General features: G+C 40.5%; 109 protein-coding genes, 2 tRNA genes, 3 pseudogenes and 1 riboswitch (1 of these 115 running past the window's edge). Of the genes and pseudogenes, 57 read left to right on the forward strand and 57 right to left on the reverse strand.

Features of this window, described 5'->3' with window-relative positions; genetic code table 11:
• Positions 1-196 (forward strand): annotated as a pseudogene (locus IQ244_RS13065) (IS5/IS1182 family transposase); the annotation flags it as partial.
• A gap of 18 nt (positions 197-214) precedes the next feature.
• On the opposite strand, the gene IQ244_RS33380 reads toward IQ244_RS13065, so the two are convergent.
• Positions 215-553 (reverse strand): HindVP family restriction endonuclease, encoded by a 339-nt coding sequence (locus tag IQ244_RS33380; RefSeq protein WP_416209774.1) that lies wholly within the window; start codon positions 551-553, stop codon positions 215-217.
• Between the two features lie 128 nt (positions 554-681).
• On the opposite strand from IQ244_RS33380, the gene IQ244_RS13075 reads away from it, so the two are divergent.
• Positions 682-1,776: a M24 family metallopeptidase gene (locus tag IQ244_RS13075; RefSeq protein ID WP_193894620.1), complete on the forward strand. Its 1,095-nt coding sequence runs from the start codon at positions 682-684 to the stop codon at positions 1,774-1,776.
• A gap of 80 nt (positions 1,777-1,856) precedes the next feature.
• On the opposite strand, the gene psaB is transcribed toward IQ244_RS13075, so the two are convergent.
• From psaB to cobG, 5 genes are all read right to left on the reverse strand, one after another.
• Positions 1,857-4,085, reverse strand: a complete 2,229-nt coding sequence (gene psaB, locus IQ244_RS13080; RefSeq protein ID WP_193894622.1) for a photosystem I core protein PsaB — start codon at positions 4,083-4,085, stop codon at positions 1,857-1,859.
• Between the two features lie 515 nt (positions 4,086-4,600).
• Positions 4,601-4,816, reverse strand: a complete 216-nt coding sequence (locus IQ244_RS13085; RefSeq protein WP_193894624.1) for a hypothetical protein — start codon at positions 4,814-4,816, stop codon at positions 4,601-4,603.
• Positions 4,817-5,307: 491 nt separating this feature from the next.
• Positions 5,308-6,012 carry a precorrin-2 C(20)-methyltransferase gene (locus IQ244_RS13090; RefSeq protein WP_193894626.1) on the reverse strand — a complete coding sequence of 235 codons (705 nt, stop codon included), beginning with the start codon at positions 6,010-6,012 and terminating at the stop codon, positions 5,308-5,310.
• A 2-nt stretch (positions 6,013-6,014) separates the two neighbouring features.
• The gene (locus IQ244_RS13095; RefSeq protein WP_193894628.1) at positions 6,015-6,641 is read right to left on the reverse strand and encodes a precorrin-8X methylmutase; all 627 of its coding nucleotides are present in this window, start codon (positions 6,639-6,641) and stop codon (positions 6,015-6,017) included.
• Between the two features lie 2 nt (positions 6,642-6,643).
• Positions 6,644-8,224 (reverse strand): precorrin-3B synthase, encoded by a 1,581-nt coding sequence (gene cobG, locus IQ244_RS13100; protein ID WP_193894630.1) that lies wholly within the window; start codon positions 8,222-8,224, stop codon positions 6,644-6,646.
• A riboswitch (cobalamin riboswitch) is annotated at positions 8,198-8,327 on the reverse strand. Its footprint overlaps the gene before it by 27 nt.
• A gap of 237 nt (positions 8,328-8,564) precedes the next feature.
• Between cobG and IQ244_RS13105 the strand changes: the two genes are divergently transcribed.
• The 4 genes from IQ244_RS13105 (at position 8,565) to IQ244_RS13120 (ending at position 12,009) form a co-directional block, all read left to right on the forward strand.
• Positions 8,565-8,945, forward strand: a complete 381-nt coding sequence (locus IQ244_RS13105) for a hypothetical protein (protein WP_193894632.1) — start codon at positions 8,565-8,567, stop codon at positions 8,943-8,945.
• A 145-nt stretch (positions 8,946-9,090) separates the two neighbouring features.
• Positions 9,091-10,014 carry a cyanoexosortase C gene (crtC, locus tag IQ244_RS13110; RefSeq protein WP_193894634.1) on the forward strand — a complete coding sequence of 308 codons (924 nt, stop codon included), beginning with the start codon at positions 9,091-9,093 and terminating at the stop codon, positions 10,012-10,014.
• Between the two features lie 237 nt (positions 10,015-10,251).
• Positions 10,252-11,082, forward strand: coding sequence for a metallophosphoesterase (locus IQ244_RS13115; protein WP_193894636.1), 831 nt, complete (start codon positions 10,252-10,254; stop codon positions 11,080-11,082).
• Between the two features lie 87 nt (positions 11,083-11,169).
• Positions 11,170-12,009, forward strand: coding sequence for a metallophosphoesterase (locus IQ244_RS13120; protein WP_193894638.1), 840 nt, complete (start codon positions 11,170-11,172; stop codon positions 12,007-12,009).
• 802 nt (positions 12,010-12,811) lie between these two features.
• Here IQ244_RS13120 and cbiE read toward each other — a convergent pair.
• The 6 genes from cbiE to namA all read right to left on the reverse strand — a co-directional run bounded on the left by cbiE (position 12,812) and on the right by namA (position 21,574).
• Entirely contained in the window at positions 12,812-14,014 is a 1,203-nt protein-coding gene (cbiE, locus tag IQ244_RS13130; RefSeq protein ID WP_193894642.1) for a precorrin-6y C5,15-methyltransferase (decarboxylating) subunit CbiE, read from the reverse strand.
• 22 nt (positions 14,015-14,036) lie between these two features.
• Positions 14,037-15,218: an MFS transporter gene (locus tag IQ244_RS13135; protein ID WP_193894644.1), complete on the reverse strand. Its 1,182-nt coding sequence runs from the start codon at positions 15,216-15,218 to the stop codon at positions 14,037-14,039.
• Between the two features lie 674 nt (positions 15,219-15,892).
• Entirely contained in the window at positions 15,893-16,669 is a 777-nt protein-coding gene (locus tag IQ244_RS13140; RefSeq protein WP_193894646.1) for a PEP-CTERM sorting domain-containing protein, read from the reverse strand.
• A 929-nt stretch (positions 16,670-17,598) separates the two neighbouring features.
• Positions 17,599-18,693 carry a patatin-like phospholipase family protein gene (locus tag IQ244_RS13145; RefSeq protein ID WP_193894648.1) on the reverse strand — a complete coding sequence of 365 codons (1,095 nt, stop codon included), beginning with the start codon at positions 18,691-18,693 and terminating at the stop codon, positions 17,599-17,601.
• Between the two features lie 200 nt (positions 18,694-18,893).
• Entirely contained in the window at positions 18,894-20,198 is a 1,305-nt protein-coding gene (locus IQ244_RS13150; RefSeq protein WP_193894650.1) for a dihydrolipoamide acetyltransferase family protein, read from the reverse strand.
• 308 nt (positions 20,199-20,506) lie between these two features.
• Complete coding sequence (gene namA, locus IQ244_RS13155) at positions 20,507-21,574, reverse strand: NADPH dehydrogenase NamA (protein ID WP_193894652.1); 1,068 nt, start codon at positions 21,572-21,574, stop codon at positions 20,507-20,509.
• A gap of 368 nt (positions 21,575-21,942) precedes the next feature.
• Between namA and IQ244_RS13160 the strand changes: the two genes are divergently transcribed.
• The 6 genes from IQ244_RS13160 to IQ244_RS13180 all read left to right on the forward strand — a co-directional run bounded on the left by IQ244_RS13160 (position 21,943) and on the right by IQ244_RS13180 (position 25,627).
• Entirely contained in the window at positions 21,943-22,356 is a 414-nt protein-coding gene (locus tag IQ244_RS13160; RefSeq protein WP_193894654.1) for a secondary thiamine-phosphate synthase enzyme YjbQ, read from the forward strand.
• 239 nt (positions 22,357-22,595) lie between these two features.
• Positions 22,596-23,345, forward strand: a complete 750-nt coding sequence (locus tag IQ244_RS13165; protein ID WP_193894656.1) for a hypothetical protein — start codon at positions 22,596-22,598, stop codon at positions 23,343-23,345.
• A 50-nt stretch (positions 23,346-23,395) separates the two neighbouring features.
• Positions 23,396-24,193 carry a Nif3-like dinuclear metal center hexameric protein gene (locus IQ244_RS13170; RefSeq protein ID WP_193894835.1) on the forward strand — a complete coding sequence of 266 codons (798 nt, stop codon included), beginning with the start codon at positions 23,396-23,398 and terminating at the stop codon, positions 24,191-24,193.
• Positions 24,194-24,465: 272 nt separating this feature from the next.
• The gene (locus tag IQ244_RS32480) at positions 24,466-24,681 is read left to right on the forward strand and encodes a hypothetical protein (RefSeq protein ID WP_228058904.1); all 216 of its coding nucleotides are present in this window, start codon (positions 24,466-24,468) and stop codon (positions 24,679-24,681) included.
• Between the two features lie 274 nt (positions 24,682-24,955).
• A complete protein-coding gene (locus tag IQ244_RS13175; RefSeq protein ID WP_193894658.1) occupies positions 24,956-25,141 on the forward strand; it encodes a hypothetical protein in 186 nt (61 codons plus the stop codon).
• Between the two features lie 174 nt (positions 25,142-25,315).
• Positions 25,316-25,627 (forward strand): DUF6679 family protein, encoded by a 312-nt coding sequence (locus tag IQ244_RS13180; RefSeq protein ID WP_015115369.1) that lies wholly within the window; start codon positions 25,316-25,318, stop codon positions 25,625-25,627.
• Between the two features lie 50 nt (positions 25,628-25,677).
• On the opposite strand, the gene IQ244_RS13185 is transcribed toward IQ244_RS13180, so the two are convergent.
• Positions 25,678-27,348, reverse strand: a complete 1,671-nt coding sequence (locus IQ244_RS13185; protein WP_193894660.1) for an MBL fold metallo-hydrolase — start codon at positions 27,346-27,348, stop codon at positions 25,678-25,680.
• Between the two features lie 769 nt (positions 27,349-28,117).
• Between IQ244_RS13185 and IQ244_RS13190 the strand changes: the two genes are divergently transcribed.
• The 6 genes from IQ244_RS13190 (at position 28,118) to IQ244_RS13215 (ending at position 32,424) form a co-directional block, all read left to right on the forward strand.
• Positions 28,118-28,708 carry a ParA family protein gene (locus IQ244_RS13190; RefSeq protein ID WP_193894837.1) on the forward strand — a complete coding sequence of 197 codons (591 nt, stop codon included), beginning with the start codon at positions 28,118-28,120 and terminating at the stop codon, positions 28,706-28,708.
• 43 nt (positions 28,709-28,751) lie between these two features.
• Positions 28,752-29,015, forward strand: a complete 264-nt coding sequence (locus IQ244_RS13195) for a CopG family transcriptional regulator (protein WP_193894662.1) — start codon at positions 28,752-28,754, stop codon at positions 29,013-29,015.
• A 98-nt stretch (positions 29,016-29,113) separates the two neighbouring features.
• A complete protein-coding gene (locus tag IQ244_RS13200; RefSeq protein WP_193894664.1) occupies positions 29,114-29,530 on the forward strand; it encodes a XisH family protein in 417 nt (138 codons plus the stop codon).
• A complete protein-coding gene (locus IQ244_RS13205; protein WP_193894666.1) occupies positions 29,518-29,853 on the forward strand; it encodes a XisI protein in 336 nt (111 codons plus the stop codon). The genes IQ244_RS13200 and IQ244_RS13205 overlap by 13 nt, the downstream gene beginning before the upstream one ends.
• 212 nt (positions 29,854-30,065) lie before the next feature.
• Positions 30,066-30,467 (forward strand): sugar ABC transporter permease, encoded by a 402-nt coding sequence (locus IQ244_RS13210; protein WP_193894668.1) that lies wholly within the window; start codon positions 30,066-30,068, stop codon positions 30,465-30,467.
• Entirely contained in the window at positions 30,460-32,424 is a 1,965-nt protein-coding gene (locus IQ244_RS13215; RefSeq protein ID WP_193894676.1) for a caspase, EACC1-associated type, read from the forward strand. The genes IQ244_RS13210 and IQ244_RS13215 overlap by 8 nt, the downstream gene beginning before the upstream one ends.
• Before the next feature lie 251 nt (positions 32,425-32,675).
• Here the strand turns inward: IQ244_RS13215 and IQ244_RS13220 are convergent, their stop codons facing one another.
• Together IQ244_RS13220 and IQ244_RS13225 are read right to left on the reverse strand one after the other, a co-directional pair.
• The gene (locus IQ244_RS13220; RefSeq protein WP_193894678.1) at positions 32,676-33,251 is read right to left on the reverse strand and encodes a Uma2 family endonuclease; all 576 of its coding nucleotides are present in this window, start codon (positions 33,249-33,251) and stop codon (positions 32,676-32,678) included.
• Between the two features lie 134 nt (positions 33,252-33,385).
• The gene (locus IQ244_RS13225) at positions 33,386-33,964 is read right to left on the reverse strand and encodes a sporulation/spore germination protein (protein WP_193894680.1); all 579 of its coding nucleotides are present in this window, start codon (positions 33,962-33,964) and stop codon (positions 33,386-33,388) included.
• Positions 33,965-34,124: 160 nt separating this feature from the next.
• Here IQ244_RS13225 and IQ244_RS13230 point away from each other — a divergent pair, with 160 nt between their 5' ends.
• Together IQ244_RS13230 and IQ244_RS13235 are read left to right on the forward strand one after the other, a co-directional pair.
• Positions 34,125-35,597 (forward strand): integrase, encoded by a 1,473-nt coding sequence (locus IQ244_RS13230; RefSeq protein WP_193894682.1) that lies wholly within the window; start codon positions 34,125-34,127, stop codon positions 35,595-35,597.
• A gap of 163 nt (positions 35,598-35,760) precedes the next feature.
• Entirely contained in the window at positions 35,761-38,754 is a 2,994-nt protein-coding gene (locus tag IQ244_RS13235; RefSeq protein ID WP_193894684.1) for a PAS domain S-box protein, read from the forward strand.
• Positions 38,755-38,758: 4 nt separating this feature from the next.
• Here IQ244_RS13235 and IQ244_RS13240 read toward each other — a convergent pair whose 3' ends face one another.
• Positions 38,759-39,337, reverse strand: a complete 579-nt coding sequence (locus IQ244_RS13240) for a Uma2 family endonuclease (protein ID WP_193894686.1) — start codon at positions 39,335-39,337, stop codon at positions 38,759-38,761.
• Positions 39,338-39,641: 304 nt separating this feature from the next.
• Here IQ244_RS13240 and IQ244_RS13245 point away from each other — a divergent pair, with 304 nt between their 5' ends.
• Positions 39,642-39,917 (forward strand): DUF1778 domain-containing protein, encoded by a 276-nt coding sequence (locus tag IQ244_RS13245; RefSeq protein WP_193894688.1) that lies wholly within the window; start codon positions 39,642-39,644, stop codon positions 39,915-39,917.
• Positions 39,910-40,425, forward strand: a complete 516-nt coding sequence (locus tag IQ244_RS13250) for a GNAT family N-acetyltransferase (protein ID WP_193894690.1) — start codon at positions 39,910-39,912, stop codon at positions 40,423-40,425. Before IQ244_RS13245 ends, IQ244_RS13250 begins: the two co-directional genes overlap by 8 nt.
• A 282-nt stretch (positions 40,426-40,707) precedes the next feature.
• On the opposite strand, the gene IQ244_RS13255 is transcribed toward IQ244_RS13250, so the two are convergent.
• The gene (locus tag IQ244_RS13255) at positions 40,708-42,834 is read right to left on the reverse strand and encodes an SUMF1/EgtB/PvdO family nonheme iron enzyme (RefSeq protein ID WP_193894698.1); all 2,127 of its coding nucleotides are present in this window, start codon (positions 42,832-42,834) and stop codon (positions 40,708-40,710) included.
• 93 nt (positions 42,835-42,927) lie between these two features.
• On the reverse strand, positions 42,928-43,305 hold the full coding sequence (locus tag IQ244_RS13260) for a hypothetical protein (protein ID WP_193894700.1): 378 nt from the start codon (positions 43,303-43,305) through the stop codon (positions 42,928-42,930).
• A gap of 207 nt (positions 43,306-43,512) precedes the next feature.
• Here IQ244_RS13260 and IQ244_RS13265 point away from each other — a divergent pair.
• From IQ244_RS13265 to IQ244_RS13280, 4 genes and pseudogenes are all read left to right on the forward strand, one after another.
• Positions 43,513-44,271 (forward strand): annotated as a pseudogene (locus tag IQ244_RS13265) (Uma2 family endonuclease).
• Between the two features lie 184 nt (positions 44,272-44,455).
• Positions 44,456-45,283, forward strand: coding sequence for a 16S rRNA (adenine(1518)-N(6)/adenine(1519)-N(6))-dimethyltransferase RsmA (rsmA, locus tag IQ244_RS13270; RefSeq protein ID WP_193894702.1), 828 nt, complete (start codon positions 44,456-44,458; stop codon positions 45,281-45,283).
• Between the two features lie 59 nt (positions 45,284-45,342).
• Positions 45,343-46,290, forward strand: a complete 948-nt coding sequence (gene ispE / locus IQ244_RS13275) for a 4-(cytidine 5'-diphospho)-2-C-methyl-D-erythritol kinase (RefSeq protein WP_193894704.1) — start codon at positions 45,343-45,345, stop codon at positions 46,288-46,290.
• A 29-nt stretch (positions 46,291-46,319) separates the two neighbouring features.
• Positions 46,320-46,637: a DUF3082 domain-containing protein gene (locus IQ244_RS13280; protein ID WP_193894706.1), complete on the forward strand. Its 318-nt coding sequence runs from the start codon at positions 46,320-46,322 to the stop codon at positions 46,635-46,637.
• Between the two features lie 17 nt (positions 46,638-46,654).
• Here the strand turns inward: IQ244_RS13280 and IQ244_RS13285 are convergent, their stop codons facing one another.
• Positions 46,655-47,506: a response regulator gene (locus IQ244_RS13285; RefSeq protein WP_193894708.1), complete on the reverse strand. Its 852-nt coding sequence runs from the start codon at positions 47,504-47,506 to the stop codon at positions 46,655-46,657.
• Between the two features lie 50 nt (positions 47,507-47,556).
• Positions 47,557-48,711: a PAS domain-containing sensor histidine kinase gene (locus IQ244_RS13290; RefSeq protein ID WP_193894710.1), complete on the reverse strand. Its 1,155-nt coding sequence runs from the start codon at positions 48,709-48,711 to the stop codon at positions 47,557-47,559.
• Between the two features lie 1,129 nt (positions 48,712-49,840).
• On the opposite strand from IQ244_RS13290, the gene IQ244_RS32990 reads away from it, so the two are divergent.
• The 4 genes from IQ244_RS32990 (at position 49,841) to IQ244_RS13305 (ending at position 53,002) form a co-directional block, all read left to right on the forward strand.
• Positions 49,841-49,969 carry a hypothetical protein gene (locus tag IQ244_RS32990; protein WP_265578933.1) on the forward strand — a complete coding sequence of 43 codons (129 nt, stop codon included), beginning with the start codon at positions 49,841-49,843 and terminating at the stop codon, positions 49,967-49,969.
• A 679-nt stretch (positions 49,970-50,648) separates the two neighbouring features.
• The gene (locus IQ244_RS13295; RefSeq protein ID WP_193894712.1) at positions 50,649-50,924 is read left to right on the forward strand and encodes a HetP family heterocyst commitment protein; all 276 of its coding nucleotides are present in this window, start codon (positions 50,649-50,651) and stop codon (positions 50,922-50,924) included.
• Positions 50,925-51,283: 359 nt separating this feature from the next.
• Positions 51,284-52,141, forward strand: coding sequence for an indole-3-glycerol phosphate synthase TrpC (trpC, locus tag IQ244_RS13300; protein ID WP_193894714.1), 858 nt, complete (start codon positions 51,284-51,286; stop codon positions 52,139-52,141).
• A 162-nt stretch (positions 52,142-52,303) separates the two neighbouring features.
• Positions 52,304-53,002, forward strand: a complete 699-nt coding sequence (locus tag IQ244_RS13305; RefSeq protein ID WP_193894716.1) for an HAD family hydrolase — start codon at positions 52,304-52,306, stop codon at positions 53,000-53,002.
• A 64-nt stretch (positions 53,003-53,066) separates the two neighbouring features.
• Here the strand turns inward: IQ244_RS13305 and IQ244_RS13310 are convergent, their stop codons facing one another.
• Entirely contained in the window at positions 53,067-53,693 is a 627-nt protein-coding gene (locus IQ244_RS13310) for a CPP1-like family protein (RefSeq protein WP_193894718.1), read from the reverse strand.
• Positions 53,694-54,367: 674 nt separating this feature from the next.
• Between IQ244_RS13310 and IQ244_RS13315 the strand changes: the two genes are divergently transcribed.
• Positions 54,368-55,087 (forward strand): response regulator transcription factor, encoded by a 720-nt coding sequence (locus IQ244_RS13315; RefSeq protein ID WP_193894720.1) that lies wholly within the window; start codon positions 54,368-54,370, stop codon positions 55,085-55,087.
• Positions 55,088-55,245: 158 nt separating this feature from the next.
• Here IQ244_RS13315 and IQ244_RS13320 read toward each other — a convergent pair whose 3' ends face one another.
• The 3 genes from IQ244_RS13320 to IQ244_RS13330 form a co-directional block, all read right to left on the reverse strand.
• Positions 55,246-55,443, reverse strand: a complete 198-nt coding sequence (locus tag IQ244_RS13320) for a DUF2811 domain-containing protein (RefSeq protein WP_015115341.1) — start codon at positions 55,441-55,443, stop codon at positions 55,246-55,248.
• A gap of 632 nt (positions 55,444-56,075) precedes the next feature.
• Positions 56,076-56,726: a bifunctional phosphoribosyl-AMP cyclohydrolase/phosphoribosyl-ATP diphosphatase HisIE gene (hisIE, locus tag IQ244_RS13325; RefSeq protein WP_193894722.1), complete on the reverse strand. Its 651-nt coding sequence runs from the start codon at positions 56,724-56,726 to the stop codon at positions 56,076-56,078.
• 97 nt (positions 56,727-56,823) lie between these two features.
• On the reverse strand, positions 56,824-57,018 hold the full coding sequence (locus IQ244_RS13330) for a ChaB family protein (RefSeq protein WP_193894724.1): 195 nt from the start codon (positions 57,016-57,018) through the stop codon (positions 56,824-56,826).
• 109 nt (positions 57,019-57,127) lie between these two features.
• Here IQ244_RS13330 and hemL point away from each other — a divergent pair, with 109 nt between their 5' ends.
• The 3 genes from hemL (at position 57,128) to IQ244_RS13345 (ending at position 61,600) form a co-directional block, all read left to right on the forward strand.
• Positions 57,128-58,426 (forward strand): glutamate-1-semialdehyde 2,1-aminomutase, encoded by a 1,299-nt coding sequence (hemL, locus tag IQ244_RS13335; RefSeq protein ID WP_193894726.1) that lies wholly within the window; start codon positions 57,128-57,130, stop codon positions 58,424-58,426.
• 348 nt (positions 58,427-58,774) lie between these two features.
• Positions 58,775-60,394, forward strand: a complete 1,620-nt coding sequence (locus tag IQ244_RS13340; RefSeq protein ID WP_193894728.1) for a serine/threonine-protein kinase — start codon at positions 58,775-58,777, stop codon at positions 60,392-60,394.
• Between the two features lie 423 nt (positions 60,395-60,817).
• Positions 60,818-61,600 (forward strand): FHA domain-containing protein, encoded by a 783-nt coding sequence (locus IQ244_RS13345; protein ID WP_193894730.1) that lies wholly within the window; start codon positions 60,818-60,820, stop codon positions 61,598-61,600.
• A gap of 167 nt (positions 61,601-61,767) precedes the next feature.
• Here IQ244_RS13345 and recA read toward each other — a convergent pair whose 3' ends face one another.
• Positions 61,768-62,838 (reverse strand): recombinase RecA, encoded by a 1,071-nt coding sequence (gene recA, locus IQ244_RS13350; protein WP_193894732.1) that lies wholly within the window; start codon positions 62,836-62,838, stop codon positions 61,768-61,770.
• Positions 62,839-63,118: 280 nt separating this feature from the next.
• A complete protein-coding gene (locus IQ244_RS13355; RefSeq protein ID WP_193894734.1) occupies positions 63,119-63,913 on the reverse strand; it encodes an Rpn family recombination-promoting nuclease/putative transposase in 795 nt (264 codons plus the stop codon).
• Between the two features lie 66 nt (positions 63,914-63,979).
• Between IQ244_RS13355 and xseA the strand changes: the two genes are divergently transcribed.
• The 4 genes from xseA to ruvA all read left to right on the forward strand — a co-directional run bounded on the left by xseA (position 63,980) and on the right by ruvA (position 67,080).
• Complete coding sequence (gene xseA / locus IQ244_RS13360) at positions 63,980-65,212, forward strand: exodeoxyribonuclease VII large subunit (RefSeq protein ID WP_193894736.1); 1,233 nt, start codon at positions 63,980-63,982, stop codon at positions 65,210-65,212.
• Complete coding sequence (xseB, locus tag IQ244_RS13365; protein WP_193894738.1) at positions 65,212-65,445, forward strand: exodeoxyribonuclease VII small subunit; 234 nt, start codon at positions 65,212-65,214, stop codon at positions 65,443-65,445. Before xseA ends, xseB begins: the two co-directional genes overlap by 1 nt.
• A gap of 244 nt (positions 65,446-65,689) precedes the next feature.
• Positions 65,690-66,448 carry a sucrose-phosphate phosphatase gene (locus IQ244_RS13370; RefSeq protein ID WP_193894739.1) on the forward strand — a complete coding sequence of 253 codons (759 nt, stop codon included), beginning with the start codon at positions 65,690-65,692 and terminating at the stop codon, positions 66,446-66,448.
• The gene (gene ruvA, locus IQ244_RS13375; protein ID WP_193894741.1) at positions 66,445-67,080 is read left to right on the forward strand and encodes a Holliday junction branch migration protein RuvA; all 636 of its coding nucleotides are present in this window, start codon (positions 66,445-66,447) and stop codon (positions 67,078-67,080) included. The genes IQ244_RS13370 and ruvA overlap by 4 nt, the downstream gene beginning before the upstream one ends.
• On the opposite strand, the gene IQ244_RS13380 is transcribed toward ruvA, so the two are convergent.
• Positions 67,074-67,760: an HAD family hydrolase gene (locus IQ244_RS13380; RefSeq protein ID WP_193894743.1), complete on the reverse strand. Its 687-nt coding sequence runs from the start codon at positions 67,758-67,760 to the stop codon at positions 67,074-67,076. The two genes, ruvA and IQ244_RS13380, sit on opposite strands and share 7 nt — an antisense overlap.
• A 204-nt stretch (positions 67,761-67,964) precedes the next feature.
• Here IQ244_RS13380 and IQ244_RS13385 point away from each other — a divergent pair, with 204 nt between their 5' ends.
• A complete protein-coding gene (locus IQ244_RS13385; RefSeq protein WP_193894745.1) occupies positions 67,965-68,747 on the forward strand; it encodes a glucosamine-6-phosphate deaminase in 783 nt (260 codons plus the stop codon).
• Between the two features lie 394 nt (positions 68,748-69,141).
• Here the strand turns inward: IQ244_RS13385 and IQ244_RS13390 are convergent, their stop codons facing one another.
• From IQ244_RS13390 to IQ244_RS13400, 3 genes are all read right to left on the reverse strand, one after another.
• Positions 69,142-69,342 (reverse strand): hypothetical protein, encoded by a 201-nt coding sequence (locus tag IQ244_RS13390; protein ID WP_193894747.1) that lies wholly within the window; start codon positions 69,340-69,342, stop codon positions 69,142-69,144.
• Positions 69,343-69,745: 403 nt separating this feature from the next.
• Positions 69,746-70,069, reverse strand: a complete 324-nt coding sequence (locus IQ244_RS13395) for a hypothetical protein (RefSeq protein WP_193894749.1) — start codon at positions 70,067-70,069, stop codon at positions 69,746-69,748.
• Positions 70,070-70,606: 537 nt separating this feature from the next.
• Positions 70,607-71,497, reverse strand: a complete 891-nt coding sequence (locus IQ244_RS13400; RefSeq protein WP_193894751.1) for a hypothetical protein — start codon at positions 71,495-71,497, stop codon at positions 70,607-70,609.
• Between the two features lie 566 nt (positions 71,498-72,063).
• On the opposite strand from IQ244_RS13400, the gene IQ244_RS13405 reads away from it, so the two are divergent.
• Together IQ244_RS13405 and IQ244_RS13410 are read left to right on the forward strand one after the other, a co-directional pair.
• Positions 72,064-73,878: a PAS domain S-box protein gene (locus IQ244_RS13405; RefSeq protein ID WP_193894753.1), complete on the forward strand. Its 1,815-nt coding sequence runs from the start codon at positions 72,064-72,066 to the stop codon at positions 73,876-73,878.
• A 367-nt stretch (positions 73,879-74,245) separates the two neighbouring features.
• Positions 74,246-75,751 (forward strand): response regulator, encoded by a 1,506-nt coding sequence (locus IQ244_RS13410; RefSeq protein WP_193894754.1) that lies wholly within the window; start codon positions 74,246-74,248, stop codon positions 75,749-75,751.
• Between the two features lie 63 nt (positions 75,752-75,814).
• On the opposite strand, the gene IQ244_RS13415 is transcribed toward IQ244_RS13410, so the two are convergent.
• The 3 genes from IQ244_RS13415 to psaM form a co-directional block, all read right to left on the reverse strand.
• Positions 75,815-77,191 (reverse strand): MATE family efflux transporter, encoded by a 1,377-nt coding sequence (locus IQ244_RS13415; protein ID WP_228058905.1) that lies wholly within the window; start codon positions 77,189-77,191, stop codon positions 75,815-75,817.
• A 105-nt stretch (positions 77,192-77,296) separates the two neighbouring features.
• Positions 77,297-77,533, reverse strand: a complete 237-nt coding sequence (locus IQ244_RS13420) for a DUF3134 domain-containing protein (protein ID WP_193894756.1) — start codon at positions 77,531-77,533, stop codon at positions 77,297-77,299.
• 382 nt (positions 77,534-77,915) lie between these two features.
• Entirely contained in the window at positions 77,916-78,011 is a 96-nt protein-coding gene (gene psaM / locus IQ244_RS13425) for a photosystem I reaction center subunit XII (RefSeq protein WP_193894758.1), read from the reverse strand.
• Positions 78,012-78,169: 158 nt separating this feature from the next.
• On the opposite strand from psaM, the gene IQ244_RS13430 reads away from it, so the two are divergent.
• Both IQ244_RS13430 and IQ244_RS13435 read left to right on the forward strand, forming a co-directional pair.
• Positions 78,170-79,438 (forward strand): FGGY-family carbohydrate kinase, encoded by a 1,269-nt coding sequence (locus tag IQ244_RS13430; protein ID WP_193894760.1) that lies wholly within the window; start codon positions 78,170-78,172, stop codon positions 79,436-79,438.
• Between the two features lie 114 nt (positions 79,439-79,552).
• Positions 79,553-80,032 carry a tellurite resistance TerB family protein gene (locus IQ244_RS13435; RefSeq protein ID WP_193894762.1) on the forward strand — a complete coding sequence of 160 codons (480 nt, stop codon included), beginning with the start codon at positions 79,553-79,555 and terminating at the stop codon, positions 80,030-80,032.
• A 183-nt stretch (positions 80,033-80,215) separates the two neighbouring features.
• Here IQ244_RS13435 and IQ244_RS13440 read toward each other — a convergent pair whose 3' ends face one another.
• The 8 genes from IQ244_RS13440 to IQ244_RS13475 all read right to left on the reverse strand — a co-directional run bounded on the left by IQ244_RS13440 (position 80,216) and on the right by IQ244_RS13475 (position 85,000).
• Positions 80,216-80,878: a Na(+)/H(+) antiporter subunit B gene (locus tag IQ244_RS13440; protein WP_193894764.1), complete on the reverse strand. Its 663-nt coding sequence runs from the start codon at positions 80,876-80,878 to the stop codon at positions 80,216-80,218.
• Positions 80,875-81,468, reverse strand: a complete 594-nt coding sequence (locus IQ244_RS13445) for a DUF4040 domain-containing protein (protein ID WP_193894766.1) — start codon at positions 81,466-81,468, stop codon at positions 80,875-80,877. Before IQ244_RS13445 ends, IQ244_RS13440 begins: the two co-directional genes overlap by 4 nt.
• Complete coding sequence (locus tag IQ244_RS13450) at positions 81,458-81,739, reverse strand: monovalent cation/H(+) antiporter subunit G (protein ID WP_193894768.1); 282 nt, start codon at positions 81,737-81,739, stop codon at positions 81,458-81,460. Before IQ244_RS13450 ends, IQ244_RS13445 begins: the two co-directional genes overlap by 11 nt.
• A 3-nt stretch (positions 81,740-81,742) precedes the next feature.
• Positions 81,743-82,009 carry a hypothetical protein gene (locus IQ244_RS13455; protein WP_193894770.1) on the reverse strand — a complete coding sequence of 89 codons (267 nt, stop codon included), beginning with the start codon at positions 82,007-82,009 and terminating at the stop codon, positions 81,743-81,745.
• The gene (locus tag IQ244_RS13460) at positions 82,006-82,395 is read right to left on the reverse strand and encodes a Na+/H+ antiporter subunit E (RefSeq protein WP_193894772.1); all 390 of its coding nucleotides are present in this window, start codon (positions 82,393-82,395) and stop codon (positions 82,006-82,008) included. The genes IQ244_RS13455 and IQ244_RS13460 overlap by 4 nt, the downstream gene beginning before the upstream one ends.
• Complete coding sequence (locus IQ244_RS13465) at positions 82,380-83,816, reverse strand: cation:proton antiporter (RefSeq protein WP_193894774.1); 1,437 nt, start codon at positions 83,814-83,816, stop codon at positions 82,380-82,382. The genes IQ244_RS13460 and IQ244_RS13465 overlap by 16 nt, the downstream gene beginning before the upstream one ends.
• Positions 83,813-84,148 carry a cation:proton antiporter subunit C gene (locus IQ244_RS13470; RefSeq protein WP_193894776.1) on the reverse strand — a complete coding sequence of 112 codons (336 nt, stop codon included), beginning with the start codon at positions 84,146-84,148 and terminating at the stop codon, positions 83,813-83,815. Before IQ244_RS13470 ends, IQ244_RS13465 begins: the two co-directional genes overlap by 4 nt.
• Positions 84,149-84,541: 393 nt before the next feature.
• On the reverse strand, positions 84,542-85,000 hold the full coding sequence (locus tag IQ244_RS13475) for a hypothetical protein (protein WP_416209775.1): 459 nt from the start codon (positions 84,998-85,000) through the stop codon (positions 84,542-84,544).
• Positions 85,001-85,200: 200 nt separating this feature from the next.
• Between IQ244_RS13475 and psb34 the strand changes: the two genes are divergently transcribed.
• Positions 85,201-85,371 carry a photosystem II assembly protein Psb34 gene (gene psb34 / locus IQ244_RS13480; protein WP_193894780.1) on the forward strand — a complete coding sequence of 57 codons (171 nt, stop codon included), beginning with the start codon at positions 85,201-85,203 and terminating at the stop codon, positions 85,369-85,371.
• Between the two features lie 82 nt (positions 85,372-85,453).
• On the opposite strand, the gene IQ244_RS13485 is transcribed toward psb34, so the two are convergent.
• Both IQ244_RS13485 and IQ244_RS13490 read right to left on the reverse strand, forming a co-directional pair.
• A complete protein-coding gene (locus IQ244_RS13485; protein ID WP_193894782.1) occupies positions 85,454-86,041 on the reverse strand; it encodes a Uma2 family endonuclease in 588 nt (195 codons plus the stop codon).
• 42 nt (positions 86,042-86,083) lie between these two features.
• On the reverse strand, positions 86,084-87,265 hold the full coding sequence (locus IQ244_RS13490) for an AGE family epimerase/isomerase (protein WP_193894784.1): 1,182 nt from the start codon (positions 87,263-87,265) through the stop codon (positions 86,084-86,086).
• A gap of 354 nt (positions 87,266-87,619) precedes the next feature.
• On the opposite strand from IQ244_RS13490, the gene IQ244_RS13495 reads away from it, so the two are divergent.
• Entirely contained in the window at positions 87,620-87,901 is a 282-nt protein-coding gene (locus tag IQ244_RS13495; RefSeq protein ID WP_193894785.1) for a hypothetical protein, read from the forward strand.
• A gap of 126 nt (positions 87,902-88,027) precedes the next feature.
• Here IQ244_RS13495 and IQ244_RS13500 read toward each other — a convergent pair whose 3' ends face one another.
• The 3 genes from IQ244_RS13500 to IQ244_RS13510 all read right to left on the reverse strand — a co-directional run bounded on the left by IQ244_RS13500 (position 88,028) and on the right by IQ244_RS13510 (position 92,889).
• On the reverse strand, positions 88,028-89,167 hold the full coding sequence (locus IQ244_RS13500; RefSeq protein WP_193894787.1) for a glycosyltransferase family 4 protein: 1,140 nt from the start codon (positions 89,165-89,167) through the stop codon (positions 88,028-88,030).
• 48 nt (positions 89,168-89,215) lie between these two features.
• Positions 89,216-90,001 (reverse strand): PIG-L deacetylase family protein, encoded by a 786-nt coding sequence (locus IQ244_RS13505; RefSeq protein WP_193894790.1) that lies wholly within the window; start codon positions 89,999-90,001, stop codon positions 89,216-89,218.
• Positions 90,002-90,675: 674 nt separating this feature from the next.
• A complete protein-coding gene (locus tag IQ244_RS13510; protein ID WP_193894792.1) occupies positions 90,676-92,889 on the reverse strand; it encodes a hypothetical protein in 2,214 nt (737 codons plus the stop codon).
• Between the two features lie 907 nt (positions 92,890-93,796).
• Here IQ244_RS13510 and IQ244_RS13515 point away from each other — a divergent pair.
• From IQ244_RS13515 to IQ244_RS13525, 3 genes are all read left to right on the forward strand, one after another.
• On the forward strand, positions 93,797-94,966 hold the full coding sequence (locus IQ244_RS13515) for a glycosyltransferase family 4 protein (RefSeq protein WP_193894841.1): 1,170 nt from the start codon (positions 93,797-93,799) through the stop codon (positions 94,964-94,966).
• A gap of 30 nt (positions 94,967-94,996) precedes the next feature.
• Complete coding sequence (locus IQ244_RS13520) at positions 94,997-96,136, forward strand: glycosyltransferase (protein ID WP_193894794.1); 1,140 nt, start codon at positions 94,997-94,999, stop codon at positions 96,134-96,136.
• A gap of 109 nt (positions 96,137-96,245) precedes the next feature.
• Positions 96,246-96,815: an HdeD family acid-resistance protein gene (locus IQ244_RS13525; protein ID WP_193894843.1), complete on the forward strand. Its 570-nt coding sequence runs from the start codon at positions 96,246-96,248 to the stop codon at positions 96,813-96,815.
• Positions 96,816-96,867: 52 nt separating this feature from the next.
• Here IQ244_RS13525 and IQ244_RS13530 read toward each other — a convergent pair whose 3' ends face one another.
• Positions 96,868-97,239: a hypothetical protein gene (locus IQ244_RS13530; protein WP_193894796.1), complete on the reverse strand. Its 372-nt coding sequence runs from the start codon at positions 97,237-97,239 to the stop codon at positions 96,868-96,870.
• A gap of 684 nt (positions 97,240-97,923) precedes the next feature.
• Between IQ244_RS13530 and IQ244_RS13535 the strand changes: the two genes are divergently transcribed.
• A complete protein-coding gene (locus tag IQ244_RS13535; RefSeq protein WP_193894798.1) occupies positions 97,924-100,566 on the forward strand; it encodes a beta strand repeat-containing protein in 2,643 nt (880 codons plus the stop codon).
• Here IQ244_RS13535 and IQ244_RS13540 read toward each other — a convergent pair.
• Positions 100,563-101,480: a LysR family transcriptional regulator gene (locus IQ244_RS13540; RefSeq protein ID WP_193894800.1), complete on the reverse strand. Its 918-nt coding sequence runs from the start codon at positions 101,478-101,480 to the stop codon at positions 100,563-100,565. The genes IQ244_RS13535 and IQ244_RS13540 overlap by 4 nt on opposite strands.
• Before the next feature lie 85 nt (positions 101,481-101,565).
• On the opposite strand from IQ244_RS13540, the gene IQ244_RS13545 reads away from it, so the two are divergent.
• Positions 101,566-102,312, forward strand: a complete 747-nt coding sequence (locus IQ244_RS13545; protein WP_193894802.1) for an SDR family oxidoreductase — start codon at positions 101,566-101,568, stop codon at positions 102,310-102,312.
• Positions 102,313-102,392: 80 nt separating this feature from the next.
• Here the strand turns inward: IQ244_RS13545 and IQ244_RS13550 are convergent, their stop codons facing one another.
• A complete protein-coding gene (locus tag IQ244_RS13550; RefSeq protein WP_193894804.1) occupies positions 102,393-102,656 on the reverse strand; it encodes a hypothetical protein in 264 nt (87 codons plus the stop codon).
• A gap of 92 nt (positions 102,657-102,748) precedes the next feature.
• A complete protein-coding gene (locus IQ244_RS13555; RefSeq protein WP_193894806.1) occupies positions 102,749-104,386 on the reverse strand; it encodes a mechanosensitive ion channel family protein in 1,638 nt (545 codons plus the stop codon).
• 433 nt (positions 104,387-104,819) lie between these two features.
• Between IQ244_RS13555 and IQ244_RS13560 the strand changes: the two are divergent.
• From IQ244_RS13560 to IQ244_RS13575, 4 genes and pseudogenes are all read left to right on the forward strand, one after another.
• A pseudogene (locus IQ244_RS13560) lies at positions 104,820-105,104 on the forward strand (DUF4351 domain-containing protein); the annotation flags it as partial.
• 130 nt (positions 105,105-105,234) lie between these two features.
• Positions 105,235-106,512 (forward strand): adenosylhomocysteinase, encoded by a 1,278-nt coding sequence (ahcY, locus tag IQ244_RS13565; RefSeq protein WP_193894808.1) that lies wholly within the window; start codon positions 105,235-105,237, stop codon positions 106,510-106,512.
• Between the two features lie 272 nt (positions 106,513-106,784).
• Positions 106,785-107,291, forward strand: coding sequence for a HEAT repeat domain-containing protein (locus IQ244_RS13570; RefSeq protein WP_193894810.1), 507 nt, complete (start codon positions 106,785-106,787; stop codon positions 107,289-107,291).
• A 163-nt stretch (positions 107,292-107,454) separates the two neighbouring features.
• Entirely contained in the window at positions 107,455-107,922 is a 468-nt protein-coding gene (locus tag IQ244_RS13575) for a hypothetical protein (RefSeq protein WP_193894812.1), read from the forward strand.
• 45 nt (positions 107,923-107,967) lie between these two features.
• Here IQ244_RS13575 and IQ244_RS13580 read toward each other — a convergent pair.
• From IQ244_RS13580 to murA, 6 genes are all read right to left on the reverse strand, one after another.
• Positions 107,968-108,051, reverse strand: a tRNA-Leu gene (locus IQ244_RS13580).
• A gap of 38 nt (positions 108,052-108,089) precedes the next feature.
• Entirely contained in the window at positions 108,090-109,196 is a 1,107-nt protein-coding gene (locus IQ244_RS13585) for an alpha-hydroxy acid oxidase (protein WP_193894814.1), read from the reverse strand.
• Positions 109,197-109,293: 97 nt separating this feature from the next.
• Complete coding sequence (locus IQ244_RS13590; RefSeq protein WP_193894816.1) at positions 109,294-110,226, reverse strand: hypothetical protein; 933 nt, start codon at positions 110,224-110,226, stop codon at positions 109,294-109,296.
• Positions 110,227-110,274: 48 nt separating this feature from the next.
• Positions 110,275-111,150, reverse strand: coding sequence for a M48 family metallopeptidase (locus IQ244_RS13595; protein ID WP_193894818.1), 876 nt, complete (start codon positions 111,148-111,150; stop codon positions 110,275-110,277).
• Between the two features lie 45 nt (positions 111,151-111,195).
• Positions 111,196-112,254 (reverse strand): hypothetical protein, encoded by a 1,059-nt coding sequence (locus IQ244_RS13600; protein ID WP_193894820.1) that lies wholly within the window; start codon positions 112,252-112,254, stop codon positions 111,196-111,198.
• A 193-nt stretch (positions 112,255-112,447) separates the two neighbouring features.
• A complete protein-coding gene (murA, locus tag IQ244_RS13605; RefSeq protein ID WP_193894845.1) occupies positions 112,448-113,821 on the reverse strand; it encodes a UDP-N-acetylglucosamine 1-carboxyvinyltransferase in 1,374 nt (457 codons plus the stop codon).
• Between the two features lie 155 nt (positions 113,822-113,976).
• On the opposite strand from murA, the gene IQ244_RS13610 reads away from it, so the two are divergent.
• From IQ244_RS13610 to IQ244_RS13620, 3 genes are all read left to right on the forward strand, one after another.
• Positions 113,977-114,114: a hypothetical protein gene (locus tag IQ244_RS13610; protein WP_193894822.1), complete on the forward strand. Its 138-nt coding sequence runs from the start codon at positions 113,977-113,979 to the stop codon at positions 114,112-114,114.
• 54 nt (positions 114,115-114,168) lie between these two features.
• Positions 114,169-114,250, forward strand: a tRNA-Leu gene (locus IQ244_RS13615).
• A 74-nt stretch (positions 114,251-114,324) separates the two neighbouring features.
• Positions 114,325-115,107, forward strand: coding sequence for a TrmH family RNA methyltransferase (locus IQ244_RS13620; protein ID WP_193894824.1), 783 nt, complete (start codon positions 114,325-114,327; stop codon positions 115,105-115,107).
• Positions 115,108-115,114: 7 nt separating this feature from the next.
• Here IQ244_RS13620 and IQ244_RS13625 read toward each other — a convergent pair whose 3' ends face one another.
• Positions 115,115-115,343, reverse strand: the 3' portion of a protein-coding gene (locus IQ244_RS13625) for a hypothetical protein (RefSeq protein WP_228058909.1). It continues 5 nt past the right edge of the window; 229 of the gene's 234 nt are visible here — the last part of the coding sequence; its start codon lies beyond the right edge, outside the window; it ends in the stop codon at positions 115,115-115,117.

A 115,343-nucleotide genomic window follows, 5' to 3' on the forward strand; every position in this document is an offset into this window, starting at 1 on the left:
TTGCGAAGATAAAAAGAGTAATCGAGACTTAGCCAAAGTTCGAGTTGTCGGTGAGCATATTAATCGGAAACTAAAGATATTTAAAATCTTGTCTGACCGTTATCGCAATCGGAGAAAAAGATTTAGTTTGAGATTTAATCTCATCGCTGGTTTGTACAACTATGAGCTTCGTCTCCCTAAAACTGAATCTGCTTAACTGACTTTTGCAAGAGGTCTATTGTTGATATGGTGTAAACTGAGTTTCAAACGCATAAAAAAGATTATCAGAGTTTGGGTTAATTCCGTAAAATTTATCTGTACTAATGCTTGAATGCTCAACTTTGAGGTTTGAGTTTAGTTTAATGTATACATTATCTAGATTTAAACTGTATAAGTAAGAGCAAAGAGAAGCCGGAAATGAAGAATTAAAACAGTTTTTACCCCAAGATTCTTTTTGGGTAAAATCTCTGTTTGAGTGTACTAATCCAAATAATCCAGGCTGCTGATTTTGTATATTTCCCCATAACACAGGTTCTGATGAAAAAAAGGAGTAATAAGATATTACTGTAAACACTAGCAGCCGATACTGCCATATCAGGATTGTTGAGTAATCCGGCGGTAATAGCGATCGCTCAACCTCAGATAGACGCAGACAGACACAGATGAATTTGATAATTATCTGTATTTATCTGAGTTTTTCCTATGAGCGAAGAAGTCTCGACGAAACTAGGGTTTATCAGGGAAACTATCTCTCAAACTGAGGTTGGTGGTGTGCGTCTGCGGGGTACGGATTGGTTTGCTTGGGCTACTGGTGGTGCTTCTAATACTGTATTGCTGACTGCTGAAACTGGGGTAGCAGAGTTGTTGGTAACTGGACAAGATGCGTGGGTGTTGACGGATGAAATAGAAGCCCAGCGTCTCAAAGATGAGGAATTACCCAGTGATTTGAAGCTGCATATTAACCCTTGGGCTGATGCTGCGGCTCGTGAGGCTTTTGTCCATGAGGCAACGGATGGGGGTATAGTTATTAGCGATCGCTGCAATAACTCAACTTCACAAGAGCAAACAATACCACCATCTCTACAACAATATAAACGGGTATTATTGCCAACTGAGTTAGAACGGTATCGCCACGTTGGACAACAAGCCAGCGCCGCGATGACAGAAGTGCTACAAGCTACCCAACCTACTTGGACAGAATATCAGTTAGCGGGTGCGGGTGCAGAAGCTTTGTGGGCGAGAGGTTTACATCCGGCGCTGACATTGGTAGCTGGCGAGAGGCGTTTACCTTTATACCGTCATGCTACAGCGACGGGGGAACAGATTGGACGACAAGCAATGCTGGTGTTTTGCGCGAGGGGGTATGGATTGTATGCGAATCTCACAAGATTTGTTTGTTTTGGTAGCCTGACTAAGGATGAAGCCGAATTACATCGTCATGTCTGCGAAATAGAGGCTAAAGCACTCTCCGCATCTCAACCGGGAATGACGCTTGATGCAGTTTATTATGCTTTAGCGCAAGCCTATGAACAACATGGGTTTCCTCATGCTATCCGTGAACATCATCAGGGAGGAACTACAGGCTATTTAGCCAGAGAAATTGTTGCCAATCCATCGACTAACGACTTTTTAACAGAAAATATGGCGATCGCCTGGAATCCTAGTTTAACAGGTGCGAAGGTTGAAGATACTTTTGTCGTTCTCAAGGATGGAAAGCTAGAAAATCTCACTTTTGACCCCAATTTTCCTAGTGTGGAAGTGGAAGGAAGATTGCGTCCAGTGCCTTTGGAAATTTAAGTCAAGTTTTAGAAAAAATCCCCCTTTTACCTAACAGGATCAAGGGGGATAATGGCTAAGGTCAGAGGATATCAAAATTTTTAACCGAATTTACCAGCCGTTGAGGCTATGAGGAATGCTGCATAGGTAAGAATGTAACCAACGGTAAAGTGAGCTAGACCAACTAACCAACCTTGCACGATAGATAAAGCTACAGGCTTATCTTTCCAGCGAACTAAGTTAGCTAAAGGTGTGCGTTCATGCGCCCAAACTAGAGTTTCAATTAACTCTTGCCAGTACCCACGCCAGCTAATCAGGAACATGAAACCGGTAGCCCAAACTAAATGTCCAAAGAGGAACATCCAAGCCCAGACAGATAAATTACTCGTCCCATAAGGGTTGTAACCGTTAATTAACTGAGCAGAGTTAGCCCAGAGGTAATCACGGAACCAACCCATGAGGTATGTAGAGTTTTCGTTGAACTGAGCAACGTTACCTTGCCAAACTCCGAGATGCTTCCAATGCCAGTAGAAAGTTACCCAACCAAGGAGATTCAACATCCAGAACATAGCTAGGTAAAAAGACTGTTCCCAGGAAGAAGTTTGGCAAGTACCACCCCGTCCAGGCCCATCACAGGGGAAGGTGAAGCCGAAGTCTTTTTTATCGGGCATTAGCTTAGTCCCACGGGCATCCAACGCACCCTTGACACAAATCAAGGTGGTGGTATGCAAGCCGAGAGCGATCGCATGGTGTACCAAGAAATCACCAGGGCCAATGGTCAAGAATAAAGAATTTGTGCCGGAGTTAATCGCGTCTAGCCAGTTCGGCAACCAGACGTTAGCCTGGTTTGGCCAAGCTGTATAAGCAATGCTATCTGAGTTAGATAACAGAGTATCCATCCCATAAAGCAGTTTGCCATGAGCAGATTGGATGAATTGAGCAAACACCGGCTCAATCAAGATTTGCTTTTCTGGGGTGCCAAAGGCAACTACAACATCATTGTGAACGTATAGCCCCAAGGTATGGAAGCCTAAGAAAAGAGACACCCAACTTAGGTGAGAGATAATCGCTTCTTTATGCTTCAGTACGCGCTCAAGGACGTTACCTTGATTTTGCGCTGGGTCGTAGTCTCGTATCCAGAAAATGCCAGCATGGGCAAACGCACCAATCATCAAGAACCCAGCAATGTACTGGTGATGGGTGTACAGCGCAGCCTGTGTTGTATAGTCCTTAGCTATGAAGGCATAAGGCGGCAGCGAGTACATATGTTGCGCCACTAATGACAATGCAGTTCCTAATGCTGCCAAGTGTATGGACAGTTGGAAGTGCAAGGAGTTGTTATAAGTGTCGTATAGCCCTTGATGCGGTAAGTTGAACTGTCCTTCAGTTTGGATACCAAAGAATTGTTTGGCATTGAGCATCTCTTTGATGCTATGACCAATCCCGAAGTTAGTCCGGTACATATGCCCGGCGATGATAAAGATAACGGCGATCGCTAAATGGTGATGCGCCATATCAGTCAACCACAGCGACTCTGTTTGAGGATGGAAACCACCCAAAAAAGTCAAAATAGCGGTTCCTGCACCTTGGGATGTGCCGAAAATATGCCCAGTCGTATCTGCATTTTGGGCGTACACACCCCAGTTACCCGTCCAGAATGGTGTTAAACCTGCTGGGTGAGGCAAAGTGGTCAGAAAGTTTCTCCAGCCCACATGAACCCCACGAGATTCAGGGATAGCGACGTGAATCAAGTGACCAGCCCAAGCTAAGGAGCTAACGCCAAACAAACCAGCTAAGTGGTGGTTCAGACGAGGTTCAGCACTCTTAAACCAAGTCAAGCTAGGACGGAACTTCGGTTGCAAGTGTAGCCAACCTGCGAACAGGAATAAAGCTGCTAACAGCAACAGGAAAATTGAACCCTGGTAGAGGTCGTTATTTGTCCGCATACCGATGGTATACCACCAGTGATAAACACCAGAGTAAGCAATATTCACGGGATAGTTAGCACCACCTTGGCTGAAAGCTTCTATGGCTGGTTTACCAAAGTGGGGATCCCAAATTGCATGGGCAATTGGGCGAATATGGAGTGGATCTGTAATCCACTGTTCAAAGTTACCTTGCCAGGCGACGTGGAACAGAAGACTCGATGCCCACAAGAAAATGATGGCGACATGACCGAAGTGAGTAGCGAAAATCTTTTGGTAGAGATTTTCCTCAGTCATGCCATCATGACTTTCAAAATCATTTCCTGTAGCGATCGCATACCAGATTCGACGCGTAGTCGGATCTTGAGCGAGATCCCGGCTAAATTTAGGATATTTTGTAGCCATGTATTCTAGTCATATCCTCCTTAAACGCTAATCCAAATTGCTAGTTCTCATGAGCCAGCAAATTTTTGCAATTGAATCAACATCCCTCCAGCCTAAAAATGGAGGTCAATACTAATAGCCAAAGCTGGCAATTATTAGGATTAAACACGCTGAATTTTTGAAATTACATTTTGAGGCAGTATGGTGCAATTCATGAGCCTAGAATTAATAAACAAATTAATTACCATTGCTACCATCTAACTAAAGATGGATTCTCATTATTAAATGAGTTTGTAGTCTTCTACACATTGCTGATGTTCCATGCAGCCTATATCATTTCTCTTGTAGGATGAGCTTAATCTTTAACAAAATTTGGATTTTGGATAAAAAATTTTAAGCTGCAAATTACACAGAATTCAATCAACTATCATGCTTAAATACTGCATTCTTGATGAGATTGGTTAACTAAATATATTGCACCATTCTCAACAAAGTAGGCTGGTCAAGCTAATTGGTTGGTTTAAAGTGAAAATAGCTTAAGGGTTGATAACTCTGTAGTAAATGGCAGCAACAAATAGGAAAGCCGCCAATATCACTAAAGCCAAACCGTAAAGCAATCGTTTATAGGGTAAATCTGGATCAGTTATTCCATAATCTCTTCCTACCTGAGAGATAAATCCAGCTTTGTGGGGGCTTTGAGGATTAATCTCATCAAGTGTATTTTCTGTTGTTTGAATTTCTGGCGATCTCATATATTTTATATCTCATATTTTGTGGCGATGTTGCTGCCATAATTCCAAATTTTTACTAATCAGTGCATCATACTTAAGAATTACTTTGATTTAATGTTTGTTTGTACTGAATGATTTATCTAACATAAAGTTATACCAATTCTTGATGAAGCAGCGCTAAATAAGGCTTCAAGAATAAAGTCGTAAGAAGTGAGAGAGGTTGCATAGAAAAGAGCTTCGAGAATGAAATCATAAGAAGTCAAGGAGACAACACGTTCTGGCGTAATTTGACTAAGAATTTCGTGGAGGCGCTTACGCAGTCCATCAAGTGTGTTGAAAACTTGACCCTTAATGTGAGATTTCAGGAACTGCCCGAATCTTTTGATGGGGTTAAGTTGTGGGCAATGGGCGGGTTAACGCAGGGGAATAATATTTTTAGGCCATTTCCAACCAGAGGTCAGTATTCCCACACTAAAGTCTTTCTTATCTTAATATTGACTGTTACTTCATCTTTACAGACGATTTTTACTAGGAATAACAATCATGGCAAAATAAGGTACTTCAGCTGGATCAACTTCATTTAAGGGGACAATTCTCTGCTGTGACATTGTTGCCCGTTCAATATACAATGCTCGCGATGCTAATCCTAACTGCTCCAAAATATCCCGCACTTTTGTAAAATGGCGGCCTAGTTTCATAATTGCTGCTGCATCTGTAGTTAACAGTTGTGTGATGAGTTCTTCGGCTGGTAGTGGGGCTGGTAAAATGGTGAGAATATCGTTGTAGTAGGTGAAGGGTACACCTAAAGCGACTGGACAAGCCATGAGTGAGGAAACGCCAGGAACTACTTCGGTATGGTAATGCTGAGACAAGCGTGTGAATACATACATGAAGGAACCGTAGAAAAACGGGTCTCCTTCACACACAACTACGACATCACGCCCAGCCGCGAGGTGTTGGGCAATTGGCTCAACTTCTTGGTCGTAAATGGCTTTGGCTTTTTCTGGTTCTAAGGCGCGGGGTAGGTGAAAGGCGACTTCTATTTGCTTGCCTGTTAAATATTGAGACACGATCGCTCGCGCTATACTTTCTTTATCTGTGGCTGATTGATAGGCAATTACAGGTGCGGACTGCAATAGCCGCAGTGCTTTGACTGTCAACAGTTCAGGGTCGCCAGGGCCGACACCAACTCCATACAAACGGCCTTTGGTTGTCATGATTATTCTTCCTCCGTTGCCAAGGCGTTAACAGCGGCGGCGGCGATCGCACTTCCACCCCGCCGACCATGTAATGTCATAAATGGTACATTCCGACTATCTGCTGCTAGGGCGGCTTTTGATTCGGCTGCACCGACGAATCCGACAGGGAAACCCAAAATTACAGCAGGTTTCGGCGCTCCTTCGTCTAGCATTTCCAGTAATCTAAATAGGGCAGTAGGTGCATTACCAATGGCGACAATTGAGTTTTCTAAGTGCGATCGCCATAATTCTAAAGCGGCGGCTGACCTTGTATTTCCCAGTTTTTGGGCGAGTTCTGGTACTTCTGGATTATTCAGGGTGCAGATAACTGCGTTATTGGCTGGTAGTCGTCGCCTTGTGACTCCTTCGGCTACCATCCGACAATCGCATAAAATGGGCGCACCAGCTGTGAGTGCGGCGCGTGCTGATTGCACTGCTGTGGGTGAATATCCCAAGTCGGTGACAATATCCGTCATTCCACAGGCATGAATCAGACGTACCGCAACTTTTGCTACATCTGTTGGTAGCAAATCTAAGTTCGCTTCTGACCGAATGATCGAAAAGGAATTACGGTAGATTTCGTTAGGGTTTCGGATATATTCGGACATTTTCAATTACAAACCGCAGATATAGACGCTTTTGCGGTTTCCCGCAGGGTACATTGATATATTGCTGATGGCTGAGAAAATAACTCTTGTAGTTGGGTAGTCTTGTATCGATTGACAAATTCTGCAAAGGATTCGTCATGATTCAGTCGATGAATCTTATACACTTTGAGTATTTGTTCGATGAGTGCAGGTAGTTCGGCAAAACTGATGTATTGATGGATTTTTCGACCGAATTTTGCGTGAGTCTCGCTATCCCCAACATAAACGTGATAACTTTCTATGTGGCGATAGCTCACACCCAGTAAGGTGATATCACCATTGTGATGTTGGGCGCAAGATTTTTCACAGCCGCTAAAGTGAATATTAATTGGGCGGTCTAGCCTAACACGAGTTTCCAGGTAATCAGCTAATACTAAGGCGTGACCTTTGGTATCTGTTGCAGAAGCCGCACAACCCCGTGTACCAGAACAGGCAACCAATGCACCTTTAATATTGGTGACTGCGGAATCTAATCCTAAGTTAGCTATGTCACTTTCAACCTCAACAACCCACTCTTGGGGAATATCAGTGATGAGCAAATTTTGCCAAGGTGTGAGTCTGATAGTCCCATTCCCATATTTTGCTGCCAAATCGCCCAAACGCCGTATTTGCAGACTTTCCAAACGACCTAAAGGTAACACTACGCCGAGATAAAATAAACCTTGCTGGCGTTGGGGATGAATACCAATATGCCAGGAATTTGCCTGATTTTCTAAGGAAGGTTTGGGAATAAACTTTTCACAACGCCTCAAAGCAAATGTTAACTGCTGTTCAACTTGCTGAAGATAATTTTCCCATCCCAAACTATTGATAACTGCTTGTAAACGTAGCTTGCGTTTACTATGAGTATCAGTATGTTGTAAATAAACATCTGCTAAAGCTGCCAAAACTGACAAACATTGTTCTGGCAACAATATAATTTCTGTATCGATGGGTGGTTTGCTTTTGATAAAACTTAGATGCAAGCGTAAGTAAACTTGATTGTCGATTAACTCAGCCTTCAACAGCATATCATTGAGGCGATCGCTTACCGCAACTTTCCCACCGCCATCAAAGCAAACGCTAAACTTAGCTGATAGTCCTGACAGTTCAGGATGCGCTGCTATATAATCATCCCAGCTTTTAACTAAAGGACGAGTATCGATTAATTCTGCTGGGTCGATACCCGCTGTGGGACTAGTCATAATATTGCGGATGTGGTCTACAGCCGAATTAGGCGAACCCAAACCCAAACTTTGTAGTTGCTGGAGAACTTCGTTATTGATACCTTGGCTAATTTCCCGAATTTGCAGATTAGCGCGATTTGTGACATCCACATAGCCACCACCGTAATTATCTGCTATCTCTGCGATCGCCTGACATTGTTGACTATTAAGTATCCCACCGGGTATTCTCAGGCGAGATAAAATGCCATCTTGAGCAGATGTAGCGTAAAATAAGCCTGGACAGGCAGTAAATCCCGAAAGCAAAGTTTCAACTCCTTCTCTGTGTGACGCAGAGATTAGATCATCACTGTGTCTTCTCGACACACCCGGAGTTGGCATTCTGACTTGGGATTTCCCTTCACAGCTGCGGCACAGTCCCGGAATTTCACCGGAGTTTCCCAACTCCAAGCTTTAGTAATTTACCATGAGACCGTCTGCGGAATGCTCAATACTTCACATTTTTCATTAATCTTGAATGGATAAATTAGCAAGAATTATATCTAGGGAATTACCAGTAAATTGTAGGACTTACATCTAGAGATGGATGAATGATGTTCAGTGTATAAGTAAAAATTTTTACTTATAACATCACAGATATTTGTCCAATAAAAATTTCTGAGGGGAATCCTAATTTATGAAATTTAAAACCCTATGTGCAAGCATAGCGGTAGCTACTTCTATGGCTACAAGTATAGTATTTGTTCCTCAAACTCATGCCCAGGCTCAAGATAGCCGAAATCGCATTGAACAGGCGAGTTCAAGAGTGCCAAGATCTTTGGAAGTCCAATGGCTTTTGGGATTTATACCCTGGCCAACATTTACTAAAGATTCAAATAGGCATAATTTAAGCAATAACACTACCTATGCAAATAATCCCAATAATTCTATACCAACAAATATAAATAGCCCAAATAGACCAAAACTAGGAAATACCAAGCAAGGATATAACCATAAAGAAGTTCCGGTTCCTATCTTAATACCAGGACTAGTTGCTTTAGGTGCAGGTTTAATCCGCAAACATCGCCAAGAGCAAAAGCAAATAGAGGTGAAAGTAGAATAAATTACTTCATTATTTCTTGCAGATAAACAGTGAGAATAACATTAGGTTCTCACTGAAATATATTCAGATTATTCATAAACCTTGGTCGCTTCAAAAATAGTGAAGAAAAGAGGTTTGAATCTTTTTATATCCCTCTAAATAAATCATGTCCTTTGACTTAAAAGAAAACTTATTAATTCCTTTAGCGAAAAAACATAATCAAGTTATTTTATGTGGCTTGTTTGTGGGTTTATACTATTACTTATTTTTTTGGCTCAAGACACTAATACAGTTTCTGATTGGTGGTAGTACATTTCCATTATTGACAATTGCTGCGGCTTATTTAGGATTATATGAGTTATGGCAAAATAAAAATAAAATCACTAAGTTAAATACTACAACTATACAACGAAATCTAGGCTGTAGTATAATTTTATTTGGAGTTACTCTTTTTCCTTTCAGTGTTTACAAAGGTTGGTCTCAAGCATTTGTTTGGTTAGGAATTTTATTAGGTATTATCTTTAGCACTTGGGGAAAAAATTTCTTTAAAGATTATAAACGCCCTATTTTTTTGATATTTTTAAGTATATATCCTGGGATTTACTCTCTACCAGCGTATATATGGCGAGCCTTGACTCCTGAAAGAACAATGGATTACATCCAAGCTTGGAGTGTTAATTTAGCACTTCACGCCATAGGTTATCCCAGCACTTTAGATAAAACATTAGTTAAATTACCTACAGGTAGTGTAGATATTGGGTGGGGTTGTAACGGATTTGATTTGATGGTCTTGATGCTTATGACTAGTGTTTTAATAGGTATTGCTTACAGACTGACTAGCTTCCAGATATTAACAATCAGCCTTTTAGGATGCCTTATAGCTTTTACTTTTAATACTGTTCGCATTGCATTATTGGAAATTTCTGTTGCTTATTGGGATGGCAAAACATTTGATTTTTGGCATGATGGTTGGGGAGGACAAATTTTCTCAGCCGCTATGTTTACAACATTCTATTACCTGCTTGTTCAAATGCGACTACTGAATTTTGCCTATAAAACAAAGCTCCAATCAGTAGATCAGCATAAATAAAATTAACTACTTAAAGTCTTTATTCATCAACAGTCATGATCAAAACCTTAGCATGACTGCACAATAATTCTTTTGCTATAGTTACTACAAAGCCACAGAAAAGCCAAAACGCTACGGAGGCTTGCTCGTCGTAGTAACTATTCATCAAGTTTTAAAAAAGTGTTTTAATGGCAACTTTAAAATAGCAGATTTTTAGTTAAGCTTTAAGCGCTATGATTGAAGTTTATTAAAGCTATTATGCATTGGTTATTATCTGGGCCGTTGACTGTAGAAAAATTAACGGTGAAGATTGCGGGTTTACCTGCATCGTTACAAGGTAAGAAGTTGGTGCAGATGTCAGATTTTCATTATGATGGTGCGAGTTTGTCTGATGAGATGTTAGAACAAGCGATCGCACTTAGCAACGAACTAAAACCAGATATCGTGCTTCTCACAGGCGATTATGTCACAACTAGCCCGCAGCCAATTCACGAACTAGTTTTAAGACTAAAACACTTACAAACTCAAGCTGGTATTTATGCCATACTCGGTAATCACGATATATATTACCGACATTCAAAAACAGAAATTACGAAGGCTTTAACTAATATCGGAGTGGGTGTTTTATGGAATGAAGTAGTCTATCCGTTTGGAAATGAATTAGCATTAGTTGGACTAGCAGATCGTTATTCACCAGAATTCAATCCTATACCTGTAATGGAGCAGTTAAACCCAAATATACCCCGCATTGTGTTATCTCATAATCCTGACACGGCGGAAATGTTACAAGGGTGGCGGGTAGATTTGCAGTTATCTGGTCATAGTCATGGTGGTCAAATCGTGATTCCGGGCTTAGGGGCGGTTATAGCTTATCGCAAAAAAATAGTCCAAAAAATCCCCTACAAAATCCGGCGTTGCTTTCCATTGTTACGCAGAGACAATTTTGTCATTCGTCATTGGGAATGGGCGCAGGGTTTACATCGTTTAGGAAGCAATCAGCTATATGTTAATCGTGGTTTAGGAACTTATTCTCCAGGAAGGCTATTTTGTCCGCCAGAAGTGACACTTATCACCCTACAATGTGCATAATTGATTATTGAGTTTTTACAATTTTTTAAGATGTATTTTATTATTTGATAAGCTGTAAACGCTGGTAGGAGGATTGTTTTTTACACTATGCATTGGTTGTTTACGGGACGTTTAAGTGTAGATAAAATAACGGTTAAGATTGCCGAACTGCCGCAATCTTTAGAAGGTACAACTTTAGTACAGTTATCAGATTTTCACTATGATGGAATGCGGCTTTCGGAAGAAATGTTACAAGAAGCGATCGCAGTTACAAATGAAGCCGAACCTGATTTAATTGTCTTAACTGGGGATTATGTCACTGATGATCCTCGCCCAATTCATCAACTGGTGATGCGACTCAAACACCTGCAAAGTCGCTGCGGGATTTATGCTGTACTTGGTAATCATGACATCCACTACAATCATTCTCAAGCCGAAATTACAGATGCTTTCACTAGTATTGGAGTTAATGTGCTGTGGAATCAAATAGCCTATCCTTTTGGTGAAGAATTACCCATCGTCGGTTTAGCTGATTATTGGTCGCGGGAGTTTAATCCTGTACCTGTTATGCAGCAACTAGACCCATTAACACCGCGTATTGTTCTATCCCATAATCCCGATACTGCCAAGATATTAGAACAGTGGCGAGTTGATTTACAGCTATCTGGTCATACGCATGGGGGTCATATTGTAATTCCCGGTTTTGGCCCTGCGGTTTATTATTACAAAAAGCTACTCAAGCAAGTACCAAAAAAACTGCGGCGGTGGATTCCATTTTTATTGGATGATTGCTCGAAAGTGGTGAGATATTGGGAATGGGCGCAAGGTTTTCACAAAGTAGCCAATAATCAGTTATATGTTAATCGTGGTTTAGGAACTTATCGACCAGGACGCTTTTTTTGCCCACCTGAAGTTACGGTGATTACTTTAATGAAGTCTGAAGTGTGAAATATTTGCCTTGAAGTTTTTAGCCTGCGTACATAAAACTATTAACCGCCTAAGTTACGACAGATTCACATCAGTAACTTGAGGCGGTTTATTAAACAATATACAATCGTTCGAGAAGATGGAAAAAGCAGAAGAATTAACTCAAATAAGGTGGATAAATGCAATCGCTGTTCTCAGACTTCAACATCCTTGATTATAATAGGCTGGCATTTCTGGCTGTATGTTCAAAAACCTCCAACAAAATCAATAGACTCAAGGCGAAAACACTTCCATCGGATGTGATAGTTGAGTTGCGATCGCGTGGATCTTAGAGCAGGAGGCACAGGCTCTAATTTCAAGTTTTTTTACTTCACTTAAACTTAACCTTTCTGTACCTTGACCTTAATCTAGCACGCTGCAATTTTCAGTGGTATGTGTATTTACTAAATGTGAACACCGTTAATGTGTCGCAATATTCTGGGGCATTTTCTTAAGATTCTTGGTGCTTTTTAATCACATTAATATTAAGTTTATTTAAGCATAGGTGACTGGAAGTCGTGGCTATAGCAGGGGACAGGTAATAGTTGATAGGTGACAGAGTTAAAAGTCTGATGTTATCTAGGTTTTATTCTTTACCAATGTCCTAAATAATATAGCTAGGGCTATAAACCAATACGGTTCAGTTAAGGTTGTCAGCTTATTGATCTCAGAAGAACCAAGACTTGGGGGAGAATCCCCCAAACCCCCTCCAAAAAATAGATCTGTTTTATGTGTAGCAATTAATTTATTTTCTTAACTGAACCGTATTGGTTTAAATGGAAAATTATTTAACGGCTATCCATTGGGTCACAGGAGACATTGCACGCCATCCGAGGAATTTACCAATGGGTTCGGCTTTTTGAATGGCAATGCGGGTAAAACTGCCGCCGACTTTTTCGTACCATTGAAATAAGGTTTGTTCACCTTCTATGGTGACGGCGTTCGCAACTAAACGTCCGCCTGGGGGTAGTGCTGACCAGCAAACATCAAATAATCCTGGTGCAGTTACTCCACCACCAATAAAGATAGCGTCTGGTGTGGGTAAGCCTTGCAAAGCTGATGGTGATTTTCCGGCGATAATTTGCAGGTGTGGCGTACCTAAAGCAGCGGCGTTATCGGCAATATATTGGAGTCTAGAGGAATTTTGTTCAATGGCGATCGCCCGACACCGGGGATGAGTTCGCATCCATTCAATGGAAATTGAACCACAACCCGCCCCAACATCCCACAAAAGTTCTCCTGGTAGGGGTGCTAGGGTTGATAAAGTCATCGCCCTAACTTCTCGTTTGGTGAGTTGTCCATCATGATGATAAGCATGATCTGGCAATCCTGGTAATCTGGATAAAGCTCTTACTCCAACATCCGCAATACAATCAACAGCGATTGTATTTAAGTCCGCAATTTCTGTTTCACTCCACAATGCGGCAGTACTTGTAATTATCCGTTCGTGAATGCCACCTAGACGTTCTAAGACAATAATTTTACTCTCACCATAGCCGCGACTTTTCAAAATTTGGGCGACAACTTGTGGTGTTTCTGTTCCTTCGCTCAAAATTAATAACTTGGCTTGAGGATAAATATAAGACTGAAGCAAACTCGCCGGACGACCGCATAAACTTAAAGTCTCTACCTCAGTTAATGACCAGCCAAGTCTGGCGCAAGCGAGGCTAAAGGCTGAAGGTGCGGGAATAATGGTGATTTCTGAGATGGGAATATGTTTGGTTAAGGTGACACCAACGCCGTAACACAGAGGATCACCGCTGGCTAAAATGCAGAGTTGCTGACCACGACGGCTGATAATTTCGGTGACGGAGGCGCTAAAAGGAGAAGTCCAAGGAATTTTTTCCTGTTTGTCATCAGTGGGGAGCATGGACAAATGCCGATCGCCTCCCATAATAACCTCAGCTTGAGCAATTATAGAACGGGCGATCGCACTTAAACCCTGTAATCCATCTTCGCCAATGCCTATAATATAAAGCCATTTCAATGTATTATTCCCCAGCCCCGATTTAAGAAACTTTCTTACAAACAAGAATACACACAGTGACTACCAAGCAGGCAACTTCAGCCAGCAAAAATGCGCCGACAGATGAGAGATCAAGTTGTTTAACTAATAGTGAAACAATCGCCGTTCCGCCTGCACTACCCCCAAAGTATAAACCTGTCCCCAAGCCAGCCTGATTTGCGGATAGTTTGCCTAGTGCTAAGGGAATCATCCCGATCAACACTAAACTAAAACTAATGCCGAAAGCCAGAATTAAAGCAATCGCCAGAATGTAATTATCGTTTAATATTGTTACCCCCATCAAGCCGGTCATTGTTCCCAAACCGAGTAACGTCGATTTATTTGCACCTAAATCTGCTGTCCAGTCTCCTAAAGGTACAGATGCGATCGCTGAGACTAACAGGATCTCCGAAGCGATAAATTCTACTTGTAGTCCTGGGAGTTGAGTTTGTAATTCTTGGGGAAAAATGGCAAATAACAGGTTAACTTCAAATCCCGTGGCTAAACCGAGGGCAAAAATCAGGATTAACAACACCGTCGGCGCAGATTTATCGTGATCATGAATAAAAGGGACAAAAGTCTGTTTGGGAGTGAATATTTGGAAAATATATGCGCCCAAGACTAAAGCGATCGCACCTAACATAAAGGTAATGGATGCACCTAAACTAGAAAGTAAGGTGTTTAATAATGGGGCAATCGCGCCCACTGTCCCAAACACCAATACAAGAATGGCGTTGGCTTGGGGTAATTCGGCTGCGGGGACAAACTGAGTTAAAAGGGCGATCGCTGGGCCACGAAACATAATCATGGCGACAACCCAAACTGTCATCAACACGGGAATAATCCAGCGGATACCTGTCGGTAAATTATAGTCAGCCAACAACGAGACACCCACAAACATTAACCCAGCTAACACCACCCCAACGCTAATCATCGGTAAACGACTACCCAAGCGCTGCTGGATGCGATCGGAAATTCCGCCATTCAATGGTTCAATAACTGCGGCGATTAACCCTTGCACTATTCCCAGCCAACCAGCTAACTCCACCAATTCTAGGTCTTGTAATATTTTGGGTTGATAAAAAGCATATACCATCCAACTGAGGATGATTGCCGCTAGTAAAGCTGCTAATCCCCAAACCTGTCGCCATAATATTTCCCGGTTGGTGTTGCAAGAGTTAACCATGATTCTGCCTTATACCCGTGGTGTGATTTTAAGACAAATTCTTGAAGCTAAATCGCATTCAAAATTGCACAATTAATAAATTCAAAAACAATTTCTCTGTGCAATTCATCACACTAAAATAAATCAGGCTTAAGTACATATTAGGGAAAATACTAATACCAAGTATTCAGAAAATAGCCTTAAATTATCTCATTTATGCCAGTTCTTAGATTGCTTGATGTTATTTATTGCACAGGCTTTATCTGAGAGATTTAATTGAATTTATGCAAAATCTTGTGTTTAGCCATAATTTCAGCTATTCTGAATTTTAACTCAAGTTACCACATTAAATAATTTATGTAATCTAACTGGGTATATAATCCATTACTTTAACAGTTAGCTAGTTTACATACATCGTAAAAATTTATGTCAAATTAAATGCAGGTATATGATTATTAATAAGTTATATTAATGACATAATTATGATTGATTTATTTGTTTACTATTTAATCCAGATCCCAGCTTCTAGCTAAAGTAACAAAATAGGCATAAACAGAAATAATCTCCAGATACTGAACAGCATCCTGGAGATATAACCATAAATTATGGTTTGCAATCTTTTTATCCTAATTGAAGTTATTGTAAGTACAATTAAAACTTCGCTTAACCCATTTCAACAAATTCCAAATTTGGGATTACTTGGCATTTTGTAATTTTTGTCTGCGGCGTTGGTATAGGAACATCCCACTTACTGCTAACATCCCCAAGGTAACACTAGGTTCAGGAGTAGCTTGGGATTTCTCGAACTTACCAGAACCTATATGAAATGTGTGGTTATCAGATTCAAAACCGCCGCCCCCAACTTGGGAAAGTCTGATTTCGTCAAAGTTGTCGCCTTTACCGTCGGAGAAAAACTCAAAAAAGCCATTCTTTTGGTTACTCATATTGATACCCACAACAGTAGCAATATCGTTTAACTGCTGGAAGTCCCATTTTGCAACTGTTACCCCGCCCTTCAGCAGTTCAAAAGTATTACCAGTACTTAAAGCACCTGCATCAAGACCAAAATAGTTGAAAACACCACCATTTTTGGCTTTAATACTCACAAAGTTATTGTCAAATACTGCTAAGTATTTGCTTTGGTTGACTTCACCACTTGCACCAGCAGGCGCCCACTGATCATTAAAAATACCTGTACTTCCAGCGCTAGTTGAATAGCTACCTTTAGAAAAAGTGTAATCTACTAGATCGTTGCCTTTAAATGTTTTGTCATTTACGTTATTGAAATCAATAGTGACAAAATTTTTATTGTTGACATTTTCGGAGAACGCACCTTCATTAGTAACGTTGGATGTTCGGTAAGCACCAGTATCGTAACTCAAGCTAATAGCCTGGGCAGAACCAGCACTCGCAATAGCAGCGATCGCAGATACAGAAAGAGCAGCGCAACAAGCAAGTTTTTTGATAGACATTGTATAATTTTTCCATCATTAATGTTTCGTAAATCAATTGTGCAATCAATTTCTCCTAAAACAAATGATGTAATTACTAGATTATATTTACTGGCTAAAAGGCATGATTTAGTATTATTATTTGGTCGTATTTACGTATAAAAAGACTGCGATTACAGGAAAAATGTAAAGCACAATTCGTTTTTGATGAAAAATCTATAACTACTATGAAGTAAACTGTGAAAAATAAAAATACCGTGTTGAAGATAGCCGCAAAGTCAAGAACAGGTAAAACTGGCAGCCTTCAGTCATGGAAAATATTCGGGTGTATTCTGTAATATATATAATTTAAGGGAGAAAAGCTGGGTTTCTATATGCCTATATTTCTAGTCTGAGGGGGTTAATATTCAGCTTATAGCAATTTTATATTTTGAATTTGAGATTGTCAGCAATGTATCTATAGGAATCCGACTTGATTATTGAAATTACTTGTGTAGGAAGGTAACTCTTAACAGGGAACAGGAAAAGACGTAACAGAGGTGTACTGATTTTTTTGTAAGAATTCAGCACCCAGGAGTCAGAAGCTAGAATTTAGAAGTATCTATAGGATGAGAAAATTAATTCATCAAATCTTTCTCCTGATTCTTTAAACCTTCTGACTCCTGAATTCTGACTCCTGAATACTTACATTTTTTTCTGCAAATCAAATATGATTCGTATATAGCGATTCTAAATGAGTTATGCAAATTATTCGTTAAGGCAGGGAACAGGAAAGAAAAATTTCCAAATGTGCCTTTTTTCACAAATGAATTAGGACTGCTATATCTCAATCATTTTTCCAACTACTATTACTATGGAATGGGGATGAGGATAAAAATGCCTAAAATAATAAAGACGCAATTAATTGCGTCTTTACAGCATGATGAAATGAAATTGTAAATTCGGAAAAATTATCTTCCAACAAGTACTGATTTTTCTGGCTGCTCTTGTTGATTTAGTCCTTGTTTTAGTTGCTGACAAAGCTCATCGAACTCTGAATCTCTTTGTTCAATAATCTGTCGTGCTAATGTGATCAATCTGCCAATATTTTCTGGACTCGTATCATCCATATTGTCATTAGCTTTGGTTAATTGTCTTTGGAAACGATAATATTGTTTAGGATAACCATCAGCTTTTGGCAACCATTGTTCTAGCTGACAAGCTACCGACTCACTACTACCATCCAAGGTAATATTGAGTATTGGCTGCACCCACTGAACTAGTCCCCACTCCACTGCTTGATCGTAATTGTATCGACGATTCAGTGAACCTGTACCTAATGATACGACTAAAATATCATTGATAGTCAGAGGTTTTTTGTCGGGCTTTTGCGGATCAGGTCTAGCGGAAGAACTTAAAGCTTCCATAATTGCCAAGGATGTGGGATTATTAGCAAATACACCACCATCGACTAAGGCATAGTAACCGCTATTTGTCGGGTCGGCTGTATCAATTTTGTAAGGTTTGAAATAAGTTGGTGCAGCAGAAGTAGCCATTCCTGCTTCCTTCATGGTGTAACCATCACAAATTTTGCGGAAGTTTTCGCCTAATTTTTGGTCTTTCACATTGTTGACAAAGAAAACTGGCATCCGCAATTCAATATCATAGCTAGTAATAAATAGATCAGTTAGTGCTTTCTTGATTAGAGTATCTTGCAAATATTCTGTTAAAACTTCATCCCTACCTTTAGAAGAATATTTGGCCTTTAAAATATCATCAAACTTGATGCTTTTTGCTAGTGCAGATTCCGCAAAAATCCGTTTTCCCTCTTGGCGATAGATGTCAATTAAATCTTCTGCTTTAAACTGAGGCTGATTTTGATTGCTAGGATGTGGCTTAGTTAAAGCAGCAGATAAAATCCCGCCTGTTGAGGTTCCCGCAATTAAATTAAATAGCTGACAAATCGGTTTACCTGTGCGTTTTTCGATTTCGGACAAAATAATTGCTGGGATAATACCGCGAATACCGCCGCCATCAATCGACAATATTTTGTAGCGATAAGTCATGTAATCTCCTAATTATAATCTTTGTGGCTATTGCTTGAAGAATCCATCAGCCAATTTGACCGTAGGTAAATTCAATAATATAGTTTTTATTATTACAATTAGTTCAGTGTTAACACTTAAAAAATAACTAAAAAACAGAGACCTGGATTTTCAAAAAATCCAGGTCTCAAATTTGACTTTTATTATTTGGGTAATTTAAGTTAAAGGGTCAAAGATTGAGCGTTAGTTTCAATTAACTTCGTCAAGTCTTGTAAAAAGGCTGCGGCGTGAGCGCCGTAAATAATTCGGTGGTCACAGGTAATATTTACCTGCATTTGTTGGTGTACCCCAAATAAACCATCAGCAGTAGCAACCAGTTGAGGACGAGCCGCCCCGATCGCCAGAATTGAACCTTGCCCTGGTGGTAAAATTGCATCAAAGGTATCTACACCAAACATCCCCAAGTTAGACAGTGTAAAAGTACCACTGTTGTATTCGTCTGGTTGTAGTTGTTTGGCGCGAGCGCGGTCTACTAAAGATTTCCAATTGCGTGAGAGAGAATAAATATCTACCATGTCTGCATTCCGCAATACTGGTGTAATCAATCCTCCGTCATCCATTGCCACTGCTACAGATATATTGATATCAGAATGATAGACAATTCCCTGATCGGAGTAGCTGGCGTTGAGTAATGGATGTTTTTGCAATGTCACAGCTACAGCTTTCGCCAGTAGCGCGGTAATTGTCACGCCTTTCGATTTAATTTGTTTGTAAAGCTTATCTAACCCATCGGTGGTAATTGTGTAGCCTACACGGAAAACAGGCACAGATAAACTAGCCACCATCCCCCGGACTACCGCATTTTGTAAGGTAGTTAAAGGTACGATTTGACCAGGAACTGTACTATTGACGGCGGGAACGGGTGCGGGTGCTGCGGCTGCTACCACAGGTGCTGGTGTTTGAACTGGTGCAACATTTGGTGTGGGAATTGCCGGGGCTGCTGGTTTAACCTTGTTAACTATAGCTTCCACATCTTCCGCCACAATGCGACCGTAGGGGCCACTACCTTTTAGGCTAGTTAAATCAACTTTTAATTCTTTGGCTAATTTGCGGGCGCGGGGTGAGGCGACGAGTCTACCTTCTTTGTGGTTTGAGCCGTTACCGTTGTGGGTGGCTGCTGCGGTTGCGCCGACTGCGGCTGTCGCGGGTACTTTTTCGGGAGCAGGTGCTGTCGCCGCAGTGCTACCGGAGTTAGCTAGAGATTTGGCTGCTTCAATTTCTGCTTCGGTTTCGGCGACGTAAGCGATCGCACTACCTACAGCCGCACTCTCACCAGCTTGGACAATGATGTGTGCCAGATATCCTTCATAGAAGGTTTCTACATCCATGTCTGCCTTATCTGACTCGACAACCACCACTGTCTCGCCTTTTTCCACTTTATCCCCTGGCGATTTTATCCAGGAGACAATTTTACCTTCCGTCATGGTGGAACTAAGCGCCGGCATGAATACTTCGTGAATGCTCATATGGTGGTTTTAGAATCGATAAATAATTTATGGACTTTAACAGCTTTTGCCAGATCGAATTGTATCTTGGCTAGAGAGTTTTATAGCAGGAGGCAGAAGGGAGAAGGTAGAAGACAGGAGGTAAAAGTCTTACGATTCCTGGGATTCACCCTCTCAAAATGTTCTAACCTATCTGATCTACGGCTATAAGTTTGAGATTTTCTATTTTATGCCATGAACAAGGACAAAGGACAAATGACAGCCTTCTCCTGTCGGAGACGCTACGCGAACACTAGTTATCTTGATCATTGCAACCGACCGACATAGTACTAAGTCCAGGCGCGATCGTATTGTACTGGCCAGAGTTTTTCGTGTCCTAGTGTTTTGGCTGCTAAATGTGGCCAGTAAGGATTGCGGAGTAATTCACGTCCCAATAAAACTAAGTCGGCTACTTCTGTTTGGATAATTTGGTCGGCTTGTTCTGGAGAGGTGATTAAGCCAACTGCACCTGTAGGGATTTTTGCTTCCCGCCGGATACGTTCAGCAAATTGTGTTTGATAACCGGGTTTCACGGGAATGTTAATCCCAGGGATAATCCCCCCAGAGGAACAGTCGATTAAGTCTACACCCAAAGTTTTGAGTTTATCGCTCAAAATAACACTTTGTTCAATGTTCCAACCTTTGTCTATCCAATCGGTGGCGGAGATTCGCACAAATAAGGGATGGGTTTCCGGCCAGACTTGACGCACAGCTGTGACAATTTCTAACAACAAGCGAGTCCGATTTTCAAAACTCCCACCATATTCATCTTGACGTTGATTAGCTAAGGGTGAAAGAAATTGGTGGAGTAGGTAGCCGTGGGCTGCATGAATTTCGATGACTTTGAAGCCGGCTTGGAGTGAACGTTGAGTTGCTTGGATAAAAGCTTGGATAATCTGTTGAATTTCGGCAATACTCAAGGCTTCTGGGACTGGACTGTCTTTACTAAAGGCGATCGCACTACTGGAAACTACAGGTCGCCAACCTTCTTGTGATTCATCTAAGGCTTTTCCGCCACGACTGGGTTTGGCGGTGCTGGCTTTTCTCCCTGCGTGGGCGAGTTGTATCCCGGCGACTGCACCAAAGTTATGAATTAAGTCGACAATTTTGGCTAAACCTTCTGTGTGTTCGTCTGACCATATACCCAAATCTTGCGGACTAATTCGTCCACGCGCTTCTATTGCTGCTGCTTCTGTGAACACTAACCCCGCACCACCAACGGCGCGAGAAGTTAAATGTACTAAGTGCCAGTCGTTAGCATACCCATTTGTACTAGAGTATTGACACATGGGTGAAACGACAATGCGGTTACGAAAGGTGATTTCTCGAATCTTCAATGCCTCAAACAAATGTGCCATTGGAATGATTTCCTTTGCTTACTAGGGTAGAAAAACTGCTGAATTCAATTCTGAAAAGTTCAATCTCTAGATCATGCCCAAAAGCCTAAAGGCGGTTACAATTATTTTGCAAGTTTGCCGAAAAACATTTGTAAATTTATATAAATAAAATAGCGCTAATTTATCAAATTAGACAGTGATAACTAGCTGACAAATTTTCACCGATCTGTCAAACTCCAACTAGAATTCTGGTGATCGATCGCCATCACCCAATACCCAAAAAAATATTTATAATGCTTGATTACTATCCATCCAATAATATAGCTAAATTGTGCAGCAGGTTGCAGAAGAAAGTCTATATTATTAGTGAATAGTTAATTAATCTACAGATGGTTCACCACCAAACTCTACTGAGAGTTTCTACTACTGGCAAATCTTTTCAAAATATCACTGCTAAAATTGCCGCGATAGTCTCTGAGTCGGGCGTAGAAACTGGTCTTTGTACTTTATTTTTACGCCACACTTCCGCGAGTTTAGTAATACAAGAAAATGCTGATCCCGATGTATTGGTAGATTTAGCTAACTTTATGGCCAAACTAGTTCCTGAATCCGGTGGATACATCCACGATGCTGAAGGGCCTGATGATATGCCAGCACATATCCGTTCAGCTTTAACACACACTTCTGAACATATACCTATTAATCGCGGTCATTTGGTATTGGGTACTTGGCAGGGTATTTACGTTTGGGAACACCGTCAACGTAGTCATGTGCGCGAGTTAGTTGTCCACATTTCTGGCTAATTATTAAGATGCCTGATGAGTGTTTATTCCTATTTTTTAACTTGACATCAAGCAGCAACAAATAGAATTTTGCAAACAATTTTATTATCTACAATCTTCAAGATTAGCCGCTAAACTGCGGCTTTTTTATAAATATATAATTGTTAAAATTTATTTATGTAAGCTTAACATTATTAGGCATTCCGATACAGAAGCTAATAAAATAAAATATATTACTTGCTGAGGTTAGTTCAATCTGTATGAAGCAAGACATACCTTTTACTTATAATTTTCAAATTATTGATGAATTTCTGTTGCAAAATGTTCTCAAACCTTTATCACTCAATCCTCAGAAACAATTAATTACAAGCTTTGCAGAATTAGAAAGTTTGATTGTGGAAGAAACAACAGATATTAGACTGATATCGAATTTGCAAAATACATTAGAACTCATACTAAATGCTCAGTTAGAAAACTTCCCTGGAAATATTTTTTGGGATTGTGATTTTATGGTAAGTAGTATTTTGCGGCAAGCTGTAGCAATGGGAGATGATGCTGTAGCCTTTTTAAAGACTTTTACTAATAAAATGGTTACTCTCAGCGAGTTATTTGGAATTAATCAGGAAATACGCTTTTGTTACGTTCACGATTTTATCTATGGTTTTGACTGGGCTAGATGGGTACAAAAAGACCCCCAGAATCGCGCTAACGTAGAACCTTTCAGTCTGATTTTTTTAGATTATTTGCTGGCTAAAGCGCAAGAACTCATCCATCGCATTAGTCTTGATCAGGTGACAAATTATCAGATGTGTGATAATGGCTTTCGGAATCCTTTTCCTTTTTCCCGCAAACCAGAAGATGAATATCTTCTGCTAACTTATCTTGCGAGTGCAGGATTCATCCCCGTTGCAGCGTGGAATTGGCATAGTCAGCCTGTATGGAATAAACCTTTTCAGGAAATACGTCAGCAATTAGCATTACAGTTAAATATTCAACCGCAAAGACGATGAGTGGAAAAGTGCTGAGTGCTGAGTCAATATTTTTAGTAACTAAAATAATTATGAAAATTGCTGATTTAATTAGTTGGTTTGAAAAATGGGCGAATCCGGCTTGGTGCGAAAGCTGGGATAATTGTGGTTGGCAAGTTGAGCCTGGGGTTTTGCAAGAGTCGGCGCGGGTGTTGGTGTGTTTAACGCCGACTTTGGCGGTGATGGAGGAAGCGATCGCCCACAATGCTAATCTTATATTTGCCCATCATCCGTTGATTTTTACTCCTCCCAAGTCTTTCCGCCGCGGTGAAGCGATCGCGGAAATGGTACGGTTAGCTTTTACCCACAATATTGGTATATATACTGCTCATACTAATTTCGACCAAGTACAAGATGGTACGGCTGATGTTTTGGCGCAAATTCTCAACCTTCAAGAAGTCACGCCCATCGTACCGACTGTTTCCGGCTTGGGTTACGGACGGGTGGGTGTACTGGAAAAGTTACTAACACTACAAGAGTTACTGGGGATCATTCAACAGCGACTCAAGCCCCCCGATTTGATTTTCTCCCCAACTGCTGATTTACACCAAACAATTTCACGGGTAGCTGTTTTGGGTGGTTCCGGCGCGAGTTACATTTCGGCGGTGGTGAAAACTGGGGCGCAAGTTTATTTAACTTCTGACTGCAAATTTCATCAGTTTCAAGAAAGCCGCGATCGCGGCTTAATTTTAGTTGATGCTGGACATTACGCAACGGAACGCCCAGCTTGCGATCGCTTGTCACAAAAATTTATATCTTTAAACCTTGACTGGGTACAGTTGAGTCAACAGGATGAGGATTTCCGTCGATTTGTTACTCAGTATATTTGATTGTAAATGAAATTTCGTCCTACTTTTTTAGTATATTTTATGCATAGTGATTAGCTGGAAATCAACTTAAAAGGGCAAAAAATGCTTTTTTGATGTTTTAATTAATACAATTTATCAGTAACTAGGTTTTACTGTAATCACAACATAACGTGACTTAAATCACAGTTTTTGTGTAATTATAATCACAAGTATTGACTGTTTTATATCAATCAGTCTGAGAGATAAATATTCCACACTAGATGTATTAAGTTGCTTATGATGCCCTAACTACAATGATTCGCGCACTCGTTGAATCTGCTTTTCAAACTGGATATCTTAGTGTTGAATCTGAGGGTCTGCTCCATCAAGTCCTAGCGACTAAATGCTATCAGTCTGATGACTTGGTGGCTTTGGCCAACCTATACGATGCGGTTAAGGCAGGTAAAATCAAACGAGAGGGTTCCTCGGATAGGGTGATAGAATTTCTGACCCCATACAAATCTAGCTAAGTTAGCACAGGGTGTAGGTTTTTCACAAAGGAGTGAGTAAGGACGATAAAACCAATGAAAGAATCATTATTGATTCCACCCCTACACCCGACAAAAAGTCTCAACAGCCAATCTTTGTGCGTCAGCCCGATTAATGTCTCAGCCCCAAGTAAAAGCGAAAAATTTAAAACTCATTAAGATGTTGTTGTTGAAAACAATGAAGGTCAGCAAAATAATGAGTTAAGATCAAATACACAGGGGTAAAAGTACAGCAGATTCCCCAGACTTCCCAGTAATGCCCATGACTACAAGTAGGCAACTTAAACAACCGCAATCACCGCTTGTTTTGGAGTATTTATTATTACATAATGATAGGAAAGACTCACCAGCAGCTATTAAACTGGTTAGGACAAATCCCGGATTGTGTGACTTCTATGAAGTAGACATTCGCGCTTACAACCCTGAAGGAGATTTTGTTTAACGGGTGCAGGAGGTACTGGTTTATGACCCAAAATTTACCTAAATAAAAGGCAGGGTCAATAAATGCACTACATTCTTAACCATGAAATTAAGCTCTCTAGGGATGTAAACTATTGGGGTAAAACCCAAATTTTTCAGGTTTAACGTACGTTGTTTAAAAAGGCAGAAGCAGTACATGCTACACCGCAAGATTTATCAACTGTGTTGCGATGGGCGGGAGGTATGTGTTTTCTTGCGGGACCAGCAACGCTGGATAGAACGCGCCCGCATCCTCGACATAGAGGGAGATTTGGTGACGCTACGCTATGAAACAGATGAGGAAGACGAAGTTTGTTCTTGGGAAGAAATGGTTCGCCTCGAAAGTATTGGCGCTGTCACTCAAAAGTTAGCTTCCGTACCACGGGGTAATGTCGAACCTCTCCTAACTGAAGATTGTCCTGAAGCTGAACGCATCCGTAACCATTTTACCGATTCCAATCCTGATTAACTAAAAGCACAGTCCTAAGTCCTGGGTGAGTGAGATCAATCTCTCTTTACTCAGGACTCTGTTGTTGATATGCGTTCAAAAGCTGGACAATAACCTTCGAGGGTGACTTTAAAGTTGTATAAGGGCGAGACAGGGTTCCAGCAGCGTTGTCCTCTTTGGTGTCGGCAAGTTCCACAACAGGCAACATCAGATAAAGTATAGCGATCGCTATTTTGATTGAGTAATTCTCTTTGCGATAGCCCCCGCAAGACAATTTCTTCCCCTTGCCAACGGGCTTCAATTAAGCCAGTATCGGCAAACTCCCGCCAACGCGGGTCTTCTGTAATTGCTTCTGGTAGGCTAATAGTGATAACTGTGGCTAATTCTGTCAGTTCCCCTTCGTAGTTAGTCTCCGGGGCGGCTGGTTGGACAAATGTGTCTCCAATGGGCAGTTCTACTAAGGTGTTAGCCGCTGGCGAATGGACGTGATAGCGGTTTTGTAATTCTTCTAAACTAGTGAGATCTGCTAAGTAAGCCGCAGAACCGTGGACGAATAAGACGTGCTGAGGACGCAAATTGTGAATTAGTTGCGTTGTGCCAGGGCCATCACTGTGTTGAGCCAGCAGATAACTTTCCACAGTGGTGGGGGCTAAATATTGTTTATTAATTTTTATATCAATTTTTTCTGGTACAAGGATTAGCCAAGGGCCTGTATTGGGCTGGCAATATTCACCTAAATCAGAGGTTGAGTCTGTAAGAACAATGCAGGGTGACTGTCCTACTACAGTACGCCGTTCTGGTTGCAAGCGCCGGACTCTCGGACGTACCCGTTCATCCCAAAACAAGGGTTGGTGGCGGGCAAAGTTCTGTACAGATGGGGGAAGATAGGCAAGTAATTCTAGATAAGCATCGCAGCCTTTGGCGACAGTACCATCCACCCAAATATCTAAATCTCGCCCGGTGAAGTGATGATGACTCCGCAGCAGCATGAGTAGTTCTTGTCCCAAACCTAATGCTGGTGTGGGGAGGATGACAGAATGATATTCTGCGATCGCCCGATTAATTCTTTCTGCTAGTTGATTTTCTTGGTTGCGGCGGTGAGGATGACGCGATGTGCCATAAGTTCCTTCGATAATCAGCACATTTACATCTAATCCCCGCAATTCTTCTAAACGCAAACCTTCTACTAGGCGGGAATTAGATAAGAAGAAGTCGCCTGTATATAGTACTTTGTAAGAGCGCTGTTCTGTGGTGTAGGTGAGGAGAATTGCTACAGCACCTGGTAAGTGTCCAGAGGGAAATAACTCTACTACTAAACCTTCGTGCAATTCTATAGGCGATCGCAACGGTAGAGCGTGACACAACAGGGGAATTTCTGTGGGGTTTTGCTCTGGCCAATTTAATGGCAGTAACTTAGTAGTTACTTCACTGGCATAAATAGGTAAAAGTGGGAAAGCTTTGTGTAATGCCAACACACCTCTAGCATGATCTGGGTGAGCATGACTAATCAGTACCACATCTGCTGGTAAGGGTGAACTACCTCGTTTTGCCGACTTGGTTAGCCCCTTGTGCAAGGAAACAATATTTTCCATTCCACAATCTAGCAGAATGCGATGCGGCCCCATCTTTACCAGTAAACATACACCCTCATCATTATGCTGGACACTGTAAGGAAAACACTGTAATTCAACATTTGTTTCCTCAGTATCAAAGCGAGAGGATGCCGATAGATTATCCCTCATGCTTTCCCCCCTCCAACCTGATCATCATTTATGTATCGCAAAAGCTATGATTTTTGGAGATTTTGCTTTTGTGACATCGGGCTAAGTTTTGTTTTGCGCCCATATACCCTGATGTTGTGGATTTTTGATTGGAGAGAACGCCTTTGACAAACTTATACTGGTTCGTCAAAGTTGGGAATGATCTACCCTGCAACTTACAGTTAAGGGAACTGTTTTTTTGCTGTTGCACTACTAGTGTGCAGAGCCATTGCCATGATAGTTCTCTGAATCATAAAATCCATTTTTCGTGCCGAAAAATAGGCACGCAACAGTAAACACTACTGTTAATCCAACGAGGATCAGCTTTACATCCATTGTTGATACCCTCTCATAAAGACTTTCTTATCTTAATAGAATGATTCCACGGGCGGGCAGAATCACCAGAAAATCTTTACTATGCTTGGGTTGATGGTGCAGTAAGTAGATTTACTTTGATGAGACAGATTGTAGAACTTTTCGGTAAACCTGTCTATCTTTCAAAATCAGCATTAGCAGGTTACAGGGATAGCAAAGCAGCATTACTTAAAAGTAAAAGTATAAAATAAATGCACATCTCTCGGCTTACTTATTTAATTTTGTAGGCATATATTTTATATACTGAATATTTGCATACGAATATTTTATCAGAGAAGCATCTGTATGTTTAAACATTCAAACATTTAGCAAACATCTGAATATTTAGATGTTTAAATCGAGTAAAATCTTGGCATTATTTCCTGTTGAACATAAAATGATCATCACCGTAGCGGCATTTAAGGGGGGAGTTGGTAAGTCAACGACAGCGTTGCATTTAGCTACGTATTTTCAGAACAAAGCTGACACACTATTAGTGGATGGAGATTTAAACCGTAGTGCTTTAGATTGGTCGAATAGAGGCTGTTTACCGTTTAAAGTTGCAGATGAAGCGCAAGCAGTGAGTTTAGCTAAACTCTATGAGCATATCGTCATTGATACCCCAGCTAGACCGGATGCAGATGAGTTAAAAACTCTAGCGAAAGGTTGTGATTTATTAGTTATACCAACTACACCAGATGCGATCGCCTTAGCTGCAACAATCCAAATGGTAGATTCACTGCAAAAACTCAAAATCAAGTATCGAATTTTACTAACTATTGTTCCCCCTTATCCCAATAAGGCGGGCGAAGAAGCGAGAACAACTCTATTAAGTGCAGATTTACCTGTATTTCAATCAGGAATCCGGCGATTAGCTGTATTTCAACGTGCGGCTTTAGAAGGAGTTCCGGTGAATGCTGTCAAAGATTCTTACGCCCAAATTGCTTGGCGGTGTTACGCTGAAGCGGGAAAGGAGATATTGGAGTAAGTTAAAAGTCAAAAGTTGAAAGTTAGGAGAATTAAACTGTTAAATGAATAACAAGAAAAAAACCAGCCGTTTTGATGATTTGATTGATGCTGCCCGTAGTCGTCAACTCAGAGATCAACTTCCAACTGTTGACGAAAAACCCACTTCTCGCACTAAAAGCACTGACCCAGATTATATCCGTACAACTATTTATTTGCCTAAACAATTACATCGGCAACTCAAGTCCGCCGCCGTTTCTCAAGAACGGCAAATGAGTGATATTGTGACGGAATTGATTGAACAATGGTTGTTAACTCAATCTGGTTAGCTGGGATGGGCAAAATTTGCCCACCTACGAACTATAGGTTCTTTCTTTTACCTTCTGGGATACTTGACAAGGAGATTGCTTTTGGGAAGATATAGTATATGCCAACAAAAGATATATTTCATCAAGTTGTAAAATTAGCCTTGCAAAAAGATGGTTGGACAATCACTGACGATCCCTTATCGTTACAACTAGAAGATGATCAAGTATTTATCGATTTGGGTGCTGAACGTTTAATTGCTGCACAGCGAGATCAAGAAAAGATTGCTGTTGAAATTAAGAGTTTTCTGGCTCCCTCAAATTTATCTGAATTTCATACCGCACTTGGTCAGTTTTTGAATTATCGTATTGTCCTGCGAGAAAAACAACCAGAGCGTGAGCTTTATTTAGCAGTAAACTTAGAAACTTATAATGATTTCTTTAGTCGGAAACTTCCACAATTAAGTATTATTGAATACCAATTAAAGTTAATTATTTTTGACCCCGTTCAGGAGGAAATAATAACATGGACAAAGTAGATAAATATCAACAAATTATTAAAGAAGTCCTTACAGAATATAGTCAAATCAAGCCAATTAATGGAGAAATCGAAGTAATTCCTATTTTTAATAGCGAAGAAAAAATCTATCAAATTATCCATTTAGGATGGGAAAATCGTCATCGGATTTATGGCTGTACAGTTCATATTGATATTAAAGATGACAAAGTTTGGATTCAAAATGATAATACTGAAGTGGGTATTGCTAATGAATTGGTAGATAGAGGTATACCAAAGCAAGATATTGTAATTGGGTATCAAGCACCTTATTTGAGGCATTTTACAGATTATGCAGTTGGTTAATGTCTCACGCAAAGGCGCATACTTCGACCCTTCGACAGGCTCAGGGCGGCGCTGCGCTCAGTAAGCGTAAGCGCAGAGAGGGTAAGGAATTTTAGAATTGAGGTGATGAAATTCTCTGTTGGGAAACCTTGATGACCGCAAATTTACTCAAATCGCCCAAATAACCGATACAATCGTTTAAATAGATTCTAAATTATATTTAAGCGATCGCTATGGTAACTACATCTAATGTTCAGGTGACTGTTTCCCTGGCTGAATTGGGTTTGGATGATGAGGAGTTGCAAGCCCAAGTACAGAATTTGCTTCCCCAGTTGCGCGAGGTGGATGGGGTAGAGGATGCAGATTTAGTTGCGGTTGCAGAAGTACCAGAAGGTTCTAAGGCTTTGGGTGGTTTTTTGTTGGGGTTGTTGAATGCAGAGGTTAACGCCAAAAACCTGAAATCTTTGTTTGGGTTTCTGGGCGATCGCTTTGGCAACAAACCAATTAAAATTTTGCTGAAAGCGCCTGACGGTAGAGAAATCAACATCGAAGCCAGCAGCCGCGAAGAATTTGACTTTGCTTACCAAAAAGCCCAGGAATTTCTCAACAACTCGTCAAACAGCAATAATGGCTAAGGTAGCACTGCTAATTGGAATTAGTGAATATCAAGAACCAACATTAGCACCGCTACCCAAGGCTGTAGAAGATGTTGAGGCGATGCGGCGAGTGTTAGAGAACCCGGAAATGGGGGGTTTTGATGATGTCACAGTGCTGAAAAATCCCCAACGGCTAGAAATGGAAAGGGAAATTTATCACTTGTATGCTAATCATCAAAAAGATGATTTAGTACTTTTGTATTTTTCTGGTCATGGGGTGACGGTTGAAAACGGTGATTTTTACTTTTCGACTTGCGAAACTCAAAAAAATCAAAATAAACTGCTGCCATTTACAGCCGTAGCTGCCACAAGTGTACACCGATTGATGAATGAGAGTAAATCGAAGCGCAGGGTGGTAATTTTAGATTGCTGCTTTAGTGGTGCTTTTGCCAAAGGTTTGACAGCTAAAGATATTGGTACGATTGACCTACAACAGCAATTAGGCGGTGAAGGGACAGCAATTCTCACAGCTTCTACTTCTACACAATATGCGTTTGAGTCTGATGGTTTAGATTTGTCGATTTACACTCAATATTTAGTAGAAGGCATAGAAAAAGGTGCAGCCGATAAAGATGGTGATGGTTTAATTGCGGTGGATGAGTTGCATGACTACGCTAAAACCAAAGTCCAAGAAGCATCTCCCGCGATGACACCGGAGTTTTATCCTTTTAAGGATGGTTATCGGATTTTTCTGGCGAAGTCGCCCAAGGATGATCCTCATCTGAAGTATCGCAAGGAAGTGGAACGCCGGATAAATCAGGGCAAGTTTACCATCCCTGCTCGTCGCTTGTTAAACTCATTACGTAACCAATTAGAACTTGACTCTGATGTGGCTGATGCAATTGAAGCGGAAGTTAAAAAACCATATCTGGAGTATCAGCGCAAATTAGAAGAATATGAAGCAACGTTGGTTGAGACAATTGCAGATGATCCGAAATTGAGTGAAAGAACTCTTAACGATCTCAGAGACTATCAGCAACATTTGGGTTTACGAGATGAAGATGTTGCACCGATAGAAGAAAGGATCATTGGTAAACCAAAAAACTTATTACTCGGCCTATTTTTCCATCAATTTGCAAATCCATCAAATGCCTATCAGTCAAATCAATTTGAGTTTGAAATAGTAAAGGTAGACGCTAAAGGACAAATCATCAACCGCAGCCAGGGACGCGCTGAGTTTTTTGCTGAAGATTTGGGTAATGGCGTAATTCTAGATATGGTTGCAATTCCTGGCGGTAAATTCCTCATGGGTTCGCCAGAGAGTGAGTTAGAACGACGTGACTCAGAAAGTCCACAGCATAATGTCACTGTTCCACCCTTTTTTATGGGGAAATTTCCCGTTACTCAAGCTCAATGGCAAGCCGTTGCGGCTCTTGATAAGGTAAATATTGATTTAGACCCCAATCCATCCCATTTTAAAGGCGCTAATCGCCCTGTAGAGTGTGTTTCTTGGGATCATGCGGTTGAGTTTTGCGCTCGACTGTCGAAGAAGACTGGTAAGACATATCGCTTACCCAGTGAAGCGGAATGGGAATATGCTTGTCGTGCGGGAACAACTACGCCGTTTTACTTTGGTGAGACTATTACAACAGAGTTGGCGAATTACGATGGAAATTATACTTACGGTTCTGCTCCCAAGGGTGAATATCGGGAGCAGACAACAGAAGTAGGGAAATTTCCGGCAAACCCCTTTGGTTTATTTGATATGTGTGGTAATGTACGAGAATGGTGTCAGGATGAGTGGCACAACAATTATAATGATGCGCCGACTGATGGCAGTGCATGGCTGATTGAGAACGATAATCAATTTCTTTGTCTGCGGGGCGGTTCTTGGGCCGACGATCCTGCAAACTGTCGTTCTGCTTATCGCTACGACGACTACGACCGCGACTACATTAACGACTTTATTGCGTTTCGACTTGTGTGTACACGGTAGCCAAAAAAGAGGGGATCTTGTTTAGGTATTATCTAGCCACATTCTAGGCAGACTACTATTTTAGAATGTGCGATCGCACATTATTCACATCTTACATCTAGCCACGACGAATGAAAGTCGGGGATCTAAGCCTTGACGCGATAATATACTAAATATGCGATCGCTAATAATCTAATTTTAGTCACTCACAATCAGCGTCATTTCGGTAGAATTCAAACCCTGGAGTTGGAAGATTGGAGTGCGATCGCAAATTAACCTTGCAAAATTTGAGCCGCAGTCAATTTTAAATCAGGAAACACTGGTGAGGCGATCGCATTATCTCCCATATATACCTGCTCTTCATAAAAACCCTCTACCCATTCCAATACTGTCACTTTTTGAGCGATAGGATCAACAATCCAATACTCAGCAATACCCCGCGCCCCATATTCAGAACGCTTGTAGCGATAATCACGACTGCTTTGATTAGGGCTGACTACTTCAACTACTAATAATGGTGGTGGCATTTCTGGCATAATTGTAGAGCGTTTCGCCCCCTCCATTGCCGTTGCTAATTCTTCAGAAAACACCATCAAGTCAGGAACACGCACCCGCGAACCTGTGGTGACAATTTCCGTTTTCATTGATAGCCGATAAGCCGGAATACCGAGTTGCACAAAGCAGACAAGCAAAAACATAGCAATTCGGCGATTAATTTCACTCTCGGCTGTCATCAGCAGCAAGTTTCCATCTTCAAACTCATATATTGCATCTGTGCCATCGTCATAGTTAAAGAACTCCTCCAGAGTCATCTTTGCAGATGCAGCTTTATCTAATGCGATCGCCATTCATCACCTGACTTTTTGCTAAAAACATCATTAGCTTGATCTATTCTTACACCTCTTGCAACAAGTAGGGTGGGCAAAATTCACCCGAATAACAGATTCTTGATAGTTGGGAAGCAGGACAAAATTACCAATAACTACAGGACAATTTCTTCGCCTTTCTCTGTGAAGCGCACGTCTTTAATTTTCCATTGCGAATTACTCATCAAGGTTTTGCGGACGCTACCAAATAAAGCAAACTGTTCGCAGCTAGAAAGTGAGGCTATTTGGCGCTTAGATTGAGGAGATAAGCGCAAATCAACGGTAGCAACGCCATTTTTTACATTCACTCGATAACCAGACAAGCTAAAGTCGGCGGTGTCTCTTCCCTCGACAATTTTACCAACTGCGCTGGCTACAGGTTGGGTGGCTGGTACTTCTACCTTTTGGGGAATCAGTTCTTGACATTGGGTATCGCTGGTGTAGAGAGTGACGTTAACAGTTTTACTTGTCTCAGCTTTGGGTGCTGCTTCCAATGGCTCAATCTTGGTAGTTTTAGCCCTTAGTTGAGCCATGCTAGGGCTTTGGCTGGGTGTTGAGACGGGATTAGTGGTAACGGCGGGTGCTGGGGCTTGTTCGTCAATTTTGCTAGATGTGGGTGTAAGATTAGAACTACAACTGCCAAGACTGGCTGCGATCGCCACAACGATAAATGGTAATAAATATCTAGGATTCATAATAGTTGTACTGCCATACTTCCTCTGTTAACTTCAGTGTCCTGAGTATCAATTCCGTATAGATTTGCAAATTTTGCATCAACTAATTATTCTTGCTTTACTTCTTGACTGTGATTAGCTATCTTCAAAACCACGACCAATGTAATTAAACTAAATCATCATGCCCAGTAACGCAACCAGCATCTACGACCCCCGGAAAGCTGAATGTGATGGTATAACAATTGACCAGTGGGAGCCATCTAAATGGAAGCAGTGGAAAGCGAAACAACCCGCATCTGATGAATTTGCCAAAATAGAACGAGAATATTTAAGAATCAAACTTTCTATTCAGCAAGCTAACTCTGCATTGAGTCTCGAAAAAGTCAAAGTCAAACTTAAATTAACTAGTCATAAAACCATTGGCTTACAAGGGACATTTCCTTGTAGGCCGGGCGATATTGGTAAACAAGGCAGTCCTAATAAACAATATACAATTTCTTGTGGTTTTTCTGCCAATGATACTGGATTAAAAATGGCAGTTTTAAAAGCGCGAGAACTAGATTTATTATTAATTACTAAACAATTTCAATGGACTCCAGAATTACTCGGTAAACAAGCCCAAAAAATCGAACCAATAGATACAGATAAATCTACCAAGCTCATCAGTGAATTAATTCAAGAATATGAGCGCCAATTTTGGAAAACTCACGAACCAAATAGGCAAGGAATCCGCACCTGGGAAACTCATTATCTGCGGCATCTGAAAAAATTACCGCCAGATTTACCAATGTCTGCCCAAGCCTTAGAAATGGCATTGGAGAAAACCAAACCTCATACCTCATCTCGCTTTTTCTTGGTTTGGCAGTTGAAAAAGTTTTGTGAATTTTGTGGAATTACCAACTTTGCCACAATCTATAGTTACGCCACACCTAAACCTAACCCAACAATTCGCAAAGTCCCAACTGATGAAGAAATTATTCAAGGATTTAGCAAAATTGGCAGTCCGTTATCAATATATGCGAGTAGAGAAAATCTAACAGAACCAGAACAATGGCAATGGGCTTATGGAATGTTAGCGACTTATGGTTTAAGACCCCATGAGTTATTTGCTGTTGATATAGATGCTTTTATCGATGCAGCCAATACTTTTCATTTAGTCACTTTAAACCCTAGTTTAACTGAAGGGACTAAAACGGGTGAACGCAGTTGTGGAATTCCCCCCATCCATCCTCATTGGATAGAATTGTTTGATTTAAAAGAAATTAAATTGCCTTATAACGAGGGAACTTTAAGTAATAAAACGGCAAAACTGCAAGTTAAATTTAGAACTGCTAACATCGGATTTAGACCTTATGATTTACGCCATGCTTATGCAATTCGTGGTCATAGATTAAGAATGCCAATTAAAACGATGGCTGATTACATGGGGCATACCGTACAGGAGCATACTAAAACTTATCAACGCTGGATGAATGAGGATGCAAATTTAGCTATTTATAAGGAAGTTGTGATTCATCGGCAAGGTACAGCTAAAGAGGCTTTACAAGATAGAATTAAGGAATTAGAAGCAGAAAATACGGCTTTAAAAGCTGAAAATGCCACTCTCAAAGGTTTATTGATTAAGCATCAATTAGGTGAGTTACTCAATCAATAGATGTGGGTATACAGCCATAGTTCTGAGGTCGGACAGTGTTAGTTGCTCAAAGCCTGGTAGGTACTGGATTTGTCCTCAGCACTTTATTGTGCTTATTTGCCTGAGATTGGGAAATATATAACTTAAGCTGACTTTATTTCCCCACTAGGTAAGTAACAAAACTATGGCTGGCAATCTGATTACTGTAGATAAAAATACTTACGACTCCCTGCAAACAGAACTCATGGAGTTGCGTCAGGTTGTTTCCCAGTGTCAGCAAACCGAATTATCCAGGAACTCAGCGGAAATTGCACTCAAGCAAATAAATCAGCAATTAGAGGAATGCACCGCAGCTTTACGCCAGAGTAAAGCCAGATTCCAGAAGTTGGCAGATAACATACCTGGAATGCTGTATGAATTTCGGCTTGCTCCTGATGGTACTATGTCTTTCCCTTTTGTTTCTTCTGGATGCCGAGAAGTTTTAGGGCTAGAACCAGATCATGTCGAAAAAGATGCGACTGTGGGATTTGCAAATGTCCACCCTGATGATTTTCCGGGGTTGCAAGCAGCAATTATGCACTCGGCTCAAACTCTGCAAAAGTTTGAATATGAGTGGCGTATAGGAAATACCTTTAGTCAACAGGGATGGGTGCGCGGTGTATCTCGTCCAGAACTGCAAGCAGACGGAGTGATTATCTGGTATGGCTACTTGGCTGATATTAGCAAACGCAAACAAACTGAACAACAATTCAAAGAGCAAGCACAGTTTTTGCAAAGTATCTGGGAAGGTGTAGACTATGGTATCTATGTTTTAGATATTTTGGATGGCGGTACAGAGTTTCGTTACGTTAAATTCAATCCTGCCATTCTCAACCTTAGCCCAATACCCCTGGAACCTTTTGTTGGCAAAACAATGGCAGAAGGACTACCGCCTGATGTAGCAAATCATTATCGCCAACGCTACAGAGAATGTATCCAATCTCGCAAGACTGTATTTTTTGAAGAACCCATTTCACATGATGAACAAGAAAGATGGTGGTTGTCTAATGTCACACCTCTTTTTGATAGTTCTTCCGAGATTTATCAACTAGTTGTTACGGTTGCAGACATCACAGAACGCAAACAGGCTGAAAAAGAACGCCAACTCTTCGTTTCCTTAATTGAAAATAGCAGTGACTTTATTGGTTGCGCTGATTTAGAAGGAAAACCTATTTTCTTGAATGAAGCGGGACGAAAGCTATTGGGGTTAAGCAATCAAGAGTTTAGTGAAGATTTCACAATTGATCAATGCTTTAGCCCGGAAGATAAAGAATATGTATATCAGCATATTATTCCTACGGTGATAAAAGATGGTGTCTGGCAAGGTGAGTTTCGTTTTCTACACTCTCAAACCGAAGAACTAATACCTGTTGATTATAATCTTTTTTTAATGAAAGATCCTGAGACTGGTGAACCTTTATATCTATCAACCATTACGCGTGATATGCGCGATCGCAAACAAGCAGAAGCTGAATTACAAGAGAAGGAACAATTTTTACGCACTATTTATGATGGATTTCCCCAATTAATATTTGTAGTCAATGTCTTAGAAAATTGTGAATTTCGTTTTGCTGGGTGTAACTCAGCCGCAGAAAAAATAGTTGGGATTAATCACGAAAAGATTGTGGGTAAAACTCCAGCAGAATTACATGGTGAGGTTGAAGGTGCTGCTATAGCTCTACGTTATCAAAGCTGTGTAGATGCTGGTGATAATATTAATTATGAGGAGTGCTTAACTTTTGATAGTGAAGAAACTTGGTGGTTCACAACTTTAAATCCCCTGAAAAATAGTGAAGGTAGAGTTTATCGCATTGTCGGCTCAACTTTAAATATTACAGCCCGCAAAAAGGCAGAAGCAGAACTCCAAGCCAGTCAACACTTTATTCAACGTGTAGCTGATTCTTCTCCTAATATTCTCTATATTTTCGATTTAGAACAACAGTGTAATGTTTATGCGAATAGAGAAATTACTAATATTCTTGGTTACTCAATTGCCAAAATTCAAGAAATGGGAGGAAATGTACTTCCAACCATTGTACATTCAGATGATTTACCACTACTTATAAATAATCATCAAAAATTAGTAACTGCACAGGATGGGACTATTCTGGAAACTGAATATCGGTTAAAAAAAGCAAATAATGAATGGCGTTGGTTTGGTAGTAGAGAAACCCCCTTTACCCGGAATGCAGATGGTACAGTTAAACAAATATTGGGTGTATCAACTGATATTACCGAACGCAAACAAGCTCAGATTGAATTACAACAACAAGCCAAAAATTTAGAAAATACTTTATCAGAACTCCAACGGACGCAATCTCAACTTATCCAGAGTGAGAAAATGTCTTCGTTGGGTAATATGGTTGCGGGTGTAGCCCATGAAATTAACAATCCAGTGAATTTCATTCATGGTAATCTGATTCCAGCTAGTGAATATACTAAAGATTTATTAGGACTGGTAGAACTTTATCAACAATATTTTCCTGAGCCTCCCGCAGAAATTCAAGCAGAAATAGCAGATATTGATTTAGAATTTCTCAAAACTGATTTAGTTAAACTACTTCAGTCTATGCAAGTAGGAACTCAACGCATCCGTGAGATTGTATTATCTTTACGGAATTTCTCACGTTTAGATGAAGCTGAATTCAAACGAGTAGATATTCATGAAGGTATAGAAAGTACTTTAATGATTCTACATAACCGTCTCAAATGTAAACAAAATCATCCAGAAATCGAAGTCATTAAAGAATATGGTAAATTACCATTAATTGAGTGCTATCCTGGTCAATTAAATCAGGTATTCATGAATATTTTGAGTAATGCTATTGATGCTTTAGATGATGCTTTTGTTGGTGAACAAGGCAAAATTTGTATTCGCACGGAACTTATTAATAGTAACCGTATCGCCATCCGCATATCAGATAATGGTATGGGAATTAGTCAACATACGATTGCTAAACTTTTTGACCCTTTCTTTACTACTAAAGATGTCGGTAAGGGAACAGGATTAGGTCTATCCATTAGTTATCAAATTGTGGTAGATAGACATGGTGGTAAATTATATTGCAATTCAATACCCAAAAAAGGGGCAGAGTTTGTGATTGAAATTCCCGTTATCCAACCAGAAAGCCGCAAATAATCAATTAGTTCCAAACTATTCCTAAATCTAAAACAAACCCTGGTAGTATATCTTCACCTGATAGCTGTGTAGGTGAATCTAAAATTTCTACTGGTTTAGCTTGACGATAAATTTCTACTTGCTTGGTTTGAGGATTAATTAACCAGCCAAGTTTGACTTGATTATCTATATATTCTCGCATTTTGGTTTGGGTTTCTTCCAAGTCATCGCTAGGAGACATTAACTCTAAAACAAAATCTGGCGCAATTGGGGGAAATTTTGCTTTTTCTTGTGGTGTGAGTGCATCCCATCTCTCTTTTTTTATCCACGCTACATCAGGCGAACGATTTGCACCATTGGGAAGTTTGAAACAGGTGGAAGAATCGAATACTTCACCAAGTTTATATGTGCGATTCCAAATTACAAAGTCTGCGGTAAATCCTGCATTAAGTCTTCCAGTTTCTCCCCCTGTAGGTGGCATAACAATTATTTCTCCTTTGGCGTTACGTTCAAATTTAACATCAGGATTTTCTCGACACAGTTGATAAAATTGATCGTCGGTAATTTGAACAATTGATTTGAGGTTGAATGTAATAGCTGCCATGATTCTAAAATAATAGACTGCTGATACCTATGTATATGATTTCAAAGTATGTTTTACTTGCTTGAGCAAAATAATATGCTGAGTTCTCAAAGCGATCACCTGACTAATTCTTATTATCTAATACTTCTTCAAACTGGATAATTGTTAACAATAATTTCTCAATTCATGGTTGACGCGTATAAAATTATACTTTAATATCAAGACATGATAAAGGCGATCGCACACATCTTTGGCCGGAGGGCGATCGCCTTTATCTCAACCCACTATCGGAGTCTAAATATAATGAATTGATATATTTGTAAATATGGAAAATCAAAACCGGAATATAACCATCAACATCCGCGCCCACCAAGCGCAACGAGATTTGATTGATTTAGCCGCAGAGGCTTTAGGTAAAAATCGCTCGGATTTTATGCTAGAAACTGCTTGTCGAGAAGCCCAAGCAATTTTACTAGACCGCAGATTATTTGTTTTAGATGATGAAAAATTCCAAGAGTTTATGGCAATTTTGGATGCACCACCATCAGTCAATGAAAACCTGCGTCAATTACTAACAGAAACAGCGCCTTGGGATGAATGAATCTCATCAAATATTGCAGCCTCCCCAACCAATTAAACCAGAGCATGAGTTAGCAGGTTTTAATTCAGGTAATGCAGAATTAGATGAATGGTTGCAGAAACGAGCATTAAACAACGAAGCTAGTGGTGCATCCCGAACTTATGTTGTGACAATTGAGCAAAAAGTTATTGCTTATTATTGTCTCGCTAATGGTAGTGTATTGAATACCACTGCACCAGGGAAAGTTAGACGTAATATGCCAAATACAATTCTTGTGATGGTAATAGGCAGACTTGCTGTAGATTTTAACTGGCAAGGAAAAGGAATTGGTCGTGCGTTGGTGCGTGATGCAGTAATTCGGACATTACAAGCTGCTAATATTGCGGGAATTAGAGCTATCCTTGTTCATGCAATTTCGGAGGAAGCAAAGCAATTTTACGAGAGATGTGGTTTTGTTGCTTCACTTGTTGCACCTATGACGTTGATGATTACGGTGAAGGACGGGAAAGCAGCTTTTGGAATTGATTGATTACCCAGTACATGTAGGCATTTACGAAGTAAAAATTAATTTTTGTAGGTTGGGTGGAGGCGCACAACAGATATCAAAAGCCACACGATAAATCTAGATTGCGCCGTAACCCAACACCAATTGCAGGGTTAATTTTTATAGTTGAGAAATTTTGCAGTTTTCGGCGGATAATTTGTTGGGTTACGCTATCGCTCCACCCAACCTACGGGAGAGGCGATCGTACTACGGGAGAGGAGATCGCACTGTTCACTGATAACTGATAACTGATAACTGATAACTGTTTTACGCTACCGCCACCACACGAAAACCCACATGAAAGATTGTAATTGCGCGCGCGTCGTGGCGATCAGCAGTAGGAGGAAGCGCCGCTACCATAGCGGCTGTGGAATACTCGCGCGTGAGGTAGTTACGGATGGCAGACCGGCAGTACTGAGCATCGCTGTACCACGAACCGCCACGCAGCATCTTTATGTTATTATCTTTACCTGTTAACCACGCGCTTCCATCTTCCGGCGCGTCTTGGTAATTTTCGTTATATACATCTTGACACCATTCCCATCTATTACCACACATATCAAATAATCCAAAGGGGTTTGCCGGAAATATTCCGACATTTGTTGTTTCCCCTCGATATTGACCTTTGGGTGCAGCGCCGTAGGGATAATTACCATCGTAGTTAACTAATTCTGGGGTGATGGTTTCCCCAAAATAAAACGGCGTTTCTGTCTTTGCACGACAAGCATATTCCCATTCCGCTTCACTGGGTAGTCTATATTTACGTCCTGTTTTTTCACTCAACTTTTTACAAAACTCTACCGCATCATCCCAACTTACAGTTTCTACAGGTCGTTTCTCACCTTTGAAACTGGATGGATTTTTCCTCATAATTGCTTGATACTGCGCCTGGGTAATTTCATATTTCCCCATGAAGAAGCCTGGAACTTTTACCTGATGCTGGGGACTTTCATCTGATTGTCGGTCTTTTTCGGCTGGTGGTGAACCCATCATAAAGGTTCCCCCTGGTATCTGCACCATTTCCAAGGTGACACCATTTCCTAAGTCTTCGATAAACTGTTTTCCTTTAAGTTGAGGACGACTTATAACATTTCCTTTTGCATCTACCTTCGCAGTTTGAAATGGAAAGGTTTGTAAGTTGATTTTTTGTGGAGCAGGTTGAATAACTGGAGTTTCTGTTGTTTGTGGTATTTCACTAACAGAGTTTTCTCCTGTACCAAACGGCCAAAGGCGCGGGATTATAATTGCTGAAGCCAAACCAGCACTCCCAAACCAAAGTATTTGAATTACCCTGCGCCGCGACAGGTTAATTACTGGTGACGCTGAAGGAGTCTCAACAGGTGTAGGATTCTTTGGCGTGATAGGTTTTGGATTTGACGGAGTATTATTAGTCCGTGATGAGGCTGAGTTTGGAGGCGGTGTACTTGTAACTGACTTAGGTGAAATTGGTTGCTGGGGTTGTTGAGATACATAAGGAGTTGCAGAACTATTTCGCAGTCTAGCAATTTCTTCCAACGCTTCTATAGCTTCCATATCTTGACCTGATGCAGCAGCTAGTACCCTAATCCAAAGCTGTTTTGCTAAAGTCAAGTCTCTCTTACTCTGAGCGCGATAAGCATCTATTTTCAATGTCGCAATATCTGCCAGGGTTGCATATCGCGGTACAAGTATCAGGTGAGATTTATTTACAGGTTCCGCAATTATATATGGTGTTTGCCTCCCACTTTTATGCTGACGCACAATTTCCGGCACACGAAAATTGAGATACTGATTTAACCTCTCAACAGTCGCGCATTGTCCGCGAACTCCCAACCCTTCTAATAACGCCGTAGTAAATGCACCTTGTTGCAGTGCTTCAATTTCATAAGAATATTCCTGGGGACTACAAGAAAATATACTAATAACTCCTTGTTGACGTGCTTCCTCGGCGGTTTGTCTCCCAATACCTTCACCACTTTTTTGAGCAAGACTGCGACAAGCATCTAAAATCAACACAACGTTATCTGCACCACAACGCCGCAACCTTTCGGTGACAAAGTTAATGGGTATCGCTGTTTCTTCAATATCTGCGGGGTTCCCATCCAAAGGCATGAGATAATCGCGTTCAGCATGACGCATCCCATGTCCACTAAAAAAGAACCAAAAGTTATCACCCGCACCCATGAAGGGTTGATTAAATAACTCTAAAAATACACGCCGTAAATTGGCGCGGGTGGGACGTGTTGATTTTCCGCCAATTTCCGGTGAGTCATCGCTGAAGAAAAATATCCTCTCAAACCCCGCCTCGGTGCGAAGAAACTGCTGGATTAATTCTGCATCCCGCTTGGCATAATTTAGCGGTTGCAGATAATCATACCTATTAATGCCAACTGCGATCGCCCAATTTTTCGCCATGCTTTAGTTTCGCGGTTGCAAATAATTATACTGGTTAATGCCAGCTGCGTTCCCGCTTCGGGTTGCCGAAGGCATCGCCCAATTTTTCGCCATCTACTTTGGTTCTTGTCGCTTAAATGTCAGCTTTATCGCACCTTTCCCACTAGCTTTTGCACCGCTACCAATTAACTTAACTTCCCCTTCACCGCTAATTTCTACGGATAGTTCAATTTCCTCAAGCTGCATTTTAGAATTTGCTTGCTGTTCAGCACGACTAAACAAGCGTCCTACCAATTGCAGAAACTGAGTCATGTTCTGTTCTAATTTTTGCGCGGAGACGGGAACTGCATCACCTTTCGTGCTGGAAGGTTCTTTTGCTTCGTCTCCCCAACCTCGTGGGTTGTTAATTCCGCCTTTTGTCCCGTCAGGAATGGTAATTGGCGCTACGTCGTCGGTGACAATCAAAATGCTATCTGGTGGTGTGTCTGACATATATATACTCGGTTTTTATTTAGCATTTTTGCATAAATATTTTGTATCACGTAGAAACGAGGGGGGATCTTAATTGAACTGTATTTAATTATCAGCGATGCGATCGCACAGAAGTTTTCACACAGGGTAATTAGTACGTCCGTTTTACTGAATGCAGATTTAGCTAAACTAGATTATGCGCTTTTATGATTTCGGTGAGGTAATAGAATGGTCATCGCCGACAAAAATCTGTCTCTACCAGACCATACTCAGCTACCAGAGTCTGACGGTAATTTTGTGAAAAATTTCCAGTAACATCCCCAGAGTATCTTATTAACTGATTCTATTCTGCCACGATTACAAGAAATTCATCCCGATGGATATTATTGTATTGGTCAAGATTCTGGTATCTACTGGCGGTTAACAGATCCTCCAGAAAAAGGTGCAGAAGCACCAGATTGGTTTTATGTTCCGAATGTTCCCCCAAGTCTTAATGGGTAATTTCGTCGTTCTTATGTGTTTTGGCAAGAATTGATTGCGCCATTAGTTGTTTTAGAATTTGTGTCGGGAAATGGAGACGAAGAACGCGATAAAACTCCTTACAAGGGGAAATTTTGGATTTATGAAAATATTATCCGTCCTCCTTATTATGGTATTTACGAAGTTAGAAAAGCATCGGTGGAAGTCTATCAGTTAGTTGCTGATCATTACGAAAAAATGCTTCCCAATGATAGAGGACATTATGCAATTCCGCCGATAGGTGTGGAGTTAGGAATTTGGCAAGGTCGTTATCAAAATGTAGAATTACCTTGGTTGCGTTGGTGGGATGAACAAGGTAATTTGCTATTAACTGGTGATGAGCGTGCGGAAGCTGAACGCCAACTTGTGGAAATTGAACGCCAACGCGCGGAAATAGCTGAACAAGAAAATGCTCTTTTGCGGGAAAGGTTACGCGCTTTGGGTATCGATCCTGATAATCTTAGTTAGTAGATAGTGGCGATCTCACTTCATTATCACCAGTTGCGATCGCCACTATCTACCACACTATACAATATATATTGTCAATACAAAATCAACAGATAGATAGAAAAATTCACATTTAAAAGTAAGCAAAAAGTAAGAAATGAATTTTTATTTAAACGCCCAAAATATTACGGAATAAGAAAAGTAGATGGTACAACCGCGCAAGGTCTTTGCCCAGCATTGGCTCAAAAGTGACAAGGTACTCAACGCCATAGTTAAGGCGGCAGAGTGTAGTACAAATGACCGCATCCTGGAAATCGGGCCGGGGACAGGCATTCTAACTCGTCAATTACTACCTTTAGTACAGGCTTTGGTAGCAGTAGAAATTGACAGGGATTTATGTAAGTTATTAGTCAAACAATTGGGAACTAAAGAAAACTTTTTACTATTACAAGGTGACTTCCTCGCATTAGATTTAGAAACGAATTTAGCAGCATTTCCTAACTTCCAAAAATCTAATAAAGTAGTAGCAAATATTCCCTACAACATTACCGGGCCAATCATCGAAAAACTATTAGGAACCATCTCCCATCCCAACCCCAAACCATTCGATTCCATAGTGCTATTAATTCAGAAAGAAGTAGCAGAAAGATTGTATGCCAAAGCAGGTTCAAGAACTTTTGGAGCGTTATCAGTCAGGGTGCAATATCTGGCAGAATGTGAGTTAATTTGTCCAGTCCCAGCAAGTGCATTTTATCCACCGCCAAAAGTAGACTCAGCAGTTGTCAGATTGCGTCCGCGTCAGTTGGAAATTCTCGCTAACGACCCACGCAGATTAGAGAATCTGCTAAAGTTAGGATTTGGAGCAAAGCGGAAAATGTTGCGGAATAATTTGCAATCTGTAATTGACCGCGATCGCCTGGCCCAATTACTGGAACAATTAGAAATAAATCCCCAAGCTAGGGCTGAAGATATCAGCACTCAGCAATGGGTAACTCTCGCTAATGAAGTGGGAAGTGTGAAGTCAGAAGTATGAAGTATTCATTTCCGACTTCCCACTTCTGACTTCACACTTAATCCTTAATTTTTTTGAAAATGCGTTCCTATAATTTAATTGCCCCTGCCAAAATTAACTTGTATTTGGAAATCATTGGCGATCGCCCCGACGGTTATCATGAGTTAGTCATGATTTTGCAAAGTATCGACCTCGCCGACCGAATTAATATTCGCGCCATCAGTGACGAAACTATTCGCGTTCACTGTAACCATCCCCAAGTCCCCACAGATAAAACTAATCTGGTATATCGCGCCGCAGAATTGATGATGAAACATTTTCCCGAAGCTGCGGCTAAATATGGGGGAGTGGAAATTACACTAGAGAAAAATATTCCCGTCGCGGCTGGGTTGGCGGGAGGTTCGACTAACGCCGCAGCAGTTTTGGTTGGGATAGATTTACTTTGGAACTTGGGACTTACCCAAACAGAAATTGAAGAATTGGGCGCTACCCTAGGTTCAGATATACCATTTTGTGTCGCAGGGGGAACAGCGATCGCCACAGGTAGAGGTGAACAACTTGCACCACTGCCAAATTTAGATCATATATATATAGTATTGGCGAAGTATCGTAGTCTAGAAGTTTCTACCCCTTGGGCATACAAAACCTATCGTCAAGAATTTGGTAGTACCTATCTGAAAACTACTGAAGATTTAGCCGCGCGTGCAGCCGCAGTTCATTCCGGTGAAATAGTCAAAGCCATTGTCCATAAAAATGCAACCGAAATTGCCCAAAAACTGCACAATGATTTAGAGCGTGTTGTTTTACCTGCTCATCCCCAAGTTTTGCAACTACGCGAACTCTTTGCAACTCAACCAGGAGTTCTCGGAACAATGATGTCTGGTTCTGGGCCGAGTGTGTTTGCAATTGTCGAGTCGGAACAACAAGGACAAGTAGTGAAACAATCCATCCGAGAAGCAATACCCGATGAAGATTTAGAATTGTTCGTGACTCGCACCATTAACCACGGCATTCAGATAGCATCTTAAGAAGGGAACAGGTAACAGGTAACAGTTTTATGAGTGAAAATATCACACCACAAGAAACAGCAACCCAGGCGCAAGCATCACCACTACGTTGCGTCACAGGCGCAATCATTTCCAGTGGAATGGCCTATGCTTTATATTCGCTGATGATTGCGATCGCAACTTCCTTTGCCAGCAAACCCGTCCATTCTACTAATGAACTCGTCATCAAAATTACCGCTGCGGTACGTACATTAGTTGTTGGTATAGTTGCTTTAGGCAGTGGGATATTTGGGATAGTAGCACTAGGATTAATAGCTTTGGGTGTGCAACTATTAATCCAGCAGTTGTCTCAGCCAAAAAATAATTAAAATTTTGATTTGCTTGTTTAACTCTGAGTCACAGGTAAGCACTTCTCCAACCGAGTCCAAGTATTCACAAACTCCTGCTTTTTTCGCCAATGTTTAGGAGGTATGCCATGATGCTGTCGAAATTGGCGAGAAAAGTGACAAGCATTTTGATAACCTAAAGCGATCGCAATTTGCTCAATGGTTTGATTAGTATTTTTTAGCAAAGAACGCGCCGCCATCATTCGCCGCTTAACAATCCAGCCATTGACAGTTTCGCCTGTTTGTTTGGCGACTCTGTTAGTTAAATAAGCGCGGGAATAACCCACCGCCTCAGCTACTTTAGATAAAGTAATTCCTTGGTGATAATTAGCTTCAATGTAGTCGAAAACTTCTTTGAGTTGGGGAAGTGAAGGGAAAATTGACTCAGGAGTTTCCGACACAGAGATGTTTGTCGGTATAGGTGAAGGTATTTGAGGTGATTGATTAGCATAGCAATATCTCAGCAAAGCTTGTTTTTCTAATCGAATAGCGATCGCTCTCAGCAATTGCTCAACGGTTAAAGGCTTGGTAAGATAATCATCCGCCCCCAACTCCATACCTTTGCGTAAAGCATCCTTAGTATCGCTACCAGTCAAAAAAATAAACGGAATAATCGCCGTCAGCCTGTCTTGACGCAAACTATTTAAAACATCGTAACCATCCATATCTGGCATCAAGATATCGCAGATCACCAAATCTGGTAAATGCTTTTGTGTCAATTGGATACCAATACGACCATTCTCTGCACCGATTGTGTCATAGCCTTCAGCTTGTAAACTCTCCAAAAAGAGATTGCGGGTAACAGCATCATCTTCAATGACAAGAATTGTTTTCGAGGATGTGTGCATCATTGTTTCATCACTAGGGTTTGTAGCAGGTTAAAAAAATTCATGCAAAACTTTTATTTCACAAATGGCAGCATAATAGTAACAGTCGTGCCTACACCAACCTCACTTTTCATATCAATATGACCACCGTGTAAGTCAACAAGAGTTTTGACAATTGATAGTCCTAATCCAGTCCCCGGTAGATTAGCAATATTACTACCTCGATAAAATGGCTCAAATAGCCGCTGTTGATCTGCTGCGGGAATCCCAATACCGCTATCGGTGACTTGAAAAATTACCGTCTCTTGTTCCCATGAAAGTTGAAAATCCACCTCAGCACCTGATGGAGAATACTTGATTGCATTGTCGAGCAAGTTCTTGAGTATTGGTTCCAGCAATTTTTTATCGATAAACGCAGTGAAACAACAAGCTGGACTAACAAAATTAATTCTGTTTTGGCTACTGTATGTATGGATTTGTGCAACTATCTCATCACACAACCGCACTAGATTGAGTGGTTTAGCCTCAAAGTGGAGTTTAGCCGCTTCTGCTTTCGCCAAAAATAAAATATCGTCTAACATCTTGCTGATTTGTTCAACAGATGTTTGAATGCGATCTAATAATGGTCTAGTTTTTTCCTCTGTCCATTCCTTTATGTGCCGCTTGAGTAAGCTATTAGAAAAGGAAATTACATTCAGCGGTGTCCGCAATTGATGAGAAAGCATCGATAAAAATTGCGCTCTGAGTTCGCCCAGTTGTTTTGACTGTTCTAAAGCTTGGCTCAGTTCGGAAATATCCCAAATACTCCAGACTCTACCAATAATTTTGCTATCTAGTCTTTGCGGTCGAGAGTATTGAGCAAAGCATCTCCCATCCTTCAACTCTAAAATATCGTAGCGATCGCTCTGACAATCACACTTCATCTCCCACATCGAATCCCGGAATAGTTGCGGCTCTTTGAGTTGATTCTCAAAAAAAGCTTGGCATTGGAAACTATTCCTCGATATTGTCAGGGAGTTGGGAATCTGCCACATCTGGACAAATTGTTGATTACAACTGACAATATCTTCCTCTAAACTAACTGCAATAATGCCATAAGCTGTTGATGCCAAAATAGAACGCAGTAAAGAAACTGATTTTTCTAACCTTGCCTCTTTTTGCTTCAGTTCTACAACTTCTTGCTGTAAATGTTTGTTAACCTCAGTTAATTCCTCAATCAAAGTGTGCATATTTAACTCTACTATTTCATCACTCTTATTGACCTACAAATGTCAACTCTGATTGTGGCTTTAGTACCAATTTAGATATGGAATGAACTAACGTTTAGCCGTAAGCATTCATATCCTGCACTCCTTTTAACTAGTGGGTACTAAAGCCATATAGTTGAGAATTAGCAATTTTCACAGTCATAGTCAGACTGTTAATCGTTAGTGGCAATAGCAAAAGAGAATTTTAAAATAATTAAAATCGCTGATTTATTTAAAAATATTCTACCAATAAAAAGATATCACTGATATTTTATGTTGAGAAAAAACATTTATTGTTATAAAGTAATTTTTTTATATAGACAAGATAAAGATCACTTCACTTTCACCGCTGATTGAGCAGAAATTATCATGAGAAAAACAAAGGCTTTCTCAATTAAAATCTTTATTCTTCAGCCCCTTTATCTGATAAATGAATACTATTAGATTAGAGTTGAACAGGTATAAATATATTTAACAATCTTGCTTGAATCATTAATAAATAGACTGAAAATGCTAAATCATGGGCATTATTTTGTACAGTGGACAATATTTACTATTTTTTCTCCTCTCCAAAAAGATATCTTTGGCAAATATATATAGATTATATAGGCTTAACCTTCTTTCATATAGGATTTAATTTTTTAAATTTTACTCCCTATGGAATCTAACTATAAAATAATAGACTACATCATCTATCCGAAGATATAAATAATTTTATCATTAAGACAAATCAATATATAAAATAAGTTGATTAATTAACTTTACTTCTCTCTTAAGAAATAAAAAATATTAATTTTCTATGTGTTATGGAATACATTAAATTAGTTTTAGTGACAAAAAAACCCAGTTAGATTGGCACATTGATTATTTTTCCAACATCGTTATGTCTTCAAACTAGTTTGCATTTGCGGCATTTCTTTAACCGAGTATAGATGCAACTAGTCTTGACAAAATTTAATCAATGACAAGAGCGAAAAAATAGATAGGTCTTGCAAAACAATAATCATATATCTGCGGCTTAATATTCAGTAGTCTTAACAAAGAAGCAGCTTCTGCAACACGGTTTATTGATAGGGGCAGGATTATTTATAAATCCACTCAGCAGATCACAATGCTAGTTGATTTCATCCACCCCTATTTTCAAATTTTATTTGTGCTGATTGATGTGTCATGTCTTGAGGTAGCAAAATTGGTTGGGAAATCAGGCGATCGCTCTAACTCCCTAGCCGATGATTTGTGATTCCCTCACTTACACCACCTTTGGTAATATCTGGGTATCACCAACTTTCACTGATGTAATAATAGACACTGCCTTGGCGGAGATCTTCTTTCATCTGGATTCTCAGAGTGGAAGCTTATTCACCAGCAGTTACAAATATCCAGGAAGCGATTTGAACAATCCCCCACTGGAATTAAGCATCAAGGAAAAAGCTATTACCTCTCGGCACTAAGCGATCGCAGTCAAGTATTATTACCACTGTGATGGGAGCGTTTATCCCGTAACTCACAACTTTCGGTACTTACCCCCATAACAGCAGCAATCTACCATGCACAGGCCAATTCCTAAACTACAATCTTCTACCAACAAAAAGCGCTGACCATAAAACAGGTGAGTATGCGAAATTAGTTGAGGTGGCACTTGACTACTTCCGCCAGGGTGATTTATCTGAAGTAGTTCCGAGTCAAAACTTTTTTCAGGCCTGTAAACAGCCACCTAGTTAGCCATTACCCACATGAAAATATATCCATATATGCCTATTTTTGGGGGCAAATATCTAGGCATATATCGATTGCCAAGCCTATAATTATCCGTCCTATTTATATCCGTGAACTAATAGGCGGAGACCCTGAACAGAGTTTTTGGTGTTAGATCCAATCCAAACTATAAAATCTGGGGCTTAAAGCCAAAAGAGGGTTTTATGCATCAACTAGACAACCTACAAAACGCCAAAAAAATTAATACAGAACAAGTTGAACAAATTGTGAAAGCAATTATTGCCGGTAAGTATTCCTGGGCGTGTGTTTTAATGCTCAGATTTTCTGGTTATAACCCTATAGATTACATCCCATATCGCACCTACATTCGTCTCCTAAAAAATAACTATTTACTCGAAGGGACAAAGCAGAAAGAGCTGAAAGATTCTGAACAAAAGATAGGCGTTTTTGATGTCAAATCAAATTGGGTACGCTCTTAAAATCTGCCTTCTCTATTAGCAATACACAACCTTAACTACCCTGAATAAAATCAAGCATTGGCTGGAGTTTTTCTGGCTGATTTTTCATATTTTCAAATAGAATTCAGGAGTCAGGAGTCAGAATTGAATTCTGTGCAAGCATCTGAATGAGTGGGTTTAAGACCATAATTTATCGGTCTAAAACTAGCGTAAAGTTGCGTTGGGCAGGTTTCCTGGCTTGAGCAAACTTTTCAAGAAAGTGGGAAATTCTGACCCGCCACTAATAGTTACTGAGCTTGTTTTGAGCGTAGTCGATGTATTGATTCTAGCTCCTGAATTCTGGCTTCTGGATAGTTCATCTTCCAATTTTCCGCAACTTTATGATTTACCCGATGACCACTGTGAATTCTCATCTCCAACCCATGTTAAGAGAAATTGTGTGGCAGAAAAAGCAAGAAGTAGCACAGATTCAACAACACATGTCTTTGGCTTCTTTGCAACGTCAGTTAACAGCTGCACCAACCGTACGAGATTTTTTAACAGCCTTACAACAAAATCCTCATAAACCTAGTTTAATTGCAGAAATTCAAAAAGCATCTCCTGGTTATGGAATGATTCGTGCAGACTTTGATGCTATTGGGATCGCCAAAGCTTATCAACGTGCTGGTGCTGCTTGTATTTCTGTCTTCACCGAACGGACATTTTTTCAAGGTAGTTTTGAAAGTCTGCGGATAATTCGCCACAAAGTATCAGTCCCACTGCTTTGCAAAGAGTTTATTATTGATCCCTGCCAAATTTATTTAGCACGAGCCGCAGGTGCAGATGCAGTCTTACTGATAGCCGCTATTCTCACAGATAGACAACTGCAAGATTTTCAACGCATAATTCATTATTTGGGGATGAATGCCTTAATAGAAGTACATACCTTAGCCGAACTTGATCGGGTATTGCAGTTAGATGATGTTCGGTTGATTGGAATTAATAACCAGAGCTTGGTAGATTTTACCGTCGATATCAGCACAACTCAAAGACTACTAGCAGCTAGGCGATCGCAAATCCAAAACCTAGGTGCGATCGTCGTTAGTGAATCAGGGTTGTATACTCATGCTGATTTATCCCTCATGGCTGAAGCGGGTACCAACGCCGTTTTAATCGGAGAATCTTTAATCAAAGAAACAGACATAGAACAAGCTGTACACCGTTTGCTTAACATCGATTCTTCCATGTTCCAAGAGTAATAACCACCTTTCCTATTCCCCACTCCTGAACTTTCAAATCGTTGGGTTAAGCAATGCAAAACCCAACAATTTGAAATAAATATTTACATCAATTAACTAATGACTATTTATTGATCCACAATTACGTTACTCTTAAGAAAAATTAACATTTAAATTCCGCCGATGCTAAGACTATTTACCGACTTCGACGGCCCTATTGTTGATGTTTCTGAACGGTACTATCGAGTTTATCAATATTGTTTAGAAAAAACCCAACGTCCAGGTCAAGCGCTACAACAACTGAATAAAGCTGAATTTTGGCAACAAAAGCGATCGCGCATTCCCGAAAAACAAATAGCCTTAAATTCTGGCCTTGATGAAGCACAAGCACAAGAATTTTCTCAACTGCGGCGGAAAACAGTACATACAGAACCTTATTTTGAGTATGACACCCTAGTACCGGGTGCTATAGACGCACTATTAAAAATTCAAGCAGCAGGAATTGACTTAGCAGTTATGACAATGCGGCGAGTTTGGGAATTAGACTTTGCCTTCCAAAAATTTGATTTAGGTAAATTTTTTCCTGCAAATCGTTGTTATTGTTTGAGCAACGATTATGTTAAGACTCGTGACATCGAAGACAAACCATTATTAATGGCAAAAGCCTTACAAGAACTATCTCCCGTGAATGATACATGGATGGTAGGAGATACAGAAGCAGATATTACTGCGGCTAAAACCCACAACATTAAAGTTATGGCGGTAGAGTCTGGTATTCGCGATCGTACTCAACTAGAACTGTACCATCCCGACTTAATTGTTCCAGATTTAAATTCAGCAGTAACTCTCATCTTAGAAAAGAGTACGCTCACTTTCAGATAGTTGACAAAAAATGGGTGACAGAACCAATCATCTGCTACCCATAATCAATTCAAAACTGTGAATCTTACCGCAGAAAGCTACTAACCAACCACAATAATATAAATGTGAACACTGTAGAAAATTGCTCAGTATTCAGCCTACTTAAACCTATTTGTGGTAAAAGCCAGCTGGCAACCAATCCGCCAATAATTAAGCCGGCAATCAGACCAATCAGCGTTAATAAAACAGATCTACCAAACTTACCTTCTTTCCGATTGAGAAAGTAAACACTAATGCCTACCCCAACCACTAACGCCAACTGTAAAACTTGATCACCTGCGGCAGGATAAAAAATACCAATAGCACTCAAACCCAAATACCAAGCACCTGGTAACAGTACATCTGCCGTTGTTGGCTGATCTAATATTCTTTGTAGCCATGCAGGTGACTGTTCACGAGGAGTTGAAACTTCTTTAGGAGAAAATTGCACTCGTAGTTCTGGAAAGCGGATTCGCTCAGGTACTTTGATTTTGCCTTCCTGACGCATCCGTAACCGATCCATTAAAATCGCGTCGTAAGAAGCTTCAATGAGTTCCAGAGTCTTAGCATCGCCACTGTGTTGCTCCAATAGGCGATTGCGAGCATCCTGAATTTCATCAAAGCTAGCATCTTCGGACACCCCAAGTTTGTCGTAGGGATTTTGATCGCTCATGGGAGTTTACACTTCAGCCTTAGTCAGCAGCGGTATTTTGCTTTTTGGAAAACAACTTTAGGTTTTGCCTAGATTTAAACAAATGTTGCAAGCAACTTATATGCTCTACCAGGATAGTAGCACGGGTAAGTTAAACTGACCCAGGAAATTTAACTATAGCAACTTTAACATATTGCTATAACTCCGTGTATCCCCTCATGTCGTTGACCAGTGAGAGCTTTACTCTAGAATTTGAACGAAGACTTCTTAAAACTTATTTTTTTATGAAAAAATTAATTTTTATGTTTCAAATTTGGCAATTTACCGTACCTTGAGGCAATTTAGATGAACCAGCTTCACAATCACTAGTGGTGTCGATATGCATATCGATATTAAAATTGAAAAGCTTTAAATTACCAACGTAATTGGGAGTAGGAAATTTTCCTAAGTGACAGAACTGCTGTGGCTAATGTTAGACTATCTAGCGACTTGACATCAAGTTGCAATTAAAGTAACTGCATCTCAAGTGCGGGTAAAACTAGCAAAGTATTCTAGCTTTGATTATTCAGAATCTGGATTACACTATTATTTTGGATAATCAGGATATTTACTACCTAGCCTTGTTGGTTGTGTAACAATCCCCAAATACGCAATTCTCCTGTTAATCTTACGAATTTTTGTGCAAAGTAATGGTCATGGCTCCTGCCAAGATTCTTGTAGTTGATGACGACCCTGCGGTTCGCAACTTAATCCAACGCTTTTTGATTAAGCAGAACTATCAGGTGGAGGCCGCTGAGGATGGTAAATCAGCCTTAGCGCTATTCGAGCAATTTAACCCTGACTTGGTAATTTTAGATGTAAATTTACCAGACGTTATCGGGTTCAACCTCTGCCAAGAGATGCAAAGTCGTAATGGTGTGTTTGTTCTCATGCTCACTAGTCGTGCGGATGAAGCTGACAAGATTCGTGGCTTTGCTAAAGGTGCTGACGACTATCTCACTAAGCCATTTGGTTTAGGAGAGTTAGAAGTCAGAGTCGCCGCAATTTTGCGGCGACAGCGGGTTGTGACTACAGCAGAACAAAAACGCCTAGTTTTTGAAAAATTGATGATTGATCCCGTCCGGCGGGAAGTTACATTAAACAACCTACCAGTACCCCTAACAGCATTGGAATTTGACTTGTTGCATTTTTTAGCCAGCCATCCTGGGCGGGTTTGGCGACGAGCAGAACTAATTCAAGAAGTTTGGGACTATGAATATGTTGGCGACCAGCGGGTTGTAGATGTACATATTGGTCAAATTCGTAAGAAAATTGAAGCTGATGCCAGCCAACCAGCATTAATTCAGACTGTACGCGGCGTAGGTTATAAGTTTGAATGCCCTACTCATTCTCCGCAATTGGAAACTAACCCTTGAATTAATTGTTTCTACTGGTTTCCAATTGCCAGTTCTCGATCCAGGAAAACCCGCCTTGAGGACTGGAATTACTACAATACAACTAAATTTGTCAGGGCGAACGGTTGTTCGCCCTGACTATTAATGTATCTGTTGTTGCCTATAAGTTGGGAAAGTAACTAGCAGTTGTGAAATAAAGTTTCTAAATAAACACGAGCAGCACGGCGATCACTATCCCCATTTTGGAGTAAAAAAAGTGACAATGCTGCTGTTAATACACGGGTCTGATCCCAATCAGGGTGAGTTTCTAAATAGCTTTTGAGGGATTCATGGAGTGTTTCGGGAATTTCCGTAAAAATGCTCACCGTTGCGTTCATGAGATTTTCCTTCTCTGAGGTCGATCAAGCGAATTTGCTGGCACTCCAGAAGCACAAGATAGAAATTGTTACTTCTTTCGTCATCTGAATCATCTGCTCCAAACATCTCAGGTATTTTGTGATTTCCTTAGATCAATGGGCAAGAAAAAAATGCCAGTCGCATTATTGTGCTTCAAGAGGGGGTGAGTTTGTCAATGCTGCGAAATGTTAAAAACGATTCTTCAGGAAAGAAATATTGACGAAATAATCAGGGTTAAGGCTAAGTTTTTGTTACATTACTTTACAAAAACTCAGTCACTGAACTAACCGACATCTGTGAACTAGAAATCCCCAATAACACCGCAAGTGCCGATCATCTCGTAGCGTATCTGTGGAAAACTACTAAAATGCTTGTGGAAAGCCTGTGGAATCAGTGAGGAAAATTGCTGCTAATGATAAGAATTACAAAAAGTTTGAAGTAGGAATCAGAATCATCAGATTCCATCCCCATTCCCTGACAAGTGTAGGTTTTTAACTAAGCAATGAGTCAGGACGCTAAAAATAACGAGATAATAGTACTTCCATCAACCCTACACTGCAAATAATGTTTCTGGGGAAAAACGTAAAAAACCTACGCTCTACTCCCTACTCCTTTAACGTCTTCGTTCTTGCAGCTTGCGATACACAGCCTTTAAATCAACTTGATGATGAGCTAAGGCAACTAGAGTGTGATAAAGTAAATCCGCCACTTCCCCAGCAATAGCATCTGCCTCATCATCTTTAAAAGCCATGACAACCTCAGCCGATTCCTCACCTATCTTCTTTAAAATCTTGTTATCGCCGCCTGCGAATAACTTGCAGGTATAAGAACTATCTGAGGGGTTGTCACGGCGATCGCAGATCACCTGAAACACCTGGGATAATGTATCTGCTGGCGGTGGCGTAATTGTGCCTTCTAATTGATGAAAACAACTGCGTTCACCAGTATGGCAGGCAATATCTCCGATTTGCTCCACCCCAATCAACAAAGCATCACTATCGCAGTCATAACGGATACTCTGCACTTTTTGGATATGTCCCGAAGTCCCGCCCTTATGCCATAACTCTTGTCGAGAACGGCTCCAAAACCAAGTTTCCCCAGATTCCAAAGTCTTTTGTAACGACTCCCGATTCATCCACGCCATCATCAAGACTGTGCCATCTAAATAGTCTTGCACAATCGCTGCTACTAAACCCCGTTCGTCGTAGCGAATTTTTTCCACGGGAATAGCGTGACGCAATGAATCTGATTCGGTAGAAAACATACCAGCTTACTTGACTCTAACAACAATGATTAATGGATTCACGATACCATTCTCAATATGACAGCTGGCATGTTTTATGAAAATGAAAATTTATGATCTAGCCTGAAACAACAACATTTCTTTCCATTGCCGACTGCATTTTAACAGCACTTAACGCCACTTGGTGAGCTTTCGATGCTTCACCATACCAATGGAGAGCCGAGTTAAAAGCTGCACGGTAAAGCTCCTGGTATGCCTCAGATAACCGAGTCCGGATTTCTAAAGGCAAGTCGTCATTGGACTTATACAACATAGTTGTTATTTTCCTGGTTCAGCTATTTCTATAGGATAGAAATTATGCACAGTTTTTCACCCTATCCTAAGATAGAGCTTTTTTTGTTTGTCATTTTTAGGAGACAGCCTTGGTAAACACCACAATTAAAACCACAAAATCACAAGAAATTTTCGCCGCCGCCCAAAACCTCATGCCAGGAGGAGTCAGTTCTCCAGTGAGAGCATTTAAATCTGTCGGTGGACAACCCATAGTTTTTGACCGTGTTAAAGGCGCATACATCTGGGATGTTGATAGCAACCAATATATTGACTATGTAGGCACTTGGGGGCCAGCAATTTGCGGTCATGCTCATCCAGAAGTCATCTCAGCACTCCACGAAGCTTTAGAAAAAGGTACTAGTTTTGGAGCGCCTTCAGTTCTCGAAAACGTCCTCGCAGAGATGGTCATTGATGCTGTTCCTAGCATCGAAATGGTCAGATTTGTTAACTCTGGGACAGAAGCTTGTATGGCTGTTTTGCGGCTGATGCGGGCTTTTACCAACCGTGAGAAAATTATCAAATTTGAAGGCTGCTACCACGGTCATGCTGATATGTTCTTGGTAAAAGCGGGTTCGGGTGTGGCAACACTTGGTTTACCAGACTCCCCAGGAGTACCGAAATCCGCAACTAGCAGTACCCTAACGGCTCCTTTCAACGACTTGGAAGCAGTCAAAGCCTTATTTGAAGAAAACCGCGATCAGATTGCCGGTGTCATTCTAGAGCCAGTTGTGGGTAACGCTGGGTTTATTCCTCCCGATGCTGGTTTCTTAGAAGGACTCAGGGAACTCACCCACGAACATGGGGCTTTATTAGTATTTGATGAAGTAATGACAGGCTTTCGGATTGCCTATGGTGGCGCTCAAGAAAAATTTGGCATTACTCCCGATTTGACAACACTAGGTAAAGTCATTGGTGGTGGTTTGCCAGTAGGAGCCTACGGCGGACGACGAGAGATTATGTCCATGATTGCTCCTGCCGGCCCTGTGTATCAAGCCGGCACTCTTTCCGGAAATCCTTTGGCAATGACAGCTGGCATTAAAACCCTGGAATTACTCCAAAAACCTGGTACTTATGAGTATCTTGACCGAATTACTCAAAAGCTATCAGATGGTTTACTGCGAATTGCCCAAGAAACTGGTCACGCAGCTTGTGGTGGTCAGATTAGCGCCATGTTTGGCTTGTTTTTCACCTCTGGGCCTGTTCACAACTATGAAGATGCTAAAAAATCAGATACCGCCAAGTTTGGCCGCTTTCATCGCGGGATGTTAGAACGTGGCGTTTATTTAGCACCTTCTCAGTTTGAGGCTGGGTTTACTTCTTTGGCTCATACTGAAGAAGATATTGAGCAGACTCTAGCAGTTGCACGGGAAGTAATGTCTAGTCTTTAAGTGCTGAGTGCTGAGTTTTGAGTGTTAAAAGTAACTTTATTAGCGCCTGTGGCGCTATTTTAACTCAGCACTTAGCACTTTCAACTCAGCACTACTTAAGTGACTGTAAAAATATGTAAAAGTTTTAGTTCAACATCACTTATTACACAAATAACTTGATAACTACTGACGATCGCGCCTCATATCAGCTATCTTGTTGTGATGATCGCTTAGGTAAACGAGTCAAACTTTAGGAACTCTTCAAAGGATTTCCAGCATAAATTACCTGCCAAGAGTTGATTTTGGTTTAAATAATTAAACTAGAGCGTAATGCTCCTAGCCATTCTTCGCGCAGCGAGTTGACAGTGCATGAGCTACTGCTTAAATCCAACCTGTCCCAATCCAGAAAATGTAGTGTATAGCCAAAGGTGTCAGTCGTGTGGCTCGCGCCTACTGCTGCGCGATCGCTATCGGGTGAGTAAACCTTTAGGTCAAGGTGGCTTTGGAGCAACCTTCTTAGCTCAGGATGAAGCTTTACCTGGAGAACCGAGTTGTGTCATCAAGCAACTACGACCATCAGGAAACGCACCCCATGTTTTGCAAATGGCGCGAGAACTATTTGAGCGAGAAGCCAGAACCCTAGGTAAAATTGGCAACCATCCTCAAGTCCCAAGGCTACTCGACTATTTTGAAGAACAGGAACAATTCTATCTAGTTCAGGAATATATTAGCGGCGCTACCTTACAACAGGAAATCAAAGCTAATGGAGTTTTGAGCGAAGCAGGTGTTAAACAATTTTTGAGCGAGATTTTACCTTTACTGCAATATATCCATGAGCAAAAGGTAATTCACCGTGATATCAAACCTGCCAACTTAATTCGCCGGAGTCAAGATGCCAGAATGGTGTTAATTGACTTTGGTGCTGTCAAAAACCAAGTAACACAAGCTGCACCTAACCAATCAGGACAGACAGCCCTAACGGCTTATGCAATTGGTACTCCTGGTTTTGCACCACCAGAACAAATGGCGATGCGTCCAGTTTACGCTAGTGATATCTACGCTTTAGGAGTCACCTGTATTTATTTACTCACTAGCAAAACGCCTAAAGATTTAGATTACAATCCCACTACAGGGGAAATGATGTGGGAACAGTTGGTGTATGTGAGTGATCACTTGACTGGTGTATTGCGAAAAATGTTAGATGTTTCCGTCCGCAATCGCTACCAGTCAGCAACAGACGTTCTCAGAGCGTTAGAGATGGAGCCTTACTTAGATAGTTTGGCTAAAAGCCTGCTAGTAAAATCTGACACGAGTACTAAAGAAAAAACATCACAACGTGGAGACAACTCGGCTATTTTATGCAGCAATCCTTCTGCTGTAGGAGCTACGAATACAGGAGTAGCTCAGGTAGCAGCAGCCATTCGGGCTAGACGAGCTAAAATTGCCGAGGCCGCTGGTTCAGATCCTGGTGGAATGCGTCCAGCAGCTATGGGTAAACCAGGAATGTTGCCTAACAGCAATAGCAATAGTGCCAACACTCAACAGTCCAAGGCTGGACGTAGATTAGATAGCCAAACTTTATTAACAGCCTATCTCAAGGGAAGACGAGATTTTGCCTTACACAATTTAAACTTCTTGAATCTCCAAGGTAGTGAATTGTCAGAAACCAATTTTCATTCGGCTCAACTGCAAAGCACTAATCTCCAAGGAGCAAATCTTCACAATAGCGATTTTGGTCGGGCTAGTCTCACTCGCGCTAATCTCAGAGATGCTAATTTAACCAAAGCTTATTTCAACCATGCTGATTTAGAAGGCGCAGACCTGCGCGGTGCAGATCTTAGTTATGCTCATCTGAGCAATGCGAATCTTCGAGGTGCTAATTTGTGTGGTGCTAATCTAACTGGAGCCAAAATATTAGATGAGCAACTGGCACTAGCAAAAACTAATTGGATGACAGTACGCCCCAATGGTAAACGCGGCTTATTGTAATTAAACAGTTAAATATTACAAATTTTTGCCAAATTTTAAAAGTAAATATTAGGCTCTAATCGTTTAGATTAATTGAGGTCAAAATTAAGTAGTGAGACTCACTGCTTAATTTTTTCTTTGATATTAACCCGTAAATTTATACTGGAAATTTAATCTTTCTCATAATTAGTTAAAAAATGCTTAAATTATTCTTAATAATTAGCATCTGTTAAAATTAGACTACAGTAATTTACAATATAAAATAAAGTTACACAATATTTTTTTAATTCAAGTTGCATGAGATTTATCCTAAGTAGCAAAATGTCAGTAGAAATTCTTAAGTACAAGTCGTAAAACTTAATTCTATTGAGTTGCTAAATTTTAAACATAGCAGGAAAGGTTAAATAAATAATTCTTCCTGATTGTAGGCTGAGAAAAAAGTTCATGGCAGACATCAGCAAATCACATATATTTACGCTAAAAGGCTCAACCAAAATCGCTGAGTTCAAGAGTAAAGAAATAGAACGAAAATTAAGTTTATATCAGGTATTCGTCAAGTTATACGAACACCACAGTGGACTTTTAGAAGATATTCTTCAGATGGAAGACCTATCTTTGTCTGGTGTGACAGGTTTAAACTCAAGTTATGTGCAGGGTGTAGTAAATGATGGTAAGGCTTACTTAGTAACGAACTTGGGTGATCATCAAACCCAAACTTTACTACAACCACAGCAGATTTGGACAATCGGACGCGATCGCCAGTGTGGGATATGTATAGGGGATAAATATCTGTCTCGTCGCCATGCGGCCATCCAATATATAGATAAAGATGATGAACCGGGTTTTTACATAGTCGATTTTAAAAGTACTAACGGTTCCTTTGTGAATGGCGAACAAGTCTATCAGCGAATTAGACTCAAAGAAGGCGATCTCATTCGTATCGGGAATCTTACTTTTAATTTTTTCTACAACCATAATCATCGCATCTTACCCACAGTAGCGATGGAGTTACTTATGCAGCTGTCATCTCGCAATGGCTGTAATCTAGAAGATACATTAAGTTATTTTGCCCCAGAAAAATACTTACCAGAAATCCCAGATAAAGCTATTCCATTTACCAAAAATTTTGGTTTAGACCATCAAAATGGCCATGATGGCTTTACCACAGAACAAAAGTCAGATATTTTAGACCGATTTTTCAATCAAGTTACACCTTCTCCAATATGAAGACAGCAGTGAACAGTGATTATTTGTAACTATTCACTGCTCAATCAGCTAAGACACATCTAAATTACATCAACACAAAGCCCTGAGCGCCGATTCTGACGCTCAGGGCTTTGTGCTGTGCCATTTGTATTGACAAAGGAAAAGGGACAAATGACAAACCCGCTTACTTATTCTTCCTCTTCGTATTCATCTTCCTCGTCCTCACTGACTTTAGCTACAGAATTAGCAGAAACCACAGCCCCCGTATCAAGTTTTTGGTGTACCTGCTGTTTAATTTGTTCAACAAATTCCGGTTTTTCTTCTAAGTATTTAATTGCGTTGTCTCGACCTTGAGAAATGTTGTCACCGTTATAGCTATACCAAGCACCCTTGCGGGTTAAAACACCTGTTTCTTCGGCTATATCGACCAAACAACCTAAAATTGACACTCCCTTACCAAAAATAATGTCAAATTCCGCCACCCTAAAAGGTGGGGCTACTTTGTTTTTAGCAACTTTCACCTTAACGCGGTTGCCAAATTCTTCTGTACCTTTTTTCAAAGTTTGAATCCGGCGAATATCCAAACGCACAGAAGCATAAAACTTTAAGGCGTTACCACCAGTTGTAGTTTCGGGACTACCGTAGGTAACACCGATTTTTTGCCGCAACTGGTTGATGAAAATTACTGTACAACCAGATTTACCAATATTCCCAGTGATTTTACGGAGAGCTTGGCTCATCAACCTGGCTTGTAAACCTACATGAGTATCACCCATATCCCCCTCAATTTCCGCACGGGGAACTAATGCTGCTACTGAGTCGATAACTACAATGTCAACAGCAGACGAACGCACCAATTGATCAACAATTTCTAAAGCAGATTCTCCTGTGTCAGGCTGGGAAACCAGCAAATTGTCGATATCTACACCCAAAGCTGCTGCATAAGTAGGGTCTAGGGCGTGTTCCGCATCCACAAAGGCCGCAATGCCACCTTGTTTTTGAACTTCGGCGAGGGCGTGTAGTGCTACTGTTGTTTTACCAGAACTTTCAGGGCCATAAATCTCAATCACCCGCCCTTTAGGTAAACCGCCACCCAAGGCCAAATCTAAGGTGAGCGCCCCAGTGGAAATTGTCTCCACCCGCATCCGGGTTGCATCGCCCAAGCGCATAATAGCTCCTTTACCGAAGCTGCGCTCAATCTGGTTGAGTACAATATTCAGGGCTTTTTGCTTACCTGAATTGTCAGTGTTGATAGCCATTACTGCCTCTATCTATATATATGGATTTATGGAGTGTTAGGTTTGGAGGTGAAGTAGAACAGATATACTATTTTAGCCAGAAAATGCGGAAATAGGATTTCTTAGAGAAATAAACGTGACAACATCGTAACGCGATCGCTACTAGATGTGACTAGTACAAAATAACCTTAGTAGAGTTTTGGTTGCTAGTTCTCCCAAACACCTCCGTACCAATATAAATATCTGGTTCTATCAAAACCCGGTTATACAGAGATTTTTATTAAAAAGCTAAACTACAGAATCAAGTTTGTTGCTGTGCTATCTTTCTCACAGTCTCAAGATTAATTTGTAACTGTTCAGCTATTTCTTCCACCGTGATTCCCGCTTTCAATAGCAATGGTACAGCAGATAGCTTACCTTCTTCCCGACCTTCTTCCCGACCTTCTTCAAGTGCTTCTTGATAAACTCTAGTTTGTTTGAGGGCGTTCAATTTCAGCATATTTTCCACCTCTTCGCGGCTTAAATGAGGAAACTTATAAACTATAATTGTCTCGATTAAATCGATTATTGCTTGACTAGATAAAGGGTTGGCGATTTCTTGCCTTGTTTGTGATATCAGATTTCTGGCACGATTAGCAGCGTTTTCCTCTGGTTCTACCACTAATTTGATGATACCTATACCCAAAGATTTGGATGTCGGTTCGATTTCATCAAGATAGACTCGTTGCACTTTTGAACTATCTAACAATATTTGATAAAGTTTGGTATTATCTGGCTCTAGACTTCGCATAGGGTAGATAATGACTGCATACCAATCATAAGTAGCTGGATTTTGGTTGCAAAAGAGGAATAGTTCGGCAAATAGGCGATTGTACAGCAGTTCATCTTTCTGGAATTGTACTTCACAGAAATATACAGTTTGATCAGAGTTGTTTGCTGTTGGTAAAAACACTCCATCAATCCGAAAAGCAGTTTGCTTGATTTCTACTGAACGAAATTGATAATCTTGAGTATCACTAATAGAGCGCCCAAGCAACTCAAAGAAAATATTGGGAAACTCGGCAAATAATTGGTAAAAAATACTATCGGTCTTCACTCTGGCTATATGGAGGTAGAAAAAAGACGTTATGTTGATTTTAAGTGCAGAGTGGGTTGAAGCAAAATGAATTTCGAGTTTCCTGATACTGCCCTCTCCGTAGCAGGTATCACCAACTACATTCAATCTTTATTAGAAGAAGATAAAATACTACGGCAAGTTTGGGTAACAGGAGAAGTATCCAGCGCTAATCACCATCGGAGTGGTTTATTTTTTACACTCCAAGATCCAGATGGGACAGCAGGAATTAAGTGTGTCGCCTGGAATAGCCAAGTGGCAAAACTAGTGCAAATACCTGCGGTGGGCGAACAAATAATTATTTTGGGTAGTATCCGTCTGTATCCCCAAAGGGGAGAATATCAGTTAACAGTTTGGCAAGCGATACCTGCGGGTGTGGGTTTACAAGCACTGCGCTATCAACAATTACGTAACCGCTTGCTATCTGAAGGGTTATTTGATCAGCAAAGAAAGCGGCCGCTTCCTTCCCATCCCCAAACAATTGCCGTTGTGACTTCACCCACGGCTGCGGCTTGGGGTGATATTCAAAAAACCCTCAAACACAGATACCCAGGTTTACAAGTATTATTTTCACCAGCAACAGTACAGGGTGAACAAGCACCAGAATCGATAGTTAAGGCGATCGCACGAATAGAAAGAGATGGTCGAGCCGAGGTGCTAATTTTATCGCGGGGTGGTGGTGCGGTTGAAGAATTAGCTTGCTTTAACGATGAGCGAGTTGTTAGGGCTGTGGCTGAGTGTTCTATCCCGGTAATTACGGGGATTGGTCATCAAAGAGATGAATCTTTGGTAGATTTAGTGGCCGATGTCTGTGTACATACACCGACAGCAGCAGCAGAATTAGTTGTGCCTGCACTGTCAGAATTGTCTGCTCAACATCAGCAGCGAATTGATGCTTTGTATGATGCGGTGTATGAGGTGAAAGTCACTGCGGCCAATCAACTGCGAACATTACGTAATCGCTTGCAACGTGTCGGGTTAGATAGGCAAGTCAAACAAGAAATGCAAAAGTTAGCCTGGAAGCGTCAGCAACTTCTACAAGTCACTAGCCGGCGATCGCAGCAAGCCACACAACACTTAGAAATGTTGCGGCAAAAGTTAGCCACCCTTGACCCGAAAGCCGTGCTAAATAGGGGTTATGCCGTGGTACGGCAAGAAAATGGAGCGATCGCGCGGACTGCAACAAAGTTAACTGTTGGGCAAGAATTGTTGATTCAGTTGGGACAGGGAGAAGTTAAAGTGAAAGTGACGCAAGTGACTACAAAAACTCAAGAAGATTGATGGTTAAACGTAAGAGTTCCTCAAATTCTGAAGCGATCGCCAGTGTGAATTACGAGGCAAAGGTAGTGGAAATTGAAAAAATTATCGCTCGGATTGAAGCGGGTGAATTGGAATTGGAAGAAGTGTTTGAACAGTTTGCTACTGCTGTTGAGCATCTGCGCCAATGTGAAGACTTTTTGCAACAGCGACAACAGCAAGTAGATTTGCTGATTGAAACCTTGAATGATGATTAGTCAAATACTTTAGATGAGTATAATTCGCTTCTGGGAATAACCCGCGGCGCGGGTTCTATTTGTGTAGCCACAATTTCTCTTCACTAGGGCTGATTTTTAACCTGAAACATAATTCTCCCGTTAGTAATAATACACAAGAACCAAAATCTGGTAGAGTAACTCGGAACCTTAGCTAAAAAATCCGTTTTGCTAGATTTCATCTGGCTAATGTGCGAATTTTCAGGTGTTTAGGCAACTAAAAATTATGAAACCATTTCTGTTTGTAACCGATCTGGATGACACTCTTGTATATCGCACGGTGGGAAATGATGACACTTTACCAACGCTGAATCAATTACTCAGTCAACATCGCCAAGAATACGGCACAAAAATAGTTTATGCCACAGGGCGATCGCCTGTACTTTACCGCGAATTACAACTTACAAAAAATCTCATAGAACCAGATGCCCTGGTTTGTTCTGTTGGTACAGAAATTTACTTCCATAACAGTGATAACCCGGATACCGATTGGTCAGATCTCCTCTCCCCTGGATGGAACCGCGAATTAGTATTTTCCGTAGCTAAATCTTTTCCCGAATTATCACCACAACCGGATTCTGAACAACGCCCGTTTAAGGTAAGTTTCTTCGTTAAACAGGAATTTGCAGATAAAATTTTACCACAGATTGAGACAAAACTACAAAAGTATGCTTTAAATATAAAGTTAATCTATAGCAGCGGTATTGACCTCGACATTGTGCCGCGCTCAAGCGATAAAGGTCAGGCAATGCAGTTTCTTCGGCAAAAATGGCAATTTGCAGCAGAACAAACAGTTGTCTGCGGTGATTCAGGTAATGATATTGCTTTGTTCGCTGTAGGCAATGAACGGGGAATCATAGTTGGTAATGCCAGACCAGAGTTACGCCAATGGCATACTGAGTATCCTGCTGACTATAGATACTTAGCACAAGGTTCTTGTGCTGGGGGAATTCTAGAAGGTTTGCAATATTTTGGTTTTTTATGATTAGCTATCTCAAAGGTATTATTGCTGGTGTTCAGACAAATAACGGTAATCGCGTCATTTTGACTCTGGAAGTCAATGGCATCGGTTACGACTTGCAAGTTCCCCAACGGTTGGCACAACAGTTGCCAGAATCGGGAGGGGTAGCGCAAATTTTCACCCATTACCAAATTCGGGAAGAAGTGCCTTTACTCTACGGCTTTGCTTCTCCATCTGAACGGGATTTATTTCGTCACTTGTTAACTGTTAGCGGTATTGGTGCGGCGTTAGCGATCGCCCTCTTAGACACTTTAGAACTGCCTGATTTAGTCCAAGCAATTATCGCGAGTAACACCCAAATCTTAATTCAAGCCCCTGGTGTCGGCAAAAAAACCGCAGAACGCATCTGTTTGGAACTCAAAAGCAAGTTGATTGAGTGGCGCAAATCAGCAGGCTTCTTCGTTGCTACAGGCGGCCCAGCACCGGGGATTTTGGAAGAAGTGCAAATGACTTTATTTGCCTTGGGTTATACAGCCCACGAAGTCAGCCACGCTTTACACGTTGTGAGTGAAGACATTGGACTACCCAAAGATGCCTATGTGGAAGATTGGATTAAACAAGCGATCGCCCACCTTAGCAGTGAACAAGTTCAATAGTTAGTGCTGAGTAATGAGTGCTGAGTGCTGAGTAATGAATTTAAAAACGTCCACAACTGCAAGTCCATAAAATCTGGAATTGCCATAAATGCGCCAACTGCTTGCAGAATTTGTGGATTATGGGTGGAGGCGATACCAATGGTAGGAATACCAGCAGCAACAGCAGCACGAATACCCGAAGGAGAATCTTCTAAGGCGATCGCATTCTCTGCGTTAATCTTTAATGTGTTTAAAGCAACTTGATAAGGTGCAGGATCAGGTTTACCAGCGGTGCAATCCTCTGCCAAAATTACTGTATGAAAAACTTCTTTAATCCCTAAAACCTCTAGCATAAATTCTGCATTTAACCTGGGGGCGTTGGTAACTAATGCCCGTTTTAGTTGATGTGTGTCTGTCCAGGCTATGAGTTCAGCAAACCCACTCAACGGTTGCAGTTGGGAAGCAAGTTGGCGAAAAAGCGCTTCTTTATCATCAGCGAATTTTTGACCTTCTGCTGTTGATAATTGGGGCAAAATATCTTTGACAATTTCCGGGTTCAAACGACCACTAATCCGAGATTTGTAGAATGTTTCATCAATCTCGATGCTATAACTTGCCAACATTTGCTGCCAAGCTTGGTAGTGAATCGGGTCAGTGTTAACAATAGTTCCGTCTAAGTCAAAGAGAATTGCAGCCAGCATAATTCTTTAAGTGTAAATAAATGTTAACTTTATTTACATATTTTACCTTGTTTGATTCTCTTTATAATGATTATTTCTGAGTGATTACAACTTCACAACTAAAAACTATTGGTGAAATTTGGGAAATCTATACTGGATGAGGAACTACAAAGTATTCTCCATGTAGATTTCATACTTCATACTTCACACTTCATACTTCAAAAAATGGTAGCTGCCAAAGACTTTTTTCGCGTTGATGATTTATCCGTCCAGATTTATAATTCTGAAGCGGAAATGTCTATCGATGTTGCACAAATCACACGCAAATACTTAGAAGATGTCCTGAAAAAACAAGATAAAGCAGCTGTCTTATTAGCCACAGGTAACTCTCAACTTAAGTTTCTGGATGCGTTAATCAAGTTGGGCGGTGTAGATTGGTCAAAAATTACTTTATTTCACTTAGATGAATATTTAGGCATTACGGCGGAACATCCGGCGAGTTTTCGGCGTTATCTACGAGAACGTGTAGAAAAGAAACTCTATCCACAGCAATTTCATTATATAGAAGGTGATACATTAGAGCCTGTGGCTGAATGCGATCGCTACACGCAACTCTTGCAAGCACAGCCAATAGATTTATGTTGTTTAGGTATTGGTGAAAATGGACATTTGGCTTTTAATGATCCATCAGTAGCAAATTTTCAAGACTCTTACAGTGTAAAGTTGGTGAAATTAGATATCATAAATCGCCAACAACAAGTGAATACTGGTCAATTTCCTAATATTGACAGTGTGCCACAGTATGCTTTTACTGTCACGCTCCCATTAATTTGTTCAGCCAAGAAAATTATTTGCCTCGCGCCAGAAAAACGCAAAGCCCAGATAATAAAACAGATGTTACAACAGACAATCAGCACAGATTGTCCTGCATCGATTCTCCGTCGTCAATCACAGGCAACATTATTTTTAGATATAAATTCTGCTAGTTTATTGTCGAAAAAAAACTAGGAATCATATCTTTTTATGTAAGTATTCAGGAGTCAGAATTCAGGAGTCAGAAGTTTTAAAGAATCAGGAGAAATATTTGATGAATTAATTTGCTAATTCTATAGATATTTCTAAATTCTGGCTTCTGACTCCTGGGTGCTGAATTCTTACCTTTTTATTACCACTCCCCACTCGCCAATTTAATACTAGATAAACAAGCCTCAAGATAAGGACAATCTTCACACTTAAGTTCTTTCCCAGGATTAGTACATCCACAAGGAGGATTCATCAAGAATTCACTAAGTTTTTTAGGTGTTGAAGAATATTGAAATATTATCTCGGCAGCAGTTTCTTGTATACAGAAAATAACATCACGCACCATAATCCTTAACCTTTGTTTATCTAAGTAAACTTTCTATACTACAGACCATCTAACCCATGCTGAAACTTGATCCTCGAATACAAACTCTCTTCTCTGAGAATTAGCAGTCTCAGCTACTAGGACTTTCAGAGTTACAGCTTGCATATCATGATTAATAATTTGCTGTCCGTAACCAATAACTTTTCCTAGATGGCCTGTTTGTTGATTTAGCACATAATCACCAATGGTGAACATAATGGCACTTTCAACGTCTATAAATAAATGATTTTTTCCAAATTCTCTATGGAGAGTTAAATAAAAACCTCATTCTTATAGCATGATTTAATTTATGCTAACTAAACATATTCTCTGACCATAGATAGATGTCAGTTTCTCAAAAGAAAAATTGTATTGGATGATTTTTTAATAATAATTAGCAAAACCCGATTTTTTGGCTAAAATTCTGCCTAAACCGGGTTTTTGTGGTTTGGTATTTTACATCTAAAGTCAGGTGGGCAATAGTGAGAATTTATTTGGGTAAACCCTAATTTTTACTTTGTGGACAAAGATATTAGCCTCTGACTAGCACAGTGATGCATTAGCAAAATAGCCAAGAAACACTTTTTCTTCCTTTTAACCTATGATTAAAGATTCATCTTCATCTATTAAATGCTAACTCTTCTTTTTGTTTCATGATGGTTAAATACTCATTACGAGTTCCATCTACACGGTAGTGGTCGCAGATGCGACAGAGTTTGAGAAGATCCAATCGACTAAATACTTTTTGGCGTTCAATTGCATTATCGTTTCGCCAACGCCAAAAAGTTGTGCGGTCAATGCGGCGATCGCTCTCAGGCCATCTTCTCCGAGACAAGAACTCTACTAGTTCTTCTTCGTAAAATAAGTAACCCTTCGGTAATTTCAGAAGTTCTTCGCGTAAATTATTTAGCGGTATGAGTGGATCTAGCTCAGATAGTCTCATGCCAGCAAGCCCTTATATTTTCGTGTACGTCCAATTAAACAGAACGCTTCTGCAACACGGCTTTATCACTTTCAATTAAATTGAAATACTGTCAAGTTAAGATTAAATTGAGTAATGAGATAGTAGGGCGAATTTTCGTATCTATTCTCCCTACCACTGTATTTACCCGCTTTTCTCAACAACCAGTACAAATTGACGTGATTTAATCAAATACAATAAACTGATTGGTACTTAATTGCAACCCTTATGCAACAAAATGAGTCCTGACAAAGCACTAATTTTGATTTTCAGTTATTTTCAATAATTTTAAAAATCTACTTTTAGATAGATTTACAATTAATATTAGTTAAATATGGGAGTGATCGCTATTTATCAACTTCAGATGATGCAGCATTCTCAATAACCGGAGGGTGGGCAATGTCCCCAAGGTAAAAATCAGCTTTCGACAGAATTTTCTGCATTGCCCACCTGACTTGAACTAACGTAAACTAGTTAGTGCTAGATGCAAGTCTGAATCAGTTGCCTAGGCGGCCAAACTTAGATTACATTTACCCAAAAATCAGCTGTATCAACTTTACCATTGCGCTGGAACTGCATCCAAAGCTTATAAGTTCCAGGCTGAGGAAAACTGGTGATAAATTCTATCTGCCCATCTGGGCTATTTTTGAGTGCATGGGCATGGATATAATCGGAAACTGCCAGAGGTGATGAACTTTTGAGAATAACTAAATGACCTCTTTCGCCTAGATATGGTTGTAAATCCTTAATTGCCTGATTATTAGCAGCATCTTCGATATCAAAATTTAAGGTTACTTCTTTACTAGCTTGGATATTTTTATTAGCCCCGTTGAGATTAACTTTAATATTAGATAAAACTTTGGTTTTCTCAAACTTTTCTAAATTTTTTGGTAGTGGAACTGAGCCAGGAATATTGACTTGCATGAGTGACACTACCTCTTTTTGTCCAGATGGTTTATAGTCACTAAACAAGCTATAATTGCCAGGACTAGAAAAATTAGCACTTACTTCAAAACGACCATTACCTTTGTATATTGGATGAATGTGAGCATAAGTAGCTAAGTCATCTCTCACGACAATTAAATGCATTAGTTTTTCTTGAAAATTATCAAACTTGTCAATAGATTTTCCCGCAGTATCTTGAACATTAATAACTAAATTTACAGGTTGATTTGGTGCGAGATTTTTGGGCGCAGTCAGTTTAGCTTGGGTAGTAATTTTTGTATTAGCTTCATGACCTTTATGTTCCATTGAGTGTCCTTGATGATCACTCGACATATTGTGCTGATGCTCAGTATTATGTGCATCACTATCAGATACTTTTTTTTCGGCAGATTTTGGGATCGATGAGCAACTAGGCGCTATCAATAGGCTAGTTAAGACAATCATTCCCGTCAAAAAACGCTTCATTTTACTCTTATCCTCCAATTAAACTTAGCGTTCTACTAAAAATTTAGCCTAACCTAGCTTAAGCATATTCGCATCTTTTAAACAGATACTAACAGTCACTTAATATAGATTTTGTTGATGATAACTCACGCAAATTTGAGATAAACACTAGTTGATTATTTTCATTCCAGGTAAAACCACCATGAAAATAGGTTATATTTGTTATACGATAAAAAGTCAATTTCAGAATATTTACGGTAACAAACAACTGGTTTTTGAGATAACTTGATGTCAATCAATATTTATTACATTACTTAGTTAAAAAGCTCATTATTATGCAGTATGAAGGATACAAGTACTTTATAGGTGTCTACACACTGATGCGGGAAAAAACCTTCCCCCAACTATGACGCTCCAGTAAAGACTTTTACAATAAATTAGGTTTTGAGGATGGTGTTTTTAGATAATTTTTTTTTCCTAATCAGTTTATTCCCCACGGACATTGCTATCTCTGGAAACCGGGATTAGTCTGGTTACATGTTATTTCAGATACACTAACTGCAATAGCTTATTATTCAATTCCAGTCATGTTGGTGTATTTCGTTCGCAAACGAAGAGATGTGCCTTTCTACTGGATATTTTTAATGTTTGGCGCATTTATCATTGCTTGCGGTACAACTCATGTCATGGATGTGTGGACACTGTGGTATCCCATTTATTGGTTGTCAGGATTGATTAAAGCAATCACAGCATTAATCTCGGTAACTACAGCTATACAACTTTTGCCATTGATACCTCAAGCACTAGCTTTACCTAGTCATGCACAACTAGAGGCGGCAAACTCTCAATTAGCAACAGAAATTGCCGAACGTAAACGAACAGAAGAAATCCTCCGAGAAAGTGAAGAACGTTGGCAGTTAGCTTTACGTGGCAATAATGATGGTATTTGGGATTGGAATATCAAAACAAATCAAGTTTTCTTCTCCTCTCGTTGGAAAGAAATGCTTGGTTATGCAGACAATGAAATTGAAAATCATCTTCAAGAAATCTGGATACGAGTCCACCCAGAGGATTTAGATTCTGTAGTGAAAGCAGTTCAAGATCACTTTGCTAAAGTTACGCCATTTTACGCTAAAGAATTTCGAGTTCTGTGTAAAGACAGGACGTATAAATGGATATTAGATCGGGGTCAAGCTTTATGGGATGAAGCGGGTAATGTAATCAGGATGGTAGGTTCTCATACTGATATTACTGAGCGCAAACAAGCAGAAGAAACTCTGAGTCAAATACTTGCACAACTAGAAATCAAAGTAGAGGAACGCACAGCCGAGTTAAAAAAAATCAACGGATCACTAGAGACAGAAATTACAAAACGTAAACAAATAGAAAAGGCATTACGAGATAGCGAAGAGCGATTCCGCACTGCATTTCATCAAGCAGCAGTTGGGATTGCCCATGTAGGTTTAGATGGAAGATGGTTATTAGTTAACCAAAGACTTTGCGATATTGTTGGGTATACAGCCGAAGAACTAGAGTTACGCACTTTCCAAGAAATTACTCACCCAGATGATTTAACTACTTCTTTGAAATACGTTGAGGAAATATTAATAGGTAATATTCAAACTTACACTATAGAAAAACGTTATTTTCGCAAAGATGGTTCTGTTGTCTGGATTAATCTGACTGTCTCTTTAACACGCAATACTATGGGAGAACCAAAGTATTTTATTGCTGTCATTGAAGATATTAGCGATCGCAAACATTCTCAAGCACAAATTCAAGCATCATTACTAGAAAAAGAAGTCTTACTGAAAGAAATTTACCATCGGGTAAAAAATAATTTACAGGTAATTTCTAGTTTGCTCAATTTGCAATCTGAGTATATTAAAGACAAACAAGATATGGAAATTTTTCAACAAAGTCAGCAGCGCATTGCCTCAATGGCGTTGATTCATGAAAAAATGTATCAATCTCCTGATCTGGCGCGAATTGATTTTGGAGAATATATTCAAGATTTAGTTGCCAGCTTGTTTAGTTCTTACGAAGTTAATGAAGGCGCAATTTCTTTCAAAGTCAATGTTGATGCTCATATCTTACTCGGCTTGGATTTAGCAATTCCCTGTGGTTTAATTATTCATGAACTGGTTTCTAACTCTTTAAAATATGCCTTTCCTCATGGTGGAGATGGAGAAATTTATATTGGAATTACAGAAAACTTCGATCAGCAGTTCACTATCACTGTTAGCGATAATGGCGTTGGCTTACCACCTCATTTCAATTTCAAAACTACAGCATCTTTAGGTTGGCAGTTAGTCGATGCTTTGACTCAACAAATAGCAGGTGATATCAATATTCAAAGTAATACTGGTGTAGAGTTTCAGATAAGATTTCCATTAATATGACAGGGCTTACATAACTGGCAAGTTTATTTTCTAGTACAAGAGTCAAGGGTCAAAAATAAAGGTTTTTTAAACTATTGACCATTTACTCTTGACAGCCCAAACGAAAAAAGTATAGGAATCCGACTTGATTATTGAAATTACTTGTGTAGGTAGGGAACAGGGAACAGGAAAGGAATTAATAGAGGTGTACTGAGTTTTTTCTTCAAATCAAATATGATTCCTATATTTTTGTAAGTACTATATAAGTTAGAAGGTAAATTTCTAATAATATCACAAGATAGGAGGACAAAATAGGGGTTTCATCTGATGGTTTTTTACATACTTATTTTTGTCTGCACTTTAAGACTTAAATTTATAAGATACATACATGACAGACGCGAATATTTTAGTTGTCGAAGACGAATCTATTGTTGCTAAAGATTTACAAAATAGACTGAGAAAATTTGGTTATACAGTTCCTGCTATTGCTTCTTCAGGACAAGAAGCAATTAATAAAGCTGTAGAAATCAGCCCAGACTTAGTACTAATGGACATACGATTAAAAGGGCAAATGGATGGTATACAAGCTGCGGAACAAATTCATAAATACTTAGATGTCCCCATAATTTATTTAACTGCTTATGCCGATGAAAGTACTCTAGAAAGAGCAAAAATCACCGAGCCATTTGGTTATTTGTTAAAGCCCTTTAAAGAAAGAGAACTAAAAACTAATATTGAAATAGCTCTCACCAAGCATAGGCTAGAAAAGCAATTAAAAACTAACCAGAAATGGTTGTCTACACTCTTAAATAGTATTGGTGATGGTGTGATATCGAGCGATAGCGATCAACTAGTCACTTTTATGAATCCGGTAGCAGAAAAGTTGACAGGATGGACGCAATCAGAAGCTATTAAAAAAAATATATCAGAAATATTTAAAATTGTTGATATCGCAACTCGTGAACCCTTAGAAAATCCGATAAAAAAAGTTTTACAATCAGGAGCGATCGCGCCTCTCTCGACAACAACTATACTGATTGCACCAAACGGTAGTGAAACACCAATTGATCATAGCGCCGCACCCATCAAAGACGACAAAGATAATATTACAGGTGCCGTATTAGTATTTCGGGATGTGACGGAACGGCTACAAGCAATGGAAGCTCGACAACAGCAAATCAAACAAGAGCAGCTAAATCAACTCAAAAATGACTTTTTAAATTTAGTGTCTCATGAATTGCGATCGCCCCTCTGTCACATGAAAGGCATGATCCAAATGTTACAGATGTCAACAGCTGTTCAAGAACAGCATTACTTTCTCGACGTTTTAGAAGCAGAGTGCGATCGGGAAATGGAATTAATCAACGACTTATTAGAGTTACAACGGCTCGAAAATTCATCTAATCTGCTGCTGGCTCCTGATTTGTTACTCTTGCAACAGTGGCTACCTTGGGTAATTGAGCCATTTCAAATCCGCACTCAAGAACATCAACAAACCTTACAGCTAAATCTACCCGAAAATTTGCCTTCACTATTTTCCGACCGTACCAGCTTAGAACGCATCTTAGTCGAATTGCTCAATAATGCTTGTAAATATACCCCTGCTGGTGGGGCAATTATTTTGAGTGTCAGTCATGAAATTTCCGAACTTTCAGTCAAAATGAGCATTGCTATCAGTAACTCAGCCGAAATTCCCACCGCCGAATTACCCAAAATTTTTCAAAAATTCTACCGTATCCCTGAGACAGATATTTGGAATCAAGGTGGTACAGGCTTAGGTTTAGCGATTGTCCAGAAGTTAGTAGCACAATTGCAAGGTAGCATTCAAGTCGCAAGTAACCAGGGATGGACGACGTTTAGTTTAATATTGAGTGATTTAGAATTGACAATCTAAATCAAAAGTTTAATGCTGGCAGTGAATTAGTTTTGGCCTTTTAGGATGTGTTTACCTATCTCGCTAACGACATAACAAAATCCTAAACCGCCAAGTCAATACTATAGCTGCACAAGCTAAACCGATTGCTAACCCCCACCAAAGACCAATCGCCCCAAAACCAAACCAAATTTCCAACGCGTAACCAGTCAATAAACCAACACCCCAGTAAGCAAAAACCCCAATCAACATTGGGATTTGAGTATCTTTTAATCCGCGTAATGCTCCGGCGGCGGTGACTTGTATTCCATCAACAATCTGAAAAATCGCGGCTACCGCCAGTAATTTCATCGCCAAAGCCACTACGTCTTGATTGTTGGGATTGTCAATATCCAGGTAAAGCGAAACAACCAATTTTGGAACTAGCCAAAATATCAATCCGGCGATCGCCATAGACAAGCCTCCCAGGGCAATTCCCACATATCCAGCCAGACGCACACCCTTCCAGTTTCCCTCTCCAACTAACTGTCCCACACGCACTGTAGTGGCGAAAGAAATGCCCAAAACCATCTGAAATGACATAGAAGCCGTTTGCAAAGCAATTTGATGGGCAGCTAGAGCCGTTGTCCCCAATTGCCCGATGAGAAATGTGACAACAGTAAATAATCCCGCTTCCACGGCAACTAGTCCAGCAATAGGCAAGCCAACCTGAAAAATCTCCCAAAAAATGCGGCGACTCTGACGGTTGAAGCTGTAATTAGCAGAAAACTGAAAGATATTGTAAATTGCAAAGCGCCGTTGACTAGCTATATAAATAGCCAAGGCAATAAACATACTCCACAGGGATAGAGTGCTGGCCCAACCGATACCAGCTAGTCCGAGGGAGGGTAATCCAAATTTGCCAAACATTAAAACATAGTTAGCTGTAATATTTAGCAGCGTCCCCAAGACCACAGTTACCATGACTAACTGCGGTTGTGAGATGGCAGAAAGAAAGCTTTTCAGCACAGCAAAACCCAATCCGGGGATAAAACCCCAAGCGATCGCTCTTAAATATGTTTGCGCTAATGTTGCTGTGTTAGCATTTTGCCCCAGTAACACCAGCAAAGCACCTCCATGCCAAAGAATGACTGTAATCGGTATTCCTAACAGCAGAGATATCCCTAACCCTTGTTGCACAATCTGTCCAATTTTTTCAGGCTTGCCGGCTCCCGATGCTTCCGCCGCCAAAGGACTAACAGCAGCAATCATGCCCGTAGTGATGAGCAAGAAAAAGGTAAAAATTGCCGCACCTAAACCTCCAGATGCGATCGTCTGACTTCCCAACCAACCCATCATGACTGTATCTACAAAACCAGTTGCCGATTGCGCTAGTTGTGCTGCTGCTAATGGAACAGCTAACAGCAGACATTGTTTAACTTCAAAAATTAATCTGGATCTGCTGGTGTTGTCATTCATCATCAGATTTAAAAATTACGTGAGGATGGGATAATTTGCCGTTTCTACTTTTGTAGAATATGGCAAAAATTAACCACCAACAGCAGTTTATGTTGTTGGTGGTTAACTTCACTCATCTAAATGGTCGATTTCCTCTGGTTTATATTCATCGGTATCGATTAGCTCTACCACTTCTTCCTCGTCGTCTTCCTCATCTTCGTAATAGTTTTCCGCAAATACGTAAGGTTGTAATCGACCAGTACTAGCTAACCAATCAAGTAAAGATTGCTCTTGCTTGAGAGGAATTATCGGTGCTGGCTGATAACGGGGTTCTTCGTGGAGAGCAGGGTTAGACAGTTTAACCATTGTGTTTGACCCCCGAAGAGTCTCTCTGCATCCCAAGTTGCTTTCAGCAATTGCAACCCGGTATGATTAACAGTCTGCTGCGTGTAATTTCAAAAACCTCTAACTTGTGGTAGATGTTCTTCTTTCCACAAGAATGATTTGCGGTTAATTTGCGAAGTAAATTTTTTGTGTGCGATCGCCTACATGATTTGATAACTCTTGATGGATGCAATGTAGACAAACGGATTTATCTGTCAGGTTCTTATTGAATTGTCCCTGTTCCCTGTTCCCTATTCCCTGTTCCCTTCCTAAACATAAACACAACAACCAAGCAAAGCCTGATTGTTGTGTAAGGGTGTGGCACTTCACTGTTATGCTCTGCTTAGGAAGTCAGAGCGTGATGCTACTTGTAAAGTTCTGTTGCTAAACGCCAAGCCAGAAGACCTGGAATTAGCGCCACAACTAGAGCAATGTAAACTTGAGTATCTGAGATGGGCATGGTTGAAAACCTCCTAAGCTCAAATCAATTTTGGACAGTTCGTTTACTACTTTTCCTTGTTTTGCCAGTTTTGGGGAATATCTTGTTACAAGATGCAACAAAAGCCGCTGTCAGTCGGTAGTCTATAGTTATCTTTCATTATAAAAATTTATAAAAATATGGATTTGTATTTAGGGATTGATTATGGCACCTCTGGCGCAAGGGGGGTGGTGATTGACGATGAAGGGAATGTGCAAACAGAAGTGCGCTATCCTGGGCAAAAACTCGAAGCTGCACATTGGAAAAGTGCCTTATGGAGCTTATTAGCAGCTATTCCTGAGCCATTGCGGCAACAAATCAGAGCGATCGCCATTAATGGGACTTCCTCGACTGTTTTATTGTGCGATGCGGCTGGTGAGCCTGTAGATGCACCTTTACTTTACAACGATGCACGGGGCGCAGTTGTGCTGGAGCAATTGAGGCAAATTGCGCCGCTTAACCATACAGTATTAAGTGCTACTTCTAGTCTTGCCAAACTTCTGTGGATGTCACAGCAAGCATTTTTCTCAGAAGCTAGATATTTTCTACATCAGGCAGATTGGTTAGGATTTCTGCTGCATGGGCAATTGGGTATTAGCGATTACCACAATGCTCTAAAGCTAGGTTACGACGTAGAAGCTTTGCAATATCCAGAATGGATAGAAAAACTAGAAATATCGATTCAGTTACCGCAAGTTTTCGCGCCTGGGACACCCATTGCCGAAATTCGCCCAGATATTGCGTCTCAGTTTGGTTTACCAACAGATTGCTTAGTATGTGCTGGGACAACAGATAGTATCGCTGCTTTTATCGCCAGCGGTGCAGAATTGCCAGGGGAAGCTGTAACATCCCTTGGTTCAACGTTGGTACTCAAGTTATTAAGCCATACCCGTATAGAAGATGCCAGATATGGAATTTACAGTCATCGTTTTGGTGATTTGTGGCTAAGTGGCGGTGCGTCTAATACTGGTGGTGCAGTGTTGCGAGAATTTTTTACCAATGCAGAGTTAGAAAGTTTGAGTCAGGAAATTAATCCAGCCAAAATCAGTAATTTAGATTATTATCCTTTGTTGAAAGCAGGCGATCGCTTTCCCATTAATGACCCCAAATTACCGCCAAGACTCACACCCCGCCCAGAAACACCAAAAGAATTTTTACACGGGTTGCTAGAAAGTATTGCGCGGATAGAAGCACGGGGTTATGAATTACTGCAAAGCTTGGGAGCAAATCAGGTACAACGAGTTTATACAGCAGGCGGTGGTGCAGCCAATTCAACTTGGACTGCTATTCGTCAACGGCATTTAAAAGTACCTGTAGTTACTTCAGCGAACACCGAAGCCGCTTACGGCACAGCACTTTTAGCGAAAGCAAAAGCCAGCAACCAGAAGGATGAAAAAAAGTTTACATAAAAAAACCAGAATTCCTGTGTATTTTCTGATTTTTTTTGGGAATGCTAACGAAGAAGCAATTTTCAGCCATAGAGATTGCTTGCTTAAGCAGTATCAAACTTTTATAGGATTTTTATGTCTAGACGTTTGCCTAAAGGCCGTAATGCCAGTTCAGTTGCTTTAGAACCAGAAGTTGCGATCGCACTTATCGGACTATTTTCCGGCGCAGCTGATGGTGAAGGTATTTCCTTCTCTGAAGAATACGCTTTGAGTGAAATTCTGGGCGAAATTGCTCAATTTGAAGATTACTCTGAAGAAGACTTTGAAGAATTAGGCCAAAAATTAGTCTCCCTCATAGAGGAAGAAGATGCAGAAGACTTGGTTGCCAAAGCAATTGAATCATTACCCAACAGAGGTTATCGGGAAGCTGCATACATCACCGCTATTTTGGTGGTAGGTATTGACGAAGAAGTACCTGATAGCGAACAAGATTATATTTCTGAGTTGCAAGAAGCCTTGAATATTTCCAACGAACGCGCTCAAGAACTCATCGATGGAGTGTTTGGCGAAGATGAAGACGAAGAAGAATGCGAAGATGACGAAGACGAGGAATAATTTTACTTTGGCCTGAATTTTAAATATTACTAGGTGTGGGTTAGGCGATCGCTAACCCACTTAAAACAAAATTCAACTCCCGTCATCCGCAACCTCAAGGGTGCTTTCTACCATTTTCTCAAAGCCAGATGATCTTTGATTATCTTAGGAAAATAGCCTATTATCCTTCTGCCTTCGCTCTACTTACAACAATCCCCGATAACGAATAAAAATCAAAATCACCGCCCACGAACCAAGGGCGACTTTGACTGCAACTAAGAGATTGAATAGGGGGATAAAACCACCACTAATCAATGCGCCCATCTCCCCGTGTGGTAATTCAACTCCAGACAGATTAATCACCGCCAGAACAATAAAAACTAGTACCGAAATCTTCTCCCATGTAGCAGCTTGCCAACGCTGGTAAATCCCCTGCATCCATTCCGGTGATGAAGTAATCGCCACGAGGCCAATTGCTGTGCCACCCGCTACACCCGCAGCAAAACCACCACCAGGGCTGAGATGCCCGCGAATACCCAGTTCAATACTCACTAACGCGGCAATAGTCGCGCCCAAACGTGCCAACACAATGGATGGTTGATCGGTGAAATTATAAACTGTGCTGGATGGTTTCTCATTTGCCAGGAGAAAATTAGCGCCCATAATGGCGATCGTAAATACCACCACCTCGAAGATAGTGTCATAGAGGCGATTTCGGAAAATAATCCCCGAAACTGCATTGGGTATGCCACTGTCTTGGACAACCGCTTCCACAATCGAGATATCTGGTAAATCTAAGGCAGGATTAGCAATAAACAAAAATTTCCCAAACAGGGCGATTCCGGCGACAATATAGAGCCATTTCATGAATGCTCTCCTAAAACTGGTGTCTTTAAATCTGGTGTATTGGTTGCTGAGGGAATGACATAGCTGAGACTTGTGGTAGGTGATGTAAGTTCAGTTTGGATAATGTCATAAATGCGTCGGATTCTGATGCTGATTTGATATGGTTGCGTTTCATCTTCATAATCTAGAGCATCATGCTTGGCTGGCTCCATACAAATAGCATGAACTTCTTTGTTGCTCAAGGCTTGATGCAGGAGATGTATATCTGTGTAGGGAACTAGCTCAAGGCGCAGATAGTGTTGGCGAAAAATTGAGCGTAAGTTATTGATAAGTTGCTCAAAATGTTGATTTTCATCGTTTTCGAGAATACCAAGCCGCATAACCAAAGATGAACGTACGGCGATCGCATACAGCGTAATCGCCAACATTGTCCCCACCAAGGCCTCGGTTAAAGCCACATCCGCCGCCCCTAAAATTGTATAGATGAATGCAGCGATCGCCCCCAATATTCCCCTCATTACCAAGGCATGGTAGGGATTAGATTGAAAAATCAGCATCGATGCGGCAATGGGTAGCAGAGGAATGATCACATAGATATAGTTATCTGTCATGGCTTTTCTCACTACTAGAACAGTAAGCCAAAACATATCCCAGCATGGTATTCCACATTGCTAAGGAAATAATGGCGAGGATAAGTAGCGGCCATTCGCTGGGTATTTTCAGCAACAATCCAACAACGATACTCATTGAGCCGAGGGTATCTGCTACCGTCAGACCATGTAACTTGAATAATACCGAGCGATCGCCCAATAAGGGAAAAGTCCCCCAAAACCAAAAGAAAATGCCTAAACCAATGCAGAAATAACTCAGTGCGTTGATCATAGTTCACCCTTGCAAAACATCACTCATCCGTTTAATGACTTGGGCTAACAGCATTAGGGCAGCATTTCCCACACTCAGAATAATTACCCCAACCACACCAATCATCCAATCATCACGCAAGACAGAAACCACTAAAATCATGATGGCCGCTTTGGTAGAAATACTGGCAAATGCCAACATTTTTTGCCAAATATCATCCTCCCGCCAAGCCTCATACATGGGGATGAGTAGTGCCAAAATCATGGCAAACAATAGCAGATTCAAAATCATGCCTGTTTCCTCCGTCTTACCCAGTGGACTTCATACCAGCCTGCTTCGTGGTATTTCAAAACAATTGTTTTGGGTGTAAAGGTAATCAAAAAGATATCGAGAAATATCAGTCCCGGAGTGCGGCGTGGTTTAACTTGTTCCAACGTCACATCTTCGTAGTTATGGGGACGGAAAATAATTTCAAAGGCCTCAATATAAGCTTGGGGAACCGCTACGATAATTTCCCATAGCACACGCAGCCAATCTTTTAATTTTCCTGAGACTTTAGGAATACCTGGCAATAAAAGCGCGACGCTGACACCAATAATGATATTTGCCACACTGAAATTAGCAGTTAGCAAAAACCAAATAGTCAGTCGCAATATCACATTTAGATAGGCAACCATGCAAACCCCTTCCAAAACAGCAGCATTAATATTAAACTCATCACACCAATCAGATGTTCAAATTGCTCTAGTACACGCGGTAGTTTAATGACTAAGCGTTTGAAAATTAGCAGGTACGCTAACCAGCCAATGCCAATGGTTGCCAGGGGTTTGATGATATTTTCGACGGTATAAGCCTCGTAATAAGCAATATTGGCCAGAAATAAACCACCAATTAACAGGCTCATAGCTGCCCAGAAACCGAGCTTTGTCTTGCCTTTACCCCCAAACGGCAGAAAGATGAATTTGGCAAAAGATATGGCTGTTCCCAAGGCTGCTATATTCATCGCGATCGCTTGCCAAGGTAACAAATTTTTCGTGGTCAATACCTTCGCCCCAAACCCAGACAACAAGGGAAAGCCGGAAATTGAGAAGCTGGCGATCGCTAAAGCAATCCACACCGCCGTATTGATTGGTTTATTTTGCAGTTCCTTGAAGTTGCGCCTGGGTAAGCTACCTGTAATCAAAAACAGTGCCGATTTCACAAGTCCGTGGGTTAAGGCATAAAAGCCCCCGACAGCTGGTGCAGCCAAAATAAAACCTAACTGGGAAACTGTGTGAAATGCCAGCATCCGCTTAGTATCTTTTTCCAAGACGGCATAAAAGACTCCTAAAAGTGCCGTACCAACTCCAAAGATTCTTACTATGGGGTCAACTTCTGGCACCATCAGCGCACACCGCACCAAGGGATAAACCCCAGCTTTCACCACCACTCCCGATAACATTGCTGAGACTGGTGTTTCTGATTCCGAGTGGGTCAACGGCAACCATAATCCTGATACAAAAATTCCGCCCTTTGTCAATAGTCCCAAAAAAATCAGGGCAAGTGCCTCTGGTGGTGCTTCTCGCAAACCGGCAAAACTAAAGGAATGATCTGCTTGATAAACTAGCACCGCACCTATCAGATAAAACAGCATAGCTACGTTGCTGACAAACAAATAGCGCAAGGCAACCCAAATTGAACGGTCAGTCCGGGGATAAGCAATCAACAGAAACGCCGCAATGCCACTAACTTCTAAGGCTACATATAAACTGATTAAGTCTGAACCAACGAAGGCAGCATTCACACTGCCATGTAAGATGATTGTCTGGGCGTAAAAAAAAGCTGTCTTATTAGTGTCCCAACAATAAAGGACGACGGCTGCTGTTACTAAAGCATTGGTCAAAATAAAGTAGCCGCTTAATTGGTCTACGGTTAAAGTTACGCCAAAATTATCTAGTAACTTCAGATTTATGGGTGGTGTGACAAATAGCTGTAACGCATATCCCGCCGAAACAAAAGCCATCGCCAAAGCGAGATAGCGGTCAAGTTTGGGGAACAGATAAATAACGAACCCAATAAAAAACGGCAGGGCAATCCAGGCGATTGTGATGGTATTCATGGCGTATTGTTTTTCTCGATTTCATTACTTTCTAAAGTTGGGTTATCTCGTGCTAGTTTCATCACACCAACCAGCATCAAGGCTTGAATCGAAAAGCCAATCACGATCGCAGTTAATATCACAGCTTGTGGAACTGGATCGGCGTAAGCACCATGTTTAACATCTGAAATAATTGGCGTAAACAAACCATCTCGTGAAGCAATCAGCACGTAATAGGCAATTACCCCCGTACTCATAACATCCATCGAGATGATTTTCATCACCAGATTCTTTTTCAGGATGATGCCGAAAAATCCGCAAAATATTGTTGCGAGTATACATGCTTCTAACACGATAATTGCCTGTGGTGTGAGAGTTGAATGTAATTGCTTTTATAAAAATTTCCTATATTTAGGTGTAGTCTTAATCAGCGTTTCTTCTAAAAATAAAATACATAGAAGATTTCATTGAAAAATTTTTCAACGTAATGTTTGAAGTAGATAAAATTTTGCCTAAGCCTAAATATTTCCTAAACCGCAGGAGTTTAGGGGCATGATTTTGTTAGCTTCTATGCAATTGTGAATTAAAAATAAAATTCACTTTCAATAAGTATTTTCGCTTATTTCTGGATTTCTTTGTCAGAAATTACCATCTCATTTTTAATAGATAAGCATTGATATATCTCTATATATCAATGCCACATTATTGTATTAATAATATATCAAGAGAAACGCTATTTCTTGGGATTAAATAGTCGATGGTTTAGTACGCTGCTGCTGATAAAAAGCCACAACTTTTCGGACGTAAGCAGCCGTAAAACCACTATTGCAACCGCTATAGTTACCAGTCATCCACCAACAAGCAACACCATTAACTGCCGCAGTTTCATTATTTTTAGTAGCGCGTAACTGTTGATTTAACTCGCGGCGGGTAATGCAAGAAATAATTTGGCGTGCAGTTGCTTGATTATTTTCAAACTGCGTTGGTGACAGTTCTTTTTTCAGACAAAATTTCGACCAAGCTTTGACTGTACCAGGTTGGACTTGCCAATCACTATAAAGTCCATCGTTGATTTTACCTGTTTGGGGTGCAGCCTTTCTTAATGCTTCTACCATTGCAGCCACTTGCGTCTCAGAAACAGGCTGTTGTGCTGTAACCGCTAATGCAGACACTCCAAGGCTAATACTGGCAAGTAAGGTACTCATTAACAATCGCATCAACTTTTTCCTCTTCACTCCAAACTTCAGTGTAAGACCAAGATGTAGGATAGTACATTTTCCGCAACACCAGCATCGATAAGTCAATGTAATAGAAGTAATAAAACTTTTTTTGTCAAGCTTAGTTGACATTTTGTAACAATATTGTTAAATTTATTTACATAAGTTAATAAACAAGGAAAACAACTATGTACACCACCATTAACGAAGATGGCATTTTAAATAACTATGCAACTGAACCTCAGATGTACTACGCCGAGTATCCAGCAATTTGGGAACAACGCCGCTACGCTATCCAAGGTGCAGTTGCAGCAGTGGTTGTAACAGCTTTAGTTTTATTTGCTTTTGCCGTCAGCTAAGATTTTTAACTTCGGTATCGGTATCTCCCATTGATATTTAGACCTTCTCCTTTGACCTCGGTTAGTTTCGCCGGGGTTTTTGCTATTCACTGACAACATTAGGAAAAATCCGATTCAAGTCCAAGACAACATCTTCAAACCCAGGAATGGCGACGGACTGATGTGCCAAAGAAATCTGCTTGCTGAGGTAGTTAAATTTACCTTGAGCATTTTGATAGGGTTGATTGTAACGCTCAAGCTGACGCGCATTTAAATTAACAATCCAATAATGAGAAATTCCAGCTTCTGCGTAGATTTCTAGTTTTGTGGTTTGGTCGTAATCTAAGGTTGTGTCTGAGATTTCAATCACCAAGAAAATATCTTCGGGATAGGGATGATGACTGAGATAATCTTCATCGATTCCGCGGGCGATCGCTACATCTGGTTCTGGTTCACTTTGATTTGGTAAAGTAATTGGATCTTGGCCACGAATAACTGCGCGATCGCCTAGCAATCGATCCAGTTGCCGACATAAAATAGAACTGCAAACTGTATGGGGCGTTCCCTTGGCTACAATTTGGATTAATTCTCCGCGAATTAATTCAATGTGTTCGTTCTCCTGCAAAAACCCCAATTCAATCAGCCGATGATACTCATCAATAGTAAATCGCTTGGTTGTTACAACACTCATGACCAATCACTAATTTTAGTGTTACTTGTACCCTAGCTCAGATTAAACAGACTCAGAACTCAAAGCCGCAAATTGCTGCCAACATAGGTATAAAGCGCGGGGTACATGAAAACATCCCTTCCATTTCCCGCCTTTGAGATTTAATAATACTTCTCCACGCCGATTCAGGTAGCCGAACCACTCCCCATATTCGGGATCTGCAAAGTGCTTCCAGGCGTAATCGTGCATTTTTTCATACCATTCCCAACAGGCTGCACGTTTTGTCAGACGATAACCCATTGCTAATGCAACCAAAGATTCAAGATGTACCCACCACAACTTTTGATCCCATTCCAATTGCTGTGGCGGATGTCCATCGGCATCCATAAAGTAATACAAACCACCGTATTCTTCATCCCAAGCAAAATTCAAGATATTCAGTACCACATCAACAGCTTGGTTAATTGTTTGACTATCATTTTTCCGGCGGGCGATGTCCATAATAAACCACATCGCCTCAATACCATGACCAGGGTTAATCAACCGTCCCTCAAAACAATTGATGTGGGAACAATCGGGGGCGACATTTTCATACATTAATCCCCGTTCTTGGTCAAGGAAATCACTCATCACTTCCTGAACCGTTTTCGCCAAAACACTTTCTAAAGTTTCACTGGGGAGTAACCATTCCATTTCCAGAGTCAGATTAGCTAAAATCATCGGCACAGCCAAGGCTTTCATTGGGCGTGTGCCGGGATAAGTTTTAGTATATTTACCTTTGGGATTATCTTGGCGACGTAATACATTGTTGTAAGCTTGCATTGCCACATCTTGCGCCCATTCTTCACCAGAAGCTAAGGCATATTGGCTAAATGCCATTGCGGCAAAGCAATCAGAAAAAATATTATAAGGCTGTACTAGGGGTTGACCTTCACGGGTTAGGGCAAAATACCAATTTCCTTCGGCATCTCTGCCATGTCGAGAAAGAAATTTAGCGCCATTTCTGGCAATTTCGAGCCATTTTTCGCGTTTTTCCAACTGGTTGCACAGCATCGAAAAAGTCCAGACTTGGCGGTTTTGCAACCAGATAAATTTGTCGGTATCGTAAACTTGGCCTTCTCGATTTAAGCAGGTAAAGTAACCGCCTTGTTCCAAGTCTAAAGAGTGCTTTTCCCAAAATGGGAGTACGTCATTTAGGAGTGCGTTTTTGTAAAGTTCCGCCAATGCTTTGAAGTCGTACTCCATAAATTTCCGCTCTTGTATCAACACCAACAGGGTTAAATTATCTCACGCAAAGGAGTGAGTGGGTTGCGCGGTTTTGCCGACTTGAAGCAACTGCCGCGCAAAGAGTTACGGAAAATTCTCTTGTTTCTTATGCACAATCTGATTGATGTCATACCAATTCTTTATGAGCCTGCATAAAGCTTGAAAGCTTGACGAAAAAGAGCTTCAAGGATGAAATCATAACTTGTCAAAGAGGATACTAACTCATGCCAATTCTGTATGAAGAGGCACAGAATCTTAAGAAACGAACCGCCAAGAATGCCAAGAATCTAGAGTTTCATTTAGTGCAGCTTCACATTAAGTTGGTATAAAGTTATGCTAGAGATAGATTTAAAGATAATTAATAGGTTGGACAGCGCAAATAGTGAACTTGAAGAGCGATGGATCGACGCTTGGAACGATTTATTTGATATTGTTGGGGAGAGATATCAAGTGAGTTGCTTGCTGCCTGACGGATCTGTTGTAGATATTGAAACCTGCAAGGGTTGGTTGCAAGAGTCAGCATATCAAGACTACTGTTTGAAAGTTGAAGAGGGTTGGGTTAGGGGAAAACGCGGCGTTGTGGTTTTTCGTTTCAAAGAAGGTGAATCGCTATAATTTTGAATTAGACTTTAGACTCAGCAGTACCGCAGCCATACAAATTACGCTAAAACTTGATGAGTCTCCACAAAATTAGCCCCAACTGTATGGCGATCGCAACATAACCAGAACTTCCCAGTTAATTCAACGCATTGGGGCGGTGGGAGTTTTCATGAGTAAGACTTCTTGAGTATCCATAACTGTACGGACGCTGTAGTTTTTGACTAATTCCCGGTACACATTCATTGTTTCCTCATGCACTCGTACGGCTTTGAACCGGTCTAAATTTTGTTTGGCGCGGTTTTGCCAATATTGGAGTTGTACAGGATCACCAAGTAATTGCGTTAAAACATTGGCTAAAGATTGACTATCTTTTGGTGGTACTAAAATACCAGCTTGGCGATTATCTAATGTTTCGGGAATGCCGTCTACATCGCTGGCAACAATAGCACAACCAGCTTCACGCGCTTCTGTTAGCACTAAACCAAAAGATTCACAGTAAGAAGCCAGGACAAAAATATCAGTTGCCAGCATATAACGTTGAGGTTCTGGCTGAAAACCTTCAAAATGAATTCGTTGACGTAATTTGGCGCAGGGTATATTTTCTACTATTACTTCAAAAATAGAACGATCTGGGCCGTTTCCTACTAAATATAAGTGTGCTTCGGGAAATTTGGGGGCAATTTTTGTAAATGCTGCGATTAACTCTGCAATGCCTTTACGAGTATACATCCCGGCAACGGTGGTAATGGCTGGGCGATGTAAGGGTAAAGGTTGGTAATCTTGAATGTTGGGATGACGAGGACTACCTAATGTGCCGTTGGCAACTAAGCGTAATTTATTCTCAGGTATACCACGCTTTACCATTGAATCGGATACTGCTTGGCTAACGGCGATGACTCGATCTGCCAATCCCATTAAGACAGCACTGCGTTGAAATTCGTTGTGAACGGTAGATACTAAATGATACTGGTATGCTTGGCGGAGAATACCTGCCAGGACGACACCTGTCATCATGTGTGCATGGACAATATCTGGTTGAAACTGCTGGACAATCTCGCTAAAACGCCAAGCAGCTTTGAGGAGATTGAGTGGTTGTCTAGATTGATCTAATTGGCAGTGTTTGATGTTATGACGTGCTAGTAATGTTTCAAATTCGCCACCAGCAGAAGCAACAGCCACATCATGACCATCTTGAGATTGCAGACAGGCTAAGTCTACGGCTACATTAACAATTCCATTACCAATTTTTTCGACATGATTTGTAATATGTAATATTTTCATAGAATTTTTTCTCTATAGATTTTATTGATAGTAGGAGGTAGACAATAATTAAGATTCAACTTTAAAAAATATTTCATAAGCACCCAAGAAGCGATTGACAAAACCATGAGGTAGACTTGCAAGCTGAGAAGTATAGGCTGCGATCGCCTGATTTTTCTTATCCTGCACTGAGATAATAGAAAAACTGTAAGCTGCGGCTATATCTGATAATTTGAGCATAATAAATAATGGCGCTCTCCAAAATAACCAAATAGGATACTGGAATAGCTCAACTTTGATATCTGCTTGCTTAATTGCTGCTTTCACTAAAGGATATGTCGCCTCATGATCTCGGTGACAGTCTTTTTGATGGGGTACGTAAATTTCCTCTGGCTGATAATGTTTGAGGAGTTCAGATATTTGGGCGATCGCCTCTTGTTTTTCTGCTATCTTTAAATCTTGTAATCCTCCATCTGCTTTCTCTAAAAAATGAATTAATGAAGTTTCTACCCCTAATATATTTAAGGCTTTAATTGCTTCTTGTCTGCGAGTTTGAATAATTTTGTTTCTTGATTCTGTATCTATATTTCCTGAACCTTGACCATTGGTCAGAAACACCACTATTACTGGAATACCTTGCTCACATTTACAAGCAATCATGCCTCCACAACCAAATGTTTCATCATCTTGGTGAGGAGAAAATACAATAGCAGATTTTTGACTAAATGTTAATGGCTGGCTACCTCTAAGCAAAATCCAGCGTACTATGAAACTAGAATGGATATCTTGTATTCGCTCTAACCAAATGCTGGGAATTAGTTTTTGTAATTGTTGTAAATAAGTTTTGATTTGCATATATATTTAATCAAAGAATAAGGGTGTGAATAGATGTATTCAAATATTAATAGGTTGAGTTTTTGCCAATCTGTCAAGATAACAAACTTAAATAATGACTATATCTATTTACTTTTTATTTCTCAGATTTCAGCTTGTTTTTTACATCTGTACATAAAGTTTATTTGGTGATTACAGTAAAATGTATTTAGTATGATAATTCACTTATCGCTTAGATGGAATAACAATATTTATTTATTTGATGAAAAAATCACTATCAATGTAAAGCAAGCCATAGTATTAATAAGCCTGAATTTTTTAGTATCAAGATACGACAATTCACGAAATCATTTATCAACATAGACAACCCCGACTCATAAAAATGATCGGGGTTATAAAAAAATATTTTTGGCGGTATGGATGACTTATAGAGGAATCCGACTTGATTATTGAAATTACTTGTATATGTAGGAAATAGGGAACAGGAAAAGAAGTAACAGAGGTGTACTGAAATTTTTCTCCAAATCAAATATGATTCCTATATATCAAGTCAGTTAATTAGTTGTCATTGCTACTTTATTACAATTGAACTCATGTGGGCAATGCGAAAAAGTTCGTTAAAATCCAATTTTTACGTTGTGGATATTGCCCACCCTACAGTTATTGAGAATAGTACAAAATAGCAGATTAAAAGTTTAACTGTTGAAGCGATACATAATTACTTTACCTTTCCAATCTTCTTCGACAAATACCACATATTCACCATTAGAACGTCGAAAAGCACGGATACCTTGGGGTATATCAATCCAACCACTTTCACCTGCAACTTCTGCGCCTGGTTTTAATGTTTTGACAGTAGCGCCTGTTTTGGCATTGTAAACGTAAACCTCTGCGGTTTTCATTTTCACGGCAAATACATAATCACCAGCAACACTCATCGCAGCGGTGGAAACTTCGCGTTTACCTGTGGTGTCGTGGGGGATGACAACGCGCCAACGGAGTGTGGGATTATTACCTTTACGCCAATTGTCAAAGCGGATAATTTCAGAACCGACAACTCCGCTATCATCACCAACCGCCGGATGATCAACCGTGAAGCCGGATAAATACATCGTATCGGTTTCGGGGAAGTATTCGATGCGGCGGACATCGGTAATTATGCTAGGAGTTTTCTGCTTCTGCATCGAACTATAGCTGTAGATAGGATTACCGTGTTGATCTAATCCTTGGAGGGGGTAATGGCGAATCCCAATTCCATCTTGAGTCCGCAAAGTTTTCCAAATATCACCTTTATTGTCTACCCACCAACCACCTAAGTAGGGATAGTCTTCGCTTTGATCATATTCACCTTGATCAAATTTACCGTTACCGTTGCGATCGCGCCAAATCCATTCTCCTTTATTTGGTTGATAGGGCGGCCAATTTCCGCTGACTGATTTTTCCCCACCGCCATTTGTACCAACAAACATCCCCGCCGGAATCGCAATCTTACCATCCTTAGCTGAGTCAAAACGGTAAATTTGCATAAAGCTGGCATACATATTTGTCATGAACAAAAACCGCTTACCTTGAATGCGGCGAACAAAGGTAGCATCTGGGGAAGTATGTAAACGCGGATCTTGGGGATATTTGAAGGGATTTAAGGTGTAAGCTTTATAAGTCCATTGCTTACCTGATGGCTGGTTGTAGTCCATCAAGAAGTGTTCTTGCTTGGTGAAGACTTCTAAACCATCGGTTTGCGGATCTACATCAGCATTATCCACAAATAATAATCCGTGTAATTGCCATATTGGTTTTCCCGATGCAGAAAACTTGCGTAAGTCTGTACCGGATTTGTTAAAACCATTGCTATTGACATAGATATTCCCGGCGGTATCTGCACCAATTCCGGTAATTCCATATAATTTCAATGGTTGCACTTCTCCAGAAGTCCCAGCATAAACGCCGCCTTTCGTCCCAAAAGTCCCCACCTGCACAGGCTGATTTTTGATGTTGTAAATTAATACTTGCTGACGCTGGCTGTTGTCTGCAACTAAAAGTCTATCTTGATGATCAATTGCGATCGCAGTTGGTTGAGGAATATTAGTAATTTGTTGCGGTAACTGCTTACCTGTGGGGGAATAACGCAAAATCTGGTTTTGATTTTGCAGAATCCAGATATTTGCTTGTTTATCGATAGCGATCGCCCCTGGATTAACTACACTAAAACTACGTAGTTCCTGCATAGTTTCGCTATTGTAGACGCGAATTTTATTAGTTGCTGAATCACTCACATATAACTCATTTCCTCCAGTTGCTAATCCAGTAACTTCACTTTTATTACTGACAATCAACATACTTTTATCCCAACCCCTTCCTCCGTTAAAAGGTGCTGGGTTTCCCGCTAAGTTATAGCGTCGGATAGTATACCAAGTCGTTCCTTCTAGGGGATAATCTTGATCTGTTTTACCAATTGATCCTTGTGCTAAGGCAATATAAATGTACTTATTATTAGCTGTTACCGCCTTACCACCACTACGACTCCAACCGTGAGTATCTTCTACAATCCCAATTACATTACCATCTTTATATATACCAGCTTCTCTACCAGCTTCATCCCAATGACTATTAGTATAAACTGTGCCATTAGGAGCAACATACATTGCTTCAATATTATTTTGTACCCACTTATCGCCACCGCCAAAAGTATTTCCTATCCAAGATGTTTTATAAGTACTTGCAGCTACACCTATAACGCTTGTTTCAGATGTTATATCCAGGGTAAAAGCAATAAATATTACAGTTATCCCCAGTAACATAAAATAAATTGGTTTTAATTTTCGCTTATTTCCTGATTTAAATATTTTTTGGATGTATTGATTAAGTTGTCGATAAATTTGTCTAAACCGCATCTGTCTATTTATTGGCATAATCTATATTTTTAATTAAAATTATTTAGGATGCTTGCATCTAGACAAACATGAAAAATCCACTAGCAAAATAGTTTTGCTTAAAAATTAACTGGCGATAGTTAGTTTTGCGCTGACCCATCTAATCAACACAAATAATTGCACCCTGTTGTATTGCAGATGAATAATTGACTACTGTCTATGGTGAGATGTTATGCGTAGTGTCACCCGATATCAGTCCGCCTGTTGGAATTTTCAACAATTAAGCTTAATTTTTACAGGACATATTACATAGATAACAAACACTGGGGATTTTAAAATTGATATTTACCTAAAATTCATGAAAAACACACAGTTTTTTCAATTACCTGTTAGTCATTCCCAGAATAATCTTTATATTTGTATCAAGATTTACGGATAAATAGCTGAAAAAAGTAAACCTGAATACACCGCATCGACAATTATACTCAAAATCAATATTTTTTATTACTTTGGAAAAATTTTGGAGAAAAAATGATGTAATTTAAACAACAAAATTCTGGTTGACACCAGCATCTAAATAGTTTATAAATTAGTGTCCTCTGCAAAAATATCTTTTCTTTGATGGTTCGCTTTTAAAATTTTAGTAGTTAGATATCTAGAATCAAAATCTGCACATAGTAAGACACAAAGAGTGCTGATTTTTGTAAAAATCACAGGATATAAGTATTAGTCCAATTAATCTACTGCAAAATTTAAAAAGTATTTGATCTGAGGGTGATAGTAAAAACACTGACATCTTGCGACATTCTTAATAATTAGATGTTAAGCAATGTCAACAACATCAAAATCAGGTAGGAAGCAAATTTTTAGCATTATCCACCCGACTTTAATTGCTGGTGCAAGATGTAACAATACACACACTCAAAAAATCATAGGAGAGAGGTCAGTGGAATATAAAAACGAAAATTTTCAGAATAAATCTGCATCTATACTGACACTGGGTTTAGGTTGGTTTCCGAAAACACCAGGAGGATTAGAAAGATATATTTATGAACTAACTCATCAATTAGCAGAACGTCAAGACCAAATAGAATTATGTGGAGTTGGTTTACCAGAAAGTGATTTAAATTCGCCAATTCAGTTAACTAACTTAGCCAATCCTGATACTGCAATTTGGCAAAGACTTTGGTCTATCCGTAGTAAATTTCAGCACAGAAAAATTAAAAAACCCGATGCAATTAACTTGCATTTTGCATTATATAGCTTTCCGATTATGGATATTTTACCACCAAATATCCCTATCACATTTAACTTTCATGGGCCTTGGGCATCGGAAAGTGAGCAAGAAGTAGCTACTAATAAATTAAGTATTATTATCAAGCGTTGGTTAATCGAAAAAAATACTTATAATCGCTGCGATCGCTTTATTGTTTTAAGCAAAGCCTTTGGCAATATTTTACATCAGCAATATCAAGTACCTTGGGAAAAGATTCACATCATTCCTGGTGGTGTGAATATCCATAGATTTCAGCCAACTTTATCACCACAAGAAGCACGAAAAAAATTAGGCTGGCCAGATAATCGTCCAATATTATTTACTTCTCGCCGCTTAGTTTATCGGATGGGTATTGACAAGTTATTACAAGCTTTAGCAATCATCAAACCTAAAATTCCTGATGTTTGGTTAGCAATTGCTGGTCGTGGTTATATGCAAGACTCACTCCAACAGCAAGTTAAAGAATTAGACTTAGAAAATACAGTTAAGTTTTTAGGTTTCTTACCAGATGAGCAATTACCTATAGCTTACCAAGCTGCTAATTTAACAGTTATGCCTAGCCAATCTTTTGAAGGATTTGGTTTAGCTGTAGTTGAATCTTTAGCTTGTGGTACACCAGTTATATGTACTCCAGTTGGGGGAATGCCAGAAATTCTAACTCAATTTTCTCCAGAGTTAATTACTAGCTCAACTGAAGTTTTAGCTATTGCCGAAAAGTTAGAAAATATACTTTTAGGACAAATTCAAATTCCTTCCCGTCAAGCTTGCCGTGAGTATGCCATAACTCACTATGATTGGTCTTTAATCGCTCAAAAAGTCCGAAATGTTATTTTAAATTAAAATTGCAATTTTATCAAACGTAAATATTATATGAAAATTCTATTTTTAGACCAAAGTGGTAAACCTGGTGGAGCAGAACTTTGTTTAATTGATATTGCTAAACCATACCGCGATCGCTCTTTAGTTGGTTTATTTGCAGATGGTGATTTTAAAACCTTACTCCAGCAGAATCAAATCCCAGTTGAAGTATTAACAACAAAACCAATTCAAGTTAAAAAGCAAAGTAATTTATTCCAAGCATTAGCAAGTTTTCAACAACTAATACCTTTATTAATTAAAGTTGTCAAAATAGCTAAAAAATACGATTTAATTTATGCTAACACCCAAAAAGCATTAGTTATTGGCGCATTAGCCAGTGTTTTATCTCGCCGTCCCTTAGTTTATCATTTACACGATATTCTTTCTTTAGAACACTTTAGCCCAATTAACTTGCGTGTTGCTGTTACCTTAGCTAATACTTTCGCATCATTAGTCATTGCTAATTCTCAGGCTAGTCAAACAGCATTTACCCAAGCTGGAGGTAAGGCAGAAATAACCGCAATTGTCTATAACGGTTTTGCCAGTAAAAACTATCAAATTCCTGAAGCTGAAATTAAACAAATCCAACAAGAATTAGATTTAGAAAGCAAATTTGTTATCGGACATTTCAGCCGCATTGCACCGTGGAAAGGACAACATATCTTAATTGCAGCATTAGCAAAATGTCCTCCTCAAGTCACAGCAATTTTAGTTGGTGATGCCTTATTTGGCGAACAAAATTATGCCCAAGAATTACACCAACAAGTTAAAACGCTAGGACTAGAAAATCGCGTTAAATTTTTAGGATTTCGTGCTGATATCCCGCAATTAATGTCAGCTTGTAATATAGTTACTCATACCTCCACCGCACCAGAACCCTTTGGTAGAGTAATTGTTGAGGCAATGTTATGCGGTACACCTGTAATTGCAGCGAAAGCAGGCGGCGCTATGGAATTAGTCGAACATGGGGTAAATGGTTTTTTAACCACACCCGGTGATTCTAAAGAACTAGCCAAAGTAATTAACACCTGTCGTGAGGAAATAGAAATAACTGCAACTATCGCTAACAATGCCAGAAATATTGCCAGTCAGCGTTTTGATATCGCAACTATTAATCAGCAAATTGCTCAACTGTTGAGTTCAGGAAATTAATTTACTACCAATGTGTCTACCTTAAGGCTCTGTCTAGCCTGAGAAAAAATTTTTAACCTAATCTTAGAGTTTGCTCAAGATTAAGGAAAAATTTTGTATGACAAACGATATTACTACTAATATCAACAATTCCAGTGATATTAACAAGCAAGTCAATACTTCAATTGTAATTGGCGCTCTTTTGATTATTTTAGGGATTGTAGCGATCGCCTTACCTGTGATTACCACCATATTTGCTGAAAGTTGGGTGGCGCTAATTCTGATGTCTGCGGGGTTTGCCAAGCTTGTTTATGCTACTCATACCCGCCGCGAAGGAGGTTTTGTGTGGAAAATTCTCTTAAGCGGACTTTATATCGCTACAGGTGTAATGCTATTAGTTTATCCTCGAACTGGCATTCTCACACTCACCTTGTTACTTGGTAGCTTTTTGCTAACAGAAGGTACATTCGAGTTAATTTTAGCATTCCGCTTACGTCCCCAACAAAACTGGACATGGGTATTAGGTAATGGCATTATTACCTTATTTTTAGGCGCACTTATTTGGTTTCAGTTTCCTAGCAACGCACCTTGGCTACTCGGCACATTATTAGGTTCTAGCATTATAGTTACGGGTATTTCCCGCATCATGCTGTCATTGAATGCGCGTTCTAGCTTACCTGAATCTAATCAAGCTACATAAATTTTACTTGCTTTGAGTAGAGACTTTGTATTGCAAAGTCTCTACTTATAAACTACAAACCGACTAATTCCCGCGATTCATAATCAGTCAGTTGTTGCGCGATCGCTAATCTCGCTTCTAACTTAGATACACTAAACTGGTTACGCAGATATTCTAAATGGGCGATCGCATTGGCTTTTTCTACAGTTAGTTGAATTTGGGTATCCACCGCCTTTTGATATTCGTGATTCAGCAACAGCACCTCAAAGCGCCGCGCCTTGCGTTGAGCATCATTTTTCAAATCCACATCAAAAGCCGCCGCCCGATCTGCATTCCCTTCAAAGCGGTTAATTTGCTGCTGTACAGCCATCAACTGCGAGTCTAGTTCATTTACACGTTGAGCAGCCTGAGCGATCGCAGATGGATAATGACTCATTTGCATCATTAAATAATCTTCCTCTGAAAATCTCAATTCATCACATAGCAAAAGAGATATCAGAAGTATTAGGAAATACTTCCATTCTCTGCTGTCAAACTTCTTCTAGGAGTAGCGAAAAGATTGCTTTTTTGATACTTTACTTGATATATCTATTATAGTAAAAACGTACTAAAATTGCCACAAAAAACCCGATTTGCAGACTTAAATTTACACGCAGATCAGAGAAGGCGATCGCTCCCCAAACCAATTACGTAATCTTACTTAATATTCTCTCAAAAGAGGATTAGTAAAATTCTAATCATCACCTAAATTAATTGGGTTAAGTAAATTTTCTGAATCCCAAAAGAGTTAAAGAAGTATTTTCTGCCTCTTTACTCTCGTAACTGTGCTTGGCAACTCCCAAAAAAAACGATTGCTACAGGAAATTTTGGTATTTAACGGTAAAAACCAAAATTTTCGGTAACTTTCATGCCCTAATTCTTATTTACTTTTCCCCAGTTCAACTTATGCAATCAATCTACGCCAGACTACTTTGACTGGTGTCTCTCCAGAAGTGTGATTAATTATTCCCAGACAAAAAAAGCACTGTTGCCCACAGTGCGGTAATTTTGCGTGTTTAGCGAACTTAACAAGTAAAAAAGCTCGCTCATACTGCTGACACAGCTAAAACAAATAGGAGTGAGATCAAAAATGGCTACCTTTAACGTCACCAACACTAAAAACAGCGGACTTGGTTCATTACAGCAAGCAATTCTGAATGCCAATACCTCAGCCGGCAAAGACTTAATCAGATTTACAGGCGGACTCTTCACAGACAACATCGCCGATACCATCAGCCTTGGCGGTAGTAGTTTGTTTATTACCGACGACCTCAGCATTGATGGCAGAGGTTCAAACTTGCTGACAATCAGTGGTAATTACAATCCAACTAAAAATAACAAAACATCGCGTGTATTTGAAATTGGCAGTGGAATCACCGTTGAAATTGAGGGATTGAAAATAGCTAATGGCTACGCTAAAGACACCAAAGGTGGTGGCGGCATCTACAATTCCGGCAATTTAAAGCTGAATAACGTCACTATTAGCAATAACTTTTCCGGTGGTCAAAACAGTACCGTTAATAACGGTGGTGGTATCTATAACTCCAACACAGGAGTTTTAACCCTCAACAACAGCACCATCACAGGTAACTATTCAGTTAGAGTTGATTCTAGCAGTGGCTTCTATACAGGCAATGGCGGCGGTATCTACAACAGAGGAATCGTTACCTTAAACAGCAGTACCATCAATGCTAACTCTGCTGGTTACTATGACAACCACTACTTCGAGGACTATAGCTACCCTAAACCTGATATTGGTAGAGGTGCAGGTATATACACCACAGGTACTGTCACAGCAAACAACAGTACTATCAACAATAACAGAGGAAGTTATGATGGTACTGGCATATACAACACTGGTACTGTGACATTGAACGACAGCAGTGTTGATTACAATGTGACGTATGACGGATTTAGTGGCATTGTCAGTAATGGCAACCTTACCATTAGAAATAGCAGTGTTAGCTCTAATAGTGTAGTTCGTGTTGGTGGTGCTTCATCTGGGATTGATAGCACAGGCACACTGATTATTAGCAACAGCCACATAGATAATAATTACTCATCTTGGGTAGGTGGGGTGTTGCATTCAGGTATCTTGACAGTGACCAATAGCTCTATCAATAACAACAGTGGAAGAAGTCTTGGTGGACTTTCCGCTAATGGCACAGTAACAATAGATAACACCACCATCAATGATAATTCCTCATACTATGAGTTTAGCGTTGCTGGTCTTAGTATACGTGGTGGCACAGCTAATGTAAGTAACAGCATCATCAGTGATAATTATTCATCGGATGGTAGTGCAGGTCTCGGTAACAGTGGCAATGTAATATTGAGCAACAGTACCATCAGCGCCAATCAAGGAGATTACAGCATCTACCAGGAAGTGAAAGTGAATCAGAATGGTAGCGCCATTCGGAATACTGCATCTGGCAATCTCACGGTTATTAATAGCACCATCACTAATAACTCTGAAGCCGACGGTACTATTGTTAATTATGGGACTGTCAATATAATTAGCTCTACGATAAGTGGTAACCAAAGTATCGGCATTCTCAATCATGGTACTGTAACAGTAGTTAACTCTACTCTTAGTGAGAACCTAAATAGCGGCTTCTTCAACTATGGCAATGGGATAGTATTCAACTCTACCATCAACAACAACTTAGGAACTGGTGTTTATAACTCTGAGACTGGCACTATAACGCTAGTTAACAGCACCATCAGCGGAAATCAATCAAGAAGTCAAGGTGGTGGAATTTATAACTCTGGAACTTTAAACGTAAGCAACAGCACGATCGCACTCAACACTGCTTATACCTATGAAATTGATTATTACTATAACGATTTTGGCCAACTGGTGTATTACAAAACGGATAATTACCCACCAGAATATTATCAAGTTTTTCGTGGAGCAGGGATATACAACGCAGAAACAGGTACAGCCACCATCAAAAACAGCATCATAGCTGGCAACAACGATGGTATCTCTGATGCAGTTAACCCCGATGTTGTCGGTAACTTTATCAGCAACGGCTATAACCTCATCGGCAACCGTGATGGCAGTACAGGCTTTAACGCCAGTGAACAACTGCGAGTCAGCATTTCCGAAGTCATCGATACCGTGTTGCGCGACAACGGCGGCGCAGTCAAAACCCACGCCTTAGTTTATGGCAGTCCTGCTATTAACGGTGGTAATAACGCCGATATACCAGCCGACATTGCAGACTTAGACAGAGATGGCAATACTACCGAAGGCATACCTTTTGATCAACGTGGTAGGGGTTATCGACGTATTTTGAATGGTCGGGTAGACATCGGAGCTTATGAAGCCTCTGTAATTAATGGCACGGCTTATCCTAATAATCTCCGGGGTACGGCTATCAATGATCTGATTGCAGGCTTGAGAGGCGCAGATGTGCTGACAGGGGGCGCTGGTGCAGATAACTTTGTTTATACCAGCCTTGCCGATAGCGGTGATACAATTACAGACTTTGCCGTGGGTACAGACAAAATTGTCTTACAAGCACTCTGGCGGAGTTTGGATTTAAGTAACTTGAACTTCGCCACAGCCATTGCCGGCGGTTACTTGCAGTTGCAAACAGCAGGAACAGACACCTCAGTTTTAATTGACTTAGATGGTACCGCTGGTCAACGTGTGGCTTTGGAGTTGGTAAGATTACGTAATGTATCTGCTGACGCTTTGAACGACTCCAAGAATTTTGTGTTTTAAATTTCCTCGCAAATACTCTTGAGCATCTGTCTTAACCAAGAATTTGCCTGATCTTGATCTGTTAGTCGGCTCCACAACATTGAAATCATCCACGGTTGTGTTTGTACCGGCAATTCAAAAATTTCTACTGCACCTTGATCTGCCAAGGATGTTACTAACCGTGATGGCACAGCAGCCACTAAGTCACTAGATGAAATAATTGCTGGTAGTACTAGTAAATGGGGAGTCGTCAAAACAATGCGACGTTGGAGATTGGACTGAGCCAAAACTTTGTCAATTTCACCAACTTCATCTTGTCGGATGGTAAACAGAGCATGGAGCAGATTCGCAAAACTGTCTGGTGCGATCGCATCTTGAGTAATCATGGGATGCCCTCGACGACAGATGCCAACAAAGTGTTCTGGAAATAATGGCATCTGTATCGTTTGCCTGGGTGGATTTTGAAACACACCCAAGGCTAAATCAATCTCTCGATTTTCTAATAACTCTCCTACCGAGTCTTTGGCAAAACCAATCAAGCGAAAATTAATGTTTGGTGCAATTTGATGACAAACTTGCAAAAGTTTGGGCATCACAACATAGCTGGTGTAATCTGAACTGCCAATGGTAAAAGTGCTTTGAGAATTTGTGGCATCAAATGTTTGGCTGGCGGCTAATGTTTGCCGAATTTGTTGTAAAGCCGCTTTGATACCGGGTGCAATTGCCACTGCTTTGGCTGTGGGCTGCATTTCTCTGCCGATTCTGATAAACAAATCATCTTGAAATAGTGTGCGTAATCTTCCTAAAGCCGCACTCATGGCTGGTTGCCCTAAATACAGCCTTGTAGCTGCGGCTGTCACACTTTTTTCTTCAAAAAGTGCCTCAAAAGCAACCAGCAAGTTGAGATCAAAGGCAGATAAATCTATTAATCCCATCGATGAAACACATTATTCCAATCAATTTGATTAATTTATAACATCTCAGTAAAGTAAAACTAACAGTTGTCTAAAAGTTATCAACATGACAAATCAAACAAAGATTGCAGTAGTTACAGGTAGTAATCGTGGCTTAGGATATGCTATCTCCCGAAAATTGTCGCAAATCGGCATTCATGTTGTGTTAACCAGTCGAAATGAAACAGACGGTCTTACCGCCAAGCAGCAGTTATCTGGTGAAGGGCTTGATGTTAATTATCATTTACTAGATGTGGCTAGTGATACTAGCGTTGCAGATTTTACACAATGGCTACAACAAACCTATGGCAAGGTAGATATTTTGGTGAACAATGCTGGTATTAATCCTACAGCCAAGTCAGAAGAAGCCAGCTTATTAACTGTTCAGCTAGAAACGATGCAAGCCACATTTAACACTAATGTTCTAGCGGTACTCAGAATTTCTCAAGCTTTAATACCATTGATGAAAGTCAACAACTACGGTCGCATTGTCAACGTTTCAACCGAAATGGCATCTCTGAGTACAATTACCAGCGACTACTACCCACTAGCTCCTTCCTATAGACTTTCCAAAGTTGGGGTAAACGGACTAACCGTGCTTATAGCTAAGGAACTCCACGATGATAATATTCTCGTGAATGCCTATTCTCCTGGGTGGATGAAAACTGATATGGGAGGTGAAAATGCGCCATTTACGGCAGAAGAAGGTGCAGAAACTGCTGTTTATTTAGCAACGCTACCAGATGGAGGAGCGCAAGGAAAATTTTTTGCAGAGATCCGGAAGTTTGGCGGGCCAATTCAATTACAGTGGTAGGTTTATCCTCTCCTCCTCTGCGGTCTAAAGCATTGGTGTTTTGCCAGACACAATATAAAACACACCCTACTATTGTGTCCCTATGCCGCTTCTCTCATTTGTGACGGAACAGCTACCTCTGGAAAAGACAGCGAAAGTTGTTCGGCTTGTGGTACAGCGGCTTGTTCTAATACCTGTACTTCAATATTTATGCTGATTAAATAACTTCCTGTATCAGCACCAACCGCTTCGGCAATTAATCGGGAGAAATCTGGGCGTTTTGCTGTCAGTGGGTCACGTAAAATACAGCGATCCCATTCGTGCTTGGCAGTTGGATTGAGGTTGAGAATGTAATGCTTGATCATAGTTGCACTGCACTAGGATTTCTGGACGCTATATCTATTATAGTACAGGTGTACTGCATTGCCCAGAGGTGGGCAAAATCTTGCTCACACTACTATTGACTATTGGCCATTGATTCATCTCCTTTTCCATTCATCTGTGCATTCAATAGCTGTGCATCGTTCACCCAGATTGCTTGTTGTGGAACAGGGATATTAATTCCAGCTTGGTCGAGGGTAACTTTTAGGCGGCGGCGGTATTCGCGGGCGACATCCCATTGTTTGAGAGGTTGGGTTTTAATCCAAACACGGATAATTAAACCGCGATCGCCAAAATGATCAATACCCAAAACTTGGGGAGTTTCGATAATTTGATGTTTCCATTGCAAATCTTGATCCATTTCTAAAGCGACTTTTTTGATCAAGTTCAAAGCATGGTCAACATCAGCTTCATAGGCGATGGGAACAGTTAAATCGGCGCGTGACCAGCGGCTAGAAAGGTTGGCGACAATTTTAATTTCACTATTGGGAATTGTAATTAAGCGTCCTTCCGAATCCCGCAGTTGTGTCATCCGCAAGTTGAGATTTTCGACCAAACCACCAACATTGCCCACATTAATCACATCACCCAACGCATACTGGTCTTCGAGGATAATCAAGAAGCCGTTAATGGCATCTTTAATCAGGTTTTGAGAAGCCAAAGATACAGCCACACCAACTAAACCTGCACCTGCAAGTAGAGGAACAATATCTATCCCCAAAGAAACAAGGGCGAATAAAATCCCCACTCCTACCCAGATAATAGTGACAATACTTTTAGTCACACCCGAAAAGGTAGAGACGCGTAAACGCAGACGTTCCGAGGTATCGGTGGTTAATAAAGCCCCACTGCTGATCAGTGTAGTAGTGAAGCGATCAATTAAAGCATAGCTAAACCGGGTAGCTACGTAAGTTCCCAACACCACAACAGCAAGTTTTATCGGAATTTGAGCAGCAGAGAGAATAGCTACTTGAAATGGGCGTGTGTAGGGAAATAGACCCAAAATCAGAAAATTGCCTCCTCCCCAAATTCCTGCTTGGGTTAACTGAAACAAGCGTTTCTTAACTTCTTGAAAATGACGATGTTGCTGTTGATTCAGTTGCGTAGTGATTGGTTGCGCCGTTGAAGAGATTGAGGGAACTGATTGTGCTGGTTCTTTGCGTGAACGACGCTGCCAATAATATACCCCCCAACTTGTGACCACCATTACCAGGCCAACACCAGCAGCAATTTTACCTTGATTCAGCAGAGATTGAGTTTGTCGTTCTTGCTTTGCTCGTTGTAAGTCTTGTTGTAAAGCATCAGCAATTTGATTCGCCGATATCAGTGGATCTTCTTGTCGGAGTTTCGCATCTTCAGCCGTGACAGTCATCAAATATTCGCCATTCACCCGAATAACAGGTATTTCATTAACTTTCTGCACCTCTACCTTGACTTCTGGTTCAGGCGATCGCAAGTAATTCTCGCTAATTTGATTTAAATTCCGCTGAATGTCTTGTAAACGCTCTGACAAATTAGTTTTTGTGGCGCTGATCTGAAACAAACGCCGACCATCTAAATAAATCCAGTCAGAAACAGTTCTATTATCAACGTCATTACTGGGGCTGCTAGGAGTTTGTAACAGTGGTGACAACTGAATCTGGGCTGTCACTGGTGGTAAAGACACCACAGAAACCGTTATTGAACCAAAAATCGCTAAAAAATGCCAATACACTCCAACACCTCCTTCAGAGAAATCTATTTTTGTTTACTTCCTTAGCTATGCTCCAAAATTGACTTTAGTAATTGTACCTATCCAAAGTTGAGTTTTCTGCTTAAATGTTGAAAATTATGACATTAAGATTTTTTAATTCTTTAGATAGATGACATTTTGTTTCATCAACTTTTGGGGCTAACTCAGCCGAATCAATGATTATCTTCTTACCAGAGATAAATTAAACCATTTATTTGGAGGTAATCCCTAAACTTCTTCATCCAAATCAGATTTGATGCTTACTTGAAGCCTTAATTTTGGAGATAAAAACAATAATTATAGAAATCATATTTGATGTTTGAACGAGGGTAATAGGCGATCGCACTTCATGTTCCCCAACGGTAGGGGCGTACGGCCGGCCGTACGCCCCTACTGAGATTTTTTCAAAAATCAAATAGGATTGCTAAAGTTTGAACAATTAAGCAGAAGGGAGGTTGAGTCTATGTTAGGAATTACACTCAAGGAAACAAGAATTTACCGAGAAATTAAAGAAGAAGGGCGTGAGGAAGCAACAGTTAATCTGATTATTCGACAGCTAACTAAGCGGTTTGGCGAACTGTCTGGGGAAATGCGCTCCTCAATTACTGGTTTACCTTTGCCCGTTCTGGAAGATTTAAGCGAAGCATTGTTAGATTTTACTAGTTTGGCTGATTTACAGGCTTGGTTAGACAGGCGATAAATTAAACTCAGGAGCGATCGCCTTTCAATTCTAAATCCTCAATAAATAACCCAAAAATCCTAGTCGTACAATAAACTAATAAAGTACGTAACAGATATTTACGTACATTTTTTACGTTTTTGAGGAACTTATGACCGCAACATCTCCCCGATTAAAGCACGAGGTTAAAGACCTCGCCCTCGCTCCCTTGGGAAGACAGCGCATTGAATGGGCTGGACGGGAAATGCCAGTTTTACGGCAAATCCGCGATCGCTTTGCTCAAGAAAAACCTTTTGCTGGGCTTCGCCTTGTGGCTTGCGCCCACATCACCACAGAAACCGCACATCTAGCCATTGCGCTCAAAGCTGGTGGTGCAGATGCACTTTTAATTGCGAGTAACCCCTTATCAACTCAAGATGACGTAGCTGCTAGTCTCGTCCTTGATCATGAAATTCCTGTCTTTGCACTCAAAGGCGAAGATAACGAAACCTATAACCGCCACGTCCAGATTGCTTTAGATCACCGTCCTAACATCATTATTGATGATGGTAGTGATGTGGTTGCTACCCTAGTTCAGCAACGTCAACATCAAATTGCTGATTTGATTGGGACGACAGAAGAAACCACAACCGGAATTGTCCGGTTACGCGCTATGTTCAGAGATGGCGTTCTCACCTTCCCCGCAGTGAACGTCAACGACGCAGACACCAAGCACTTCTTTGATAATCGCTACGGTACAGGACAATCAACCCTGGATGGGATTATCCGCGCCACAAATATTCTCTTAGCTGGTAAAACCATTGTCGTCGCTGGTTATGGCTGGTGCGGTAAAGGTACAGCATTACGCGCCCGTGGTTTGGGTGCTAACATCATTGTCACCGAAATTGACCCCATCAAAGCAATTGAAGCGGTAATGGATGGCTTCCGCGTTTTACCAATGGCTGAAGCTGCAAGCCAAGGTGATTTGTTTATTACCGTGACTGGTAACAAGCACGTCATTCGCGGTGAACATTTCGATGTCATGAAAGACGGTGCGATCGTTTGTAACTCTGGTCACTTTGATATCGAACTTGACCTGAAATATTTAGCTAGTCAAGCTGAAGAAATTAAGCAAGTACGCCCCTTTACTGAACAATATAAACTGAAGAGTGGTAAATCAGTGATTGTTTTGGGTGAAGGACGCTTAGTCAACCTCGCAGCAGCCGAAGGACATCCTAGCGCGGTAATGGATATGAGTTTTGCAAACCAAGCATTGGCTTGCGAATATTTGGTGAAGAATCAAGGTAAATTAGAGCCTGGTTTACACTCTATTCCTACCGAGGTAGATCAAGAAATTGCCCGGTTGAAGTTGGAAGCTATTGGCATTTATATCGATAGCTTGACACCAGATCAAATTGAGTACATCAACTCTTGGACTACTGGAACTTAGACTTAGTGTTCAAGTTTAAGCGATAGGATATGTTGACGGGATAGGTAAGCCTATCCCGTTTTGGTAATACCAAATCATCAGATTTTGAGAGAACACTGTAACAGGTAAAATAATTGCAGCGTGAATTTGACGGTTGGAATTGAGATATTTTTATAGTTAAAAATTTTGCGGTTTTCTTCAAAGCATTTTTTGGGTTCCACTACCCTACAGGAAGTTTACGTTTCACCCAACCTACGCAAGAGGCGATCGCACTAATATCAATAGGCTATAAAATGCTAAGTAACACTATTGAAAAATATCTGAAATTATTCAAGGATTCTCCTAATTATAGGGAAACTGACAGAATTGCTGATGAAAAGAAAAAAGAATTTGAAACATCACCTCCTTCAGTTAGTGAAGTGATTCAGGAGTTGGAAAAATATGCTTCAAATCCAGATTATCCTGGGGCTTCGTTTATCATGATGGCAGCATGGAGTAACTTATCAAAGGATTACACACCTATACTTTGTCAAATCCTCAATGATGAGAGTAATAATGGTCTTCATGAATCAGTTATTGAACTTTTAGATGTATTGCGTGATGAAAGAGCAATTCCTGAATTATCCAAGGCATTGACATACCGATGGTCTTATGATGAATGGCTCAATGTGCCAAGAAAGTCTCTCCTCGCATTAGCAGAAATCGGGACTCCTGAAGCGAAGATGATTATAGAGTCGGCGGCTCAATACCCTGAAGAGCTAATTAGTGAAGATGCAAATCTGATATTGGAAGATTGGTAAATTGATTAATCCACCAAGCATTGGCAATGCTAGAACTGTAACCACCATACTTAACCCTCACCATCTACAAGTTTGATGGCAGATACACATCCAAATTAAGAGTGACAGATAATCAGAGTGCAGTTACAACTGACACTATACAAATACAATCAAGATTAGAAAAATGAGTGAAAGTACATCTTTAACACAGCAATGGTTAGCAGAAATTCAAGCACTCAAACGCCAACTTGCAGAACAAAAAGTTGATTTAGCCGCAGCTTGGGAAAGTGCGGAAAAATGGCGCAAACTCTACAATACAGAAGCAGAACAGCGCCGGACAGACGCGCATTTATTCCAACAAACGATCGCATCTCTCAAAGCCAATATTCACAAACTCCAAGGTATTGAAGCTGCAACGCTGGCTGACGGTAAAGCAATCGAAGCCATTCAAGCTGAAATCACTCAAATCCAGGCTGTGGAAGAATTGCAGACAAAATTGATTGCAGCCATTAAAGAACGCGATCGCCTATTACAAGCATTGAAAATCGAGCAAGAAAGCCACGCTCAAACACGCAAAAGCCTCACCACTGCCTTGGGTGATGCAATTGATAGCTTGGCACGAGAACGCAGCGCCGCAGAGCAGGACAGATAATATCAATAATAATTGAGTATGACAAGCTTGAAAAATTATTAAGAATGGGCAGGAGGAGAATCGAACTCCTATGACCGCAAGGTCGCCACATTTTGAGTGTGGTGCGTCTACCAATTTCGCCACCCGCCCTTGGGTGCAACTTTATTAATATAACATATATTTTCAAGTTAATGCAAGTAATTTCCACTCACTAAACTAGAGTCAATATCTTTTATAGAGGTACAACCACTCAAAGCCATTGCCACACTTAATTCATCTTCTAACAGCGAGATAATGTGAGAAACACCAACTTGTCCAGCGACAGCTAATCCCCAGAGTACAGGGCGGCCGATGAGTACAGCTTTTGCGCCAACAGCTAAGGCTTTGAGGATATCTGTTCCGCGACGGATACCCCCATCTAGTAGCACTTCTGCTTGATTATCGACAGATGCAACTATCTCAGTCAGTGCATCGAAAGATGCGATCGCGCCATCGAGTTGTCTACCACCATGATTAGAAACTACAATTGCTTTAGCTCCATACTCCACAGCACGCACAGCATCATCACCGCGTAAAATACCTTTAAGCACCAAAGGTAATGGCGATAATGACTGTAACCATTCCAAGTCACGCCAAGTTACAGCAGGATTTAATTGCTGGGCAAAATAGGTAAATAACCCAGATTCTCCCTGTTCTTGGGGAATATTCAACCCTGAAATATTGACAATATTCGCCAAATGTAAGCCTGATGGTAATGTAAATTCGTTACGCAAATCTCGCTCTCGTCGTCCTAAAATCGGTGCATCCACCGTCAAGCACAGAGCTTTATAACCTGCGGCGTACGCCCTTTCTACGAGATTCCGCGTTAAGCCTCGGTCTTTGTGGATGTAAAGCTGGAACCATTGCAAAGCATTATGTTTGTAACCTACAGCAGCAACTTCTTCTAGGCTCTTAGTTGCCATTGTACTCAACACCATACCCACACCTGCGGTAGCGGCTGCTAAGGCTGTGGCCAGTTCTCCCTGTGGATGGGCTAGACACTGAAAAGCCATTGGTGCAATTAATAAAGGAAGTTGTAGCGACTGTCCTAAAATAGAAGTAGTTAAGTTGCGATCGCTCACATCTACAAGCATCCGCGGACGCAATTTCATCCGTTCAAAAGCCGCACGGTTATCAAGTAATGTAATTTCATCCCAAGCGCCACTACTGTAATAATCAAAAGCCATCTGTGAGAGATGCTGTTTGGCTAACTGTTCATATTCCCAGAGGTTAATAGGCTGAGAGACATCTGCCATAAAAGCGTTTTTGATTTGAAAAATTACTTTTTTAAGTCTGCTCAAGTTAGCATACCAAAAAGCTTTTTCTCAATTACCTAAAATTTTCCCACATCTTCTACAGAAATCTATCTAACAGTTCTTCACGCGATAATTGTAGTAATAAAGGCGTAAATTCTTCTGGGGATAATGCCAATAAAGGTTCTACAATCCCTGTTAATTGAGTATCTAAAGAACCAAACCGGAATCGCAACAAATTATCTATCTGCTTACGACGTTCTGCTTGGATACCTTCGTGAATACCTTCTTGAAGACCTTCTTGTTTAGCTTCTGCTAATTTTTGTTCGTAAATAGGTGATAAGCGCATAATTAAATCTCTGTCCTCTGCGTCTATATTTTGATTTAGTTCTAAGGTCATCTTCAAACTCAATAATAAATCAATGGCTTTAGCACGTAAGGGATTTTCTGGTGACAGTGCTTCTAGTTCATCTATGGCTTGTTGCTGGACTCTGCCTTTACCTAAAATTCTCAGCCATAATGTTTCTTCAATACGTGGTAATTGATGAATTGCGACGATCGCTGTTCTTAAATAATTCCCAAGAAAATGTACACCTACTTCCCAGTTGTCTAGGTCTCCGCTGGTTCTAAAACCCTCTAATATGGACTCAGAAGCCGTAGGTGATAAAATCCACAATCGGGGTAATTCTGATTCGGCGACTCGATTGTTATCAACTTTAGCCTGACGCTTAATTTCGGCAAATATATCAAATAACTTGTTCATACAACTGCGAATTTCCGCAATTGTAGCGGCATTTCTAAAAGGTTCAATTAATGCAGGTGCATAGGCAATTTTTCCTAATAAACCTAATTGTATTTTATCAGTGGTTGCTGGAGATATCGGTGCGAAATAAACATCAATCTCGCGGATTTCCGCAGAAACTTTGCGGCTAGTTTCTACTTTTCCCAATGGTTGTAATAATTCTTGAAGATAATCTTTCGCAAATTGGTCGTAGGGAAACCTGGTATGAAATAATTTTGGCACTTTACCCATATCTTACATGAGGGCGATCGCCTAGGACTTACCGCATATTATCTTGGTTTACCAGTTACGCCAACCGCCTTTGACTGGTAGTTCACCAGAAATTTTCGACTCGTGAGTTTGCAATAAAGTTTGATATTCTTGACTACTAGCCCAACGGTCAATTTCTCTGGCGCGTAACACTGGAACAGGATGACTTAATTGGGCTGTGCGGGCGGCTTTGACCATTTCACCCAATTCTGTTTTACTAATATCATCGTAAGCACGGGCTTGGTCAACAAAAGCATCAAGATTGAGTTTGGGTGCGAGTGTGGGTGAACCGCCTGCAAGTTTCATCAGCACAGACATGACAACTTTCGGATTTTGAGTAGCTAACAAAGCGGCGCGATCGCAGGTAAACTCAGCACAGCGTACCCATTCTAAAAGTTGTGTTTGAATAGCTTGAGCTAGGAAATTCCCGACATTTGGCACAATTGCCGCAGCTAAGATTAATAAATTGACAGGGGTTAAGTAAACACTGTGGTCGCATTTCAGATGCCCCAATTCATGGGCAATTACAGCCTGAATTTCTTCTGGTGTGAGAATATCTATCAAAGAAGTATGTAACACTACAAAAGGCTGCTTACCGCGCATCGCAAAAGTGTAGGCATTAGGAGCCGGATGTTGCCGCACATATAATTGGGGTGGCTCAATATCTAAAGTTTTGCAAGCTTCTAGTAATAATTTATGTAAATCAGGCAGTTGATTTTCACTGACTAAAACACTAGAGGCAATATTTTCTACATAAAAAACTTGCTCCGCCATTGGCCCCAACCAATTTCGCACCATCAAATCAATACCTGGTATCTGTTTGAGAGCTTTGGTAGATTCTAAATCTAAGGGATGACGAAAGGAGTCAGCTTTTAAACCAATCAGCGGGGTTTTAATAAAAGACATGATGTGGCAAGTTGAAAAAATGAGGTGTTGCAGAATAACTTATTGTCATTCTACCAAACTAGAAATTTGTTCAGGTGCTACCAAATTTTTTTGGAGTTGCTGAATAAATTCCTGTTGGGAAAAATCACCTGAATTGTTGGTTATTAACCAATTTTTCAGGGGTGTATGCCAAAATTTATGGTAAATAATCACTCCTTTTACATTCAAAATAGCTGATAAGTAGCTAAAGGAAGAGTGGCTCATTACAAGTACGTTTGCTGATGACATTCTTTGAATAGTCTCTATGGGATCAGCGTTAATAAACTTTTCTAAATTAGGTATGACATCAAATTCTGCCAACTGAGTTGATTTAGGGTCAACAACAACACTACTTTTTAACATACTATGTTGATTTGGCGTAACTGTAAAAGATTGTGTAGGCAATTCAGTATGTAATTCAAACACATAATCAAGTTTCAGTTGATCCAAAATCGCGCTGATTTTTTGAGCTACGGAAATATAATATTTATTAGACAGCATTCTGTGAGAAGCAACAAACAATAAATCTCCTCTTCTCACATGGATGGCAATGCGAATAACTGGTGATTTCTGTAAAGAGAAAGGAGAGATATCCTTTACACACTGTAAAGTTTCTGGATAAGTATCTGTAATTTGATAGGGAAGCAAAACTTTAGCCAAGATGAAAGTTTTGCTTTTAACTGCCTTTCTTCTCAGTTGTTCAAAAGTTAATAAATCCAGATTTTTGATATATTCAGTTCTGTAATCAACTGGTAAGTCTCTATCAGAAGAAATTTTAAATATTTTGTTATATTCATTAACAATATCTTGATTTGTATTATTTTGCTCAAGAGCAACTAACCCTTGATAGTTTAATTTAGTTAATGGTGAATGAATATATGGCACCTTAAGAAATCTGGCGGCAGCATAAATACTATATATTCTTTGAATTTGCGCTCCCGCACCATCTGTGAATTTATCATTGGCATAAGTTAATCCTAGCAAATTACTGTTAGGAGAAATCCCCATAACTTGCCAATAAAACCTAACTGTATTATTAACTAACTGAGTTATTTTAAATTTAATTATTTTAATTAAGTCACGCATTAAAGCAGGTGCAAATGATTCCGTCATCATCTTGATGGGCTTAAGCATTTTTTCTTACCTTTTTTAAAGTGACTGAATAAAAAAAAAGAATTTAGACAGCTTAATTCAAGCTAACTTGTATATTTTTGCCGGCAAATAAGCAAACACTCCTCATTATAACGATTAAGTTAGGTGGGCATTGCCCACCTAATTACTAAGTTGAAATTGTTACTGGCGGGGTACTGCCATTGGATGTCACCCCTGGTGTTACAACTTCCTGCACGCGCTTGATTTTAGCTCCCAATTGCAGCAACTTGAGATCAAGGCGATCATAGCCGCGATCGAGGTGGTGCAATCCTTGAAAGGTAGTTTGTCCTTCAGCCGCTAGTCCGGCTAAGACTAGGGCTGCTGATGCACGCAAGTCTGTACCGATTACAGGCGCACCTGACAACATCGGGACTCCTCGGACAAAGGCCGCATTACCTTTAACGCGAATATCTGCTCCCAAGCGATTTAGCTCAGAAGCATGGCGCAAGCGATTTTCAAACACAGATTCGTTAATGATGCTGTCACCTTCAGCCAAGGTAAGCAATGCCATAAACGGTGCTTGCATATCTGTGGGGAAACCAGGATGGGGCATGGTTTCAATATATGTGGCCTTGAGCGTTTCCGCTGGTAGCAGACGCAAGCAATCTGGGCCTTCCTCAATGATGGGTACACCGATTTCTCGGAGTTTGGCAATCACGGGAATTAAATGGTCTGGTACAACTGGGGATAGTAAGATTTCCGAACGAGTAATCGCACCAGCTACCAAAAAGGTTCCGGTTTCAATGCGATCGGGGATAATGCTGTAGTCAACAGAATGCAATTGGGGAACCCCCACAATTGTAATTATGCTAGTACCAGCACCATGAATTTTGGCTCCCATTGCGTTACAGAAATTCGCCAAATCAGCAACTTCTGGCTCACGGGCAGCATTTTCGATAATGGTTTCACCATCAGCCAGGGTGGCGGCCATCATCAACGTTTCCGTTGCTCCCACGCTGGGAGTGTCGAGATAAATTTTGGCACCTTTTAATCTGCCACCACCGGGAACATAGGCATTACAAATGCCATGTTCAATCTGCACTTCGGCTCCCATTGCTTGCAGTCCCCGGACGTGCAGATCAACTGGTCTAGCACCAATTGCACAGCCCCCAGGTAAGGGCATTTGCGCTACCCCTAGCCTTGCCAGGATGGAACCAATGGCAAAAAAGCTGGCGCGTAGTTGAGTAACGAGTTCGTAGGGAGCTTTAGATGTAGTAATGTTGCTGGCATTAATATCTAAAATGTCGCCTTGGTGTGAGACGCGTACACCCAAGGCTGATAAAACTTGTCCCATTTTTTCCACATCCGCCAACAAGGGAACATTACGGATGTGACAATCTCCAGAACAAAGCAATGCTCCAGCCATGATTACCAGTGCTGAATTTTTTGCTCCGCTAATTTTTACATGACCATGCAAAGGATGCCCGCCCCAAATTTGCAAGACTGAGGAGTCTGCTTGAGGTGCAAGCTTGGCATCTGGTAAGCTGGTAGAAGGATTGATAAGCCTACCTCCAAAAATAATACGTAGTTTTCAAGGGTTGAAGTTGGTTTTGATTCTACAGTAAAGATTTAATTTGTCTACATCTTGTATTAATCAATATATTTTTTAGCTAGTGAACTGAGGGCTGAAATAACCATAGTTTAGTCTAAGGTGAATTGGGAAATTACGCTCAGTTGCGATCGCCATACTCCCTAGATACTGTACTTTGGTTTGGGCAAAATCTAACCACCCATCATAGTTCCCAATCTTCGCTGTGGAATATCTATGACACAGAATATTTGGCTATTACTTGACAAAAATAAACAATTGCGTAATAATTGGAACTTGTCGATATAAAATCGATGCCAGCGGAACTGGCGGAATTGGCAGACGCGCTAGATTCAGGTTCTAGTGCCGCAAGGCTTCCGGGTTCAAGTCCCGGGTTCCGCATTCAAAGTAAAAAGTGCTGAGTGCTGAGTGCTGAGTAACATCAAAACTTATCACTACTAGCCAATAATTAATCAATGCTAACTAGTTTACAAAATTCTCTCGTTAAGCAAATTCGCAAGCTGCACTCTACTAAAGAGCGCCACAAGCAGGAATTATTTTTGCTAGAAGGGACGCATTTGTTAGAAGAAGCTTGTGCGGTAAATTATCCCTTAGAAACGGTGTGTTGTACACCAGATTGGCAAGCCAATCACAGCGTATTGTGGCAAGAAGTGTGTAGTCGGTGCGATCGCGCCGAAATTGTCAGTGAGGAAGTTTTAGGAGCGATCGCAACTACAATACAACCAGATGGAGTAGTCGCCACAGCCAGACGTAGCGAATCTGTAAATCAATTACCCTTTACGGGGATTGTTTTAGCCTTAGAAACCATCCAAGACCCTGGAAATTTAGGCACAATTATCCGTACAGCAGCGGCGGCGGGTGCAACGGGGTTATGGTTGAGTGACGATAGTGTAGATTTAGATAATCCCAAGGTGCTACGTGCTAGTGCTGGACAATGGTTTCGCTTAAATATGGCAGTGAGCGAAGATTTAGCTGCAACAGTCCAACAAAGTCAGCAGGCGGGAATGCAGGTAATAGCGACTTTGCCGACAGCAAAATTAACTTATTGGGAAATTGACTGGCGCAAACCCAGTTTAATTTTATTGGGGAATGAAGGCGCAGGTTTATCAGCCGACTTAGCCAAGATGGCAGATAAACAAGTGAATATTCCCCTGAGTCCCGGAGTAGAGTCATTGAATGTGGCGATCTCAGCTGCTTTAATGTTGTATGAAGCTCGGCGACAAATAACAGCTGGCTAGACAAGTATCACTTTGTCTTTTCTTGCAAATATTGTTCAATATCAGCAACGGCATCCTCAAAAGCCGCTAAATCAATATTGCCCAACTCATCAACTAATTCGGCATCAGTTATTTCCTCAGCCTGTGTCTCTTCATCCTCAGCCAGATTTTCGTCGTTTAACATACCTTCCAATTGATTGAGAGATTGTTCCAACTCCTGTTCAGCGGTGCGGCGCTGTTGATGATCATTTTGCTCC

This window comes from Nostoc sp. LEGE 06077, from assembly GCF_015207705.1.
Taxonomy (GTDB): Bacteria; Cyanobacteriota; Cyanobacteriia; order Cyanobacteriales; family Nostocaceae; genus Nostoc_B.

Excerpts from the sequence above, each read along its gene's own strand:
- IQ244_RS13075 (WP_193894620.1), top strand. The coding sequence starts at position 682 with ATGAGCGAAGAAGTCTCGACGAAACTAGGGTTTATCAGGGAAACTATC.
- psaB (WP_193894622.1), bottom strand. The coding sequence starts at position 4,085 with ATGGCTACAAAATATCCTAAATTTAGCCGGGATCTCGCTCAAGATCCG.
- IQ244_RS13085 (WP_193894624.1), bottom strand. The coding sequence starts at position 4,816 with ATGAGATCGCCAGAAATTCAAACAACAGAAAATACACTTGATGAGATT.
- IQ244_RS13090 (WP_193894626.1), bottom strand. The coding sequence starts at position 6,012 with ATGACAACCAAAGGCCGTTTGTATGGAGTTGGTGTCGGCCCTGGCGAC.
- IQ244_RS13095 (WP_193894628.1), bottom strand. The coding sequence starts at position 6,641 with ATGTCCGAATATATCCGAAACCCTAACGAAATCTACCGTAATTCCTTT.
- cobG (WP_193894630.1), bottom strand. The coding sequence starts at position 8,224 with ATGCCAACTCCGGGTGTGTCGAGAAGACACAGTGATGATCTAATCTCT.
- IQ244_RS13105 (WP_193894632.1), top strand. The coding sequence starts at position 8,565 with ATGGCTACAAGTATAGTATTTGTTCCTCAAACTCATGCCCAGGCTCAA.
- crtC (WP_193894634.1), top strand. The coding sequence starts at position 9,091 with ATGTCCTTTGACTTAAAAGAAAACTTATTAATTCCTTTAGCGAAAAAA.
- IQ244_RS13115 (WP_193894636.1), top strand. The coding sequence starts at position 10,252 with ATGCATTGGTTATTATCTGGGCCGTTGACTGTAGAAAAATTAACGGTG.
- IQ244_RS13120 (WP_193894638.1), top strand. The coding sequence starts at position 11,170 with ATGCATTGGTTGTTTACGGGACGTTTAAGTGTAGATAAAATAACGGTT.
- IQ244_RS13135 (WP_193894644.1), bottom strand. The coding sequence starts at position 15,218 with ATGGTTAACTCTTGCAACACCAACCGGGAAATATTATGGCGACAGGTT.
- IQ244_RS13140 (WP_193894646.1), bottom strand. The coding sequence starts at position 16,669 with ATGTCTATCAAAAAACTTGCTTGTTGCGCTGCTCTTTCTGTATCTGCG.
- IQ244_RS13145 (WP_193894648.1), bottom strand. The coding sequence starts at position 18,693 with ATGACTTATCGCTACAAAATATTGTCGATTGATGGCGGCGGTATTCGC.
- IQ244_RS13150 (WP_193894650.1), bottom strand. The coding sequence starts at position 20,198 with ATGAGCATTCACGAAGTATTCATGCCGGCGCTTAGTTCCACCATGACG.
- namA (WP_193894652.1), bottom strand. The coding sequence starts at position 21,574 with ATGGCACATTTGTTTGAGGCATTGAAGATTCGAGAAATCACCTTTCGT.
- IQ244_RS13160 (WP_193894654.1), top strand. The coding sequence starts at position 21,943 with ATGGTTCACCACCAAACTCTACTGAGAGTTTCTACTACTGGCAAATCT.
- IQ244_RS13165 (WP_193894656.1), top strand. The coding sequence starts at position 22,596 with ATGAAGCAAGACATACCTTTTACTTATAATTTTCAAATTATTGATGAA.
- IQ244_RS13170 (WP_193894835.1), top strand. The coding sequence starts at position 23,396 with ATGAAAATTGCTGATTTAATTAGTTGGTTTGAAAAATGGGCGAATCCG.
- IQ244_RS32480 (WP_228058904.1), top strand. The coding sequence starts at position 24,466 with ATGATTCGCGCACTCGTTGAATCTGCTTTTCAAACTGGATATCTTAGT.
- IQ244_RS13175 (WP_193894658.1), top strand. The coding sequence starts at position 24,956 with ATGCCCATGACTACAAGTAGGCAACTTAAACAACCGCAATCACCGCTT.
- IQ244_RS13180 (WP_015115369.1), top strand. The coding sequence starts at position 25,316 with ATGCTACACCGCAAGATTTATCAACTGTGTTGCGATGGGCGGGAGGTA.
- IQ244_RS13185 (WP_193894660.1), bottom strand. The coding sequence starts at position 27,348 with ATGAGGGATAATCTATCGGCATCCTCTCGCTTTGATACTGAGGAAACA.
- IQ244_RS13190 (WP_193894837.1), top strand. The coding sequence starts at position 28,118 with ATGATCATCACCGTAGCGGCATTTAAGGGGGGAGTTGGTAAGTCAACG.
- IQ244_RS13195 (WP_193894662.1), top strand. The coding sequence starts at position 28,752 with ATGAATAACAAGAAAAAAACCAGCCGTTTTGATGATTTGATTGATGCT.
- IQ244_RS13200 (WP_193894664.1), top strand. The coding sequence starts at position 29,114 with ATGCCAACAAAAGATATATTTCATCAAGTTGTAAAATTAGCCTTGCAA.
- IQ244_RS13205 (WP_193894666.1), top strand. The coding sequence starts at position 29,518 with ATGGACAAAGTAGATAAATATCAACAAATTATTAAAGAAGTCCTTACA.
- IQ244_RS13210 (WP_193894668.1), top strand. The coding sequence starts at position 30,066 with ATGGTAACTACATCTAATGTTCAGGTGACTGTTTCCCTGGCTGAATTG.
- IQ244_RS13215 (WP_193894676.1), top strand. The coding sequence starts at position 30,460 with ATGGCTAAGGTAGCACTGCTAATTGGAATTAGTGAATATCAAGAACCA.
- IQ244_RS13220 (WP_193894678.1), bottom strand. The coding sequence starts at position 33,251 with ATGGCGATCGCATTAGATAAAGCTGCATCTGCAAAGATGACTCTGGAG.
- IQ244_RS13225 (WP_193894680.1), bottom strand. The coding sequence starts at position 33,964 with ATGAATCCTAGATATTTATTACCATTTATCGTTGTGGCGATCGCAGCC.
- IQ244_RS13230 (WP_193894682.1), top strand. The coding sequence starts at position 34,125 with ATGCCCAGTAACGCAACCAGCATCTACGACCCCCGGAAAGCTGAATGT.
- IQ244_RS13235 (WP_193894684.1), top strand. The coding sequence starts at position 35,761 with ATGGCTGGCAATCTGATTACTGTAGATAAAAATACTTACGACTCCCTG.
- IQ244_RS13240 (WP_193894686.1), bottom strand. The coding sequence starts at position 39,337 with ATGGCAGCTATTACATTCAACCTCAAATCAATTGTTCAAATTACCGAC.
- IQ244_RS13245 (WP_193894688.1), top strand. The coding sequence starts at position 39,642 with ATGGAAAATCAAAACCGGAATATAACCATCAACATCCGCGCCCACCAA.
- IQ244_RS13250 (WP_193894690.1), top strand. The coding sequence starts at position 39,910 with ATGAATGAATCTCATCAAATATTGCAGCCTCCCCAACCAATTAAACCA.
- IQ244_RS13255 (WP_193894698.1), bottom strand. The coding sequence starts at position 42,834 with ATGGCGAAAAATTGGGCGATCGCAGTTGGCATTAATAGGTATGATTAT.
- IQ244_RS13260 (WP_193894700.1), bottom strand. The coding sequence starts at position 43,305 with ATGTCAGACACACCACCAGATAGCATTTTGATTGTCACCGACGACGTA.
- rsmA (WP_193894702.1), top strand. The coding sequence starts at position 44,456 with ATGGTACAACCGCGCAAGGTCTTTGCCCAGCATTGGCTCAAAAGTGAC.
- ispE (WP_193894704.1), top strand. The coding sequence starts at position 45,343 with ATGCGTTCCTATAATTTAATTGCCCCTGCCAAAATTAACTTGTATTTG.
- IQ244_RS13280 (WP_193894706.1), top strand. The coding sequence starts at position 46,320 with ATGAGTGAAAATATCACACCACAAGAAACAGCAACCCAGGCGCAAGCA.
- IQ244_RS13285 (WP_193894708.1), bottom strand. The coding sequence starts at position 47,506 with ATGATGCACACATCCTCGAAAACAATTCTTGTCATTGAAGATGATGCT.
- IQ244_RS13290 (WP_193894710.1), bottom strand. The coding sequence starts at position 48,711 with ATGCACACTTTGATTGAGGAATTAACTGAGGTTAACAAACATTTACAG.
- IQ244_RS32990 (WP_265578933.1), top strand. The coding sequence starts at position 49,841 with ATGCTAGTTGATTTCATCCACCCCTATTTTCAAATTTTATTTGTGCTG.
- IQ244_RS13295 (WP_193894712.1), top strand. The coding sequence starts at position 50,649 with ATGCATCAACTAGACAACCTACAAAACGCCAAAAAAATTAATACAGAA.
- trpC (WP_193894714.1), top strand. The coding sequence starts at position 51,284 with ATGATTTACCCGATGACCACTGTGAATTCTCATCTCCAACCCATGTTA.
- IQ244_RS13305 (WP_193894716.1), top strand. The coding sequence starts at position 52,304 with ATGCTAAGACTATTTACCGACTTCGACGGCCCTATTGTTGATGTTTCT.
- IQ244_RS13310 (WP_193894718.1), bottom strand. The coding sequence starts at position 53,693 with ATGAGCGATCAAAATCCCTACGACAAACTTGGGGTGTCCGAAGATGCT.
- IQ244_RS13315 (WP_193894720.1), top strand. The coding sequence starts at position 54,368 with ATGGCTCCTGCCAAGATTCTTGTAGTTGATGACGACCCTGCGGTTCGC.
- IQ244_RS13320 (WP_015115341.1), bottom strand. The coding sequence starts at position 55,443 with ATGAACGCAACGGTGAGCATTTTTACGGAAATTCCCGAAACACTCCAT.
- hisIE (WP_193894722.1), bottom strand. The coding sequence starts at position 56,726 with ATGTTTTCTACCGAATCAGATTCATTGCGTCACGCTATTCCCGTGGAA.
- IQ244_RS13330 (WP_193894724.1), bottom strand. The coding sequence starts at position 57,018 with ATGTTGTATAAGTCCAATGACGACTTGCCTTTAGAAATCCGGACTCGG.
- IQ244_RS13340 (WP_193894728.1), top strand. The coding sequence starts at position 58,775 with ATGAGCTACTGCTTAAATCCAACCTGTCCCAATCCAGAAAATGTAGTG.
- IQ244_RS13345 (WP_193894730.1), top strand. The coding sequence starts at position 60,818 with ATGGCAGACATCAGCAAATCACATATATTTACGCTAAAAGGCTCAACC.
- recA (WP_193894732.1), bottom strand. The coding sequence starts at position 62,838 with ATGGCTATCAACACTGACAATTCAGGTAAGCAAAAAGCCCTGAATATT.
- xseA (WP_193894736.1), top strand. The coding sequence starts at position 63,980 with ATGAATTTCGAGTTTCCTGATACTGCCCTCTCCGTAGCAGGTATCACC.
- xseB (WP_193894738.1), top strand. The coding sequence starts at position 65,212 with ATGGTTAAACGTAAGAGTTCCTCAAATTCTGAAGCGATCGCCAGTGTG.
- IQ244_RS13370 (WP_193894739.1), top strand. The coding sequence starts at position 65,690 with ATGAAACCATTTCTGTTTGTAACCGATCTGGATGACACTCTTGTATAT.
- ruvA (WP_193894741.1), top strand. The coding sequence starts at position 66,445 with ATGATTAGCTATCTCAAAGGTATTATTGCTGGTGTTCAGACAAATAAC.
- IQ244_RS13380 (WP_193894743.1), bottom strand. The coding sequence starts at position 67,760 with ATGCTGGCTGCAATTCTCTTTGACTTAGACGGAACTATTGTTAACACT.
- IQ244_RS13385 (WP_193894745.1), top strand. The coding sequence starts at position 67,965 with ATGGTAGCTGCCAAAGACTTTTTTCGCGTTGATGATTTATCCGTCCAG.
- IQ244_RS13390 (WP_193894747.1), bottom strand. The coding sequence starts at position 69,342 with ATGTTCACCATTGGTGATTATGTGCTAAATCAACAAACAGGCCATCTA.
- IQ244_RS13395 (WP_193894749.1), bottom strand. The coding sequence starts at position 70,069 with ATGAGACTATCTGAGCTAGATCCACTCATACCGCTAAATAATTTACGC.
- IQ244_RS13400 (WP_193894751.1), bottom strand. The coding sequence starts at position 71,497 with ATGAAGCGTTTTTTGACGGGAATGATTGTCTTAACTAGCCTATTGATA.
- IQ244_RS13405 (WP_193894753.1), top strand. The coding sequence starts at position 72,064 with ATGTTGGTGTATTTCGTTCGCAAACGAAGAGATGTGCCTTTCTACTGG.
- IQ244_RS13410 (WP_193894754.1), top strand. The coding sequence starts at position 74,246 with ATGACAGACGCGAATATTTTAGTTGTCGAAGACGAATCTATTGTTGCT.
- IQ244_RS13415 (WP_228058905.1), bottom strand. The coding sequence starts at position 77,191 with ATGATGAATGACAACACCAGCAGATCCAGATTAATTTTTGAAGTTAAA.
- IQ244_RS13420 (WP_193894756.1), bottom strand. The coding sequence starts at position 77,533 with ATGGTTAAACTGTCTAACCCTGCTCTCCACGAAGAACCCCGTTATCAG.
- psaM (WP_193894758.1), bottom strand. The coding sequence starts at position 78,011 with ATGCCCATCTCAGATACTCAAGTTTACATTGCTCTAGTTGTGGCGCTA.
- IQ244_RS13430 (WP_193894760.1), top strand. The coding sequence starts at position 78,170 with ATGGATTTGTATTTAGGGATTGATTATGGCACCTCTGGCGCAAGGGGG.
- IQ244_RS13435 (WP_193894762.1), top strand. The coding sequence starts at position 79,553 with ATGTCTAGACGTTTGCCTAAAGGCCGTAATGCCAGTTCAGTTGCTTTA.
- IQ244_RS13440 (WP_193894764.1), bottom strand. The coding sequence starts at position 80,878 with ATGAAATGGCTCTATATTGTCGCCGGAATCGCCCTGTTTGGGAAATTT.
- IQ244_RS13445 (WP_193894766.1), bottom strand. The coding sequence starts at position 81,468 with ATGACAGATAACTATATCTATGTGATCATTCCTCTGCTACCCATTGCC.
- IQ244_RS13450 (WP_193894768.1), bottom strand. The coding sequence starts at position 81,739 with ATGATCAACGCACTGAGTTATTTCTGCATTGGTTTAGGCATTTTCTTT.
- IQ244_RS13455 (WP_193894770.1), bottom strand. The coding sequence starts at position 82,009 with ATGATTTTGAATCTGCTATTGTTTGCCATGATTTTGGCACTACTCATC.
- IQ244_RS13460 (WP_193894772.1), bottom strand. The coding sequence starts at position 82,395 with ATGGTTGCCTATCTAAATGTGATATTGCGACTGACTATTTGGTTTTTG.
- IQ244_RS13465 (WP_193894774.1), bottom strand. The coding sequence starts at position 83,816 with ATGAATACCATCACAATCGCCTGGATTGCCCTGCCGTTTTTTATTGGG.
- IQ244_RS13475 (WP_416209775.1), bottom strand. The coding sequence starts at position 85,000 with ATGAGTACCTTACTTGCCAGTATTAGCCTTGGAGTGTCTGCATTAGCG.
- psb34 (WP_193894780.1), top strand. The coding sequence starts at position 85,201 with ATGTACACCACCATTAACGAAGATGGCATTTTAAATAACTATGCAACT.
- IQ244_RS13485 (WP_193894782.1), bottom strand. The coding sequence starts at position 86,041 with ATGAGTGTTGTAACAACCAAGCGATTTACTATTGATGAGTATCATCGG.
- IQ244_RS13490 (WP_193894784.1), bottom strand. The coding sequence starts at position 87,265 with ATGGAGTACGACTTCAAAGCATTGGCGGAACTTTACAAAAACGCACTC.
- IQ244_RS13495 (WP_193894785.1), top strand. The coding sequence starts at position 87,620 with ATGCTAGAGATAGATTTAAAGATAATTAATAGGTTGGACAGCGCAAAT.
- IQ244_RS13500 (WP_193894787.1), bottom strand. The coding sequence starts at position 89,167 with ATGAAAATATTACATATTACAAATCATGTCGAAAAAATTGGTAATGGA.
- IQ244_RS13505 (WP_193894790.1), bottom strand. The coding sequence starts at position 90,001 with ATGCAAATCAAAACTTATTTACAACAATTACAAAAACTAATTCCCAGC.
- IQ244_RS13510 (WP_193894792.1), bottom strand. The coding sequence starts at position 92,889 with ATGCCAATAAATAGACAGATGCGGTTTAGACAAATTTATCGACAACTT.
- IQ244_RS13520 (WP_193894794.1), top strand. The coding sequence starts at position 94,997 with ATGAAAATTCTATTTTTAGACCAAAGTGGTAAACCTGGTGGAGCAGAA.
- IQ244_RS13530 (WP_193894796.1), bottom strand. The coding sequence starts at position 97,239 with ATGATGCAAATGAGTCATTATCCATCTGCGATCGCTCAGGCTGCTCAA.
- IQ244_RS13535 (WP_193894798.1), top strand. The coding sequence starts at position 97,924 with ATGGCTACCTTTAACGTCACCAACACTAAAAACAGCGGACTTGGTTCA.
- IQ244_RS13540 (WP_193894800.1), bottom strand. The coding sequence starts at position 101,480 with ATGGGATTAATAGATTTATCTGCCTTTGATCTCAACTTGCTGGTTGCT.
- IQ244_RS13545 (WP_193894802.1), top strand. The coding sequence starts at position 101,566 with ATGACAAATCAAACAAAGATTGCAGTAGTTACAGGTAGTAATCGTGGC.
- IQ244_RS13550 (WP_193894804.1), bottom strand. The coding sequence starts at position 102,656 with ATGATCAAGCATTACATTCTCAACCTCAATCCAACTGCCAAGCACGAA.
- ahcY (WP_193894808.1), top strand. The coding sequence starts at position 105,235 with ATGACCGCAACATCTCCCCGATTAAAGCACGAGGTTAAAGACCTCGCC.
- IQ244_RS13570 (WP_193894810.1), top strand. The coding sequence starts at position 106,785 with ATGCTAAGTAACACTATTGAAAAATATCTGAAATTATTCAAGGATTCT.
- IQ244_RS13575 (WP_193894812.1), top strand. The coding sequence starts at position 107,455 with ATGAGTGAAAGTACATCTTTAACACAGCAATGGTTAGCAGAAATTCAA.
- IQ244_RS13585 (WP_193894814.1), bottom strand. The coding sequence starts at position 109,196 with ATGGCAGATGTCTCTCAGCCTATTAACCTCTGGGAATATGAACAGTTA.
- IQ244_RS13590 (WP_193894816.1), bottom strand. The coding sequence starts at position 110,226 with ATGGGTAAAGTGCCAAAATTATTTCATACCAGGTTTCCCTACGACCAA.
- IQ244_RS13595 (WP_193894818.1), bottom strand. The coding sequence starts at position 111,150 with ATGTCTTTTATTAAAACCCCGCTGATTGGTTTAAAAGCTGACTCCTTT.
- IQ244_RS13600 (WP_193894820.1), bottom strand. The coding sequence starts at position 112,254 with ATGCGTGACTTAATTAAAATAATTAAATTTAAAATAACTCAGTTAGTT.
- IQ244_RS13620 (WP_193894824.1), top strand. The coding sequence starts at position 114,325 with ATGCTAACTAGTTTACAAAATTCTCTCGTTAAGCAAATTCGCAAGCTG.